Consider the following 114,041-nt stretch of genomic DNA (forward strand, 5'->3'; position numbering starts at 1 on the left):
GGCCGGCTACCCGTCGTCGCCTTGGTAGGCCATCACCCCACCAACAAGCTGATAGGCCGCGGGCTCATCCTGCACCGCCGGAGCTTTCAACCCACCAAGATGCCCCAGTAGGTATTATCCGGTATTAGACCCCGTTTCCAGGGCTTGTCCCAGAGTGCAGGGCAGATTGCCCACGTGTTACTCACCCGTTCGCCACTAATCCACCCGAAGGCTTCATCGTTCGACTTGCATGTGTTAAGCACGCCGCCAGCGTTCGTCCTGAGCCAGGATCAAACTCTCCGTGAATGTCACCGGGATATCCCGGAACAACACGCAAGAGCGGCGCGACCGGGAGGAATAATCCCCGTCGCGCACAGCGTCCTCGCTGTGTTTTTGTTCTTCAAAGGAACCACGCCCCACGAACCACAATCGGTCCGCGAAGACGGGGTATCAACATATCTGGCGTTGACTTTTGGCACGCTGTTGAGTTCTCAAGGAACGGAAGCTTCCTTCAGACCGTTTCACCGGCCCTCCGGGCTTTCCCTTCGTGTTTCCAACCCTACCAGATCCGCTGTGCGTTTCCGGCCCCTGATTGGATCGGGGTTTGTTTCCCGCCTTTCGGCGTGTCCACTACGTTAGCCCATTTCCCGGGCGACTCATAATCGAGTCCATCGAATTGGATTTTGGCGCACCAAAATACGGCCCGATGATCGGGAAGACGTAGGTAGTGGGTGGCCGCCCGGTGCGGTAGGGGCTGATGTGAACCATCCCCACCGTTTTGGCGGCTTGGACTACGTTACGCACGAGCGGCGACCGAGTCAAGCTCGGCCGCCGCTCAAACGTAGATTTCCAGCCGTGTCAAGCGAGTTCGACCGCTCCGAGGTTCTTCTTGCCCCGGCGCAGCACCAGCCAACGACCGTGGATCAGATCGGAGTCGGCGGGAACCGCGTCCTCGCTGGTCACCTTGGTGTTGTTGAGGTACGCGCCGCCCTCCTTGATGGTGCGGCGGGCGGCGGACTTGCTCGGGACCAGCTCGATCAGGGCCAACAGGTCGGCCACCGGGGCCAGTTCGCTTACCTGCGCCTTCGGGAGTTCGCTGAGCGCGGCGGCCAGGGTGGCCTCGTCCAGGTCGGCGAGTTCGCCCTGGCCGAAAAGTGCCTTGGAAGCGGCGATCACGGCGGCGCACTGGTCGGCACCGTGCACCAGCGTCGTCAGCTCCTCGGCGAGGGCGCGCTGGGCCGCGCGGGCCTGCGGGCGTTCCTCGGTCGAGCGCTCCAGCTCCTCGATCTCCGCCCGCGAGGCGAAGCTGAAGATGCGCAGGAAGGTGGCGATGTCACGGTCGTCGGCGTTCAGCCAGAACTGGTAGAAGGCGTACGGCGTGGTCATCTCCGCGTCGAGCCAGATGGCGCCGCCCTCGGTCTTGCCGAACTTGGTGCCGTCCGCCTTGGTGATCAGCGGGGTGGCCAGCGCGTGCACCGAGGCGCCCTCGACGCGGTGGATGAGGTCGATGCCCGCCGTGAGGTTGCCCCACTGGTCGCTGCCGCCGGTCTGGAGCGTGCAGCCGTACCGCCGGTACAGCTCCAGGAAGTCCATGCCCTGGAGGATCTGGTAGCTGAACTCCGTGTAGCTGATGCCCTGGTCGGAGTTGAGGCGGCGGGCCACGGCCTCCTTGCTGATCATCTTGTTCACCCGGAAGTGCTTGCCGATGTCGCGCAGGAACTCGATGGCCGACAGGCCCGACGTCCAGTCCAGGTTGTTCACCATGGTCGCGGCGTTGGGCCCCTCGAAGGAGAGGTAGGGCTCGATCTGGGCGCGTACCCGCTCGACCCACTCCGCGACGACCTCGGGCGCGTTCAGCGTGCGCTCGGCCGACGGCTTGGGGTCGCCGATCAGACCGGTGGCGCCGCCGACCAGTCCGAGCGGGCGGTGGCCGGCGAGCTGGAGGCGGCGGATGGTCAGGATCTGGACCAGGTTGCCGAGGTGCAGGCTGGGCGCGGTCGGGTCGAAGCCGCAATAGACCGTGACAGGGCCGTCCGCGAACGCCTTGCGCAGTGCGTCCTCGTCAGTGGAAACGGCGATCAGCCCTCGCCACCGCAGCTCGTCGACGATGTCCGTCACGGGTCTCGTGTCTCCCTCTTGTGGGTGCTGGGGGTCGGATACGGCTTCGCGTACCCGGTGCGTGAAGCGTGTCCGAGGGTACGCGGTTCCGGCCAGTCGTTTATCGACGCTTGCGCGGGGCGTGGGCGCGGTAGGGGCTGACGGTGGGGTCGCCGTCGATCCAGTAGCGCCAGGGGTGGTCGGCGCCCGCGCCGCCGACGCCGGTGCGCGGGCCGGTGCGGACGAGGGCGGGCGGGGGCGGGGTCCCGGTGAGGACGCGCAGCGGTCCGCCGGGGCCGCAGGCGTCGGCTCCGTTGAGCGAGCGGTCGACGGACAGTGCGGTGGCGAGCCGGGCGGGGCCCTGGGCGAGGTCGCTGTCCTTGCGGGAGGTGGGGCGGTGGGCGCGGGCGAGGTCGGCGCCGGTGGTGATCTCGCCGCCGCGCAGCAGGACTCCGCTGGGGGTGCCTTCGGGGCCGCAGACCAGGTTGAGGCAGAACCACATGCCGTAGGTGAAGTAGACGTAGGTGTGTCCGGGCGGGCCGAACATCACGGCGTTGCGGTCGGTGCGGCCCCGGTAGGCGTGGGAGCCGGGGTCGTTGGGGCCGTCGTACGCCTCGACTTCGGTGAGGCGCAGGGTGACCGGTCCTTGGTCGGTGGTGCGGACCAGGGTGCGGCCGAGCAGGTCGGGGGCGATGTCCAGGACCGGCCGGTCGAAGAACGCCCGGTCGAGCGGGACCTGTTCGGGTGGCGTGATCACGGTTCAGGAGCGTAGTGGAACCGGACGGGGCGTCCCGGCGTTCGTAGAGTTCGCACAGCGTGAGCCAGTGGATGCGGTCAGGGAGAGTGCGTATGGGGTTCAGGAAGATGATGGCGAGTCTCGGGGCCGGCGGGGCGTCGGTGGAGACGGAGCTGCACCAGGCCGATGTGGTGCCCGGCGGGGTGGTCGAGGGTTCGGTGCGGGTGCAGGGCGGTTCGGTCGAGCAGCGGATACAGGGGCTGACGGTCGGGTTGCAGGCGCGCGTCGAGGTGGAGCGCAGGGACGCGCAGGGCAATGAGACGGAGTCCTTGCAGAACATCGAGTTCCATACGCGGCAGATCGCCGGCGAGTTCATGGTGCGGGCGGGGGCGGTGCACGATGTGCCGTTCTCGTTGGAGGTGCCGTGGGAGACGCCGGTGACGATGTTCATGGGGCGGCAGCTCACGGGGATGAACGTGGGGGTGACGACGGAGTTGCAGATCGCCCGCGCGGTGGACAAGGGGGATCTGGACCCGGTGAACGTCCACCCGCTGCCCGCGCAGGAGGCGCTGCTCGACGCGTTCGGGCGGCTGGGGTTCGCCTTCAAGAGCGCGGATCTGGAGAGGGGGACGATGCGGAACACGCGGCAGCGGCTGCCGTTCTACCAGGAGATCGAGTTCCGTACGCCGGAGCAGTACCGGGGGCTCAAGGAGGTCGAGCTGACGTTCGTCGCGGACGGCGAGGAGATGGATGTCGTCCTGGAGATGGACAAGAAGCCGGGGCTGTTCGGCGGCGGCAGTGACACGTACCGCTCCTTCACGATGAGCATGCGCTCCTTCGGGGAGACGGACTGGGCGGCCTATCTGCACCAGTGGCTCGCCGAGGTGGGCGGCAAGCGGAACTGGTTCTGACCGGGGCCCTAGGCTCGGGGCGGAATCAATCGTGTGCGATCAGGAGGTGTCGAGGTGACCGAGCAAGCGCGACGGCCGCTCCCCCATGACTTCCACCCGCAGGTGCCGGAGTTCACCGTGGTGAGCGACGACGTGGTACCGGGCGGGGTACTCAAGGACGATCAGGTGTACGCGGCGGGCAATGTCTCGCCGCAGCTTCGGTGGGAGGGGTTCCCGGCCGGGACGAAGAGCTTCGCCGTCACGTGCTACGACCCGGACGCGCCGACCGGCAGCGGTTTCTGGCACTGGGTGCTGTTCGACATCCCCGCGTCGGTGACGGAGCTGCCGCGCGGTGCGGGTTCCAGTGCTTTCCCGGGGCTGCCCGCGGGCGCGACGCACGCGCGGAACGACTACGGGACGCGGGATTTCGGTGGCGCGGCGCCGCCGCCCGGTGACGGGTCGCACCGGTATGTGTTCACGGTCTACGCGGTGGACACCGAGAAGCTGGGCCCGGACGCGGACGCCTCGCCCGCGTTCGTCGGGTTCAATCTGCGCTTCCACACGCTGGGCAGGGCGCAGTTGATCGGTGAGTACGAGGTGCGGGCCGGAGGCTGAGCCGGTCGGTCTGTCGCGCTGAGCGCTCGGGATATTACGTTGCGCTCGGCCGTTCCCCGTCGCACAGTGGTGCGTGCCTGACGACGTGACCACCGTCCTCAGGCTGTCGGCACCGCGGTGGCGGGGGCGGCCGGGCGTCTGCGTCCGCCGTCTGCCGGAGTTCGGTCTGCGGGCCGGGCGTCCACGCCGACGGACGCGCTCCGGGTGCCCGTTCGACACGGGGGACGGCACCCGGAGCGCAGACCTTTCCCCCGGGACGAGCCCCCGGCCGAGCCCGGAGGGACGCGGGGACGTGCCCCGGCGCGGAATCCGGGATGAACAGGACCTTTCCACCTGCCGATCTTCCGGTTGCGGCCGTGAAATTGCGTTGTCGGCGGCCGTGTCCCGGGGTCACAGTGGATCCACTTCGCCATGGGGGCGGGGCAGGGCCCGGGAGGTGGGCGGGATGCGTGAGACGCTGGTGCTGAATGCGAGCTTCGAGCCGCTGTCGACGGTGTCGCTGCGGCGTGCTGTCGTGCTGGTGATGCAGGACAAGGCCGTCGTGGAGCAGGCGCATCCCGGGCTGCGCATCCGTGCCGCCGCGGTGGAGGTTCCGGTGCCGCAGGTGATCAGGCTCTGCCGGTACGTGCGGGTGCCGTTCCGACAACGGGCCCCGTGGTCGCGGCGCGGTGTGCTGGTACGTGACCGGCACCGGTGCGCGTACTGCGGGCGCAGGGCCACCACGGTCGACCACGTGCAGCCGAAGTCGCGCGGGGGCGGTGACACCTGGCTGAACACGGTGGCCGCGTGCGGCGAGGACAATCAGCGCAAGGCGGACCGTACTCCCGAGCAGGCGGGGATGCGGCTGCTGGTCCGGCCGTTCGAGCCGACGCCGGCGGACACGCTGCTGTTGGCGCTGGGGGTGCGGGACGGGTTCGGGCTGCCGGAGTGGCTGCCCGTTCCGGCGTCGGCCTGAGCGCGCCTTCGCGTGCGGGGAATCGAGGTCCTGGGGCTGTGAGGTCCCGACGGTGCGGGGCCCTTCCCTTCGGGGAGGGGCCCTATTTCAGCAGGAGTTGGACGATCGCGGCGGTGCCGACGACGACGATGAGTCCGCGCAGGGCGGCGGGCGGGAGGCGGCGGCCGACGCGGGCGCCGATCAGGCCGCCGATGACGGCGCCGCCCGCGATGAGGCCGACGGCGGTCCAGTTCATGTGGGCGACGATGATGAAGAAGAGGGCCGCGACGCCGTTGACGACGGCGGCGAGGACGTTCTTCATGCCGTTGACGCGTTGCAGGGACTCGTTGAGCACCAGGCCCATCAGGGAGAGGTACAGCACGCCCTGGGCGGCGCCGAAGTAGCCGCCGTACATGCTGGCGAGCAGCATGCCGACGACGAGGGCGGTGCCGCCGTGGGCGGGGGCCTGGGTGCCGGTACGGTCGCGGCGGGCCTGGACGGCGCGGGCCAGGCGGGGTTGCAGCACGACCAGGACGAGCGCGATGGCGATGAGGACGGGGACGATCGCCTTGAACGCCGTGGACGGCAGGGTCACGAGCAGGACGGCGCCGATGAGTCCGCCGACGAGGGCGACGGCCCCGAGCCGCAGCAGGCGCGGTCGCTGGCCCTGGAGTTCACCGCGGTAGCCGATGGCGCCGGTGATCGAACCGGGCACCAGGCCCAGTGAGTTGGACACGTTGGCCGTGACGGGCGGCAGTCCGACGGCGAGCAGGACGGGGAAGGTGATCAGCGTCCCCGAGCCGACGATGGTGTTGATGGTGCCCGCGCCGATTCCGGCCGCGAACACGGCGAGGGCTTCCGGCAGAGTCATGCGTCGTCTCCATGATCTTCGCGCGTCCTCCCCGCCGTCGAGGTCGAGGGGTGCGCGGCGATCATGTCATAGGGGGCTGCGGCGGGCTTCCGGGCCGGGGCGGTCCTCGTCAGTGCTGGTCACTGCTCGTCAGCGCTGGTCAGCGCTGGTCAGTCCTTGTCGAAGGGCGGGGACTCGCGGCGCGGGGCGGGCGCGGTGGCGGGCTCGCGTGAGCCGTTGCCGGGAGCGCCGGGGGCGCCCGGGAGGTTGACGATGCCGCCGAGGCCCTTGAGCGCGTCGTTCAGCTCGCTGGGGATGATCCACAGCTTGTTGGCGTCGCCCTCGGCTATCTTCGGCAGCATCTGGAGGTACTGGTAGGCGAGGAGCTTCTGGTCCGGGTCGCCCGCGTGGATCGACTCGAAGACCGTGCGGATCGCCTGGGCCTCACCTTCGGCGCGCAGCGCGGCGGCCTTGGCGTCACCTTCCGCGCGCAGGATCGAGGACTGCTTCTCGCCCTCCGCGGTGAGGATCTGGGACTGCCGGATGCCCTCCGCGGTGAGGATCGCGGCGCGCTTGTCACGGTCGGCGCGCATCTGCTTCTCCATCGAGTCCTGGATGGAGGTGGGCGGTTCGATCGCCTTCAGCTCGACGCGGTTGACGCGGATGCCCCACTTGCCGGTGGCCTCGTCCAGGACGCCGCGCAGTGCCGCGTTGATCTCCTCGCGGGAGGTCAGGGTCCGCTCCAGGTCCATGCCGCCGATGATGTTGCGGAGCGTGGTGACGGTGAGCTGCTCGATGGCCTGGATGTAGCTGGCGACCTCGTACGTCGCGGCGCGGGCGTCGGTCACCTGGTAGTAGATGACGGTGTCGATGTTGACCACCAGGTTGTCCTGGGTGATCACCGGCTGCGGCGGGAACGGCACGACCTGCTCGCGCAGGTCGATGCGGTTGCGGATGGTGTCGATGAACGGCACCACGATGTTGAGGCCGGCGCTGAGGGTCCGGGTGTAGCGGCCGAAGCGCTCGACGATGGCGGCGCTGGCCTGCGGAATCACCTGGACCGTCTTGATCAGCGCGATGAAGACGAGCACCACCAGGATGATCAGGACGATGATGATGGGCTGCATGTCCACTCCCCGCGCGGGTCGGCTGCGGGAGTACGACGTACTCCGGCATGATCAATTCTGGCAGAACGGCCGCCTGTCGCGGGCGGGTTCGGTGATTTCCCGGCCCTCGTCGGCGACGTTCGGATGTCGGGTGTTCGGATGTCGGGTGTTCGGATGTCGGGTGTTCAGGTGTCCGGAGGCCGGGTGTTCAGATGACGACGGCGGTCGCTCCGTCGATCTCCACCACGTCCACCTGCTGCCCCGGGTCGTAGACCCGGCCGTGCTCCAGGGCGCGGGCCGACCAGACCTCTCCGCCGAGTTTGATCCGTCCGTTGGCACCGCCGTCGACACGTTCCAGGACGACGGCCTGCTTGCCCTTGAGGGCGTCGACACCGCTGCGCTGTTCCGGGCGTTGCCGGTTGCGATACGCGATAGGCCGTACGAAGACCAGCAGCGCGACCGAGACGACGACGAAGACGATCACCTGGGCGACGATCCCGCCGCCCATTCCGGCCGTGACCGACCCGGCCACCGCTCCGACGGCGAACATCCCGAATTCGGGCATCGCCGTGATCACCAGCGGTATCCCGAGACCCACTGCCGCTATCAGCCACCACACCCATGCGTCCACGTCGCCAATCGTAGGCGTGCGGAGGGCAGTTGCGGCAGTACGCAATGGAAACCCGGACGAAAACCCTTCAGGACAGCGGCAGTCCGGCGGCCGTCCAGCGGTCGCCGCGGCGCTCGACGACCAGCGGGAGGCCGAAGCAGCGGGACAGGTTGCGGGAGGTGAGTTCGAGGTCGATCGGTCCCGCGGCGACGACCTTGCCCTGCTGGATCATCAGGACGTGGGTGAAGCCGGGGGCGATCTCCTCGACGTGGTGGGTGACCATGATCATCGAGGGGGCGATGGGGTCGCGGGCCAGCCGGCCGAGGCGGCGGACCAGGTCCTCGCGTCCGCCGAGGTCGAGACCGGCGGCGGGCTCGTCGAGCAGCAGCAGTTCGGGGTCGGTCATCATCGCGCGGGCGATCAGGGTGCGCTTGCGCTCGCCCTCGGACAGGGTGCCGAACTTGCGGCCGAGGTACTCGCTCATCCCGAGCCGGTCGAGGAACGCGCGGGCGCGGTCCTCGTCGACCTGCTCGTACCCCTCGTTCCAGGTGGCGGTCATGCCGTACGCGGCGGTGAGGACGGTCTCCAGGACCGTCTGCCTGCGCGGCATCTTCTCGGCCATGGCGGCGCCCGCCATGCCGATCCGCGGCCGGAGTTCGAACACGTCCACGTTGCCGAGCTTGTCGCCGAGGATCTGGACGGTGCCGGTGGTGGGGAAGAGATAGCTGGACGCGACATTGAGCAGGGTGGTCTTGCCCGCCCCGTTGGGTCCGAGGATGACCCAGCGTTCCCCCTCGGCGACCGACCACGACACATGGTCCACCAGAGCCCGTCCGTCGCGGACCACGGATACGTCCACCAGCTCCAGCACATCGCTCATGAGCGCGTTGTCTCCCATTGCAGTCTCGGCTGTCTGCCGTGTGCGCGGGTAGGCACCGGCAGAAGGATCCCCCGGGGAAAACTTACGCCACCGCGCGACGGGTCCGTTCCATAGGCTGGGGGCATGCTTGATGAACCTCGCTCAGGGCGGCTGACCGCGTGGGGAAATGCCCTGCTTGCCGGACTTGCCGCCCCCGATGACGTCGCACAGGAGATCACGGCGGACGACGCCGTGCACCGGATCTCGGGGCTGCCGGGTGAGCATGTCCCGGTGGGGCTGACGCTGGGGCTCGGCAGGCTGCGCGCGCTGGGCGTGACGGGGCTGCGGCTCGCGCTGCCGGTGGCCGGGCATCCGCTGGGGCTGAGCGGGCCGCCGGAGTTCAACGCGCGGGCGCTGGCCGCGGGCGAGGCGGTGGTCACCGTCGGCGGCGCGGCGCTCGGTCTGGTGCCCGAGGTCCGCGAGGCGGGCCCGGCCGGCGATGTGCACGTCGAGGTCGAGTGGCGGTGCCTGCCGGTACGAGACGCGCCGCCCGCCGACGTACCGTCGCTGAGCGAGGCCGAGCGGGAGCTGGCCGAGGCGCTGCGGGACGCCACGAACGCGCTGGCGCGGCTGGACGTGGCGGGCGCGGGTCCGTCCGCGCACGCGGCGCTCGAGGCGTACCGGGCGCGCGCCGAGCGCGGCGGCGAGGTGCTCGCGCCGGGGTATCCGCCGCGCGCGGTACGGGTGCTGGCGCTGGCGCAGCGGGTCGCGGCGCTGGTGGCGATCGCCTCCGACGGGCACGGCGCGGCGGTGAGCGCCTCGCAGATCGCGGCGCGGGCGGAGCTGCTGCGGCCGGTGGAGCGTACGGCGCGCAGGGCGCAGGTGGCGGCGTACAACGCGTATGTCGAGGAGGCGGAGCGGCGCAGGACCTGACATCCCACGCGGGGCGCGGCACGGGACCTGACGTCCCCGCGCGGGGCACGGCGCGGGACCTGACATCCCACGGCGCGGCGGCGCGTGGGGAGGCCCCGCGTACGGGGAGGGATCCCGTGCCGCGGGGCCTTCGGCGAGGCGGGCCGGAAGTCCGCGTCGTCCGTGGTTACTTGTTGACAGCGACGTTGCCGAACGCCGGGTTCAGCAGGCCGATCACGTTCACCGAGTTGCCGCTGAGGTTGACCGGGATGTGCACCGGAACCTGCACCAGGTTGCCGGAGCCCACGCCCGGGGACTTCACGGCGGTGCCGCACGCGTCGGCGCCGCTGGCGGCGGAGGCCACACCGGTACCGGCGACGGCCAGGCCGCCCGCCACGAGGGTGACGGTCGCGGCCTTCTTGAGGTTCATCACTTCGAACTTCCTCTTTGCTGGGGGCACCTCCCAGCCGTGGCTGGGGGTGCACCGCGGCAATCCGCCGCGGTACGCCCTGCAGAACGGGTCACCGTGGATCAGGTTGCGCCGTTCGGACGACATACACCCGACAGTATGAATCTCACTCCGCCGAACGGATGCCCGCACGGACAGGTGGACACGGTGGCGCCGCGAGCGGTCCCGTCAGTTCCCCACGCCGTTGCGCACCGCCCACAGCGCGGCCTGGGTGCGGTCGGCGAGGTCGAGCTTCATGAGGATGTTGGAGACGTGGGTCTTGACCGTCTTCTCGGAGAGCACCAGCGCGCGGGCGATCTCCCGGTTCGAGCGGCCGTCGGCGATCAGGCCGAGGACTTCGCGCTCCCGCTCGGTCAGCGCGTTGCCCCGGCCCTGGCCGGTGCCGCCCTGCTCCTGGGAGAGCAGCGCGCCCGCGACCTCGGGCTGGAGCAGAACGTGCCCGGCGTGCACGGAGCGGATGGCGTCGGCGAGCGCGACCGGGTCCACGTCCTTGTAGACGTATCCGGCGGCGCCCGCCCGCAGCGCGGGCACGACGGTGCGCTGTTCGGTGAAGCTGGTCACGATCAGCACCCGTGCCGGGTTCTCGGCGTCGCGCAGCAGCCGCAGCGCCTCGATGCCGTCGACACCGGGCATCTTGACGTCCATGAGGATCACGTCGGGCCGCAGTTCCTGGGCGCGGGCCACGCCTTCCTCGCCGTCGCCCGCCTCGCCGACCACCTCGATGTCGCCCTGCACCTCGAGGAAGGTGCGCAGCCCCCTGCGGACGACCTGGTGGTCGTCGACCAGCAGCACGCGGATGGTGTTCTCAGCCACCGGGCACCTCCATCTCGATGACGGTGCCCTTGCCGGGCTCCGATTGCACGGTGAGCCGGCCGCCGACGCCGCCGGCCCGGTCCCGCATGGAGACCAGTCCGAGGTGTCGTCCGGCCCGGCGGACCGCGGTGGGGTCGAAGCCGCGGCCGTCGTCGCGGATCCGCAGCAGCGCGCCCTTGCCGTGGCCTTCCAGGATGACGTCCACGGCGTCGGCGTGCGCGTGCCGCAGGGCGTTGTGCATCGCTTCCTGGGCGACCCGCAGCAGCGCCTCCTCCTGCGCGGCGGGCAGCGCCCGCACCCGGACGGCGTGGAAGGTGACGTCGGCGGAGTGGACACGGTCCAGGACGTCGGCCTGGGTGCGCAGGGTGGCGACGAGGCCGTCCTCGTCCAGGGCGGCCGGGCGCAGTTCCACCACGACGGCGCGCAGTTCGTCGGCGGCCTCGGCGGCGAGCGCCGCGACCTGCTTCAGCTCGCCCTTGGCGCGCGCCGGGTCGCAGTCGACCAGCGCGGCGGCGGCCTGGGCGGTCAGCCGCAGCGAGAAGAGTTTCTGCGAGACGGCGTCGTGCAGTTCGTGCGCGATCCTGGCCCGCTCCCCCGCCAGCGTCAGCTCGCGGCTGCGCTCGTAGAGCCGGGCGTTGGTCAGGGCGATCGCGGCGTGGTCGGCGAGAATCCGCAGCAGGTCCTCGTCGTCCTCGGTGAAGCCGCAGGTGCCGTCGGCGCCGCGGGTCCCGCCGGGGCCGCACTTCTTGTTGGCGAGGAAGAGCGCGCCGAGGATCTCGTCGCCGTCAACCACCGGCATGCCGATGAAGTCGCGCATGTCGGGGTGGTGCTTGGGCCAGCCCTGGAAGTCCTCGAAGGTGCGGACGTCGGCGAGCCGCAGCGGGGTCGCCTCGTGCAGGATCGCGGCGAGGATGCCGTGCTGCCGGGGCAGCGGGCCGATGGCCTTCCACTCCTCGTCGCTGACGCCGTCGACCACGAACTGCGCGAAGCCGCCGTGGTCGTCGGGCACGCCCAGGGCCGCGTATTCGGCGTCGAGCAGCTCGCGGGCGGACGCGACGATCGTCTGGAGGACGTCGCGCACCTCCACCTGGCGGCTCATCGCCAGGACCGCGGCGCTGACCGCTTCGATTCCGCCTCGTGGCGGCCGGATGGGCATGTCTCCACCGTACCGGCGCCGGGTGACGGTCCGTATGCGCCGCCGGACCGACTGTCCTCGGTCGTGTGGCCTAGTTCCAAGTGACCGTGAGGCGTGCGGCGGCCGGCCGAGGCGTGTGCGGCCGGGGCGTTCCTACGGTGAGGGCACGAGGTGGTCCGGCGGACGGCCGGGCCCCGGTGCGGAGGGCTGGATCATGCCGGTAGCGATCATCACGGGAGCGTCGCGCGGACTGGGGCGGGCGCTGGCCGCCGAGCTGGCGGGGCGCGGCTGGGACCTCGTACTGGACGGGCGGAACGCGGACGCGCTGCGGTCGGCCGCGGCGGACCTGGAACGGTACGGCCCGGATCACGCCGGGGGCGCGGCGGTACGGCCACGGGTGCGGGCGGTGCCGGGCGACGTGACGGCGGCGGGGCACCGGGCGGAGCTGGTGGCGGCGGCGCGCGAGCTGGGCGGGGTGGATCTGCTGGTGAACAACGCGAGCGCGCTGGGCGCTGAGCCGCTGGTGCCGCTGGCCGAGCTGCCGGTGGCGGGGCTGCGGGAGGCGCTGGAGACGAATGTGACGGCGCCGTTCGCGCTGGTGCGGGAGGCGCTGCCGCTGCTGCGGGCGGCGGGCGGCGCGGTGCTGAACGTCAGCTCGGACGCGGCGGTGGAGGCGTATCCGACCTGGGGCGGGTACGGGGCGAGCAAGGCGGCGCTCGACCATTTGTCGGCGGTGCTGGCCGAGGAGGAGCCGGGGCTGCGGGTGTGGTGGGTGGACCCGGGCGATCTGCGGACCGGGCTGTACGCGGCGGCCGTGCCCGACGACGCGGACTTCGCCGCCCGGCCGCTGCCGGAGTCGGTGGTCCCCGCCTTCCTGCGGCTGCTCGACGAGGCCGCGCCCAGCGGGCGCTACACCGCCCCGGTCCTGCTGGAGGCGCGATGAGTGCGGTACGGGAGGGCGCGCAGGCGGCGCGGCCCGCGAAGGACTCCGGGCGGGGGTCCGCGAAGGACCCCTATATAAAGGGGACAGGAGGGGGCAATAAGGACATCGGGCGGGGCAGGGGCCCGGCCGGGGCTCCGCGGGCCGGGCTGGCGGGGCTGCGCGTCCCGGACTCGCTGCTCGCGACGGCCCCGGCCGCCCGCCGGGACACGGTACGGCTGCTGGTCGGCGAGCAGCGCACCGGCGCGGTCACCCACCACGGCTTCCGCGACCTGCCGAAGCTGCTGCGGGCCGGTGACGTCCTGGTGGTGAACACCTCGCGGACGCTGCCCGCGGCTGTGGACGGGCGGCTCGACGGACAGCCGGTGGTGGTGCACTGGTCCACCCGCCGGGACGACGGCCGCTGGGTGGTGGAGGTCCGCGACCCGGACGGGCACGGCTCGACGGTCCGCAGGGCCGGCGGTCCCGCGGGCGCGGTGGTCGACTTGCGCGCCGGGGCCCGGCTGGTGCTGGAGGAGCCGCTCGACCCGGCCGGGGACCGGCTGTGGGTGGCCGCGCCCTCGCTGCCGGACCCGGTCGCGTACATGCGGCGGTACGGGCGGCCGATCCGGTACGGCTACACCGACCGGGACCAGCCGCTGGCGGCGTACCAGACGGTGTTCTCCGCCCGGTCGATTGACAGCCTCGGCTCCGCGGAGATGCCGAGCGCCGGGCGGCCCTTCACCACGGCGCTGGTGACGGAGCTGGTCTGCCGGGGCGTGCAGGTCGCGCCGATCACGCTGCACACCGGGGTGGCGTCGGTCGAGGCGCACGAGCCGCCGTACGCCGAGCCGTACACCGTGTCGGCGGCGACGGCCTGGCAGGTGAACGCGGCGCGCGCGGCGGGCGGCCGGGTGGTGGCGGTGGGGACGACGGCGGTACGGGCGCTGGAGTCGGTGGCGGACGAGCGCGGTGTGGTGCGGCCGGGCGGCGGCTGGACGGAGCTGGTGGTCACCCCGGAGCGCGGGGTGCGCGCGGTGGACGGGCTGCTGACCGGACTGCACGAGCCGGAGGCCACGCACCTGTTGATGCTGCGGGCGCTGTCGGGCGACCGGCTGCTGGAGCGGGTCTACGCCGAGGCGCTGCGCGGCGGTTACCTCTGGCACGAATTCGGTGACGTCAATCTCCTGCTGCCATAAACGTCACATAAAGCACCCCCTCCGTCACCTTGGGCGACGGAGGGGGCGACGGCGTGTGAGGTGACCTATAGGACGTACGTCACATACTAAGTCGCCTAGTGGAAAGGGCGCCTCACGCCACTGTCCGGGGAATACCGATTCCGATTTGTCCCTCGACCGTCTACGAAAGGAGTTCGTAGGAAGGCTCGTTGACCTCCGTTTTCCGACCCTCTAAGAATTCTCGGGTCCGCAAACGGAAGAGGTTAATTCCTATGCAGCTCCCCACGATCCCGAAGATCGGCCGGCTCACCAAGACCCACAAGATCACGGCGGCCGGCGCCGTCGCCGCGACCGCTGTCGTCCTGGCCGTCACCGGTCTCCAGGGGACCGGCGGGACTGCCTCCGCCGCGGTCGGTGACCCCACCGGCTTCCAGGTCTCCACCGGCGACCAGGTCAAGAGCATCGAAGCGCAGGCCGGCATCGCCTCGGAGCGCGCGATCACCGAGGCCGCGGCGAAGAAGAAGGCCGCGGACGAGGCGGCCAAGAAGAAGGCGGCCGACGAGGCCGCCGCGAAGAAGAAGGCCGCGGCCGACGCCGCGGCGCGGAAGAAGGCGGCAGCGGACGCCGCCGCCAAGAAGGCCGCCGCCGACGCGGCCGCCAAGAAGAAGGCCGCGGCCGACGCCGCCGCGCAGCGCGCCAAGGACACGGCCGCCGCGAACCGCTCCACGACGCGTACCGCCGTGCAGGCCGCCCCGCAGGCCACCACCGCCGCCACGACCACGTACACCAACGACCTGGACGGCTGGATCAAGCAGTCGCTGGCGATCATGGCCCAGAAGGGCATCCCCGGCAGCTACGACGGCATCTACCGCAACATCATGCGCGAGTCGAGCGGCAACCCGCAGGCGATCAACCTGTACGACTCCAACGCCGCCGCCGGCATTCCGTCCAAGGGCCTGCTCCAGGTCATCGACCCGACCTTCCAGGCGTACCACGTCGACGGAACCTCGTGGGACATCTACGACCCGGTCGCGAACATCACCGCCGCCTGCAACTACGCCGCGGCGAACTACGGTTCCATGGACAACGTGAACTCCGCGTACTGATCCGCGCGTTCGGCTCCCACAGCCGCAGCGCGAAAGGGCGGCGGGACCTTTCGGTCCCGCCGCCCTTTCGGCGTATTCGGATTCGCTACTTCCGTTTCACTACTTCCGCATGACTTCCGGCTCGTGGCGGCGCAGCAGCCGCGAGACCACGATGCCGCACACGACGCCGAGCAGCACCAGGACGACCATGTCGATCGTCCACTGGCTCGCGGTGTGCTTCCACAGCGCGTCGGGGTTGCCCGGGTCCCACGGCATGATCACGTTGAGATTCGCCGTCGTGCCGAGCGCGGCCACCGCCCACCTGGCGGGCATCAGCCAGGCGAACTGCTCGATGCCGGGCGAGTCGTAGAGCTGGAAGAGCACGCCGGTGAACACCACCTGGACGATGGCGAACATGACCAGCAGCGGCATCGTCTTCTCCGCGGTCTTCACCAGCGAGGAGATGATCAGGCCGAACATCATCGAGGTGAAGCCGAGGCCGATGATGGCCAGGGTCATCTCGACCGCGGGCTGACTCTTCATGATGACGCCCTCGGTGGGCATCGCGCGCGGCGCGAACCCGATGCCGCAGATGACGGCGCCCTGCACCGCGGTGATCAGGCCGAGCACGATGACCTTGGACATCAGATACGCCGAACGCGACAGGCCGGTGGCCCGTTCCCGTTCGTAGATGACCCGTTCCTTGATCAGCTCGCGGACGGAGTTGGCGGCGCCGGAGAAGCAGGCGCCCACCGCGAGGATCAGCAGGATCGTGCCCGCGTCCTTGTTGACGCCGTGCGCCTTGACCGGTCCTGGGCCCAGGCCGCTGGCCGCCGGGATGACGATGCTGACCACACCGAGCACCGCGGGCAGGATGAACATCAGGGCGATGAAGCCGCGGTCGGAGGCGATCACCGACATGTAGCGGCGGATCAGGGTGACGAGCTGCGGCAGCCACGCCTGCGGCTTGGGCGGCCTGGCCACCTGGTGCGGGATGACCGGCGCCTGCTGCGGGGCCGCCTGGTCCAGGTCCGCGGCGTACATCTGGTAGTGCTGCGAGCCGTGCCAGCGGCCCGACCAGTCGTAGTCGCGGTAGTTCTCGAAGGCGGAGAAGACATCGGCCCAGGTTTCGTAGCCGAAGAAGTTCAGCGCCTCGTCCGGCGGGCCGAAGTAGGCGACCGAGCCGCCGGGGGCCATCACCAGCAGCTTGTCGCAGAGCGCCAGTTCGGCGACGGAGTGGGTGACGACCAGTACCGTACGGCCGTCGTCGGCCAGGCCGCGCAGCAGCTTCATGACGTCGCGGTCCATGCCCGGGTCGAGGCCGGAGGTCGGCTCGTCCAGGAATATCAGCGAGGGTTTGGTGAGCAGTTCGAGGGCGACCGAGACGCGCTTGCGCTGGCCGCCGGAGAGCGAGGTGATGCGCTTGTCGGCGTGGATGTCGAGCTTCAGCTCGCGCAGTACCTCGTTGATCCGCGCCTCGCGCTCCGCGGACGCGGTGTCACCGGGGAAGCGGAGCTTGGCCGCGTACCGCAGTGCCGTCCTGACCTGGAGTTCCTTGTGCAGGATGTCGTCCTGCGGGACCAGGCCGATGCGCTGCCGCAGCTCGGCGAACTGCTTGTACAGATTGCGGTTGTCGTACAGCACCTCGCCCTGGTCGGCGGGGCGGTAGCCGGTGAGCGCGCGCAGCAGCGTGGACTTGCCGGAGCCGGACGGGCCGATCACGCCGATCAGCGACTTCTCCGGTACGCCGAAGGAGACGTCCTTGAGGATCTGCTTGGTCACCTTGCCGTGCGGCACGGTGACGGTCAGGCGGCGGGCGGAGAAGGAGACCTCGCCGGTGTCGACGAACTCCTCGAGGCGGTCGCCGACCAGCCGGAAGGTGGAGTGGCCGACGCCGACGATGTCGTTGGGGCCGAGCAGATGGCGCTGGATCGGCTGGCCGTTGACATACGTGCCGTTGTGGCTGCCGAGGTCGACGATCTCGTAGCGGCCGTCGGGGTGCGCGCGGAACTCCGCGTGGTACCGGGAGACCTGGAGGTCGGAGACGACCAGTTCGTTCTCCAGCGCGCGGCCGATCTTCATGACCCGGCCGAGGGCGAGCTGGTGGAAGGTGGTGGGGCTGCGGACGCCCTGCGGGTGTCCGCCCGCGGGCTGCTGGGGCTGCGCGCGCGGGGCGGGCGGCTGCTGGACCGGCGGCTGACCCCAGCCGCCCTGGCCGCCCTGGCCCTGCTGGGGAGGCTGCGGCTGCCGCGCGTACTGCTGCGGCGGCACCTGCGCGGGCGGCTGTCCCCAGCCGCCGGGCTGCTGCTGACGCGGCGGGGCGGCGGGCGCCTGCGCGTGCATCTGCGCCTGCGGCTGGGCCTGGGCGGGCGGCTGGACGTGCTGCGGGGCCGGGGCCTGCGGGGCCCCGGCCTGTCCGACGGGTGCCGCGGCCCGCGCCTGCGGGTAGCGCTGCTGCGGCGTCGCGTGCGCGGTCTCCGCGCTGTACACATCGGCGCCGGCCTGCGCGCCCGCGGTGAAGTTCAGCCGGGGTCCGTCCGTGGCGTTGCCGAGGTGGACGGTCGAACCGGCCCCCACCTCGGTCTGCTGGACCCGCTGCCCCTGTACATAGGTGCCGTTGGTGCTGCCGAGGTCCTCGATCACCCAACCGCGTTCCGCACGGCGGATGGTGGCGTGCCGCCACGACACCCTGGCGTCGTCGAGTACCAGGTCCCCCGACGGATCGCGCCCCAGGCTGTACGAGCGGGACGCGTCCAGCGTCCAGGTCCGTCCGTTCAATTCGAGTACGAGTTCAGGCACCCCAAGCCCCATGTGTTGTCCCCCGAGTAGTCCCCCATGGGGGGAGTCTAGAGATAGCGAAGTTCGGGAGGAACTATTGCAGGCTCCTGTCTCGTAACAGAAAACAAGCCCGATGTACGTGTTCCGCAACGGACGTTGACGCGGCACCCGTCCGCGCCCGAGAGTGGGGCGCATTGGGTGCATGGGGGGACGAACGGCCTCGGGGGTCGGGATGAGTGCACGGACCACGCCCTGGACGAGCGTCATGCTCGCCGCTGTGGCGTCGGTGAGTTGGGCGTTCCTGGCGATGGCGGGCACCGCCGCTCTCGCCTTACATCTATTGGGCGCGGACACCGCCGGATCACTGGGGCCGATGACGGCAGCCGTGGTCGCGATGGCGGTGGGCGGCAAGGTGCGGCCGGGCGGTGACGTCGGCGCGTTCGGACTGAGCGGATCGCAGACCCAGGGCGCGATCGGTATCGCGCCGCTGGGTGTGGCACTGGTCGGCGCGCTGCTGCTGTCGTGGGTGTTCCTGCGCTCGCTGCGCAGGGCCGGTCCGACGGTCGGTGTCGGCGAACTGGCGGCGCGGGTCGTGACGACCGCCGTGCTGTTCCTGGCGGTCCTCGGCGGTCTCGCCTGGGCGGGGCAGGACACGGTGGCCATCGACGGCGCCGCGCTCGGCCCGTCCAAGGGCACCACGGACGACCTGCTGAGCAAGCTGCCCGGCGTGGGCAAGATCAGCGGCGGCCTCACCGACGGGTTGCAGGGGCTGATCCAGACCAAGGCGTCGATCACCTTCGAGGTCGCCACCGGGCGGACCCTGGCGGGCGGCCTGGTGTGGGTGCTCGGCGTGCTGCTGATCGCGCTGCTCGCCTCGCGCAGGACACCGCTGCCGGCCGGATGGGAGGGCGTGCACCGCGCGGTGCGGCCCGCCGTGTCCGCGCTGACCGTCGTCATGGTGGTCGCGGTGCTCGCGGGTGACGCGGCGGCCTGTTACGCGGCGCTGACCGGCGACGAGCCGGGCCGGATCATGGGCGCGGCGCTGCTCGGCGCGCCCAACGGCGTATGGCTCGCGGTACCGCTCGGCCTGTTCGTGCCGTGGAAGGGGCAGGCGTCGGGGCCGCTGACGTCGTTCCTGCCCGATCCCGTCGACAAGCTGCTGGCGGGCGGGTCCGGCAGGACGATCACACCGGGCGCGCTGGCCGAACTCGACAGCCGGGTCTGGCTGCTGCCGGTCGCCATCGCGGTGATGATGCTGCTCGCGGGCGCGCTCACCGCCACCCGCACTCCGCTGGACGGTGCCGCCAAGGGCGGTTTCGTCGGACGGTGCGCGGTACGGCTCGGCCTGGTCACGGCCGTGGCGCTGCCGCTGCTGTCGCATCTGAGCAAGGTGAAGGTCAACGCGAATCTGTCGGTCTTCGGCTTCGACGCCGTCGGCGCCGGGGTCGACCTGCACGGCAGCCTTCCGCTGGGACTGCTGCTCGGCGCCGTCTGGGGCGCGGGCATGGGCGCGGTGGGTGCGCTGCTCGCGCTGGCCACCGGGGCGGCGGGACAGCAGGTCGCGGCGCTGGCCCGGCCGGGCGGGGGCGCGCTTCCCGATACGGGGGACGGCGCCTACGACAGCGGCGGTCCGGCGCCGGGCGCCGAGGAGGGCGTGCACGTGTCCGGCTCCGCCGGGGGCGACGACGCGGGCCGTACGTATCCGGAGCTGGCCTATCGGGCGGGACCGTATCTGCCGAGCCCGGTCTACCGTCCGGAGGACGGTGAGGAGCCCAACCCGTACGCCGGGGGCGGCGGCGAGCCCAATCCTTACGCGGGGGGCGGTGCCGAGACCAATCCTTACGCCGGGCCGCGGCCCGGTGACGAGCCGAATCCGTACAAGGCCCCGCAGGCTGGCGGGGTGGACGCCGCGCCGACCATCGCGGGGCCGCCGCCGCCCGGTTTCCGTCGGCCGCGAGGCGGCTCCGGCGGGGCCGGGGCTTCGGGTCGGGCCGGGGCTTCGGGCCGGCCGGAGGAGAAGTGGCCGGAGCCGCCGCCTCCCCCGCCGCCTGCCGCGCCGCGCGGGCCCCGCTGAGCCGGCGTCCGCCGGGGGTGCGGGGATCTGCGGGGCCCCGCCCCCCTCGGGCTCACGGCCCGAACGCGAACATCGTCTGCCCCATGAGGGCGGTGTTCACAGCTCGCCACCGCGAGCGCTGGTCGCGCAGTTCCCCGCGCCCCTGAAAAGCCTGGTCCCGCGCAGCCGCACCGCGCCGCATGAAAAGCCTGGTCCCGCGCAGCCGCGCCGCGCCGCACCTCCGCTCCTGAAGGCGAGGCCCGCGGTCTTGGGGGGCGGTCCGCCAACCGAGACGGCCGATCATCGGGCCGGGCGGGGCGGCTACGGTGGGAGCACCATGAACGACGTCTCGCAGACCGCGCCTGTCGCCGCCGTTCCGCCGGCGGACGCGCCCACCATTCTGGTCAAGATCTTCGGCAAGGACCGTCCCGGCATCACCGCGGGGCTCTTCGACACGCTCGCCGCCTTCCGGGTGGACGTGGTGGACATCGAGCAGGTCGTCACGCGGGGCCGGATAGTGCTGTGCGCCCTGGTGACGGCGCCCTCCCCCGGCCTCGAAGGCGAACTGCGCTCCACCGTGCACAGTTGGGCCGAGTCCATCGGCATGGAGGCGGAGATCATCTCCGGCACCGGCGACAACAGGCCGCGCGGCGAGGGCCGTTCGCATGTCACCGTGCTCGGCCGCCCGCTGACCGCCGAGTCGACCGCGGCCACCGCCGCCCTGATCACCAACGCGGGCGGCAACATCGACCGCATCTTCCGGCTGGCCAAGTACCCGGTGACAGCGGTGGAGTTCGCCGTCTCCGGCGCCGAGCCCGGTGTGCTGCGCTCGGTGCTCTCGGTCGAGGCGGCGGCGCTCGGCATCGACGTGGCCGTGGTCCCCGCCGGTCTCCAGCGCAGGGCGCAGCGGCTGGTCGTGATGGACGTGGACTCCACCGTCATCCAGGACGAGGTGATCGAGCTCTTCGCCGCGCACGCGGGCTGCGAGGCCGAGGTCGCCGCGGTGACGGCCGCCGCGATGCGCGGCGAGCTGGACTTCGAACAGTCGCTGCACGCGCGGGTGGCGCTGCTGGCCGGTCTCGACGCGTCCGTGGTCGACAAGGTCCGCTCCGAGGTGCGGCTCACGCCCGGCGCGCGCACCCTGATCCGTACGCTCAAGCGGCTCGGCTACCAGGTCGGCGTGGTCTCCGGCGGCTTCACCCAGGTCACCGACGACCTGAAGGTGCGGCTCGGCCTGGACTTCGCGGCGGCCAACACCCTCGAAGTGGTGGACGGCCGCTTCACCGGCAAGGTCGTCGGCCCGATCGTGGACCGGGCGGGCAAGGCGCGCCTGCTGCGCAGCTTCGCCGAGCAGGCCGGGGTGCCGCTCAGCCAGACCGTCGCGATCGGCGACGGCGCGAACGACCTGGACATGCTGAACGCGGCCGGGCTCGGCGTCGCCTTCAACGCCAAGCCCGTCGTACGCCAGGCGGCCGACACCGCCGTGACCGTACCTTTCCTCGACACCGTGCTGTATCTGCTGGGCATCACCCGCGAGGAGATCGAGGCCGCCGACGCGCTGGACGGCGTGCCGACGCTCTGACCGCGACAATTCCCGCGCCGGGCCGGGCGCCGATACGTATCCGTACGCACGCGCACCGGTTCGCGCCGTCCCGTAGCGGCTACGGCGCTCGTACCGGCCGCGCGGGCCTCGTACCGGTCAGTCGTGCGGCGCCCAGAAGGCGGTCAGGCGGCCGACGCCGTGTTCGACGGACTTCCAGGAGCCCGAGAAGGTGACGACGGCGAAGGCGGCGGTGGGGAAGCCGCGGGTCATCCGGGCCGCGGTGTCGCCTTCGGCGGTGCCCGCGAGCGCGTCGGCGAGGGCGTGCATGCCGGGGTTGTGGCCGATCAGCAGCAGCGAGCCGACCTCGTCCGAGGTCTCGGTGAGCAGCGCGAGCAGATCGCCGAGCGAGGCTTCGTAGAGCCGCTCCTCGTAGACGGTCTTGGGGCGGTGCGGCATTTCGTGGGCGGCGAGCTTCCAGGTCTCGCGGGTGCGGACCGAGGTGGAGCACAGCGCCACGTCGGGGGTGATGCCGTCGTCGGCGAAACGGAGGCCCGCCGCGGCGGCGTCCAGCCGGCCGCGGTCGGCCAGTGGCCGCTCGTGGTCGGCGACCGACGGCCAGTCGGCCTTGGCGTGGCGGAGAAGGACGATCGTGCGGGTCGAATCGACGGTCATGTCCTTCAGCTTTCCAGAAAACCCGCTGTCAGGCGCGGGATGGCGCATCTCCACCGCCGCGGGGGCCGCCGGGGGCGCAGGTCAGAGGCCGTACGGGGGGCGGCGGGGCGGGGACGGCGGGAGGTCAGGGGTGAGGCTCACAGCAAGCGCTGGACGAGGTCCGGCAGCGAGGAGGCGATGTGGCCGAGCAGGTCGCCGGAGGAGGCCGCGGTCGAGGCGTCCGCGGTGCCTCCGCTGAGGAGGGCGAGCAGCGCGGCGAAGGCGAGCGCGGGCAGGGCGACGGCCCACCACGGCAGGCTCGTCTGCACGTTCCCGGACGACGCGTTCCCGGACGACGCGTTCCCGGACGACGCGTTCCCGGACGACGCGTTCGCAGACGACGCGTTTCCGCGTCCGGGCTTCTCGGCCCCGGCGGACCCCGCGGCCGTGGCGGACTCGACGGTGGGCCGGGCCTGCCGGGACTGCCGGGAGTAGAGGTGCGGGGACTGCGTGGTCACGGTGACCGCCTCCGTGGAAAACCGTCGAAGTGCCGTTGTCTGCTTGCACTTCGACGCTACGGGCGGGCGCCGTGCGGTCCCATCCGGCCGTCCACCCACTTGACCCTGACCCTGGCCCCCTAGGGAAGGTGGGGTTGTCCCCACCCTCGGACTCGGGGTCGTGGCCCGAACGGGCCGGTGGGCGGGGGCGGTCAGCCCATCCGGGCGGCGAAGGTGGCGACGATGGCGACCAGCGCGGGCACGCCGAGCATGAGGCCGAAGACGATCAGCAGGCGCCGCTGGCTCTGCGGGGGATTCGGTTCGAGTACGGGCATGCGTTCAGTCTCGCACCGGGCCGCGGTGCCGCCGCACGGGGGTCACAGTTCGTCCTCGATGTGTCGCCGCCGCCCGGCGAGCACCCCGCAGACGATCTGCGGCACCATCAGCGCGATCATGAAGGCGATCGGCAGCCCCCAGCCGCCGCTGGCCTGGTTGAGGGTGCCGACGAGGATCGGTCCGGGGATCGAGATCAGATAGCCGGTGCTCTGCGCGAAGGCGGACAGCCGGACGACTCCCGCGCCGGTCCGCGACCGCATCCCGATCATCGTCAGGGCCAGCGGGAAGGCGCAGTTGGCGATGCCGAGCAGCAGCGCCCACACCCACGGCGCGGCGGCCGGGGCGGCCCACAGGCCCGCGTAACCGACCAGTCCGAAGGCGCCGAGCAGGACGACCAGCGGGCCCTGCGCCCGCATCCGGGCGGCGAGCGGCGGCAGTACGAAGGACAGCGGCACGCCCATCACCATGGTGACCGCGAGCAGCAGCCCCGCCTTGCCCGCGGACAGTCCGGCGTCCCGGAAGATCTGCGGCATCCAGCCCATGGTGATGTACGCGGCGGTGGCCTGGAGTCCGAAGAAGCAGGCGAGCGCCCAGGCGGTACGGCTGCCGGTGATACGGCCGTGGCCGCCGTCCGCGGCGCGCGCCGCGTCACTCTTCCGGGCCGCGTCGGTGTTGACGGCCGCGGCGTCCTTCCGGGCGCCGGTGGCGGGCGGTGCGCCCGTACGGTCGCGGACCAGCGCGAGCCAGGGCACCACGGCGACGGCGGCCAGCGCGGCCCACACGCCGAGGCCGAGCCGCCAGCCGTGGCCCATGGCGTGGGTCATGGGGACGGTGACGGCGGCGGCGAGGGCGGTGCCGAGGGAGAGGGCCATGGAGTACAGGCCGGTCATCGCGCCGACCCGGTCGGGGAAGTAGCGCTTGACGATCACCGGCATCAGCACGTTGGAGACGGCGATGCCGCCGAGGGCGAGGGCGCTGAGGGCCAGGAAGACCGCGGTGTTCCCGGCCAGCGGGCGCAGCGCGAGCCCTGCGGTGATGGCGGCCATGCCGACGCAGATGACGGCGCCGGGGCCGTGGCGGCGGGCCAGCCTCGGGGCGGCGAAGCCGAAGAGCGCGAAGCACGCGGAGGGTACGGAGGTGAGCAGGCCCGCCATGGTGCCGCTCATGCCGAGGCCGTCGCGGACCTCCTTGAGCAGGGCGCCGAGGCTGGTGATGCCGGGGCGGAGGTTGAGCGCGGCCAGGACGAGACCGGCGACGACGAGGCGGCGCAGCCAGGGGTTCCCGGCGAGACCGGCGGCGGGCGCGGCGGCGGGCGCGGGCGCGGTGCCGGTACGGTCCCGGGCCGGGGCGGCGGTCGGGCCGGTGGCCGGGACCAGGCCGGAGCCCGTGTCCGGTACGGGTTCCGCGGCCGTCACGGGGGCCGTCGTCTGGGCCGTCGGCGGGGCCGTCTGCGGCGTCCGGGCGGGGTCGAGGGCGAGGGATTCGTCGTCACGCATTTCTCCATCATAGAATGATGGGATGAATCTCGGTCCAGTGCCCAGGCACACCACGCTCGCCGACCGTACGATCGGCAGCCTCCGCGCCCAGATCACCTCGGGCGCCTGGCCGGTCGGCTCCCGTATCCCCACAGAACCGGAGCTGGTGGAGCAACTGGGGGTGGCGCGCAACACCGTCCGCGAGGCGGTGCGGGCGCTCGCCCACAACGGTCTGCTCGACATCCGGCAGGGCTCCGGCACCTATGTGGTGGCCACCAGCGAACTGGCCGGGGTGATGCGGGCGCGCTTCGCCGACTCCGACCCCCTGCACGTGGCCGAGCTGCGCGGCTCGCTGGAGGGGACGGCCGCGGGTCTGGCGGCGCAGCGCCGTACCGACGCCGACCTGGCGCAGCTCGACGCGGCGCTCGACCGGCGCGAACGGGCCTGGGAGTCGGGCGACGCGGAGTCCTTCGTCGAGGCCGACGCGACCATGCACCTGGCGGTGGTGGCCGCCTCGCACAACGACGTGCTCACCGCGCTCTACGCCGACCTCGGCGAGGTGCTGCGGGACTTCCTGCGGGCCGACGTCGGCACCGACCTGCGGCCCGAGGACCATCTCGACCACGCGCGGCTGGTCGACGCGATCCGCGCGGCCGACCCGGAGCGCGCCGCGGCCGAGGCCCGTGACCACGCCTTCCACTGCCGTTTCGGCACGACGCTGGCCTGACCCGCCCTGACCCGGCGGGGCCGTACACGGCGGAGCCCCCGCACCGGTCGGTACGGGGGCCCTGCCACAGTCCTCGAGGTGGTCAGCCGCCGACGGCGTGCAGGCCGCCGTCCACGTGGATGATCTCGCCGGTCGTCTTCGGGAACCAGTCGGAGAGCAGCGCCACGACACCGCGCCCGGCGGGCTCGGGGTCGGCGGTGTTCCACTCCAGCGGGGAGAGGTGGTTCCAGGTGTCCGACAGCTCGCCGAAGCTCGGGATGGACTTGGCGGCCATCGAGCCGATCGGCCCGGCCGAGACCAGATTGCAGCGCACATTGCGCGGGCCGAGGTCACGGGCGAGGTAGCGGGAGGTGGCCTCGAGTGCCGCCTTGGCCGGGCCCATCCAGTCGTAACCGGTCCAGGTGTACTGCGCGTCGAAGGTGAGGCCGACGACCGAGCCGCCGCCCGCGCCGGTGGCGCTGTCGTACGCGGGCATGAGCGGCATGCACGCCATGGTGAGCGACTTCAGCGAGAACGCGGAGACGTGCATGGCCGTCGCGACGGACTCGAACGACGTGTTGAGGAAGTTGCCGCCCATGGCGTCCTGGGGGGCGAACCCGATGGAGTGCACGACACCGTCGAGGCCGCCCAGCTCCTCGCGGACCACCTTCTCAAGACGCTCCAGGTGCTCGGTGTTGGTCACGTCCAGCTCGATGACCTTGACCGGCTTGGGCAGCTTCTTGGCGACGCGCTCGGTGAGGGTGGGCCGGGGGAAGGCGGTCAGGATGATCTCGGCACCCTGCTCCTGGGCCAGCTTGGCGGCGTGGAAGGCGATGGAGGACTCCATCAGCACACCCGTGATGAGGATGCGCTTACCGTCGAGGATTCCGCTCATGTTCTCAGTGACCCATGCCCAATCCGCCGTCAACGGGGATGACGGCTCCAGTGATGTACGAGGCGTCGTCCGAGGTGAGGAACCGCACCGTCGCGGCGATCTCCTCGGGCTTCGCGTAGCGGCCGAGGGGCACCTGCGCCACGATGCCCTCGCGCTGCTCGTCGGTGAGCGCCTGGGTCATGTCGGTGTCGACGAAACCGGGCGCCACGACGTTGAAGGTGATGTTGCGCGAGCCCAGTTCACGGGCGAGCGAGCGGGCGAATCCGACCAGCCCCGCCTTGGAGGCCGCGTAGTTGGCCTGTCCCGCGGAGCCCAGCAGCCCGACCACGGAGGAGATCAGGACGACGCGACCCTTCTTGGCCCGCAGCATGCCGCGGTTCGCGCGCTTCACGACCCGGAAGGTTCCGGTGAGGTTGGTGTCGAGGACGGACGTGAAGTCCTCCTCGGACATCCGCATGAGGAGCTGGTCCTTGGTGATGCCGGCGTTGGCGACCAGCACCTCCACGTTCCCGTGCTTCTCCTCGATCTCCTTGTAAGCCTGTTCCACCTGCTCGGGGTCGGTGATGTCGCAGCGGACGGCCAGGCAGCCGAGCGCCACCAGTTCGGCGGGCGGCTCACCCGAGCGGTAGGTGATGGCGACCTTGTCGCCCGCGTCGGCGAAGGCACGCGCGATGGCGAGGCCGATGCCCCGGTTGCCTCCGGTGACGAGAACCGAGCGGCTCAACGGATCACTCCCTCAGTCGTGAGTTTCTCCGTGAAAAGCTATCGGTCCTCGCACCGATCCGGGGAATCGGCCCCGACAGGCTGCTCCCATGGTCCCTGTGGGTTTCCTACAGAACCATGGGTCAGCCGTTCGCGCGGGCGGCGGCCCTGCGGCGGCTCCAGAGCAGCAGTCCCACGGCGCCCGACGCCAGAACGGCGCTGCCGGACAGGGCGGTCTCCAGGGTGCCGGTGGCCGCGCGGTTGTCGGTCACGTCGCTGGTCGCGAGCTTCGCCGTGGTGGATGTCACGGCGACGTCGCCGCCGTGACCGTGGTGGCTGACGGTGGACTTGGACGCGCCGGCCGCGATCTGCCGGTCGGTCGGCGCCTGGGGCGCGGCGACCGCCGCCGCTTGTACCCCCTGGCCGAAGACGACATCGGAGCAGCCGTAGAAGGCCTCGGGGCTGTCACTGCGCTGCCACACCTGGTAGATGAGCTGCCTGCCGGTGCGGCTGGGCAGGGTGGCGTTGAAGGTGTAGTAGCCGTTCGTCGCGGAGGCGACGGTGTTGTAGACGGCGATCGGGGTGGCGTCCAGGTCGGACCACTTGAGCGGCTTGGTCGGGTCGTATCCGGCCTTGGTGATGTAGAGCGTCATCGTGCCCTTGTGCGGCGCGGTGACACGGAAGTTGACGGTGGTGGTGCCCGCCGAGACCGCGGTGGCGGGCCAGTCGGTGCGGGCCCAGTCCAGCGCCCGGTACTTGTCGCGGTTGGCCGAGCAGAGGTGGCCGTCGGGGATGATCGTGCGGCTCTGGCCGTTGGCGTTGGCGATGTTCACCTCGTTCCAGTCGTACAGCGGCTGGGTGCCGCTGTCGGCGACCAGGTCCTTGCAGACCTGCGACTGGGGGTGTTCGGGGCCTTCGGCGAAGCAGCCGGAGATCCGGCTGACCGGTGCGCTGAGCGCGCCGTGGGCGCTGGCGGTCACCGGCGTGAGCGCGGCAATCGTCAAGGCGGCGGCGCCGACCGCGCCGACCGCGGCGGCATTACGGCGTACTGACATGTGGGGGGCTCCTCGTCGTGCGGAGTGTGGTGCAGCGGACAGGAGTGAGGGCGGCGTCATGAGCATAGAGATTGGTCTGGACCAACCTCAAGGTCTCGGCACGGATTGGCATCTGACGATTCGCCGGCCGCCCGCCCCGGCACACGCCGCGTCCTGCGGAAAAGCACGCGCTGGCGGTCGGCGGGACATGATTCACTGCGGATACCTGTCGAACGGTCGAAGGGGAAGTTCGTCGTGCCTCATGAGGTCGATCAGTCATTCCTGGCGCTGCCCCTGCGGGCACTCGCCGACGCCGCACTGGCCCGCGCCCGCGCGCTGGGCGCGGACCACGCCGATTTCCGGCTGGAGCGGGTGCGCGGCGCGACCTGGCGGCTGCGCGACGCGCGCCCGTCGGGCACCTCCGACACCACCGATCTGGGGTACGCGGTACGGGTGGTGCACGGCGGCGCCTGGGGCTTCGCCTCCGGGGTCGACCTGACGATGGACGCGGCGGCCAAGGTCGCCTCGCAGGCGGTCGCGATGGCCAAGCTGTCCGCGAAGGTGATCGCGGCGGCGGGGTCGCGGGAGCGGGTGGAGCTGGCCGACGAACCGGTGCACGCGGACCGGGTGTGGGTGTCGGCGTACGACATCAACCCGTTCGACGTGCCGGACGCGGAGAAGACGGCGCTGCTCGCGGAGTGGAGCGCCCGGCTGCTGGCGGCCGACGGGGTCGACCACGCGGACGCCTCGCTGATGACCGTGCAGGAGAACAAGTTCTACGCGGACACCGCGGGCACCACGACCACGCAGCAGCGCGTCCGCCTCCATTCGCAGCTCACCGCTGTCGCCGTCGACGGCGACAGCGGCGACTTCGACTCGATGCGCACGCTCGCGCCGCCGGTCGGCCGCGGCTGGGAGTATCTGACCGGCGCGGACCACGGCTGGGACTGGGACGCGGAGCTGGCCCGTATCCCGGAGCTGCTGGCCGAGAAGATGCGCGCGCCCTCGGTCGAGGCGGGCGCGTACGACCTGGTGGTCGACCCGTCCAACCTGTGGCTGACGATCCACGAATCGATCGGCCACGCCACGGAGTTGGACCGCGCGCTGGGGTACGAGGCGGCGTACGCGGGCACCTCCTTCGCCACCTTCGACCAGCTCGGCACGCTCAAGTACGGCTCGCCGCTGATGAATGTGACCGGTGACCGTACGGCGGAGCACGGCCTGGCCACCGTCGGCTTCGACGACGAGGGCGTGGCGGGACAGTCCTGGGACCTGATCAAGGACGGCACGCTCGTCGGCTACCAGCTCGACCGGCGGATCGCGAAGCTCACCGGCTTCGAGCGGTCCAACGGCTGCGCGTACGCCGACTCCCCCGGCCATGTCCCGGTGCAGCGGATGGCGAACGTCTCGCTGCGGCCCGCGCCCGACGGCCCTTCGACCGAGGAGCTGATCGGCGGCGTCGAACGCGGCATCTACGTGGTCGGCGACCGCTCGTGGTCCATCGACATGCAGCGCTACAACTTCCAGTTCACCGGGCAGCGGTTCTTCCGGATCGAGAACGGGCGGCTCGCGGGCCAGCTCAAGGACGTCGCCTACCAGGCCACCACCACCGACTTCTGGGGCTCGATGGACGCCGTCGGCGGCCCGCAGACGTATGTGCTCGGCGGTGCCTTCAACTGCGGCAAGGCCCAGCCGGGCCAGGTCGCGGCCGTCAGCCACGGCTGCCCGGCCGCCCTCTTCCGGGGCGTCAGCATTCTCAACACCACCCAGGAGGCCGGACGATGAGCAGCGTGACGACCAAGCCGCACGAGATCGTCGAACGGGCGCTTGAGCTGTCGAACGCGGACGGCTGCGTGGTGATCGCCCAGGAGGAGTCCAGCGCGAATCTGCGCTGGGCGGCCAACTCCCTGACCACCAACGGCGTCACGCGCGGCCGTACCCTCACCGTGATCGCCACCGTGGACGGCGCCGAGGGCACCGCGTCCGGTGTGGTGTCCCGCTCGGCCGTGACCGCCGACGAGCTGGAGCCGCTGGTACGGGCGGCCGAGGCGGCGGCCCGCGAGGCCGGTCCCGCCGAGGACGCGCAGCCGCTGGTGACGGGTGTGCCGCACTCGGCGGCCTTCACCGACGGGCCCGCCGAGACCAACTCCGACGTCTTCGCGTCCTTCGCGCCCGCGCTCGGCGAGGCGTTCGCGACGGCGCGGGCGGGCGGCCGTGAACTGTACGGCTTCGCCTTCCACTCGGTGACGTCGACGTATCTGGGCACCTCGGCCGGGCTGCGGCTGCGGCACGACCAGCCGACCGGCACCCTTGAGGTGAACGCGAAGTCCCCCGACCGCAGGCGCTCGGCGTGGGCAGGCGCGGCCACCCGCGACTTCACCGACGTGGACCCGCTGGCGATGGACGCCGACCTGGCCCGCCGGCTGGTCTGGGCCGAGCGCCGGATCGACCTGCCCGCGGGCCGGTACGAGACGCTGCTGCCGCCGTCGGCCGTCGCGGACCTGATGATCTACCAGTTCTGGTCGGCCGCGGCACGGGACGCCGCCGAGGGCCGTACGGTCTTCAGCAAGCCCGGCGGCGGGACCCGGGTCGGCGAGAAGCTGTCGCCGCTGCCGCTGACCCTGCGCAGCGACCCGGCGGAGCCCGGCCTGGAGGCGGCGCCGTTCGTGATCGCGCACTCCTCGGGCGACGACACCTCGGTGTTCGACAACGGGCTGCCGGTGGAGCCGGTGAACTGGATCCACGAGGGCTCGCTCGCCCGGCTCACCACCACCCGGCACAGCGCCGGGCTGACCGGCCTGCCGGTCGCGCCCGCCGCCGACAACCTGGTGCTGGACGGCGGCGGCGAGCGGTCGCTGGACGAGATGGTCGCTGCCACCGAGCGCGGTCTGCTGCTGACCTGCCTGTGGTACATCCGCGAGGTCGATCCGGCCACGCTGCTGCTGACCGGCCTCACCCGCGACGGCGTCTACCTGGTGGAGAACGGCGAGGTGACCGGCGAGGTGAACAACTTCCGTTTCAACGAGTCCCCGGTGGACCTGCTCGGCCGCGCCGCCGAGGCGGGCCGCACCGAGCGGACGCTGCCGCGCGAGTGGAGCGACTACTTCACCAGGGCCGCCGCCCCGGCCCTGCGGATTCCGGACTTCAACATGAGTTCGGTCAGCCAGGGGGTCTGACGCCCGTGCCCGACGAGAAGAAGACGGTCAGGATCTCCAGGTTCCTGTCGATGGTGCCGCGGCACCGGCCCGACAGCGTCGGCCTCACTCTCGACGAGGCCGGATGGGTGGACGGGACGTGGAGACGGCCGTGCGCGTGGGATCACGGCACGGCCGTCCTGTGGTGCTCGCGCTGGACGCCAGGGGGCTGGCCGCCGAGGGCCATGTCTTCCGGATCAGCGCCAACGGCGTGTGGCTGACCGACCGGGTGCCGCCGCGGTGGCTGCGGCGGCACCCCACGGGCTGAGCGTCACCGCGGTGCGGGCGTCACCGCGGTGCGGCGGTCTTGCGCGTGCCCTTGAACATCGACCACAGGGCGTCGCCGATCGCCACGACGACGACGGCGCCGATGAGTTGCAGCACGTGCCGGGTCCAGTCGATGCCCTTGGTGTCGTTGACGCCGATCCAGGTCGACACGGCGTTGCCGAGAATGCTGCCGCCCATACCGCAGATCACGGTGAGCCACAGCGGCAGGGACTGCTTGCCGGGGAGGATCGCCTTGGCGATCAGACCCAGCACCAGACCGACGATGATCGCCCACAACCAACCCATGTCACTCGCCTCCTCGCGTCCGGACGGCGTACGCCCGGAACTCGTCCGGCCAGTCTGTGCCCGCTCCGGCTACGCCGCATGTCGAGTGGGCCGTCCGCCGTACGGCCCGACAGCGGCGCCGCACGGATGGTGCCCCCGCTATCGAAGGCGGGCGGTACGCGGCGTACCGTGGTGAGGCCGGGCCGGGCGCCGACCCGTGCTCAGGAGAGTCCGGCGGAGCGAGCGGGTGGTGGAGCGCGATGCGGAAGCAGGGCGGGCCTGAGGTCTTCCAGATCACGGGAGCGCGTACCGGTCTGACCGAGGACGTGGCCGGACGGCAGCGCAGGTACATCATCTCGATGTCGATCCGTACTCTCTCGGTGATCCTCACCGTGGTGCTCTGGGACGTGGAGCGGGTACTGGCCTGGGGGATGCTGGTTGTCGGGCTGCTCCTGCCGTACGTGGCGGTGGTGTTCGCGAACGCGGGCCGGGAGAACGTGCCCTCGCTGCCGTCGTCGTTCGTCCTTCCGCAGGCCAGGCCGATGCTCGAAATGGGCGATCCGTCCGATCCTGAGGGCTACGGCGAGCCGGTGCCGGTACCCGTGCCGCCGAACCTCAAGAAAAGCTCAGATCAATCGTGAAGTTCCACTCCACGGACGGTTGAGCGCGTGACATACTTCGTACGCGCTCCGCATCCCCCGTCGGAGCGACGGACCGACGCCGGGCGGCTCCCCCCGTGGCTGCCCGGCGTCGCCATGTCCAGCGGCGGTTCTGTTTACTGGGCGTCGTGAGCGATGCCGGGAACACTGTGAACGAGAACGAGAAGCCGATCTGCTCGGCCAAGGACTGCCGTACCCCCGCCGTGTGGGTGCTGGCCTGGAACAACCCCAAGATCCACACGCCGGAGCGGCGCAAGACGTGGCTGGCGTGCGACGAGCACCGCGAGCACCTGTCGCAGTTCCTGGGGATGCGCGGGTTCCTGAAGGACGTCGTGCCGCTGGCGGAGTGGGAGCGGGGAGAGCGGGAGCGGTAGCGGCGGGACGGGGCTCCGGGGGCGGCGGTTCTCCGAGGAGCCTCAGGGTGCGGCGGTTCTCCGAGGGGCCTCAGGGTGCGGCGGTTCTCCGAGCGGCCTCAGGGCGCGGCGGTTCAGCCGCCGATGGCCGACATGGGGCGGTCGGGCTGGAGGAAGGCCGGGTCGTCGAGGCCCGAGCCCGCCTTCTTGCCCCACATCGCCGCCCGCCACAGCTCCGCCATCCGCTCGTCGTCGGCGCCGGAGCGCAGCGGGCCGCGCAGGTCGGACTCCTCGCGGGCGAACAGGCAGTTGCGGACCTGGCCGTCGGCGGTGAGCCGGGTGCGGTCGCAGGCGCGGCAGAACGGCCGGGTGACCGAGCCGATGACGCCGACCGTGGCCGGGCCGCCGTCGACCAGCCAGCGCTCGGCGGGCGCGGAGCCGCGGACCGTCTCGCCCTCGGGGGTCAGGGTGAAGCGGGTCCGCAGGCGGTCGAGTATCTCGTCGGCGGTGACCATGTCGGTGCGCTGCCAGCCGTGCTGCGCGTCCAGCGGCATCTGCTCGATGAACCGCAGCTCGTATCCCCGCTCGACGGCCCAGGCCAGCAGGTCGGGCGCCTCGTCGTCGTTGACACCGCGCATCAGCACTGTGTTGATCTTCACCGGGGTCAGGCCCGCGTCGGCCGCCGCCGCCATGCCCGCGACGACGTCGTGGTGCCGGTCGCGGCGGGTGAGGGTGTGGAAGACCTCGGGGCGCAGGGTGTCGAGGGAGACATTGACCCGGTCGAGACCCGCGGCGCGCAGCGCGTCGGCGGTGCGGCGCAGGCCGATGCCGTTGGTGGTCAGCGACAGCCGGGGGCGCGGCTCCAGGGCGGCGCAGCGCTCGACGATGCCGACCAGGCCGGGCCGCAGCAGCGGCTCGCCGCCGGTGAAGCGGACGTCGGTGACGCCCAGCTCGTGGACCGCGATCCCGACCATCCGGACGATCTCGTCGTCCGTGAGCAGGTCGGGCTTGGCCAGCCACTGGAGGCCCTCTTCCGGCATGCAGTAGGTGCAGCGCAGATTGCAGCGGTCGGTGAGGGAGACGCGCAGGTCGGTCGCCACTCGGCCGTAGGTGTCGATCAGCACGGGCTCCGCCTCCCTCCTGGACGCTCGCGCGCCGTCGCTCCTGCGGCGGGCGCTCGGCGCGCCGCCGTTCCTCCACCCTATGACGTCACACGGACAACCCGGCGGGGCCGCCGGGCGGGTGGGGGCCTGTCGGTGCAGCGTACGCGACGGGCGCCAAATTACAACAGTTTGTTGAAACGGCTGCTCGGCGTCCCGTCCCGCTGGCTCGGCGTCCGGTCCCGTCGGCTCGCCGTCCGGCCCGGCGTCCGCCCGCCCGGCCGGGCCGCCCGTGTCCTGCGACCAGGTCACCGGGCGCCGCACACCGACACCGCGGCGCGGCCGGTTCGTTGGACAGCCCGGCGGCGCCCACCACGCCGTCACCGTCCCCCGCCGCTCCGCGGGCCGGGGACCGCCGCCCAGGACCGCCGAGGACTCGCCGCGATGACCCCACCTCCGCCCCCGCCCCCTCCTCCCCCGTCGCACCGGCCGCAGCTCCCGGCCCGCAGGCCGTACGGGAGCGTACGGCTGCCCGCCGACCTGCCCGCCGACCTGTTCACGGGACCTGCCGCCGCCCGGCCGGGAACCGGCGCCGCCGCGCCCACCGGCTGGTACGCGCGGCGGGTCCGGCTGCCGCCGCTGAGCATCGCCGCGCTGCGATCCGGCCGCCGGTATGGCTGAACCGCCGTCGGCCACGGGGAAATTCCGACCGATCCATGGAATTGCGCTTCTTTGACCGGCCGTTGGGCACTAGTTTCCTTCGTCATGCACACGTCGGACGGCAGACCCTGCCGTCCCACGGCTGATGGACGATTGGAGATCCCATGGTTCCGCTTCCCGGCCTCCCCCGGCGCCGCCGCGCGCTCGCGGCCGGTCTCGGTCTGGTGACGGCAGCCGCCCTCGCCGTACTCCCCGGAGCCGCCCCGGCCTCCGCTTCCTCCGATTCCTCCGCCTCCGGCGCCTCCTCCGCCGCGCACGGCTCTCAACCGCCGCGCACGGACGGCCCGTTGCTGTCGTACGTCGTCAACATCGACGGCGGGCGCGGCACGCAGCGGTCGGTGGAGCGCGCGATAGAGCGGGCGGGCGGCCAGGTGGTGATCGCGTACGACCGGATAGGCGTCATCGTCGTGCACTCGGCCAACCCGGACTTCGGCGCGACGCTGCGGCGCGTCCACGGCGTACGGAGCGCGGGCGCGACCAGGACCGCCGCCATCGAGCCGTCCGCGACGACGCAGGCGGGCGGGGTACGGACGCTGACCGCGGCCGAGGTGGCCGCCGCCTCGACGCACCAGGCGCCCGGCCAGGAGCCGCTTGAGGCGGACCAGTGGGACCTGCGGGCAATCCGGGCCGACAAGGCGGCCGGGGTCAATCCGGGCAGTTCCAAGGTGACCGTCGGCATCATCGACACCGGCGTGGACGACACCCACCCCGACCTGGCGGCGAACTTCTCCGCCAAGCAGTCCGCGAGCTGTGTGGGCGGCGTCGCCGACACCTCACCGGGCGCCTGGCACCCCTGGGACCCGGCGGCCGACTACCACGGCACCCACGTGGCCGGTGAGATCGCCGCCGCGCGCAACGGGATCGGCGTGGCCGGGGTCGCGCCCGGCGTGAAGATCGCGGCGATCAAGGTCAGCGAGCCGGGCACCGCGCTGTTCTACCCGGAGAGCGTGGTCTGCGCCTTCGTCTTCGCCGCCGACCACGGCATCGCGGTCACCAACAACAGCTACTACATCGACCCGTGGCTCTACAACTGCCCGAGCGACCCCGACCAGCGGGCCATCGTGGACGCCGTGCGACGCGCCGCCGCGTACTCCGAGCGCAAGGGCGTACTGAACGTCGCCGCCGCGGGCAACAGCGACGACGACCTCAACTCCCACGCCCTGACCGACACATCGAGCCCGGACGACTCCACCGCGGTCACCCGCACCGTCGACCCGCACGTGTGCCTCGACCTCCCGACCCAACTGCCCGGCGTCGTCACGGTCTCCGCGACCGGCGCCCAGAACCTCAAGTCGTACTACTCCAGTTACGGCCTGACCGTGATCGACGTGGCCGCGCCCGGCGGCGACAGCAGGCAGATCCCCGACACCCCGTCCGGCAACGGCCGCATCCTGTCGACGCTGCCCGGCGGCACGTACGGCTACCTCCAGGGCACTTCGATGGCCAGCCCGCACGTGGCGGCGGTCGCGGCGCTGATCAAGAGCCGTCACCCACACGCCTCGCCCGCGCAGCTCCAGGCGCTGCTCAAGATCGAGGCGAACAACCCCGGCTGCCCGACCGGACCCGCGCAGGACGCCACCTGCACCGGGCCGAAGGCGTACAACAGCTTCTACGGTCACGGCATCGTGGACGCGCTGAACGCCGTCACCAGGTAACGCCCGCCAAGACGGCCCGCACGCACGGCCGTTACCGGCCGCGTACCGCCCTCAGGGCTTCACCAGCACCTTGAGGGCGGTGCGCTCGTCCATCGCGCGGTAGCCCTTCGGCACGTCCTCGAGACCGACCGTCAGGTCGAAGACCGGGGACGGGTCGACGGTGCCGTCCAGCACGTCGGGGAGCAGTTCCGGGATGTACGTGCGGACGGGGGCGACGCCGCCGCGCAGGGTGATGTTGCGGTCGAACATCTCGCCGAGGTCGAGACCGGTGCCGCTGCCGTGCGGGACGCCGACGTAGCCGATCGCGCCGCCGTCGCGGGTGATGCCGACGGCGGTGCGCATCGACTGCTCGGTGCCGACCGCCTCGATCACCGCGTGCGCGCCCTGGCCGCCGGTCAGTTGACGTACCGCCGCCACGGCCTCGTCGCCGCGCTCGGCGACCACGTCGGTGGCGCCGAAGTCCCGCGCGATGTCGGTGCGCGACGTGTGCCGTCCGAGCGCGATGATCCGCTCGGCGCCCAGCCGCTTCGCGGCCAGGACCCCGCACAGGCCGACCGCGCCGTCCCCGACCACCGCCACCGTCGCGCCGGGCCGCACGCCCGCGCCGACCGCCGCGTGGTGGCCGGTGCCCAGCACGTCGGACAGCGACAGCAGGGCGGTCAGCAGCCGCTCGTCGCTGAGCGCCGCCGCGGGCAGCTTCACCAGCGTGGCGTCGGCGTACGGCACCCGGACGGCCTCGCCCTGGCCGCCGTCGGACTGCCCCTCCTCGCCGATCGAGCCCCAGAAGCCGCCGTGCGCGCACGACGTGGTCAGGCCCTCGACGCAGTACGCGCACACGCCGTCCGACCACACGAAGGGCGCCACCACCAGGTCGCCGGGGCGCAGCCCCGCCACCTCGGCGCCGGTCTCCTCGACCACCCCGAGGAATTCGTGGCCGATCCGCTGGCCGGGCTTGCGCGCCGACTCGCCGCGGTACGCCCACAGGTCGCTTCCGCAGATGCAGGCGCGCACCACGCGGACCACCGCGTCGCCGGGCCGCCGGATCCTCGCGTCCGGCACCTCCTCCACCCTGAGGTCGTGGGGTGCCTGGATCACGGTGGCGCGCATGGCGGTGTCCTCGCTGGTCAGCTCGTTGTCGGTGGGGCGTCTCCACGGTACGCCAGGGGCCCGCGGTCCTCACATCCCGGACGGGCTGGACGCGAGGTCGGGCGCGGCGGGCGTCAGGGCCGGCCCGGCCGCGTCCGCGGGGCGCCAGCCGGGGCCGCGGAAGAGGTAGCCGGCGCGGGCGCGCCAGGTGGGGGCGGCGCGGAGGTCGCGGGCGAGGGCGGCGTACTCGTGGGTGGCGACCCGCAGCGGGTTGTAGGTGGCGATGTTCTTGGTGAGGCCGTAGACGGGGGCGTCGGTCTCGGGGGTGAAGGAGCGGAAGAGGCGGTCCCAGACGATGAGGATGCCGCCGAAGTTGCGGTCGAGGTAGCCGCCCTGCGAGGCGTGGTGGACGCGGTGGTGCGAGGGGGTGTTGAGGGTGAACTCCAGCGGGGCGGGCAGCTTGCCGACGCGTTCGGTGTGGATCCAGAACTGGTAGACGAGACTGACGGCGGTGCAGAACGCGAGGGCGGCCGGGTGCACGCCGAGGGCGATCAGCGGGAGGTAGAACGGCCAGGAGGTGAGGCTGGTCCAGGGCTGCCGCAGCGCCGTGGAGAGGTTGAACTTCCGGCTGGAGTGGTGCACGACGTGGCAGGCCCACAGGACGCGGATCATGTGGTGGCCGCGGTGCGACCAGTAGTAGAAGAAGTCCTGCGCGAGCAGTATCAGCGGCAGCGTCCACCACTCGACGGGCACCCGCAGCGGGGTCACCGCGTAGAGCCCGGAGTAGACCGCCACGATCGGGATCTTCCACAGCGCGTCGGTGACCAGACTGCCGAGACCCATCGACAGGCTCGCGGCGGTGTCCTTGGTGCCGTATCCGGCGGAGTCCTCGTCGGGGTGAAAGCGGTAGCTCACCATCTCGACGACGGTGAGCAGTACGAAGGCGGGTATCGACCACAGCACGACATCGGGGAGTTGGGGCATGAGCGCACCATAAAGGCGCGTACAGGGCACCCGCCAGACCTTGTTACCGACAAGTAAGGAAAGCGGGTGGCGGTAGCTGTCAGTGGCGAGCCGTATTCTCTGTGACCATGCTCGACAACCTGGCCGCCCAGACACCGCCGCCGTCCCCGTGGCCTCCCGCCTACCCGGACGGTTACGCCGTGGTCGACGTCGAGACCACGGGGCTCGGCCGGGACGACCGGATAGTGTCCGCGGCGGTGTACCGGCTGGACGCCCGCGGCGAGGTGCAGGACCACTGGTATTCGCCCGTCAACCCGCTGCGCGACCCCGGCCCGGTGTGGATCCACGGACTCACCAGCGCGATGCTCGCCGACGCCCCGCTCTTCCCCGAGATCGCCGACCAGCTCGCCGAACGCCTCGCGGGGCGCGTCCTGGTGGCGCACAACGCGGTCTTCGACTGGTCGATGCTCGCCCGCGAGTACGCGCGCGCCCGGTCCGTCGCACCCGTCGAGCAGCGGCTGTGCACCATCGTCCTGGCCAAGGAGCTGCGGCTGCCCCTGGCCAACCACAAGCTGGAGTCGCTGGCCGCGCACTACGGGGTCGAGCAGCGCCGCGCCCACCACGCCCTCGACGACGCGCGCGTCCTGGCCGAGGCGTTCCGCCCGAGCCTGCACCTGGCCGCCGCGGCCGGTCTCCCCCTGCCGCTGCACACCTGCCGCCCGCTGACCGAGTGGGTCGACGGCTCCGACACGGTCCCCTCGCCGCGCCCCGGCGCCTCCTACGGGCCCGGCTCGTACCGCGCCACCGGCTGGCGCCCGGCCCGCAAACGGCCCGCGTGCCCGTATCCCAACCCCGGCCGCCTCGCTCCCGACGGGCCCCTGGTCCAGGGGATGCGGGTCGCCTTCTCCGGTGACACCGGCATCGACCGCGAGCTGCTGGAGGACCGCGCCACCGACGCCGGGCTCCACGTCGCCTCCAGCGTCAGCCGCCTCACCAGCGTCCTGGTCACGAACGACCCGGACTCCCCCACCTCGAAGGCCGTCAAGGCCCGGCAGTTCGCCACCCCGGTCATCGACGAGGCCCGCTTCACCGAACTCCTCAAGGCCGTCACCCCCGCGGCGGGCGTGCACGGCTAGGGCATCGGACCGGGCGGGCACGCCTAGCGGGCCGGGCGGACCGGGCGAGCGCGTCGAGCGCGGCGAGCGGGCACGGTTAGCGCGTCGGGCGGGCCGTGCGGGGCTCCATCCAGGTGACTCTCGCGCGACGCGGGGCCTCCCGCGTTGCCCCGGCGCGCTCACGGCAGCAGCCTGGGCACATGGCCCGATGCGAGGTTTGCGGAAACGACTACGTCATGAGCTTCGAGGTGCACGCCCAAGGCGCGGTGCACGTCTTCGACAGCTTCGAGTGCGCCATCCACCGTATGGCGCCGATCTGCGAGCACTGCCGGGTGCGGATCGTCGGCCACGGCGTGGAGGTGGACGGCCACTGGTACTGCGGCGGGCACTGCGCGAAGGCGGAGGGCGCGGCCGGGATCGTGGACAAGGTCGGCTCGATCGCCTGAGCCCGGCCGGCCGCCCCGCACCCCGTCCGACCACGGCCGCCCCCGCCTGAGGCCCCCCTCCGGAAGCCCCGCCCCGACCGAGTTGTACCGTCGTGGGGTGTACCGCTTCCTCTGGTCCCGCCAATGGGTGATCCTCACCCTCCTCGGTCTGGTCATGATGCCCACCATGGTCAGACTGGGCTTCTGGCAGCTCCATCGGCACGAGCACCGGGTGGCGAACAACAAGATCATCGCGGCGAGCCTGAAGGCCGCCCCGGTCGAGGTCGAGTCGGTGACACATCCGGGTGCCGTGCTGCCGAAGACCGATCTGTACAAGTCGGTGACGGCGACCGGGCACTTCGACACGGCGCACGAGGTGGTGGCCCGGCACCGGACGGCGGGCAACGACGGCTCGGACGACACGTCGGGCGGCGGCCAGGAGGTCGGCTACCACGTGATCACCCCGCTGGTGCTGGCCGACGGCCGCGCGGTGCTGGTGAACCGGGGCTGGATCTCGCCGGGCAACGACCCGACCGCGTTCCCGAAGATCACGCCGCCGCCGTCCGGCGAAGTGACGGTCACCGGGCGGCTGCGCCCCGACGAGACGACGTCGTCGACGGGCATCCGCAACCGCTCGGGCCTGCCGGACCGGCAGATCATGCTGATCAGCAGCACCGTGGACGCGAAGTACATGCCGCAGACGCTGCTTTCGGGCTACATGGAGCTGGTGTCCATCACGCCGAAGCCGGGTCCGCACCAGCCCGCGCTCATCCCCGAGCCCGACCACAGCAGCATCGGCCCGCACATGGCGTACGCGATCCAGTGGTGGCTGTTCACGGGCATGGTGCCGGTCGGCTGGGTGGTGCTGCTGCGCCGCGAGCGCGCCGAACGGCTCGCGGCCCGCGAGAAGCAGGACAATCCGGAGAGCCCGCAGGAACCCGAGGGCAGCGTTCCGGTAGCGGTCTGACGCCCCGCCCCCGCACGCTACGGAGACGAGGGCCCGGCGCACACCGTGCCCGGGCGAGGCGAGGACCACCGGAAGGCGGCGAGGCGGCACCGTGCCAGGACGTATCGAGGATTACGCGCTCATCGGCGATCTCCAGACCGCCGCGCTGGTGGGCAGGGACGGTTCCATCGACTGGCTGTGCCTGCCCCGCTTCGACTCGGCCGCCTGCTTCGCCGCGCTGCTCGGCGACGAGGGCAACGGCCGCTGGCTGCTGGCGCCGACGGGCGCGCGGACGTGTTCGCACCGCTCGTACCGGGGCGACACGCTGGTGCTCGACACCTTCTGGGAGACCCCGACCGGGACCGTCAAGGTCACCGACTTCATGCCGCAGCGCGACCGGGCGCCCGATGTGATCAGGATCGTCGAGGGCGTGTCGGGCCAGGTCGACATGCGGGCCGAGCTGACGCTGCGGTTCGACTACGGCGCGGTCGTGCCGTGGATGCGGCGCGCCGACGGGCACCGGGTGGCCGTCGCGGGCCCCGACTCGGTCTGGCTGCGCAGCGACCCGCCGGTCCGGGCGTACGGCAAGGACATGCGCACGTACTCCGACTTCACCGTCGCCGAGGGCGACCGGGTCGCGTTCATACTGACCTGGCACCCCTCGCACGAGAAGCGCCCGCGCCGGTTCGACCCGTACGAGGCGCTGGACCACAGCCTGGCCGACTGGGACGAGTGGTCGGCCCGCTGCCGTTACCAGGGGCCGTGGCGGTCGGCCGTGGTGCGGTCGCTGATCACGCTCAAGGCGCTGACGTACGCGCCCACCGGTGGCATCGCCGCCGCCGCGACCACGTCGCTGCCCGAGGAGATCGGCGGGGTCCGCAACTGGGACTACCGCTACTGCTGGCTGCGTGACGCGGCGCTGACCCTCAACGCCCTGGTGGAGGGCGGCTATCTCCAGGAGGCGGGCGCCTGGCGCGACTGGCTGCTGCGCGCGGTGGCGGGCAACCCGGCCGACCTCCAGATCATGTACGGCATCGGCGGCGAGCGGCGGCTGACGGAGTACGAGGTGCCGTGGCTGCCCGGCTACGAGGGCTCGGCGCCGGTCCGGATCGGCAACGCCGCCGCGGGACAGCTCCAACTCGACGTGTACGGCGAGGTGTTGGACTCGCTGTTCCTGGCACGGGCGGCCGGGATGCGCGACGAGCCGCACGCCTGGAATCTGCAACGCGCGCTGATGGACTTCCTGGAGTCCGCGTGGCACCAGCCGGACGAGGGCATCTGGGAAGTCCGCGGCCCGCGCCGCCACTTCGTGCACTCCAAGGTGATGGCCTGGGTCGCCGCCGACCGCGCGGTGCGGACCGTGGAGGCGCTGCCGCGGCTCAAGGGCGATGTGGCGCTGTGGCGTTCGATGCGCGCCCAGGTGCACGCGGAGGTCTGCGAGAAGGGCTACGACGCGCGGCGCAACACCTTCACGCAGTCCTACGGCTCCGAGGAGCTGGACGCGGCGACGCTGCTCATCCCGCAGGTGGGATTCCTGCCGCCCACCGACCGCCGCGTGATCGGCACGGTGGAGGCGGTCCGCCGCGAACTGGACCTCGGCGGTTTCGTCCGCCGCTACACCCCGGACGCGGTCGGCGTGGACGGGCTGCCCGGCTCCGAAGGGGCCTTCCTGGCCTGCTCGTTCTGGCTCGCGGACGCGCTGTACGCGATCGGCCGCCAGGACGAGGCGACCGAACTGTTCGAGCGGCTGCTGACGTTGCGCAACGACGTCGGGCTGCTCGCCGAGGAGTGGGACCCGGTCGCCGGGCGGCTGCTGGGCAACTTCCCGCAGGCGTTCAGCCACGTCGGACTCGTCAACACCGCGCTCGCCCTGTCGGGCGTGCCTGCCATAAGGGACTGCTGACCATGGATCTCGGACTCGACGGACGGGTGTACGTCCTCACCGGCGCCAGCCGCGGCCTGGGCTTCGCCACGGCCCGCGAACTGGTCGCCGACGGCGCGAAGGTGGTGGTCTCCGGGCGCACGGCGGAGGCGGTGGCCGCCGCGGCCGGGCAACTGGGCGGCCAGGACACGGCGTTGGGCGTCGCGGCCGACAACTCCGCCCCGGATACGGCGCAGCGGCTGCTGACGGCGGCCCGCGAGCGCTTCGGCCGGGTCGACGGGGTGCTGATCAGCGTCGGCGGACCGCCGGCCGGCGCCGCCGCCGACAGCACCGACGAGCAGTGGCTGCGGTCCTTCGAGACGGTGTTCCTGGGCGCGGTGCGGCTGGCCCGCGCCGCCGCGGCCGAGCTGTCGGACGGCGGTGTCATCGGCTTCGTGCTCTCCGGCTCGGTCCGCGAGCCGATCCCCGGCCTCGCCATGTCGAACGGTCTGCGGCCCGGCCTCGCGGGCTTCGCCAAGACCCTTGCCGCCGAGCTGGGGCCGCGCGGCATCCGGGTGGTCGGCCTGCTGCCGTCGCGGATCGACACCGACCGGGTACGGGAGCTGGACGCGCTCGGCGGCGACGAGGCGGCGGCCAGGGCCAGGGCGAGCGCGACGATCCCGCTGCGGCGCTACGGCACGCCCGAGGAGTTCGGCCGGGCCGCGGCCTTCCTGCTCTCGCCCGCCGCGTCGTATCTGACCGGTGTGCTGCTGCCGGTGGACGGCGGCGCCCAGCGCGCCCTGTGACGGGACGCGAAAAGCCCCCACCGACAGCTCGGTGGGGGCTCCGCGAGAGCGGGGCGGGCGGCCGGGTCAGCTGACCCGCGCCGCGCGGTGCCTGACCGCGCGCAGCCGCGCCTCGGCGGGCAGCTTGTCCAGACCGGCCGACGTACGGGCGCGGTGGAGCACCGCGCTGTCGAGACCGGCGACCACCTCGTCCGGGGTGGCGTCGGCCGCCAGGCCCAGCACTATCCGGGCGACCGGTGCGCCGCGCTTGCCGCGCAGCGCCGCTCTGGCCCACTCCACGCCGTCGTACGCCTCGGTCTCCGAGGTCAGCACGTTCTCCACGGCCCGGCCGCGCAGCAGCGCGCCCTGTCCGTCGCCGCTGTCGACCCGGAGCTGGCGCAGCCGCCGGGTGTGGGCCTGGGCGAGCAGCCACCACAGGGCGGCGAGCACGAGCACGCCGAGCACGGCGATGACCACCGGCCACCACCAGCCGTCGGAGCGGTAGCGGGTCCTGTCGTGCGCGGTGAGCAGCACGTCCTTGGGGCCGGTGAAGGGCCACCAGTGCGGCATCGTGAAATTCCACCGGCGTTGCAGGTCGAGCCCGCCGAGCAGCACGGACAGGCCCACGACCAGCAGGACGAGTCCGGTCAGCGCGAGCAGGACCCGGTTCAGTACGGTACGCATCCGCCCGGTCACCCCTTCTTCTCTGCGCGCTGGACATGGACGTGGAGCTGCGGCGGTTTGGCGAGGCCGAGCTGGCGTACGGCGTTGCCCAGCGCGGTCGTCAGGTCCGTGCGCACCGCGTCGAGTTCGCGGAAGTGCGAGGAGCCGTGCGCCGTGATCCGGCGGCGGCCGACCTTGACCCGTACCCAGCGGATGCCCGGTACCTCCATCGCCCGGTCGCGCAGCACCAGTTCGGCCGCGTGCCGGTCCAGTCCGGCGCGGACGCCGTTCTCGCCGCGCCGGGTCATCGGCAGCAGTCCGCGCTCGCCCGGCGTGAGGGCCAGCAGGATCAGCCAGAGGCCGAGCACGGCGGCCACGGCGGCGCCGACGATCACCCAGACGTTGTCCAGGTGGCGGGTGGCCAGCTCGTCGGCGAGCCGGGTCCGCCAGGCCATCGCGCGCCGGTCGGCGCGGACGGCGGCGATGTCGTACAGGAAGAGACCGGCGATCCCGAGGAGCACCGCGGCGGTGATCGCCGCGGGCACCCGGCGTCCGGCCCAGAACCGGCGCGCCTTGACCGGGGTCTGATCCGCGGTCAGGGCGTACGGCTCAAGGGTGCGGGTGGCGGGGTCCGTGAGCGTGTCGACCCCGGCGAGGACGCCGGGGGTACCGCCCGCGGGGGACGATCCCGGACCGGACGCCGGACCGTACCCCGCGCCCGGCCCCTGCTCGGCCGCCGCGTATCCGGACTCCGAGCCGTATTCGGCGCCGCCGTCGTCCCCTTCGGAAGCCTGCCCGGAAGCCTGCCCGTAAGCCTGCCCGGAGCCGTACTCGGAGGCCCCGTATTCCTGGTCCTGAGCGTATTCCGAGCCGTGCTCGGGAGTCCGCCGGGAGCGGTCGTCGTCGGGACCCTGCTCGGGGCCCCGCCGCTCCCCCCGCCCCGGCTCAGCGCCGTCGTTCGGCTTCTTCCAGGGACTCTCGCTGTCGCTCACTGGACCCTTCCCTCGTCCTTGCGGCGGTCGGCGGCCGAGTGCAACCGCTCCACCTCGACCGCGACCTCGGGAACCGACATTCCGGTCAACGCCTCGACGCGGGAGGTGACATGGCTGCGCACCGAGCCGCACACCGAGCCGATGTCGGTGGGGTAGCCCAGTTCAAGGGTGAGCCGCAGCCGCGCGCTGTCCTTGCGGACCGAGACCGAGGCGTGCGGGGAGTGGTCCTTCGGCACCAGTGCGGCGCCCGGCGCGTCCGTCAGGACCTCGCCGGCCGCCTGGGCGGCGATCTTCGCGACCACCCGGTCCGCGATCCGCAGTGCCCCGCGGTCGGCCGCGGGCAGCGGTGCGGGGACGGCTGTCCCCATCAGCGCCGCCGGTCGCGGTCGCGGCCACGGTCACGCGAGCGGAAGAACTCCCCCGGTTCCAGGTCGCCGTCGAGGAATTTGCCCGCCACGAAACCGACCGCGCCGAGCGCCGCCACCAGCAGAAAAGCACCGAACCCGCCGAAATACCCGGCGAATCCGAGCGCCATTCCGACGGCCAGGCCGATCACCGCCATGCTCATCGTCCGCACTCCGTCCCATTGGTCGTGTTGACCATCTCCGTCTGCACTGGCTTGGACCCTTACTGGACCCGTTGCTCACGCTCGTCGTCGTCATCTTCGTCGGGAAGTTTCACGTCGCCCACGGCGACGTTGACCTCGACGACCTCGAGACCCGTCATCCGCTCCACGGCGTTGACCACGTTCTCCCGTACGGCGCGGGCCACTTCGACGATCGACACGCCGTATTCGACGACGATGTCCAGGTCGAGCGCGGTCTGCACCTCGCCGACCTCGGCCTTCACGCCGCGCGACACCGACTTGGTGCCGCCGGGCACGCGGTCACGGACCGCGCCGAAGGTGCGCGACAGGCCGGTGCCCATCGCGTGCACGCCGACCACGTCACGGGCGGCGAGTCCGGCGATCTTCTCCACCACGCCGTCGGCGATCGTCGTGCGGCCGCGCGTGGCCGGGTCGCCGAGCGCTTTGCGCCCGCCCGCGCTGCCCTTGTCCAGGGTCCTGCCCTCGGCCGCTGACGAGCCCTCGGGCTCCGGCCGGTCGTACTGTGCGGTGTCCGTCATCGCGAGTCGTCCCTTCGTATGGGCTGCTCCGTGCCCCACACTATGTGCGCATGCCCCCGCGCGCTGCGGGGAACCGGCGAGAGGGCTGTTCCGACCCCCCAAGAGAGTGGTCGGCCTGCGGAAGGCGATATCTGGTGACCATGGACCGACTGGCCCGGACCGTACGGGAGCAGGTCGCGCTGGGCCGCCTGCTCCCGCTCGGCACCCCCGACGACAACGCCTGGATGACCGAGCGCGCGGCCGTACGCGCGCTGCGGTGGACGACCGCGGGGCTGTCCGGGGTACGGCTGGGCGGGGTGTCCCTGGCGCTGGCGGAAAGCGGGGGCGAGGCGCCGGAGTCCGGTCCGGTGGGCGCGCTGCCGCACCTGCCGGTACGGATCGAGGCGTCGTTCGAGGCGACCGCCGACGAGCCGCTGCCGCAGGCCGCCGACCGGCTGCGCGACGTGCTGTGGACGACCGCGCGCGACGGGCTCGGCATCGCCGTGACGGAGGTGGACCTCCAGGTCACCGGGTTGCTGGACGGTGACGACGCGCCCGTGAGCGAGCTGGCGGGCGCCGAGAACGCGGAGCCGGACGGCGACGAGGCTCCCGTACCGCTCGACCCCAGTGGCCTCGCGGAAGCCGTGGCAACCGCGGCGCTGACCGTGCCCGGTGTCGTACGGCTGAGCAGGCGGCCCGTCGGCCTCGGCTCCGGTGTGCGGATCCAGGACACGGCGGCGGATTCGGCCGGGGATTCGGCGGGCTCCGGCGAGGCGCCGGGCCGCCGCGTCCAGGTGCAGATCGCGGTGTCGCCGGGCCACCGGCCGCTGGAGGTGGCCCGGTCGGTGGCCGCCGCCGTCGCGGTCGCGGCGGCCGAGGGCGCGCCCGGTCCGGTGCGTACCGCCATCGTGGTGACGGACGCGGGCTGATACCTCCCGCGCCCCGTGAAACGTCCGGCGCGGACGGGCGGCTACTCGCCCACGCCCGCCAGGTCGCGCAGGCGGCGGCCCTGGGCGGCGCGTTCGGCCGCGTACTGCTCCTTCTCGGTGTGGGCGGCGGCGCCGCGCAGCAGGCCCTTGGTCTCGACGACCGCGTCGCGCGGCGGCGCGAGCAGGGCGCCGACCAGGTCGGTGACGGCGGCGTCGAGTTCGGCGGCGGGCACGACGAGGTTGGCCAGGCCGGTGCGCTCGGCCTCGTCGGCGTGCACGAAGCGGCCGGTGGCGCAGATCTCCAGGGCGCGGCCGTATCCGACCAGTTCGACCAGCGGCTTGGTGCCGGTGAGGTCGGGGACCAGGCCGAGACCGGTCTCGCGCATGGCGAACTGCACGTCGTCCGCGCAGACGCGCAGATCGCAGGCGAGGGCGAGCTGGAAGCCCGCGCCGATGGCGTGGCCCTGGACCGCGGCGACCGTGATCACGTCGGTCCGCCGCCACCAGGTGAAGGCGTCCTGGTACGTGGCGATGGCAGCGTCGAGTCCGGCCTCCGAGCCACGCGCGAGGTCGAGGAACGACGGCTCACCGTCGAAGCCCTCGGGCGTGAACGCCTGGCGGTCGAGGCCCGCGGAGAAGGACACGCCCTCACCGCGCAGCACGACGACGCGTACCTGTCCCGGCACCAACTGGCCCGCCTCGGTCAGGGCACGCCACAGGGCGGGCGACTGAGCGTTGCGCTTGGCCGGATTGCACAGGGTGATGTGCGCGACGGAGTCGTCGACGGCTAGCCGGACTCCGTCACGTTCGAGCAGGATCTTGGCGTCGGGCACTGGGCACCTCCGAGCGGACCGGACTGGATTACCGAAGAGTAACCAACCGGACCCGCCGGACCGCCCCCGGCCCTTGATACTCGCGGAGCCCTCAGGCCGTGGCGGCCTTCTTGCCCCGTGTGGCACCGCCGCGACCGCGCAGGGTCACGCCGGACTCGCTGAGCATCCGGTGCACGAATCCATAGGAGCGGCCGGTCTCTTCGGCCAGCGCCCGGATGCTCGCACCGGAGTCGTACTTCTTCTTCAGGTCTGCCGCGAGCTTCTCGCGCGCGGCGCCGGTCACCCGGCTGCCCTTCTTCAGAGTCTCGGCCACCCGTGCCTCCTCCAGGGAAGTGCGCTATGGACTCTCATGATCACCCCTAAGGGCGTTCCTGGCCACCCATTCGACAAGGTCCATCACGGGACATTCACCGGAGGAATGCCTGGATACGCCGGTGCGAAGGGGCCGGGAGCGGCTTTTCCGGGGCGGCAATTCCGTACGGAGAAGGGCGTGCGGGCAATAGCGGCAGGTCAGCCGTGGTCGGTAAGGAGTTCTCCGACGTCACACCACTGATCACGGCGGCGGTCGCCCGTACCGCGCCCCGTGGGCGCGCGGTACGAGCCGGACTCACGCAGATGAAGGATGATCAGTGGGCCGAATGATCGAATCGACATGATCACTTCGTGCGGGTGCGGGCCTCTGAGCCGCCCCGTGCCCCGCGCGGGGCGGCGCCCGGCCGGGCGCCGCCGGGGCTCAGGCGAGCGAGACCAGGTCCTTGTAGTCCTGGCCCCACAGGTCCTCCACGCCGTCCGGCAGCAGGATGATCCGCTCCGGCTGGAGCGCGTCCACGGCGCCCTCGTCGTGGGTGACCAGGACGACCGCGCCGGTGAAGGTGTGCAGCGCGCCCAGGATCTCCTCGCGGCTGGCGGGGTCGAGGTTGTTGGTGGGCTCGTCGAGCAGCAGCACATTGGCGCTGGAGACGACGAGCGAGGCGAGCGCGAGCCGGGTCTTCTCGCCGCCGGAGAGCACCCCGGCGGGCTTGTCGACGTCGTCGCCGGAGAAGAGGAACGAGCCGAGGATCTTGCGGATCTCCACCAGATCGGTGTCGGGCGCGGCCGACCGCATGTTCTCCAGCACGGTGCGGTCCGGGTCGAGCGTCTCGTGCTCCTGCGCGTAGTAGCCGAGCTTGAGGCCGTGTCCGGGCGTCACCTGGCCGGTGTCGGCCTGCTCGACACCGGCCAGCAGGCGCAGCAGCGTGGTCTTGCCCGCGCCGTTCAGACCGAGGATGACGACCCGCGAGCCGCGGTCGATCGCGAGGTCGACGTCGGTGAAGATCTCCAGCGACCCGTACGACTTGGACAGGCCCTCGGCCATCAGCGGGGTCTTGCCGCACGGGGCGGGGTCGGGGAAGCGCAGCTTGGCGACCTTGTCGGAGGCGCGTACCGCCTCCAGGCCGGACAGCAGCTTCTCCGCGCGGCGCGCCATGTTCTGCGCGGCGACCGTCTTGGTGGCCTTGGCACGCATCTTGTCGGCCTGTGAATTCAGGGCGGCGGCTTTCTTCTCCGCGTTGGCCCGCTCACGCTTACGGCGCTTCTCGTCGGCCTCGCGCTGTTGCTGGTAGAGCTTCCAGCCCATGTTGTACACATCGATTTGCGACCGGTTGGCGTCCAGGTAGAAGACCTTGTTCACCACGGTCTCGATGAGGGTGGCATCGTGCGAGATCACGATGAATCCACCGCGGTACGTCTTCAGGTAGTCGCGCAGCCAGGCGATGGAGTCGGCGTCGAGGTGGTTGGTGGGCTCGTCCAGGAGCAGGGTGTCGGCGTCCGAGAAGAGAATCCTGGCCAGTTCGACGCGGCGGCGCTGACCGCCGGAGAGGGTGTGGAGCTGCTGCCCGAGGATGCGGTCGGGCAGTCCGAGCGCGGCGGCGATGGTGGCGGCCTCGGCCTCGGCGGCGTATCCGCCCTTGGTGAGGAATTCCGTCTCCAGACGCGAGTACTTCTTCATCGCGTTCTCGCGGGTGGCGCCCTTTCCGTTGGCCATCCGCTCCTCGTTCTCCCGCATCTTGCGCAGGACGGTGTCGAGGTCGCGGGCGGACAGGATGCGGTCGCTGGCGAGGGTGTCGAGATCCCCGGTGCGCGGGTCCTGCGGCAGATAGCCGACCTCGCCGCTGCGGGTGACGGTGCCTGCGGCGGGCTGGCCCTCCCCCGCGAGCACCTTGGTCAGGGTGGTCTTGCCCGCTCCGTTGCGGCCGACCAGGCCGATGCGGTCGCCCTTGGCGACGCGGAAGGAGGCGGACTCGATGAGGATGCGGGCGCCGGCGCGCAGCTCAAGGCCGGTGGCAGTGATCACGGGAAAAGCTCCAGGACAGGACGGACGACGGAAACGGGCGCGAGGTCGTACGCCGTGGCTAATCGAGGAATAGAACTGCCATGGGGCTCAGTCTACCGGCGGCCGGCAAACGGTTTACCGCGCCGGGGGGCGCGGGCATCGCGGGGCCGACTGCCCCGGCCCCCGGTCAGGGGCGCGCCGGTACCCGGCCACCGGTGCGCCGAAGTGGGGCACATCACACATAATCGGCACATGCGGTTCGACGACGACACTCCGCTCGACACCTCGCAGGTCCAGGACCGGCGGGGCGGTTCGGGCGGCGGCCCCAGCGGGAAGATGGTGGGCGGCGGAATCGCCGGGCTGCTCGCGGTCGTGATCGGCCTGGTGCTGGGCATCAGCCCCGACCAACTCGGCCTCAGCGGCGGCTCCGACATCGTCTCGGACACGCGCGCGGCCGACGCCGGTCTGGCGGGGAACTGTTCGACCGGGCGGGACGCCAACGCGCAGGAGCAGTGCCGGATCGTGGCCGTGGTCAACAGCGTGCAGGCGTACTGGACCGCCGAGTTCAGCCGCCGCGGCGCCGCGTACCGGACCGCGCCGACGGTGTTCTTCGACGCTCCGGTGAGCACCGGCTGCGGTCCGGCCGACCCGCGGACCGGGCCGTTCTACTGCCCCGCGGACCGCAAGGTCTATATCGACTTGAATTTCTTCCAGACGTTGCAGACCCAATTCGGCGCCAAAGGCGGGCCGTTCGCAGAAAGCTATGTCGTCGCGCACGAATACGGCCACCATGTGCAGAATCTGACGGGTGTTCTGAGCGCGGCCCAGGACGGCCGCAGCGGGGCCGACAGCGCGTCCGTACGCGTGGAGTTGCAGGCCGACTGCTATGCCGGGCTGTGGGCGAAGAACGCCACCAGGACCCTCAATCCGGCCACCGGCACCTCGTTGATCACGGCGGTGACGGCCGACGACATCGCGCGCGGTCTCGACGCGGCGGCGGCCGTCGGCGACGACACGATCCAGTCGCGGGCACAGGGGCGGGTGACGCCGGACGCCTGGACGCACGGGTCCGCGGCGCAGCGTCAGCAGTGGTTCACCACCGGGCTGAGGACCGGGGACCTGGCGGCCTGCGACACCTTCGACTGAGGACCGGCGGGCGGTACGGGTCCCCGCGCGCTGTACGGCGCGGGGGTCGCGTACCGCTCGCGGCGGCTCAGGTCTCGCCGGTGTGGACCTGGAAGGCGGCCCTGCGCATCGCCTTGGCCAGGGCGGGGTCCGGGTGCGCGGCGGCGAGCGCCACGAGCACCTGGACGGTCCGGGGGTGGCCGACGTTGCGGACCTCTTCGAGCAGCCCGGGCACCGAGCCCTGGACCGCGGTCTCCAGGTGGCTGACGAGCAGGTGGTCCTCGCCGTGGTCGGCGACGGCCGCGGCCGTGTCGATCCACAGCCAGGTGGCCTCCTCGCGGGTCAGCAGGCCGGTCGCGGTGTCCGGGTCGCCGCCGTCCAACTCCGCCAGCCACAGCACCGCGTAGGGGCGCAGGGTCGGCTCCTCGACCACGCCGCGGACGGCCGGCTCTGCGGGGTCGCCGACCACGCGCAGCGCCTCGAAGGCGAGGCCGCGCAGCAGGGCGTCGTCGCCGCGCGCGGTGTCCAGCAACTCGCCGACGGCCAGCGCGACCGGGCGGGCGGCCAGCCAGGCGCGGTACTCGGCGCGGGCCGGACCCGGCGAGAGGCGGGCGCTGGCCCGCAGCATGGTCTCGGCGGACTGCTCCATGTGTCCCGCGGGGCCCTGCGCGGCCACGCAGATCTGCTCCAGCTTGACCCACACCGCCCAGGAACCGATCGCGGTGAGCGTGACCTCGTCGGGGCGCTTGGGGTCGCGGGGGCGCAGCGCGCCGACCCGGGCGACGGCGTCCAGCGTCCAGTCGAGCAGCGCGGGCAGCGGGTCGGGGGCGTCGCCCGCGCCGTCGGCGGGCGGTTCGTGCCGCTCGGCGCGCAGTTCCGCGACGCGCTGCCGCAGCAGGTCGAGCAGGGTGTCGATCGGCACCGGCTCGTTGGACAGGTGCAGGAAGGACAGCAACTGCGGTGCGGCCTCGATGACTTCGGCGACCAGCGCCGGGTCGGGACCGGCCTGCGGGCCCGGCAGGAAGGGGTGGGCCAGCGACCAGGCGTCGAAGAGCGCGACCCAGCCGCGCAGCACGGCGGTGTCGTCGGTGTCCCAGGCCCGTAGCCGCCAGCCGGGCCGTGCGGTGCCGCCGTGCAGTTCGATCAGCCCCGACAGCCGCGCCCGGTCCCATGCGGTACGGATCTGCGGCCGGGTCAGGTCGAGCGCCGCTGCGGCCTGCGCGGCGGCGTCGTCGGGCAGTATGCCGGTCGGTCCCGCGGTGCCGGGGCCGGTGCCGGCCCAGCGCGCGAGCCGTGCGGCGTCGGCCAGTTCGGCGCGGGCCAGCCGGGCGAGCTGCGGCAGCGGCGGCGTGCCCTCGGGCGGCCGCGGGGGTCTGGACCGGCGCGTCGTTGCGGTCCGGCGGGCGGCGGTGAGCGGCCGTCGGGGGACAAGGCGGAGCGGAGTGTCTCGCGGGCTACGGGACGTCACTGGAGAAGTCTCTCCGGTGAGCGCCCATAATCCCAAACGGAACCCGGCCCGATGATCTACAAGGGTGCCCCGGGGGCGCTCTTCCGGGCCCCTTCGCGCTCGCGTCGTCGCAGCTCAGCGGGGGTTTCCGGGGCGGCTCTCACCCTGATGGGGCGGTCTTGACACCGGTCACATCAGTGGTGTGAGGAATCGCCGCAACGTCTCCTCGTAGTCCGCCGGGTTGACGTTCCACATCGCCGCGTGCGGCGCGTCGGGCACGGTGTGGAGGGTCACCAAGTCGGCTCGGAGGGCCGCGAGTTCGCGGGAGGCGGCCCACGGGGCGAGGGTGTCGCCCGGTCCGTGCACGAGCAGGGTGGGGACGGTCAGCCGCGCCGGGTCCGCCGCGGCGGCGACCGGCTCGGGGAGCAGGCCGGTACGGCCCTCGGCGGCGCGGACGGCGAGCGGCATCAGCACGTCGGGGACGCCGTTGGACTCGGCGGCGGCGCGGACGGTGGCCTCCCAGTCGAGGACCGGGGAGTCCAGCACCAGGCCGCTGACCCGGTCGCGTACCGGGGACCCGGCCAGCGCGTGCAGGGCCATCGTGGCGCCGGTGGACCAGCCGAAGAGCACCAGCCGCTGGGCGCCGTACTCGACCGCGTACCGCATCGCCGCGTCGAGGTCGCGCCATTCGGTGGCGCCGAGGTGGCCGATGCCGTCGGGGGACGCGGGGGCGCCGGGGTCGTTGCGGTAGGCGAGCAGGAGCTGCGGGAGGCCGTGGGCGTGCAGGGCGGTCGCCACGTTCAGCGGGTGCTCGCGGGTGGCGCCGAGGCCGTGCACCGCGATCACCCAGGTGTCGCGGGCGCCGGGCACGAACCAGGCGGGCAGCGGGCCGAGTTCGCCGCGCAGCAGGACCTCGGTGTGGTCCAGGCCGATGGCGCTGCCGGGGTCGCCCGCGCACGCCTGCGGGGTCAGCCGGACCCGGGCGCCGGGGGTGAGGGCGCCGCGCTGGACGCTCAGCAGCCGCCGGGTCACCGAGTACGGGGTCAGGTCGAGCACGTCGCCGACGGCGGCGTGCAGATCGTCGCCGGTCAGGCCCCAGACGCCGGGGCGGGCCGAGGACAGGGTGCGGGTGAGCACCACCTGGTCCGCGGCCACGCTGTGCAGCGTCACGTCGCCCTCGGGCACCGGGCCTCTCAGCGACGGCCTCAGGGCGAAGCGGGATCCGTACCGGCCGGCCGCCAGCGCGGCCGTTCCGGCACCCAGCACGGTGGTGGCTGCCATGGCCACCGCGGTTCGGGTACGCATCTCTTCCAGTGTGAGCGCGTCGGCCGAAAGCGGCCAGGCGACGGCGGCGGCCGGGTGACGTAGGGGCGAGTGACGGCGGCCGGGTGACGTACGGGGGCCGGGTGACGTACGGGCGGGTGGCGTACGGGGGCGGACGGCGGGCGCGGGGCGGCCGGGCGCGGCGGGCGCGGGGAGAAGCGTGTGTGGAGACGGTGGAGAAGCGGCGGCCCGAGTCGTCTAGTCGGCGGGCTCCGGCGCGCCCTGCCCGTAGCCGCGCAGCTTTTCCGCGACTTTGGCCAGCTCGCGGCCGGGGAGCGTACGGGGCTCGTGGCCGTTGGCCGATCCGGCCAGCAGCCAGACGCGGCACATCCACTCCAGCTGGGCGGTGTTGTCGTACGCCTTGTCGAGGGTGTCGGCGTACACGAGGGTGCCGTGGTTGCGCATCAGGCAGCCGGTGCGGTCGCGGAGCGCCTTGAGGACTGCGGCGGCCAGCCTCTCACTGCCGTAGGTGGCGTAGTCCGCGACCCTGACCTGGCCGCCGAGGGCCGCCGCCATGTAGTGGATGACGGGCAGCTTGTCGACGAGGGTGGAGACGGCGGTGGCGTGCGCGGCGTGGGTGTGCACGATCGCGCGGGCGTCGGTGGCGCGGTAGACGGCCAGGTGCATGGGCAGTTCGCTGGTCGGCCGCAGCTCCCCCATGAGGCGGCGGCCCGTGAGATCCACCACTACGGCGTCCGCCGGGCCGAGCCGGTCGTAGGGGACGCCGGTCGGGGTGACCAGCACGAGATCGCCGACGCGGGCCGAGACATTGCCCGAGGTGCCGACCACCAGCCCGTCGGCGACCGTGCGCCGGGCGGTGTCCACCACGTCCGACCAAGCCTTCTCCAAGGAGTCCTGCACACGGGCATTATCACCGCCCGGCCCCCGACGGGCGCGGATCGCCTCCCCGAGGGGTCCGATCGGCCGGATCGGCTTGATACTGACTGAGGCCGCCCGACCGCTCCGGCACCACAAAGCCGCCGTCAGTTCATCTTCCGTTCATCCGCTCTCCGTACGGTCGCCTCGCCACTGTCCGATCAAACGAATGCCTGGGTACATGGAACACATCACGCTCCTGATCGGAATCGTGATCGTCACCGCACTCGTGTTCGACTTCACGAACGGTTTCCACGACACCGCCAACGCGATGGCCACCACCATCTCGACCGGCGCACTCAAGCCAAAGACGGCGGTGGCCATGTCCGCCGTGCTCAACCTCGTCGGCGCCTTCCTCTCGGTGGAGGTCGCCAAGACCATCTCCGGCGGCATCATCGACGAGTCCTCCGGCATCAGACCGGAAGTGATCTTCGCCGGGCTCGTCGGCGCGATCGTCTGGAATCTGCTCACCTGGCTGGCCGGGCTCCCGTCCAGTTCCTCGCACGCCCTGTTCGGCGGCCTCATCGGCGCCACCCTCGTCTCGGTCGGCACCCACGGTGTGCACGGCGAGGCGGTCGTCATGAAGGTGCTCATCCCGGCCGTCGCCGCGCCGATCGTGGCCGGTCTCGCCGCCACGCTCGCCACCCGGCTCACCTACCGGATCGGCCGCCACGCCGACCCCGAGGCCACCTCCAAGGGCTACCGGGCGGGCCAGATCGCCTCCGCGGGCCTGGTCTCGCTCGCGCACGGCACGAACGACGCGCAGAAGACGATGGGCGTCATCACGCTGGCGCTGATCACCGGCGGCGTCGTCGCCCCGCACGCCGACCCGCCGCTGTGGGTCATCGTCTCGGCGGGCAGCGCCATCGCGCTCGGTACGTACATCGGCGGCTGGCGGATCATCCGCACGATGGGCAAGGGCATCACCGACATCCAGCCGCAGCAGGGCTTCGCCGCCCAGACCGGCGCCGCGGCCACCATCCTCGCCTCCTCGCACCTCGGCTTCGCGCTGTCCACCACGCAGGTCTGCTCCGGCTCCGTGATGGGCGCGGGCCTCGGCCGCAAGGGCGCGGTGGTCCGCTGGAGCACCGCGGGCCGCATGGTCGCCGCGTGGGGGCTCACGCTGCCCGCCGCCGGACTGGTCGCGGCCGGCGCCGCGCTGCTGGCCGACGAGGGCACCTGGGGCGTCACCGCCGTGGCGGTCCTCGGCCTGGCCGTGTGCGCGGTCATCCGTACGGCGTCGCGCCGCAAGCCGGTCACGCACGCCAACGTCAACGACCTGGACGGCGACCCGGCCGCCGGTCCGGACGCGGCGGTCGAGCCGCAGGGCGCGGTCACCGCGGCCATCGCGGCCGTCATCCCGCCGCCCGCCGGGACCGTCGCGCCCGGCGCCCCCTCCGACACCGTTCCCGGCGCACCCGCCACGGCCTGACCTGCCCCTCCCCCGCGCCTCCCCGCTCTACCTCAAGGACCCAGGGACCCCCTCATGAGCATCGACTGGCACGCGCTCGGCACGGTCTTCGGCGTCACCCTCGTGGCGACCGTGGGCCTGGTCGGCCTTTTCACCCTCGGCATCGTCGGCCTCACCAAGCACGGCTCCGCTCCGGCGTCCGATTCCGGCTCCGGCTCCCCCGCCGCATCCGGGTCCGGCTCCGTTTCGCACGGGGGCGCCCTGCTCGCCCGGACCGGCGGCTACGCCTGCTTCGCCGTGTGCGCCGCGGCGGTCTCGTACGGCATCTATCTGATCGTGGCCTGAACTCACGGGTTTCGGCGGCGGATGTGGACCTCGCCACACTCCGTCTTCCCAGGTCAACGGTGAGTTGACCTGCCTGCGCGCACGTGGTGGACTGCGGAGGCCATGCGGCGGCAGGAGAGGAAGTCCGGTGCGAATCCGGCGCGGTCCCGCCACTGTCACCGGGGAGTGCACTCCCAACCCGTACGTCACGGCCGGAAATCCGGTTGGAAGGCCGGGAGTGCGTAGATCCGGGAGCCAGGAGACTCTCACCGCCGGTCACGTCGAACCAGGGCGCGGACCCTGAGTGAGGACCTCTGCCATGCCCGGCTGCGCTCGACTCGTCACAGACCACCGCACGCAGGTGCGCACAAGTACGCCACCCTGTCCGGCACTTCACCTGGACGGCGTGGACGCGGGCTGAACCGGTGCGTGCCGATCGCGTGTTCGCGTACGGCGCCGCACTCGGCTTTCTCGGCGATCTCGTCGCGGGCGACCCGCGTCGCGGCCATCCGGTCGCGGTGTTCGGGCGCGCGGCGGGCGCGTTGGAGCGCCGGATGTGGCGTGACGACCGGGGCAGTGGGGCGGTGTACGCCGTGCTGTGCGCCGGGGGCGCGGTGGGTGCCGCCGCGCTGGCCGACCGGGCCGTACGGTCCTCCGTCGCGCTCCGCGTCGCGCTGACCGCCGCCGCCACCTGGTCGGTGCTGGGCGGGACGTCACTGGCCCGTGAGGCGCGGGCCGTCGCCGCCGCGCTCGACGCCGGGGACATCGAGGCGGCGCGCGCCCGGCTGCCGCACCTGTGCGGACGCGACCCGCAGGCTCTGGACGCGGCGGGCATCGCGCGCGCCGTGGTCGAGTCGGTCGCGGAGAACACCTCGGACGCGGTCGTCGGGGCCCTGGTGTGGGGCGCGTGGGGCGGGGTGCCGGGGCTGGTCGGCTTCCGCGCCGTCAACACGCTCGACGCGATGGTCGGTCACCGGTCGCCGCGCCACCTGAGATTCGGCTGGGCCGCCGCGCGGCTGGACGACGTCGTCGGCTACCCCGGCGCCCGCCTCACCGCCGCGCTCGCCGTCCTCGCCGGGCCCTCGCCGCGTACCGCCCTGCGCGTCTGGCGCCGGGACGCCGCCGCGCACCCCAGCCCCAACGCGGGACCCGTGGAAGCCGCCTTCGCCGGCGCCCTGCGCCTGCGTCTCGGCGGCACCCTCTCCTACGCGGGCCGCACCGAACACCGCGCCGTCCTGGGCGCCGAACACCCGGCCCCGGCCCCGGCCGACATCGCGCGGGCCGTCCGGCTGTCGCGGCGGGTCTCGGCCGCCGCGGCGGCGCTCTGCGTCCTGACGGCGGCGATACGGGACGGCTCGGGGCCGGGCCACGGCCGACCGGGGGAACGGCCCTTCGGGGGACGTGCCGTCGGCGGAGGGATACGTCCGCCGCGGCGGCGCGAAGCACGAGCGTGGAGTCCGACGGTGTCGCGCCGGGCGCGGCCTTTCTCCGGCGCCGGGGGGACCTCGTGACGGCCCTCGGGGGCGGCCTGTTGGTCGCCGGGACGACCTCGGACGCGGGCAAGTCCGTGGTGACGGCGGGGATCTGCCGGTGGCTGGTGCGGCAGGGCATACGCGTGGCCCCCTTCAAGGGGCAGAACATGTCGCTGAACTCGTTCGTGACGCGGGAGGGCGCCGAGATCGGCCGGGCACAGGCGATGCAGGCGCAGGCCGCCCGCGTGGAGCCGTCGGCGCTGATGAATCCGGTGCTGCTCAAGCCGGGCGGCGACCGCAGCAGCCAGGTCGTGGTGCTGGGCAAGGCCGTGGGCGAACTGAGCGCGCGCGGCTACCACGGCGGACGGCAGGCCGATCTGCTGGGCACGGTCACCGGCTGCCTCGAAGAGCTGCGCGGCCGGTACGACGCGGTGATCTGCGAGGGCGCGGGCAGCCCGGCCGAGATCAATCTGCGCAGGACCGACATCGTGAACATGGGCGTGGCCCGCGCGGCCGGACTGCCGGTGGTCGTGGTCGGCGACATCGACCGCGGCGGCGTCTTCGCGTCCTTCTTCGGGACGACGGCGCTGCTCGCGCCCGAGGACCAGGCGCTGGTCGCGGGCTATCTGGTCAACAAATTCCGCGGTGACGTCTCGCTGCTCCGGCCGGGTCTGGACATGCTGCACAAGCTGACCGGCCGGCCGACGCTCGGCGTGCTGCCGTTCGCCCACGGCCTGGGCATCGACGAGGAGGACGGGCTGGGGGTCCCCCGGGGCGGAGTTCGGGGGAGCGTGTCGCCGCGCGCCGCCCATGAATCGGTGGTCGCGCCGCCGCACGGCGCGGAGTTGCTGCGGGTCGCGGTGGTCGCCGTACCGCTGATGTCGAACTTCACGGACGTGGACGCGCTCGCGGCGGAGCCGGGGGTGGTGGTGCGGTTCGTGGACCGGGCCGAGGAGTTGGCGGACGCCGACCTCGTGGTGCTGCCGGGCACGCGCGGCACCGTGCGGGCGCTGGAGTGGTTGCGTGAGCGCGGCCTGGCCGACGCCGTCGTACGGCGGGCCGCCGAGGGGCGTCCGGTGCTGGGTGTCTGCGGCGGTTTCCAGATGCTGGCCGACCGCATCGAGGACGACGTCGAGTCGCGGGCGGGCTCCGTCCCCGGTCTTGGCCTGCTGCCGGTCCGGGTGCGCTTCGCCGCCGCGAAGACGCTGGCCAGGCCGGTCGGGACGGCGTACGGGGAGCGCGTCGAGGGCTATGAGATCCACCACGGGGTGGCCGAAGTCCGGGGCGGTGACGAGGAGTTCCTCGACGGCTGCCGGGTCGGCGCGGTGTGGGGCACGCACTGGCACGGCTCGTTGGAGAGCGACGGTTTCCGCCGGGCGTTCCTGCGCCGGGTGGCCGCCGCCGCCGGGCGGCGCTTCGTCCCGGCGCCCGACACGTCCTTCGGGGCGCTGCGCGAGGCGCAGTTGGACCGGCTGGGCGATCTGATCGAGGAGCACGCGGACACCGGCGCGCTGCTGCGGCTGATCGAGCAGGGGCCGCCGCCCGACCTGCCGTTCGTGCCGCCGGGCGCGCCGTGAACGGCAACCGGGACAACAGCCGGAGCAACGGCAGGAACGACGGCCGGGGCGGCACCCGTAAGGACTTCTCCGGGGCGGCCGGCCGGCCGCAGACCCACCCGTTCCCCCGCCGGGGAACGGGACGTGACGATGACGATGGGGCACACGTGAGCACCGTTCTGCTGCTGTCCACCGCCGACACCGACCTGTTGGCGGCCCGCGCCGCCGACTCGTCCGCCGTCTCCTACCGGATCGGCAACCCCTCCCGCGTCGATCCGGCGGCCGAACTGCCCGCGCTGCTGGACGGCGTGGACATCGCGGTGGTCCGGCTGCTCGGCGGCCGACGGGTCTGGGAGGAGGGGCTCGCGGCGCTCGCGGCCTCCGGGGTGCCGACGGTGCTGCTGGGCGGTGAGTCGGTGCCGGACGCGGAGCTGATGGCGCTGTCGTCGGTCCCCGCGGGTGTCGTCGCGGAGGCGCTGCGCTATCTGGTCGAGGGCGGCCCGGAGAATCTGACGGAGCTGGCCCGCTTCCTGTCCGACACGGTGCTGATGAGCGGCGAGGGCTTCGAGGCGCCCCGCCGGATGCCCGAGTACGGCGTGCACGGCGCGTACGCGTACGACGAGGCCCTGCCGACCGTCGCCGTCCTCTTCTACCGGGCGCACGAACTGTCGGGGAACACCGCGTTCGTGGACACGCTGTGCGCGGCGGTCGAGGCGAAGGGCGCCAACGCCCTTCCGGTGTACTGCGGTTCGCTGCGCAGCGCCGACGAGGGGCTGTACGCGCTGCTCGGGCGGGCCGACGCGATCGTGGCGACCGTGCTGGCGGCGGGCGGCACCGTCGCGTCCGAGGCGACGGCGGGCGGGGACGACGAGGCGTGGGACATCGGCGCGTTGGCGGACCTGGACGTGCCGGTGCTCCAGGGCCTGTGCCTGACCTCGTCGCGCGAGGCGTGGCTGGGGTCGGACGCGGCGCTGACACCGATGGACGCGGCGATGCAGGTGGCGATCCCCGAATTCGACGGGCGGCTGATCACCGTGCCGTTCTCGTTCAAGGAGACCGGCGAGGGCGACGTGCCGGTCTACGCGGCCGATCCGGAGCGGGCGGCGCGGGTCGCCGGTATCGCGGTCCGGCACGCGGCGCTGAAGTACAAGGCGAACGCCGACAAGCGGCTCGCGCTGGTCTTCACCGCCTACCCGACCAAGCACTCCCGGGTCGGCAACGCGGTCGGCCTCGACACCCCCGCCTCCGCCGTACGGCTGCTGGACGCGCTGCGCGAGGCGGGATACGTGACCGGTGAATACCCTTCCGGGGGCGACGAGTTGATCCACCGGCTGATCGCGGCTGGCGGTCACGACGTGGAGTGGCTGACGGAGGATCAGCTCTCGGCGGCGCCCGCGCGCGTGCCGCTGGCCGACTACGAGAAGTGGTTCGCGACGCTCGACGCCGACCTGCGGGCCGGGATGCTGGAGCACTGGGGAGAGCCGCCGGGCTCCCTCTACCTCGACGGCGACGACATCGTGCTGGCGTCCCTGCGGTTCGGCAATGTCGTCATCATGATCCAGCCGCCGCGCGGCTTCGGCGAGAACCCGATCGCGATCTACCACGACCCCGACATGCCGCCGTCCCACCACTACATGGCCGCGTACCGCTGGCTGGAGACGGCGACCGCCGAGGGCGGTTTCGGCGCCGACGCGATCGTGCACCTGGGCAAGCACGGCACGATGGAGTGGCTGCCCGGCAAGGGCCTCGGGCTGTCGGCGGGCTGCGCGCCGGACGCCGTCCTCGGCGAACTCCCCCTGGTCTACCCCTTCATCGTCAACGACCCCGGCGAGGGCACCCAGGCCAAGCGGCGCGGCCACGCCACCGTCGTGGACCACCTCGTGCCGCCGATGGCCCGCGCCGACACATACGGCGACCTCGCGAAGCTGGAGCAACTCCTCGACGAGTACGCCCTGGTGAACGATCTCGACCCGGCCAAGGCCCCGGCGGTCCGCAGCCAGATCTGGACCCTGGTGCGCGCCGCCGAACTCCACCACGACCTGCACGTGGACGAGCAGCCGGAGGAGGACGACTTCAACGACTTCGTGCTGCATGTCGACGGCTGGCTCTGCGAGATCAAGGACGTGCAGATCAGGGACGGTCTGCACATCCTGGGCGGCGGGCCGGTCGGCGAGGCCAGGACCAATCTGGTCCTCGCCGTGCTGCGCTCCGCGCAGGTGTGGGGCGGGGTCGGCGGCGCGCTGCCGGGGCTGCGGGCCGCGCTCGCGCTCTCCTTCGGCCTGGTGGAGAAGACGCTGCTCGCCGAGCCCGGCGCCCGCGTGGAGCTGCCGTCCGCGCTCACCTCGCTCTCGGCCGGCCCCGCGCGGACCGCCTCCGACGCCGTCGACCTGCTGGAGCAGCTCGCGCGGCGGCTCGCGGAGGCGATGGAGGCCGCCGACTGGCACCGTGACGCCGCCGCCGGGGTGGTCGCGCAGGTGCTGGGCGACCACGACGTGCCGGACGCGGTACGGGTGTTGGAATTCGCCGCCCGCGAGGTCGCGCCGCGCCTGGCCCGTACGACCGACGAGATCGACCACATCCTGCGGGCGCTGCGCGGCGGTTACGTACCGGCCGGGCCTTCCGGGTCGCCGACCCGCGGCCTGGTCAACGTCCTGCCGACCGGCCGCAATTTCTACTCCGTCGACCCCAAGGCCATTCCGTCCAGGCTCGCTTGGGACGTCGGCACGGCGCTCGCCGACTCGCTGCTGGCCCGGCACCTCGCCGACACCGGCGCGTATCCGCAGTCCGTGGGCCTCACCGTGTGGGGCACGTCGTGCATGCGCACCCAGGGCGACGACATCGCCGAGATCCTGGCGCTGCTCGGCTGCCGTCCGCTGTGGGACGACGCGTCCCGGCGGGTCACCGGCTTCGAGGTCGTCGGCGCCGAGGAGTTGGGGCGGCCCCGGATCGACGTCACCGTCCGCATCTCCGGCTTCTTCCGCGACGCCTTTCCGCACGTCGTCGCCCTCGTGGACGACGCGGTGCGGGCCGTCGCGGAGTTGGACGAGCCCGCCGACGTCAACTACGTACGCGCCCACGCCGACGAGGACTTCGCCGAGCACGGGGACCGGCGGCGCGCCACCGCCCGCATCTTCGGCTCCAAGCCCGGTGCCTACGGGGCCGGGCTGCTGCCGCTGATCGACGCCCGCAACTGGCGCTCCGACGCCGACCTCGCCGAGGTCTACGCCGTCTGGGGCGGTTACGCCTACGGCCGCGGTCTCGACGGGCGGGCCGCCCGCGGTGACATGGAGGCCGCCTTCCGCCGTATCCAGGTCGCCGCCAAGAACGTCGACACACGTGAGCACGACCTTGTCGACGCCGACGACTACTTCCAGTACCACGGGGGCATGGTCGCCATGGTCCGGCATCTGACCGGCGACTCCCCGCGGGCCTATGTCGGCGACTCCGCGCTCACGGACCAGGTCCGCACGCGGACCCTCGGTGAGGAGACGCACCGGGTGTTCCGGGCGCGGGTCGTCAATCCCCGCTGGATGGCCGCGATGCGGCGGCACGGGTACAAGGGGGCTTTCGAGATGGCGGCGACCGTCGATTATCTCTTCGGGTACGACGCCACGGCGGGGGTGGTGGACGACTGGATGTACGAGAAGCTCGCCACCGAGTACGTCTTCGACGCGGAGAACCAGGAATTCATGCGGAAGTCCAATCCCTGGGCTCTGCGGGGGATTTCGGAGCGGCTGCTCGAAGCGGCCGAGCGGGGGCTGTGGTCCGCCCCCGACCCCGAGACCCTGGAGCGCCTGCGCTCCACCTATCTCGACCTCGAGGGTGACCTGGAGGGCGACGCGTGACCCCCACCGCCACCGCTACGCCTGCGGCGGGCCTTCTCCCCCACCCCGCCCCTCCCCGAAACCGGCGGCAAGCCCCCGTCCCCCCTGTCCTCAATCGCCGGACGGGCTCGTCGTGCCGCACCCCTCTCAGCATTCCCCAGCCCGCCCGGCGACGGAAGGCAGAGGTCGTCGAGGCATGCGCAGCACCCACCGTCCGGCAGCCGCAGGCGGAAGCCGCCCGCGCGCACCCCACCCCGGTTCTCCAGCCCGCCCGGCGATTGAGGGCTTCGGGGAGGGGCGGGGTGGGGGGAGAGATGTCAGCGAACCGCATGTGCACGTACGAGGAGGCATCGTGAGTACGCCGTATCCGTTCACGGCCCTGGTGGGCCAGGAAGACCTGCGGTTGGCGCTGCTGTTGAACGCCGTGAGCCCGGCGGTGGGCGGGGTGCTGGTCAGGGGGGAGAAGGGCACCGCGAAGAGCACCGCGGTGCGAGCGCTGTCGACACTGCTGCCGGACGTACCGGTGGTGCCGGGGTGCAGGTTCTCCTGCGACCCGGCGGCCCCGGACGCGCAGTGCCCGGACGGCCCGCATGAGGCGGGCGGGGGAACGGCCCGCGCGGCGCGGGTGGTTGAGCTGCCGGTCGGCGCGAGCGAGGACCGACTGGTGGGCGCGCTGGACATCGAGCGCGCCCTGTCGGAGGGCGTGAAGGCGTACGAGCCGGGCCTGTTGGCGGCGGCGCACCGCGGCGTGCTGTACGTGGACGAGGTGAATCTGCTCCACGACCACTTGGTGGACCTGCTGCTGGACGCGGCGGCGATGGGCGCGAGCTACGTGGAGCGCGAAGGCGTCTCCGTCCGGCACGCGGCCCGCTTCCTGCTGGTCGGCACGATGAACCCGGAAGAGGGCGAGCTGCGCCCGCAGTTGCTCGACCGGTTCGGCCTGACGGTCGAGGTCGCGGCCTCGCGGGAGACCGACGAGCGCGTCGAGGTGGTCAGGCGGCGGCTGGCGTACGACGCGGATCCGGCCGGTTTCGGGGCGCGTTGGGCGGCCGACGAGCAGGCGGTGCGTGAACGGATAGCCGCCGCGCGGCGGTTGCTGCCATCGGTACGCCTGGGCGACGGCGCGCTGCGGCAGATCGCGGCGACGTGCGCGGCGTTCGAGGTGGACGGGATGCGCGCGGACATCGTCATGGCGCGTACGGCGACGGCGCTGGCCGCGTGGGCGGGCCGCACGGTCGTCCTCGCCGAGGACGTACGGCAGGCCGCGTTGTTGGCGCTGCCCCACCGGCGGCGTCGCAACCCCTTTGACGCGCCCGGTCTAGACGAGGACAAGCTGGACGAGACGCTGGAGCGGGAGCGCGGGGCCGGCGAGGGAGAGGGAGAGCAGGGCGACGGGCGGGACGGCGAGGGGGACGACGACCCGGACACCGACCCGGACGGCCCCGGCGGCGGGCCGTCCGGGCCTCGGGAACCGGAGGGCGGCCCGCAGGGCGGCTCGCGGGAACAGCCCGGCGGCGAGCAGGACGCGCCCGCGGGCCAGGACTCCCCCGCCGCGAGCGCGGGTGCGGGCGACAGCGCGGGCGACGGCTCCGGGCCCAAGGGCGAGCGCTCGGCGGTCGGCGCCGGGGACCCGTACAGGACGCGGCACTTCGATGTGCCGGGCATCGGCGAGGGCGCGGCCGGACGCAGGTCCAGGGCCCGTACGGCGCACGGCAGGACGACCTCCGCCAGGCGCCCGCGCGGCTCGCTGGGCAAGCTGCATCTGGCGGCCACCGTGCAGGCGGCGGCCCCGTACCAGCGGGCGCGCGGCCGGTCGGGCGCGGGGCTCGTGATCCGCCGGGACGATCTGCGGCAGGCGGTCAGGGAGGGCCGCGAGGGCAATCTCGTGCTGTTCGTGGTGGACGCGTCCGGCTCGATGGCGGCGCGGGAGCGGATGACCGCGGTCAAGGGCGCGGTGCTGTCGCTGCTGCTGGACGCGTACCAGCGGCGCGACAAGGTCGGTCTGGTCACCTTCCGGGGCGCGGACGCCGACCTCGTGCTGCCGCCGACGTCGTCGGTGGAGGCGGGCGCGGCCCGGCTGGAGAAGCTGCCGACCGGCGGGCGTACGCCGCTGGCCGCCGGGCTGCTCAAGGCGCGTGAGGTGCTGCGCATGGAGCGGTTGCGGGACGCCACGCGGCGCCCGCTGCTGATCGTGGTGACGGACGGCCGGGCGACCGGCAGCCGGGCGGCGGCGGGCAGCACGGTCAAGAGCGGTCTGGAACCGATGGCGCTCGCCGCGCGGGCGGCCCGGCTGCTGGCCGCAGAAGGCACCGCCTCGGTGGTCGTGGACTGCGAGTCGGGCCCGGTCAGGCTCGGCCTCGCGGGCGCGCTGGCACAGGAGTTGGGCGGCGTCGCGGTGACGCTGGAGGAACTGCGCGCCGACACGGTGTCCGCGCTCGTCAACGACGTACGGAGGGCCGCGTAATGCCGCAGGGGCAGCCGAGTGCCGTACCCGACGACGGTTTGACGACCCGTCAGCGCAGGAACCGGCCGCTGACGATCGTGCACACCGGGGTCGGCAAGGGGAAGTCGACCGCCGCCTTCGGTCTCGCGCTGCGCGCCTGGAACCAGGGCTGGCCGGTCGGGGTGTTCCAATTCGTCAAGTCCGCCAAGTGGAAGGTCGGCGAGGAGCGGGCGCTGCGCGTGCTCGGCGACTCCGGCGAGGGCGGGACCGTCGCCTGGCACAAGATGGGCGAGGGCTGGTCCTGGGTGCAGCGGTCCCTGGAGTCCAGCGAGGACGCGGCCCGCGAGGGGTGGGAGCAGGTCAAGCGGGACCTGGCCGCCGAGACGTACCGGCTCTACGTGCTGGACGAGTTCGCGTACCCCATGCACTGGGGGTGGGTCGACACCGACGAGGTCGTCGCCGTGCTCCGCGACCGGCCCGGCGCCCAGCACGTCGTCATCACCGGCCGCAACGCGCCGCCCGCGCTGGTCGACGCCGCCGACCTCGTCACCGACATGTCCAAGGTCAAGCACCCCATGGACGCGGGACAGAAGGGGCAGAGGGGCATCGAGTGGTGAACGTCCCGCGCCTCGTGGTGGCCGCGCCCGCCTCCGGCAGCGGCAAGACCACCGTCGCCACCGGGCTGTTGGCCGCCTTCGCCGAGGCCGGGCTCGCCGTGTCCCCGCACAAGGTCGGGCCCGACTACATCGATCCCGGCTACCACTCGCTCGCCGCCGGGCGGCCCGGTCGCAACCTCGATCCCTTTCTGTGCGGGCCCGACCGTGTCGTCCCGCTCTTCGCGCACGGCGCCGCCGGATGCGAACTCGCCGTCGTCGAGGGCGTCATGGGGCTCTTCGACGGTGCCGCGGGGCGCGGGGAGCTGGGCTCCACCGCGCAGGTCGCCAAGATTCTCCGGGCGCCGGTGGTTCTCGTCGTGGACGCCGGCGCGCAGTCGCGGTCCGTCGCCGCGCTCGTCCATGGCTTCGCCTCCTGGGATCCCGAGGTGCGGATCGGCGGGGTCGTTCTCAATCAGGTCGCTTCCGATCGGCACGAGGCCCTTTTGCGGGCCGCGCTCGACGAGTCCGGGGTTCCCGTGCTCGGTGTGCTGCGGCGCGCGCCGCTGCTTCATGTGCCGTCCCGGCACCTCGGGCTCATTCCTGTCGCCGAGCGGCGGGGTGACGCCGTGGGGTGGGTCCGTGAGCTCGCCGCGCTCGTGCGCGGTGCCTGCGATCTGCCCGCGCTCCTCTCCCTGGCGCGCAGCGCCCCGGACCTGCCGGGCACCGCCTGGGACCCGCTGTCCGAGCTGGCGGCCTGCGGCGCCGCTTTCCCCCACCCCGCCCCTCCCCGAAACCGTGGCTCCGCCCCGGCCCCTCCCCCAACTGCCGCCGCGGGTGGGGCCGGGGGTTCGGGCTCGGATGCGGGGAGGGGCGCGGTGGTGGCTGTCGCGGGTGGGGCGGCGTTCACGTTCGGGTACGAGGAGCAGGCGGAGCTGCTGCGGGCGGCGGGGGCGGAGGTGGTGGGGTTCGACCCGCTGCGGGACGAGGAGTTGCCGGAGGGTACGCGCGGCGTGATCCTCGGCGGCGGCTTCCCCGAGATGCACGCCGCCGACCTGTCGGCGAATGAGCGGCTGCGCGAGGCGGTCGCCGCCTTCGAAGGCCCGATCGCGGCGGAGTGCGCCGGACTCCTTTACCTGACAAGGGAGTTGGACGGCGCCCCGATGTGCGGGGTACTGAACGCCACGGCCACGATGACCGACCGCCTGACGCTGGGCTACCGCGAGGCCGTCGCGCTGAGCGACAGCGTGCTGGCGGCGGCCGGCACCCGCCTGCGGGGCCACGAGTTCCACAGGACCCGCGTGGAGCCGGGCGCGGGCGCCACCCCGGCCTGGGGTTTCACGGGAGAAGCCGCCCGCAGGGTCGACGGCTTCGTGGAGAAGAACGTGCATGCCTCGTATCTGCATGTGCACTGGGCCGCCGAGCCGTCACTGGCGCGGCGCTTCGTAGAGAGGTGTGCCGAATGACCGCGCTGCTGACCGGAGTCGGGGTGGGCCCCGGCGACCCGGAACTGGTGACCGTCAAAGGAGTGAACGCGCTGCGGGCGGCGGCCGTGGTCGTCGTACCGGTACTCGACACGGGCGAGCGGGGACGGGCGGAGGCGACCGTACTGCACTACGTGGACGCGGCGCGGATCGTCCGGGTGGTGTTCGCGCTGAACGAGCGGACCGACCGGGCGCGGCGGGAGGCGGCGTGGGACGCGGCGGGCGCGCGGGTGGCCGAACTCCTGCGGGAGCACGGGACGGTGGCCTTCGCGACGATCGGCGACCCGAATGTGTACTCGACGTTCACGTATCTGGCGCAGACGGTCACGGAGTCGGTGGCCGGGGTACGGATCGAGACGGTGCCCGGCATCACGGCGATGCAGGATCTGGCGGCGCGCAGCGGGGCCGTACTCACCGAGGGGACCGAGCCGTTGACGCTGGTGCCGGTGACTGCGGGGGCCGCGGTGCTGCGGGCGGCGCTGGAGGGGCCCGGCACGGTGGTGGCGTACAAATTCGGGCGGCTGGCCGGGGAAGTGGCGGCGGCGCTGCGGGAGACCGGCAGGACCGAGGGCGCGGTGTGGGGCAGTTCGCTGGGGCTGCCCGGTGAATCGATCAGGCCCGCCAAGGAGTTGGCGGAGGAGCTGCGGGACGGCGCGCTGCCGTACCTGTCGACCCTGATCGCGCCCGCGCGGCGCGACGGCGGCCGGGGAGGAAAGCTGTGAGCGGCGCGACGGAACCGGGGACGGGCGCCGCAAACGGCGCGAAGGTGACGATCGTCGGCGCGGGCCCCGGCGCGGCGGATCTGCTGACCTTCCGGGCGGCGCGGGCCATCGCGGAGGCGGACGTCGTCATCTGGGCGGCGAGCCTGGTGCAGGCCGAGGTGCTGCGGCACGCCCGCGACGGCGCGGAGATCCTGGACTCCGCGGCGATGTCGCTGGAGGACGTGGTCGCGGTGTACGAGCGGGCGCTGCGCGAGGGGCTGCGGGTGGCACGGATCCACTCGGGCGATCCGGCGCTGTGGGGCGGCACGCAGGAGCAGGTGGACCGCTGCGCGGGGCTCGGCATCGAGGTGGAGATCGTGCCGGGGGTGTCGTCGTTCTCGGCCGTCGCGGCCCTGGCAGGGCGGGAGTTGACGATTCCCGAGGTCGCGCAGTCGGTGATCCTGACCCGGCTGGGCGGTGGCAAGACGCCGATGCCGCCGGGCGAGGAGGTCAGGGAATTCGCCCGGCACGGTACGACGATGGCGGTGTTCCTGTCCGCGGCGCGGTCCGGGCAGCTCGCCGCCGAGCTGCTGGAGGGCGGCTACGTCACCGGCACCCCGGTGCTGATCGCCCATCAGGTCACCTGGCCCGAGGAGCTGTTGCTGCGCTGCACGGTCGGCACGATGGAGGCCACCGTCAAGGAGCACAAGCTCTGGAAGCACACGCTCTTCCTGGTCGGACCCGCGCTCGCCGCCTCCGGGACGCGCTCGCACCTCTATCACCCCGGCCACTTCCACGGTTTCCGGCGGGCCGATCCGGTGGCGCGGCGCGCCCTGCGGGAGTCCCGTGCTCCGGGAGAGTCCCGTACGCCGGAGGAGTCCCGCGCTTCGGGGGACCCGCGTGAGTCCCATGGGTGACGGCGTGATCACCGTCCTCGGCGTGGGTACGGGCGGCCCGGTGCCCGACGTCGGCGCCGCCGATCTGGTCGTCGGCGCCGCCCGGCACCTCGACGCGGTCCAACTGCCCGCCGGGGCACGGCGCGTGCTGCTCGGGCCGCTCGCACCCGCGCTCGACACGATCGCGGAGTACGTGGCCGCGCCCGGTGCCCGCGTGGTCGTGCTCGCCTCGGGCGACCCCGGATTCTTCGGGATCGTACGGGCGTTGGGCGCGCGGTTCGGCGCGGCGGCGCTCGACGTACGGCCGTCGTCCCCGTCCGTCGCGGTGGCCTTCGCCCGGCTCGGGCTGCGCTGGGACGACGCGGTGGTGGTCAGCGCGCACGGACGCGATCTGCGCACCGCCGTCCATGTGTGCCGGGCGCACCCCAAAACGGCCGTATTGACCGGACCCGGCGCGGGACCGGCCGAGTTGGGCGCGGCGCTGGCCCGTACCGGCCTGGACCGTACCCTCGTTGTCGCCTCCGGGCTCGGTACGGACGCCGAGCGCGTCGAGCGGGTCTCGCCCGCGCGGGCCGCCGAACGGGACTGGTCGGGGGCCGGGGTCGCGGTGGTGCTGTGCCTGGCGGCGGACTCCTTCGGCGAACGGGCCGACGTCTCCCGTACGGTCGCGGGGCCGCCGCCCGCACCCGCCCAATGGGCGCTGCCCGAGGAGGAGTTCGCGCACCGCGACTCCATGGTCACCAAGTTCGAGGTACGGGCCCTGGCCCTGGCCCGGCTCGGGCCGCGCACCGGGGACCTGGTGTGGGACGTCGGGGCCGGGTCCGGTTCCGTGGCCGTGGAGTGCGCGCGGTTCGGCGCCGCCGTGGTCGCCGTGGAGAAAACGGCCGACGGCGTCGAGCGGATACGGGCGAACGCCGTCGCGCACGGCGTGGACGTGCAGGTCGTGCACGGGGACGCGCCCGCCGCGCTCGACGGACTGCCCGACCCCGACGCCGTCTTCGTCGGCGGCGGCGGGCGGGAGCTGGCCGCGATCGTCGCGGCGTGCGCCCGGCGGGCGCGGCGGACCGTCGTGGTGACGCTCGCCGCCGTGGACCGGGTGGCGGAGGTCCGCGGTGCCCTGCGGGCCGCCGGGCTGGTGCCCGACGGTGTCCTGCTCCAGTCGTCGCGGCTCGCGCCGCTGCCCGGGGAGGTGGCGCGGCTGGCCGCGACGAATCCCGTGTTCGTGCTGTGGGCCCGGCGCCCCGCACCCCAAGAAGGAGAGCTCTCGTGATCGGCCTCATCCACGCCACCGCGGCGGGGCGCACCGGATGCGAGCGGCTCGCCGCCGCGTGGCCCGGCAGGACGGTGCTGTACGGGGACGGCGCGGACCGTCCGCTGCGGTCCGTCGTGGCGACGGCCTTCGCCGAGTGCGACCAGCTCGTCCTCTTCCTCGCGACCGGCGCCGCCGTGCGGCTCCTCGCCCCGCTGCTGCGCGGCAAGGCCGAGGATCCCGGTGTCGTCACCGTCGACGAGGCCCACCGCCACGCCGTCGCCCTCCTCGGCGGGCACGGCGGCGGCGCCAACGCTCTGGCCTCGGCCGTCTCCTCCGTCCTCGGGTCCGCACCCGTCATCACCACCGCGACCGACTCCGTCGGCACCCCCGCGCTCGACGCCCTCCCCTACCCCACGGACGGGCCCCTGGCCCCCCTCACCCGCGCCCTCCTCGACGGCACCCCCGTCCGCCTCCACACCGACCAGACCTGGCCCCTCCCCGCCTTTCCCCTGACGGTGGTCTCGGCAGAGTGGACCCCAGCGCATTCGGGTGAACCGTCGCCCCCCGAAGGCCCCCGGACTGTGGCCGGGCAGGACCAGCCGTTCACGCTCCGCCCCGAGCCCCCGGCCCAGCGCGAGCTGACCTCGGCACCGCCGAACACCGCCGTCCCCCGTCCGGCGGGCGCGGGTGGGTATGCGGTGTGGGTGACGGATCGGGTGGTGGGGGGAGATGAGGGGGGCGTCGCGGTGTTTGTGAGGCCGCCGTCGTTGGTGGTGGGGGTGGGGGGAAGCCGGGGGGTCGGGCGGGAGGAAGTGGTCGGGCTGGTGCGCAGCACCCTGGCGGAGGCGGGGCTGGCGCAGAAGAGCGTGAGCGCCCTGGCGACGGTGGACGCGAAGGCCGGGGAGGAGGGGATCGTGGCCGCGGCGGCGGAGTTCGGGGTGCCGTTGCTGACGTACGCGGCAGCGGAACTGGCGAGGACGGCCGTGCCGAACCCCTCGGCGGCGCCGCTCGCCGCGGTCGGGACACCGTCCGTGGCGGAGGCGGCGGCGATCCTGGCCGCCGGGACCGGCGGCCAACTGATCGTGGAGAAGCGGAAGTCGGCGATGGCGACAGCCGCCGTCGCGCGGCGCCGACCGCGCGGACGGCTGGCCGTGGTGGGCCTGGGCCCCGGCGCCCGCGACCTGGTGACACCGCGCGCCGTGGCGGAACTGCGCCGCGCGTCCGTGATCGTCGGCCTCGACCAGTACGTCGACCAGATCCGCGACCTGCTGCTGCCCGGCACCCGCGTGCTGGAGTCGGGGCTCGGCGCGGAGGAGGAACGGGCCCGCACCGCCGTCGCCGAGGCCCGCGCCGGGCACGCCGTCGCGCTGATCGGGAGCGGTGACGCCGGGGTCTATGCGATGGCCTCCCCCGCGCTGGCGGAGGCGGCCGACGACATCGACGTGATCGGCGTACCGGGCGTGACCGCCGCCCTGGCGGCAGCCGCCCTGCTGGGCGCGCCGCTCGGCCACGACCACGTCTCGATCAGCCTGTCCGACCTGCACACACCCTGGGACGTGATCGAACGGCGCGTGCGGGCCGCCGCCGAGTCCGACCTGGTCGTGACCTTCTACAACCCCCGCAGCCGCGGGCGTGCCTGGCAGTTGCCCAAGGCGCTGTCCGTCCTGGCCGAGCACCGCACCCCGCTGACTCCGGTCGGCGTCGTCCACGCGGCGTCCCGCCCGGACGAGCGGGTCGAGGTCACGACGCTCGCCGACCTCGACGTCGGCACGGTCGACATGGTGACGGTCGTGACCGTCGGCAACACCGCCAGCCGTATCGTCTCCGGCCGCATGGTGACCCCCCGCGGCTACCGCTGGCAGACATGACGGCGCCCCGTCACCCGTTCCCACAAGCCCCGACCGCCCCCACCCCCTCCGGAGGAGAAGCCGCGTGAACCGTACGGTCCACCCCATCGAGCAGGAGTCCTTCCGCATCCTGCGGTCCCGGCTCGACACCTCAGGGATGACGCCGCTGCGACGGGCCGTCGTGGAGCGCGTGATCCATTCGAGCGCGGACCTCGGGTACGCGGAGGACCTGGTGTGCGAGGAGTCGGAACTCCGTTACGCGCACGCCGCGTTGCACGCGGGCGCGCCGATCGTGGCGGACGTGGAGATGGTCGCGTCCGGGATCACGGCACGGTCCTCGGTGTGCCGGCTCACGGACGCGGCGTCCGGGCCGGGACTGACGCGCAGCGCGCACGCGATACGGCTGGCGTACGCGGAGGTCGGGCCGGGCGCGGTGTGGGTGGTCGGATGCGCGCCCACGGCGCTGGAGGAGTTGCTGAACCTGGACGCGGCGCCCGCGTTGGTGATCGGGCTGCCGGTCGGCTTCGTCGGCGCGGCGGAGAGCAAGGCGCGGCTGCGGGCGTCGGGGCTGCCCGCGGTCAGCAACGTCTCGGAGAAGGGCGGCTCCGCGGTGGCCGCCGCGGCGCTCAACGCCCTGTTGTACACGGAATATCCCCTCGCGGAACACCATCTCACCGACCGTCCCCTCACCGACCATCACCTCACCGACCATCCCTTCAAGGAGAACGACCAGTGACCCACCCCCCTGCCCTTCTGCTCGTCGGCCACGGCACGCGTGACGCGGCCGGTGCGGCCGCCTTCCGCTCGTTCGTGGCGCAACTGGGCGCGTCCAGTCCGGAGTTGGCGGTCGGCGGCGGCTTCATCGAGCTGTCGCCGCCGCCGCTGGCGGACTCGGTGGCGGAGCTGGTCGGCGCGGGCGTACGCGACTTCGCCGCCGTTCCGCTGGTGCTGGTGTCGGCCGGGCACGCCAAGGGCGACATACCGGCGGCGCTGGCCCGTGAGGAGCGGCGCCATCCGGGGACGTCGTTCGCGTACGGCCGCCCACTCGGGCCGCATCCGAATCTGCTGACGGTCCTGGAGCGGCGCGTGGACGAGGCGCTGGCGGGCGCCGACCGCGCGGAGACCACGGTGCTGCTGGTGGGCCGGGGTTCGACGGATCCGGACGCCAACGCCGAGGTGTTCAAGGTGGCGCGGCTGCTGTGGGAGGGCCGTGGTTACGCGGGGGTGGAGACGGCCTTCGTGTCGCTGGCCGAACCGTCGGTGCGGGCCGGTCTCGACCGCTGCCGCAAGCTGGGCGCGCGCCGCGTCGTCGTCCTGCCGTACTTCCTGTTCACCGGTGTGCTGCCGGACCGGGTACGGGACCAGGCCCGCGAGTGGGCCGGGGAAGCGCCGGACGTGGAGCTGCGCTGCGCCGACGTGATCGGCCCCGAGCCGGAGTTGGCGGAGCTGGTGATGGAGCGCTACCGGGAGACGGTACGGGGCGACCTGCGGATGAACTGCGACTCGTGCGTGTACCGGGTCAAGCTCCCCGGCTTCGAGGACCGTGTCGGGCTGCCGCAGCAGCCGCACCACCACCCCGACGACCCGTCGCACAGCCACGGAAGCGGCCACCATGCGCACACCCACTGACCGCGACCGCGTGCCGGACCCGGCGGCGGGCGGCGGCCCGGACCCGTACGGCCGCGACACCCCCGACGGCCATGAGGCCCGCCGCGCCGAAGTCGCCGCCGACGGCTACGACTTGCGGCATCACGGTGACGCCGAGGTCGGCGAGGGCCTGATCGACCTCGCGGTCAACGTCCGCGCGAACACTCCCCCGCCCTGGCTGCGCGAGCGCGTCGCGCGGTCGCTGACCGGCCTCGCCGGATATCCGGACGGCCGGGCGGCGCGGCACGCGGTGGCCCTACGCCACGGGCGGCCGGACGCCGAGGTGCTGGTGACGGCCGGAGCGGCGGAGGCGTTCGTGCTGCTCGCGCGGGCACTGACGCCACGTCACACCGTTGTGGTGCACCCGCAGTTCACCGAACCCGAGGCGGCGCTGCGGGCGGCCGGGCACGAGGTGCGGCGGGTCCTGCTGTCCGCGTCCGACGGCTTCCGGCTCGACCCGGCGGCGGTCCAGCCGGAGGCGGATCTGGTGGTGGTCGGCAATCCGACCAACCCGACGTCCGTCCTCCATCCGGCGGCGCTGATACGGGAGTTGGCCCGTCCGGGGCGCACGCTGGTGGTGGACGAGGCGTTCATGGACGCGGTGCCGGGCGAGAGCGAGTCGCTGGCCGGCTGCCGGGACGTGCCGGGGCTCCTCGTCCTGCGCAGCCTGACCAAGACCTGGGGCCTGGCCGGACTGCGGATCGGCTACGTGCTCGGCGACGCGGACACGGTCGCCGCGCTGGAGAGCGCACAGCCGCTGTGGGCGGTGTCGACTCCCGCCCTGGCGGCGGCCGTTGCCTGCGTGGAGCCGGACGCGGTCGCGGAGGCGGCGGAGGCGGCCCGTACCGTGGTCGGCGACCGCGCCTACCTGCTGGACCGGCTGGCCGCACTCCCCGGAGTCGAGGTCGCGGGCGACGCGCCCGCCGGTCCCTTCGTCCTGCTGCGCATGCCCGGAGCGGCCGACGTCCGGCTCCGGCTGCGAGAGATGGGCTACGCGGTCCGGCGCGCCGACACCTTCCCCGGCCTCGGACCCGACTGGCTGCGGATCGCCGTGCGCGACCGCCGTACGACGGACGGCTTCGCGAACGCCCTGGCCACGGCCATGGCCTGAGAGCAGGGCGCTCAACCGGCCGCTTCTGCCTACTGCTTGACGCCGAGGGCGGTGAGGTCGACGCCGCCGAGGACCGGCTGCTCGTAGACGTTGGTGAGGCGGGGGGCGCGGTAGACGAGGTGCTGGGTGTAGATCAGCGGGACCATGGTCCCCTCGCCCATCACCTTGGCATCGATGGCCTGCCACAGTGACGCGGCCTTGGCCGGATCGGTGACGCCGTCGGCCTGCGTGACCAGGCCGTTGATCTCGCTGTCGTCGAGCTGGGCGTAGTTGTTGATGCTGCCCGGCTGGATCAGCGAGCGCAGGAAGCCGCCGCCGGTGGGCCAGTCGGCGGCCCATCCGGTCATCACGATGCCCCACTTGGCGCTCTTGAGCTTGCTGGGCGACAGCAGCGTATCGTAGAAGGTACTGGCGTCCTGCGTGACGATCTTGACGGTGATGCCGACTTCGGCGAGGGAACCGCGGATGGACTGCATGGCGTCCTCGACCCGCCCCGGCGCCTTGACCCCGGCCATGGTGACGGTGAAGCCGTTGGGCTTGCCGCACTTGCCCAGGTACTTGCGTGCCTCGTCGGGGAACGAAACCCCCGCGTTGGTGCCGAAGGGCGTGGCCGAGGTGCTGTATCCGTCGGTGGTCGGCGGCAGCATCGTGGTGGCCACCTCGCCGCCGGCGTACTGCCCGCCGAGCACGGCGCGGACCTGCGCCTTGTCGATGGCGTACTGCACGGCCCAGCGGCACTCGTACCGGTCGAAGGGCGCCACCGTGGTCTGGAGGCTCAGGAAGCGGGTGGTGCCGTTGAAGACGAGGTCCGTATTGGCCTTCAGCGCCGGGTCGTTGAGGATCTTGGTCTCGGTCTGGTCGCTGACCGTCTGGCCTGCCAGGTCGAGGTCGGCGCTGCCGTCGAGCAGGTCGGTCTCGACCTCGTCCTGACTGCTGACGATCTTCAGGTCGATCGCGTCGGGCAGCGCCGAGTGCACGGTGTCGGTCCTGGGGTCCCAGTGGGTGTTGCGGACCAGGTGCACCGAGGCGCCCGAGGTGTAGCTCGCGACGCGGTAGGGGCCGCTGCCGACGGGGTGCTTCCCGAAGTCCTTGCCGCCGCCGGTGTCGGCGGACTGCGGGACGGGCGCGCCGATCGACAGCGCGAGGACGTAGCGGAAGTCCGCGTAGGGCTTGGCGAGCCGGAAGACGATCGTGCGGTCGTCCGGTGTGGCCACCGAGCGCAGGCCGAGCTTGCCGGGGTCGCTGTCGGTGTACGGGCCCCGGTAGTTCTGCCCCTGGTCGAGGAGGTCCACGAGGTGGGTCGGGCCGCCGGGGAACTCGTCGCGGGCGAAGGTCCGCTCGATGCCGTACTTGACGTCCTTGGAGGTGATCGGCGCTCCGTTGTCGAAGGTGACGCCGTCCTTGAGGCGGAAGGTCCAGGTGCGGCCGTCGGAGCTGACCTGGCCGGTGTCGGTGGCGAGGTCGGGGACGACCTTGCGGCCCGCGCCGCCGGGCGCGGGCGCGTAGTCCACGAGTTTGCGCAGGTAGAGGCGCTGGAGATTCCACGACGGCTGGTCGTAGGTGGCGGCCGGGTCGAGGAGATTCTCCGAGGCGTAGGAGGAGATGAGCTTCAGCGTGCCGCCGGTGGCCGTCGAGGGTCTGACCACCCCGTTCAGCCCGCCGCTGTAGCCGGAACCCTCCTTCCCGCCGTGGAGTTGAAGCGCCGCGTTCTGCACGGTCGGCTTGTCGGTGGGCTTGTCGTCGCCGTGCTTCTTGCCGCCGAACGGCGCGAAGGTGAGCGTCACGGTCACGGCGACCGCGGTGACCGCCAGCCCGGCCGCGCCCGCCATCCACCGGCGGCGCCCGGCCCCGCCCCGCGGCGGCTCCGCGGGCCTGCCCACATTGAGCGGCGGCGGGGTGCTCGGCAGATACTGCGGCGGCACCGGGCGCTGCGGGGCGCGGTACGCGGGGTGCTCCGGCTGGAGGTAGCCGGCCGCGCGCGGCGGCGGGGTCGCGTCGCTCGCGGCGGCGGGCGGTATGGAGGAGCCCCGGCCCGCGGACGGGGAGGGAGTGCCGGAGGACGGGGAGGGAGTGCCGGACGAGGGCGAGGGCGTGCCGGAGGACGAGGAAGGGGTGCCGGACGAGGGCGAGGGCGTGCCGCCGGACGGGGAAGGCGTGCCCGGCGACCCGGCGGGGGTCCGCGGTGCCCGCGGCGGCGTGCCTGCTCCGGCCGGGTCCGCCTTGGGCGGCAGCGCGGGCAGCCCGGCGCCCGGCACTCCGAAGGTCGCCCGGGGGTCGGCCGCCGACGACCGCTTGCCCGAACCGCCGTCCGCGGGTTCAGCGGCGGGTCCGGTCAGCGCGGAGGAGCCGGTGGCCGCCAGCCAGCCGCGCAGTTGGTCGCGGAAGGCGGCGGCGCCCTCGGGCCGCTCGGCCGGGTCCTTGGCGAGCGCGGCCAGCACCAGCGCGTCCAACTCCTCGGGCACCCGCGGATTGCGGGCGGACGGGGCCGGGGGCGGGGTGTGGACGTGCCAGTACATGAGGTTGATCGGGTTGCCGTCGGTGAACGGCGGTTTGCCGGTGAGCAGTTCGGTCAGGACGCAGCCGACCGCGTAGACGTCGCTGCGGGCGTCGACGTCGACGCCGTTGATCTGCTCGGGCGACATGTAGCTGGGCGTGCCGATCGCCGAGCCGGTGGCGGTCAGCCGGGCGTCGCTGTGCAGGACGTGCGCGATGCCGAAGTCGGCGACCTTGACGGCGCCTTCGGTGGTGATCATCACGTTGGCGGGCTTCACGTCGCGGTGGACGGTGCCGTGGCTGTGGGCGTGGGCGAGCGCGTCCAGCACGTCGGCGGCGATGCGCGCCGCGCGCTCGGGCGCGAACCAGACCTGCTCGCGGACGAGTTGGGCGAGCGTGCTGCCCCGCACGTACTCCATGACCAGGTACGGCACCACGGTGTCGTCGTCGGTGCGGACCTCGTCCTGGTCGTGGACGGTGACGATGCCGGGGTGGTTGAGCGCTCCCGCGGCCTGCGCCTCGCGGGCGAACCGGCGGCGCGCGTCGGGGTCGCTGGCCAGTTCGGGCAGGAGCGTCTTGACCGCGACGGCGCGGCCCATGCGGGTGTCGCGGGCGCGGTGCACCCGGGCCATTCCGCCGGAGCCGAGAAGCTCCGCCAGTTCGTAACGACCCGCGAAAAGCCCGTCGACCATTACTCGTTCGCCCCGTTCGCCCATCCCCAAGTCGATCGGCAGTCGAGCCGCCGTTCGTAGGGAACAGAGTAGAGGGCGGCTCCCGGAGCGGAGCCGCCCTCCCCTGTATTCCCCCCATCCCCCCGGTGGGCCGGACTACTCGCCGCGCGAAGCGGCGGCCTTGCGGCGGCGGTTGGTGAGCAGGAAGGCCCCGCCGCCCACCGCGATCAGGCCGATGGCCCCGTACGCCATGTACGGCGTGGAGGAACTGGCGCCGGTCTCGGCCAGGCTGCCGGTGTTCACCGAGGTGTCGGTGCCGGTCTGCGGGTGGGTGTTGCTGCCGCCGGAGGTGGAGCCGCCCGAGGTGCCCGCGGAGCCGGACGTACCGCTGGAACCGCCGTTGCCGGAACCGCCGTTGGACGAGCCGGAGGTGGAGCCGCCGGTGGAGTGACCGCCCGTGGAACCGCCGGTCGAGCCGCCGTTGGTGGACCCCCCGTTCGTGGAACCGCCGTTCGCGGCACCTCCGTTGGCGGAGCCGCCGTTCGTGGAACCGCCGTTCGTGGAACCGCCGTTGGTCGAGCCTCCGCTCGTGGAACCGCCGTTGGTCGAGCCTCCGTTCGTGGAACCGCCGTTCGTCGAGCCGCCGGAGTTGCCTCCCGACGTCGACCCCCCGGTCGAGCCGCCGGCCTGGGGCGTACGGCAGGTGGCCTGCGCCAGCGTGACGTCACCGGTGACCTCGGCGACCCCGAGGTTCAACGGGTTGATGTGGACCTTCAGTTGAAGGGCGGTGGCTGCGGCCGTTCGGGAGGTGGTCACGGTGTTGGTGAGCTGGAGACTGACCTCACCGACCCCGCCGACGCGGACGTCGGTGGTGCCGACCGCGTTGAGCGAGATGGTCCTGCCGAGGATCGTCACCCCGACCAGCTTCGAGCTGGCGGTGGGCTTGTGGCCCACCTGGCAGGTCGCCTTGGACGTGACGGCGTCCAGCTTGATCAACGAGAGCAGCGGAAGTCCGGGGACATGGACCTCGGCCTTGGCCACGTTGGCGTAGCCCTCCGCCTTGTAACGGTCGGCGGTCGCGTTCGCCGTCGCGACGTCGGCCCGCAGGATGCTGATCTCGCGACCCTGCTCGACACCGCTGCCGACCTTCACGGTCAGCGCGGTCTCCTTCGCGTCGGCGGGCGCCTTCACATCGTTGAGCGAGACATTCACCGGGACGTCCACGGTCTTGTTCAGCAGCGATACGTCGAGGCCCGCTCGCAGCACGGTCGCGGTGGACGTGCCGCCGCCCGACGGCGCGGGGGTCGCCTGCGCGCCCGGCGCTACGGCGAGGGTGCCCGCGGCGAGGGCGACGGCGGCGCCGATGGCGGCGGCCGAACGGCGTGCGGGCAGGCTGATGTTGATGGTGCGGTACACGGTGGAAAACCCCCACAAGTGGCATGGAGTCCCCGGCGCACGACTGTTGGGGACAGCCGCCGGGGACCTCGACCCGGCAATGTTTACGCACGGAGGGTGAACTGGCGGGCACACGGCGTCAGTTCACCCATAAGGGTGGTTTCCGTGAACTTCTTCGAATCTCGCCGCACGACCGTTCCCCCGCGTCACCCGGACCACGGGATGACACCCCTCACCTCGGTTGACGCCCCGGGCGGCCGCGAAGATGCCTAACGCGTCCCGGCCCCCGTACGTCACGGTCGGTCAACTCACGTCCTCGCACGTCGAACGGCCGTGGTGTACACGGGAGGCGTCCGCGAGCGGCGCGGCGCGACCGTCTGCGCGCGGCGAACGGGACGGCGCGACCGCGAGAGGACCCCGAGAGAGCCTGACGGCCCGTCAGGCGACGACCGTGCCGCGCAGCACGATTCGCCGCGGCGCCGCCAGCACCCGTACGTCCGCGCGCGGATCGCTCTCGTAGACCACCAGGTCGGCGGGCGCGCCCTCGGTGAGCCCTTCGCGGCCCAGCCATTGGCGGGCACCCCACGTGGCGGCGGAGAGCGCGGCGTTGACGGGCAGCCCGGCGGCGACCAGCTCCGCGACCTCGTCGGCGATCAGGCCGTGGGCGAGGCTGCCGCCCGCGTCCGTACCGGCGTAGACGGCGATACCGGCGTCGTACGCGGCGCGCACGGTGTCGTGGCGGCGGGCGTGCAGCCGTCGCAAGTGGTCGGCCCAGCGCGGGAATTTGGCCTCGCCGCCCGCGGCCAGGGCGGGGAAGGTGGCGATGTTGACCAGGGTGGGGACGATGGCGACGCCGTGTTCCGCGAAGAGCGGGATGGTGTCCTCGGTGAGTCCGGTGGCGTGCTCGACGCAGTCGATGCCCGCGGCGACGAGGTCGGCGAGCGAGTCCTCGGCGAAGCAGTGCGCGGTGACGCGGGCGCCTTCCTCGTGCGCGGCGGCGATGGCCTCGGTGAGCGCGTCCTTCGGCCAGCACGCCGCGAGGTCGCCCGCCTCCCGGTCGATCCAGTCGCCGACCAGCTTCACCCAGCCGTCGCCGCGACGCGCCTCGCGGCGTACGTACGCCGTCAGGTCGCCGGGCTCGATCTCGTGGGCGTAGTTGCGGATGTACCGGCGGGTGCGGGCGATGTGGCGGCCCGCCCTGATGATCTTGGGCAGGTCGGCGCGGTCGTCGGTCCAGCGGGTGTCGCTCGGCGAGCCCGCGTCGCGCAGCAGCAGCGCGCCGGCCTCCCGGTCGGTGAGCGCCTGCTTCTCCGCGGTGTCGCGGTCGACGGCGCCGTGCGCGTCGAGTCCCACGTGGCAGTGCGCGTCGACCAGTCCCGGCAGGGTCCAGCCGGTGACGGTCGCGGCCGGAGCCGCGGCCGGGCGGTCGTAGCTGATCCGCCCGCCGACCACCCACAGCTCGTCCCTGACCTCGTCGGGCCCGACCAGCACCCGTCCCTTGATGTGCAGCACGTCGCGTTCACCCATGCACCGCACTGTACGAGGCACCCGGCGGTCACGGGCCGTACGGCCGCCGGTCGTACGGTCGTACGGCCCGGACCGGCGAGAAGCGCCGCCGCCCACCGGCCAGAGGTCAGGCCGTCGTCAGGCGGGTGAACGTCGCGCGGTAGTCGCTCGGCGTCAGCCCGGCCCTGCGCAGCAGGTGCTGCCGCAGCGAGTCGGCGGTGCCGAGACCGCTGGCGCGGGCGACCTGGTCGACGGGCAGGGTCGTGGTCTCCAGCAACTCCTTGGCCCGCTCGACGCGTTGGTGCAGCAGCCACTGGAGGGGGCTGAGTCCGGTCTCGGCGTGGAAGCGGCGGCTGAGGGTGCGGACGCTGACGGCCGCGTGCCGGGCGAGGTCGGTGAGGGTGAGCGGCGCGTCGAGCCGGGTCATCGCCCAGGCGCGGGTCGCGGCGAGCGACGTGCCGGTCTCCGCGGGCAGCGGTGTGTCGGTGAACTGCGCCTGCCCGCCGTGCCGTACGGGCGCGACCAGCGCCAGCCGGGCCACCGTGTTGGCGACGGCCGCGCCGTAGTCGGTGCGGATGATGTGCAGGCACAGGTCGATGCCCGCCGCGTATCCGGAGGACGTCAGCATCTGGCCGTCCTGGACGAAGAGCACGTCGGGCTCCATGACCACCGCCGGGTAACGCGCGGCGAGTTGGCCGGTGTACTCCCAGTACGTGGTGGCCTGGCGGCCGTCGAGCAGTCCGGCCTCGGCGAGCAGGAAGGCGCCCGTGCAGATGGACGCCACCCGCTTGCCCGCCCGCGCGGCCTGCCGCAGGACGGCCACGACACGCGGGTCCGGGTCCTCCCGCGACCCGGTCCCGGCCACGACCACCGTGTCGGCGCGCTCCACCGCGTCCAGACCCTGCCCGATCACCAGCTCGGCCCCGCCGCCGGTCCCGACGCTGCCGGGGTCAGACGTGCACAACTCCACCTCGTAGCCGGGCCCGCCGTCCACCCGGACCTTGCCGAACAGCATCTCCGGCACGGCGAGGTTGAACATCGACACCGGCCGCGCGGCGATCACCGCGACCCGGTGCGGGCGGGGACACGTGAAGGGCATGGCCAGAACCTCCGGGACCGTGGCATTCAGGCCACTACTGTACGGCGACGGCCGCGGCCACGCTGATCGCATGTCTCCGCGTCTCTCCGGTCCGGACTGTGCGGCCCCGCCCGCCGCCCGGAAACCCGTCGCCGCACCCGCGCCCGCACCCGCACCCGCGCCCTCGTCCGCGCCCGTACCCTCGCCCGGCCGCACCCTGGCCGCCGCCCTGCTCGGCTTCTTCGTGATCACCCTGGACGCCTCGGTCGTGACGGTCGCCCTGCCGTCCATCGGCACCGATCTGCACGGCGGCCTCGCCGCGCTCCAGTGGGTCGTGGACGGCTACACGCTGGTCTTCGCCGCCTTCATGCTCTCCACCGGGGCGCTGTCGGACCGGATCGGCGCCGGGCGCGCCTTCGGCGCGGGCATGGCGGTCTTCACCGCCGCGTCGGCCGCGTGCGGTCTCGCGCCCGGCCTCGGCGTACTGATCGGCACCCGCGTGGTGCAGGGCACGGCCGCCTCGGTGATGCTGCCCGCCTCGCTCGCCCTGGTGCGGCAGGCGTATCCGGACGCCGGGTCCACCCCGCATCCGTCCGGCGCGGCGTCCGGCGGCATCGGCAGGGCCCGCGCCATCGCCCTGTGGGCGGCGGGCGGCGCCTCGGCCGTGGCGCTCGGACCCGTAGCGGGCGGCGCCCTCACCTCGGCGTGGTCCTGGCGCGCCATCTTCTTCATCAACCTGCCGGTCGGTCTGCTCGCCGCCGTGCTGCTGGCGCGGACGCCCCGCTCGCCGCGAAGGCCCGCGCCGCTGGACGTGCCGGGGCAGCTCACGGCGGTGCTGGGGCTGGCCGCGCTGACCTTCGCGGTCATCGAGGGCGGCGGGCTCGGGCTGGTGGCGGCGGCCGTCGCGGTGGCCGTCCTCGCCGGTTTCTTCCTGATCGAGGCGCGCAGCGCGCATCCGGTGGTGCCGCTCGGCCTGTTCAGGGACCGTACGGTCGCGGTCTGTGTGGCGGTGGGCGCCGCGCTGAGCTTCGCCTTCTACGGGATGATCTTCGTGCTCAGCCTCTTCTTCCAGCAGGTGCGCGACCAGTCACCGCTCGGCGCCGGGCTCATGTTCCTGCCCATGACGGCGCTGATCCCCGCCGTCAACATCGTCTCGGGCAGGCTGTCCGCCCTCTCCCCGCCTTCGGCGGGAGGTGCCCCCGTCGGCGCCCGGCTGCCCATGCTCGCCGGTCAACTCCTCATGGTCGCCGGGCTGTTGGTGCTGCTGCCGGTCACCGCCCGCACCCCGGCCGCACTGCTCGCGGTCGTCATGGTGCCGCTCGGCCTCGGCGGCGCGCTCGCCGTACCGCCGCTGACCGCCGCGCTGCTGGACGCGACCCCCGCCGACCGCGCCGGGCTGGCGGCCGGGGTGCTCAACGCGGGCCGCCAGATCGCGGGCGCCCTGAGCGTGGCCGCCTTCGGCGCGCTGGTCGCGGACCGGGACCGCTTCCTGTCCGGCATGCGCGTCTGCCTCCTGCTGGCCGCCGCCCTGCTGACCGTCACCGCCGTCGCCACGGCGGCGGCCCTGCGCCCCGGCCGCCCGGCCGACTCCTGACCCGGTGTCCCGCGACCGACCGGGCGGCCCGACCCCGACAAGACCGCCCGGTCCCGACGCGGTGGCGGATCGGCGGCCGGAGGCGTGGACTGGAAGGAGTGAGACGGAGCGGAGAGGCGGACGGGATGGCGAAGGACGCGGGCGCGGCGACGGGTTTCCGGGTGCGGCGGATCTACGACGACGTGGACGCCCGGGGACGGCCTGCGCGTGCTGGTCGACCGGCTGTGGCCGCGCGGGGTGTCCAAGGAGCGGGCGGCGGTGGACGACTGGTGCAAGGTGCTCACGCCGTCGGCCGAGCTGCGCACCTGGTACCACGCCCACCCGGACCGCCACGCGGACTTCGCGCGGCGCTACCGGGCCGAGTTGGCGGGTCCCGAGCAGGTCCCCGCCACCCAGCGGCTGCGCGAGCAGGCGCGCGCCGGGAGCGTCACCTTGCTGACGGCGGTGAAGGACCCGGAGCACAGCCACGTCCCCGTCCTCCTGGCCCATCTCACGGACGCGCCCTAGGACATGCCCCGAGGTCCCGTCCGGCGGCACCGGACGGGACCTCGGGGTCAGTCCGGCCCGGGGCACGTACCGACGTGCCCCCGGGGATCACCTGACCAGGACGCCGTCGACCCGGCGCGGGACGCCCAGCGGGTTGGCGTCGGCCAGCTCGGGCGGCAGCAGCGCGGGCGGGGTGTCCTGGTACGCCACCGGCCGCAGCCAGCGCTCGATGGCGGTGCCGCCGACGGAGGTGGAGGTCGAGGTGGTGGCCGGGTAGGGGCCGCCGTGGTGCTGGGCGGGGGCCACCGCGACACCGGTCGGCCAGCCGTTGACCAGGACGCGCCCGGCCAGGCCGGTGAGCCGGGCCAGCAGCGCCGCCGCCTCGCCGCCGGGCTGCCCGGCCTCCTCCGAACCGAGGTGCGCGGTCGCCGTGAGACTGCCCGGCAGCCGGTCGAGCACGGCGGCCAGTTCGGCGGCGGACCCGTACCGTACGACGACGGTCAGCGGCCCGAAGCACTCCTCGAGGAGCAGGTCGTACGCGCCCTGCTCGGTGAGGTCGGCCGCGGCGACGGTGACGAAGCCGGGCCGCACCGCGTGCTCGCCGCCGTCGCCCGCGGTGACGGGGGTCTCGACGCCGGGCAGGGCGGCGCGGGCGGCGACGCCCTTGAGGAAGTTGTCGCGCATGCGGGCGTCGAGGAGCACACCGGGGCCCGCGTCCGAGGCGGCGCCGGTGAGCGCGCCCACCAGCCGGTCGCCGTGCTCGCCGCCGGGGGCCAGGACGAGGCCCGGCTTGGTGCAGAACTGGCCGACGCCCAGGGTGAAGGAACCGGCGAGCCCGGTGCCGATCTGCTCGGCGCGCTCGGCCGCCGCGGCCTCGGTGACGACGACCGGGTTGAGGCTGCCCAGTTCGCCGTGGAAGGGGATCGGGCGCGGCCGTGCGGCGGCGGCGTCGTAGAGGGCGCGTCCGCCGGGGACCGAGCCGGTGAAGCCGGCCGCGGCCACCAGCGGGTGCTTGACCAGCTCGACCCCGGCCTCGAAGCCGTGCAGGAGGACGACGGTGTCGGCGGGCAGGCCCGCGGCGACGGCGGCGCGGCGCAGGATGTCGGCGCAGAGCGCGGAGGTGGCGGGGTGGTCGGGGTGCGCCTTGACCACGACCGGGCACCCGGCCGCGAGCGCGCTGGCGGTGTCGCCGCCGGGTACGGAGAAGGCGAGCGGGAAGTTGCTGGCCGCGTAGACGGCGACGACGCCGAGCGGGATCTTGTAGCGGCGCAGATCGGGGCGCGGGATGGGCTGGGCCGCCGGGTCGGCGTGGTCGATGATCACGTCCAGATAGCCGCCCTCGTCGACCACATCCGCGAACGCGCGCAACTGATAGGCGGTGCGGGCGAGTTCACCGGTGAGGCGGGGCAGCCCGAGCGCGGTCTCGGCGTCGGCCGCCGCGATGACCGCCGCGCCCTCGTCCTCCAGCAGCCCGGCGGCGCCGCGCAGCAGGCGGGAGCGTACGCTGCGGTCGGCGAGCGCGGGAACGGCGGTCGCCGCCGCGCGCACGGCGGCGTCGACCTCGTCGGCCGTGGCCTCCACCGCGACCTGCTCCCGCTGCTTCCCGGTTCGGGGGTCGACGCTCCAGACTGGTACTGCCACCGGAAGAACCTCCACATTTCCGTACTGCATGACGGCATCGTTCTCTATACTGAACAACGTCTTCAGATATGAATCACCGATCGTCCGGAGCCTACGTCCACGGGCCCGGCCGGACAAGGCGGGCGCCGGGCACGGCGCGCGCACGGACACGCACGACGGACACGCAACGACGTGACGCACGACGGACACGCACGACGAACGGTCACGACAACCGAGCACGACAGACAGACACGACGAACACGCACCACACACGAGCACGACTGAACGAGCACCACGAACGTCTTAGAGGGGTCGTACGCGATGGCTGTTGCCGAGGGAGCCGGTTCCCAGGTCAAGTCCGCGGTCCGCACGGTGGAACTGCTGGAGTTCTTCGCGGGCCGCCCCGGCATGCACAGCCTGGCCGCCGTGCAGGAGTCGGTGGGGTACCCGAAGTCCAGCCTGTACATGCTGCTGCGCACCCTGGTCGACCTCGGCTGGATCGAGACGGACGCCACCGGTACGCGGTACGGCATCGGCGTGCGCGCGCTGCTGGTCGGCACCTCGTACATCGACGGTGACGAGGTGGTGGCCGCCGCGCGGCCCACGCTCGACCGGCTGTCCGACGACACCAGCGAGACCATCCACCTCGCGCGCCTCGACGGCACCAACGTGGTCTACCTGGCCACCCGGCAGTCGCAGCACTATCTGCGGCCGTTCACCCGGGTCGGGCGCAGGCTGCCCGCGCACTCCACCTCGCTCGGCAAGGCGCTGCTGGCCACGTACACCGACGAGCAGGTGCGCAAGCTGCTGCCGGAGACGCTGGAGCCGCTGACCGAGCACACCCACACCGACCGCGAGAAGCTGATCGAGGAGCTGGCCCAGATCCGCGAACAGGGCTACTCCGTCGACCGCGAGGAGAACACCCTCGGGCTGCGCTGCTTCGGGATCGCGATCCCGTACCGCACGCCCGCGCGGGACGCGGTGAGCTGCTCGGTGCCGGTGGCCCGGCTGACGCCTGGGCACGAGCAGATGATCAAGGACACGCTCTTCGACGCGCGGGACCGGCTGCTGCTCGCCACGCGCCGCCTCTGACGGTCGTACGGCCGGCGTCGTAGGGTCGGCGGCATGCGCGAATCCGATACCCAGATGTTCGCCCGCCGGGCCTCCTCCTTCGGCGCCGAGGCCGCCGCCTATGCCGCGCACCGGCCCGACTACCCGGTGGCGGGCGTGCGGTGGGCGCTGCACGCGACCGACGACGAGCGCGGCACGCTCGACGTGCTGGACCTCGGCGCGGGCACCGGCAAGCTGAGCCAGTCGCTGGTGGCGCTCGGGCACCGGGTCACCGCCGTGGAGCCGGACCCCGGCATGCGCGCGGAGTTGGAGCGGCTGCTGCCGTCGGTGACGGCGCTGGCGGGCGGCGCGGAGGAGATCCCGCTGGCGGACGCCTCGGTGGACGCGGTCGTGGTGGGGCAGGCGTTCCACTGGTTCGACCAGGAGCGGGCGATGCCGGAGATCGCGCGGGTGCTGCGGCCCGGCGGCACGCTGGGCGCGCTGTGGAACACCGACGACGACCGGGTGGAGTGGATCGCCGGGCTCAACAAGGTGACGGCGAGCCGGGTGTCGTACATCGACTGGCGGCCGGGCAAGGGCATCGACCGGCACACCGGCTTCACGCCCGTCGAACACGGCGAGTTCCCGCACCGGCAGCCGCGGACGGTCGACTCGCTGCTGGCCACCGTCGCCACCCACTCCCACGTCCTGGTGCTCGAACCCGCCGAGCGCGAGGCGCTGGTGGGGCGGATCAGGGACTATCTGACGTCCCGTCCCGAGACCTCCGGCGGCCCCTTCGACCTGGAGATCGTCACCCGGGTACAGCGCTGCGCCCTGACGTGACGAGCCGTCAGTCGGCCTGCTGATCCGGGGTTCGCCGCCCGTCGCCGAAGTGCTGTTTCCCGACCTCTGCCCATGGCCTTCCACCGCTGCTACGCTCACGCCGCGCCGTGGCGGGGAGGTCCGGGCAGGAAGAGGTGACCGTGGGCACAGCCATCGGCGACGACGCCGACGCCGCCGCTGATTTCCACGCGTTCTTCGAGCAGCACTACGCGGAACTGGCGCGTCTGGCACACCTGTTGACCGGTGAGGCGGACGCGGCCGACGATCTCGCGGCCGACGCCCTGGTCGCCATGTGGCGGCACTGGGACCGGGTGCGGGCGGCCGACCACCCGGTCGCGTACGCCCGCGGTGTGGTGACCAATCTGGCCCGCTCGCGCATTCGCAGCGCGGTACGGGAGCGGCGGCGGATCGCGCTGTTCTGGTCGCAGCCGCAGGACCGGACCGACGGTCCCGACGTACCGGCCGTGCTCGACGTGCGCGAGGCGTTGCAGCGGCTGCCGTTCCGCAAGCGGGCGTGCGTGGTGCTGCGGCACGCGTTCGACCTGTCGGAGCGGGACACGGCGGCGGTGCTCGGCATCTCGGTGGGTACGGTGAAGAGCCAGACGTCGCGCGGCGTCGCGGAGTTGGAGCGGCTGCTGGCGCCGCGGACGGGCGGCGCCGAGCCGGACCCGGCCGCGGGCGACGGGGTGCGGGCGGTGCCAAGCGCCGGTGCGGCGCCGGGTGCCGCTACGGTGCCGGGCGCGGGTACGGTGCCGGGCGCGGGCGCCCCCGGCGGTGCGGGCCCTGTACCCGGCCCCGCCGTCCCCGGCGCCGCGGGCCCGGTCGTCACCGGCCCCGGCGCGGCGCGCATCATGGGTGCGGCGGGTCCTGCGGCTCGTACTCGTACGGGACGGGGAGTGTGATGGCCGACAGGACCGACAGGGCCGAGCTGCCGGAACGGCTGCGGGACGCGGCCGGGTCCCACCGGCCGGACCGGGAGCGGATGCTGGCGCGGGTCGAACAGGGCATGGCGGAACGCGACATGGCCGGGCACGGGATGGCGGAGCCGCCGCGCACCGGCGGGCGGTCCGACGGGCACGGCAGCGGGACCGGGGCGCCGTGGATGCGGATCGCCGCGGTGACGGCGGCCGTCGCGGGCGCGATCGGCCTCGGCGGCCTCGCGGTCGGCGCCGTGACCGGCAACGGCGAGCCGACGCAGTCCGTGGTGACCTCCGGCGGGCCCGGCGTCACGCACTCCGCGACCTCCAGCCCGGTCGGCACCGACTCCCCCGCCGCGCAGCCGCGTTCACCGGCCGCGTCGTCGCACCCGTCCGGCCGCCACGGCGGCACCGGCGGTACGCGTCCCACGGGCACGCCGTCCGGCGGCGCGTCCTCCCCCACCGGCACTCCCCCGTCGTCGGCGGCCACCACCTCGGGCATCGACGGCGGCGCGCCGGGCTCGGTCGAGACCGCGCGGAACGGCACGCTGACCGCGCGGGGTTCGGTGGACAGCGCGAGCAACGACTACTGGACGCAGAGCGATGTGGTGCTGACCACCGGCAAGCCGCTCACGACGCTCAGCGTCGAACTGCGCGTGGCCCGTACCGAAGGCGTCAGCAGCACCGGTTCGTGGACCTCCGTCTCGGGCGGCACGAACCCCACGGTGACCGTGGAGGGCGCGGAGCTGGTCTACCGCTGGACGCTCGACGCGAACAACACGCTGGCGCCCGGCACGTACACGTTCTCGGGCCAGTTCAACCACGCGGCGGGCGCCCGCGCCACCGGCGGCGACACGTACACCGCCCGCTGGACCGAGCCCGACGGCACGTCGTCGGTCGACGGCGGATTCTGACCGGACGGCTCCCGTAGCCCGCCGGAAATATTCGCGTCATACGCGGCAACCTCCGGTGCCCCGGTGGCGACTTGAGTACGCACAGCCCTCCCGCCTCACCTGAGGGTGACGCTCCGGGGCGCGGCGGTACCCCCATGATCGCCGCGCCCCGGCCCGTCTCGTGCTCCCGCCCGCCCCCGGCGTGCCCGCGCCGCGCGGGCCCGTCGTCGGCGCGTGCCGTCGGCGCGCACCCGTGAAGGCTCCGCGCCTCAGGCCAGCGCCGACCGTACGGCCCTCAGGTCGGCGTCCGAGGCCAGGCCCGCGTGGTACAGGCGCAGTTCGGTGGCGCCGAGCGCGGCGGCGTGCGCGGCGGCCTCGGCGAGCGTGCCGGGGCTGCCGCCCATGCCGGAGACGACGGTGAGGTTCGCCGCAAGTACGGTGCCTTCGCGGCGGTGCGGGGCGAGCGGGGTCAGCATCGCCTCGCGGGCGGCCGGACCGCCGGCGCAGGGCAGCACGAGCCCGTCGGCGTGGGCCAGGACGCGGGCCGGTTCCACGCCCGCGTTGGCGCCGCAGCGGTACGGCGCCGGGTCGGCGTGCATCAGCACCTGGAAGCCGGGCGCGGCGGCGGCCCGTACGGCGGCCACGGCCCGCTCCTGGAGCGAACCGGCCGTCTGCGTACGCCAGGTGAGGGTGAGCGCCGTCAACTCCGCGCCGAGCAGCTTCTCGATCGCCGGGAGCCCGGCGGCGTCGCCCGGGGCGTCCCCCTCGAAGACGGGTGCCAGCGCGCGGCGGACGGCGGCGGCCACGTCGGCGGGATCGGCGCCGAGCCCGGCGTAGCCGTCCCGGCAGTGCGCGCAGAAGCACAGCGACATCAGGTACTGGGCGGCGTCGCCGAGCGGCACCCCGGCGATCTTGTCGTGGGCGTGCAGGTGGGCGAGGCCGTACCAGCCCAGGGACTCCAGTTCGGTGCCGCCCGCGCCGGGGCGTACGGCGGCCTCCGCCGCGAGGTCCACCAGGTAGGTACGGACGGCCGGTTGGGCGATGCAGGGCGCCCACGGGTAGCGGTCGCCGTAGGCGTTGACCACCGAGGTGGCCGGATGCTCGGCGCCGAGGCGGGAGTTGTGGGCGAGCACGACCCAGGTGTGGACGTCGAGCCCGGCGGCGGCCAGCGCGCGGGCCGCCGTACCGAAGGCGTCACCGGCGCCGTCCCCGTCGAAATCCCCGGACCCGAACCCGACCCCGCCCCTGTCCCCGGACCCGGACCCGAACCCGGACCCGCCCCTGTCCCCGGACCCGAACCCGGACCCGCCCCTCGCCCAGCTCCCGGCCGGGTAGGGCCGCAACTCCCTTCCCTCCCAGCGCTGTTCGTCGGGCGGGTAGAGCACGGCGGAGTGTTCCGCGGTGACGATCCGGTGCCGGGGGTGACGGGGGGTCAGCGCGCGGGTGGAGTGGTAGGCGGAGGCGAGGGTGACCTGCTGGACGCCGAGGGCGGCGATCCGTTCGGCCGCCTCGGGGTCGCCCACGACGTCCCAGGGGTAGACGAAGGCGGAAGTCCTCATGGTCGGCATGTCCGGGGCCCGTTCAGCGGTCGCCGAGCAGCGCGAGGCCCTGCTCGATCAGGTCGGCCAGTTCCTTGACGTGCGCGGCGGACGGCTCCGACAGCGGCGGGCGGACCTCGCCGACGTCCAGGCCGCGCATCCGGACCCCCGCCTTGACCAGCGAGACGGCGTAACCCCGGCCCTGGTTGCGGAGGTTGACCAGCGGGCGGTAGAAGCCGTCGATCAGCGTGTTGACGGTGGCGTCGTCGCCGGTGGTGAGCGCCTTGTGGAAGGCGAGGGCGATCTCGGGCGAGAAGGCGAAGACCGCGGAGGAGTAGAGGAGTACGCCGATGCCGCGGTAGGCGAGGCCGGTGAGTTCCGCGGTGGGCAGGCCGTTGAAGTAGAGGAAGTCCTGGCCGGGGAGTTCGGTGCGGACCGCGCTGATGATCCGCTGCATCAGGTCGAGGTCGCCGAGGCCGTCCTTGAGGCCGATGATGTTGGGCACCTTGGCGAGTTCGACGACCGTCTCGGGGGTGAAGACAGCGTTGTCGCGCTGGTACACGATGACATCGAGGCCGGTGCCCGCGGCGAGCGCCGCGTAGTGCCGCAGCATGCCCTCCTGGCCGGGGACGACGAGGTAGGGCGGCATGGCGAGCAGGCCGTCGGCGCCCGCCTCCTCGGCGAGCCGGGCGTACTGCACGGCGAGCGCGGTCCCGTATCCGGCCCCGGCCACCACCGGCACCCGCCCCGCGACCTCCTCCACCGCCGCCGCGACGCACGCGCGGAACTCCTCGGGGGACAGCGCGTGGAACTCGCCCGTGCCGCAGCACGCGAAGACGGCGGCGGCGCCCGCCTCCACCCCGGCGCGCACATGCGCGCGGAACACGTCGAGGTCGAGAGCGCCGTCCGGGCCGAAGGCCGTCACGGGGAAGAACAGCAGGCCGTCGAGGCGCTCGGCGAGGGCGGGTGAGGTCATCGGGTTCCCCCTGAAGTCTGTGCGCTCATCTGATCCATGTCTATATTCATGAACGCTGCCACGCTAGGCGAGGTGACCTGGGCAGGTCAAGCCGACGGGCACCTCCAAGAGCCCCCGCGCCGCCCGCGCCCACCGCCAGGAAATGTCCATATACCTGAACGTCGTCCATGGACATACCCACAGCGGACGTCAGCCGTCTACAGTGACCCCTGAGGTCAGCGAAGCCCCCGCCAGACACGGAGACCCCGTATGCCCGCTCCCCGCACCGTCCTGCTCACCGGCGCCGCAGGCGGCCTCGGCACCCTCATGCGCGGCCTGCTGCCGTCGTACGGATACGACCTGCGGCTGTTCGACGTCCGCCCGGTCGAGGGGGCGCCCGACGGCACGCGGGTGATCACCGCGGACCTGTCCGACCGGGACGCGCTGCGCGAGGCGGTGCGCGGCGTCGACGCGATCATCCACCTCGCCGGTATCTCGCTGGAGTCCTCCTTCGACAAGATCCTGCGCGGCAACATCGAGGGCACCTACCACCTCTACGAGGCCGCCCGCGAGGAGAACGTCCGCCGGATCGTCTTCGCCTCCAGCAACCACGCCGTCGGCTTCACCCCGCGGCCGCAGGGCTCCCCGGTGCCGGACGAGGCGCTGATCCCGATCACCACCCCGCGCCGCCCCGACACCTACTACGGGCTCTCCAAGTGCTTCGGCGAGGACCTGGCGCAGCTCTACGCGGACCTGCACGGCATCGACACCGTCTCCGTACGCATCGGCTCCTGCTTCCCCGAACCCACGTCGGTGCGGATGCTGTCGGTCTGGATGAGCCCGGCCGACGGCGCCCGGCTCTTCCACGCCGCGCTCAGCGCCGGGACCACGGGGCACACCGTCGTCTACGGCAGCTCCGCCAACACCCGCCTGTGGTGGGACCTTTCGGGCGCCCGCGCGCTCGGGTACGAACCGCGGGACGACTCGGAGCCGTTCGCCGCGAAGCTCATCGCCGAGCAGGGCGAGCTGGACCCGGACAATCCCGCGCACGCCAACCTCGGCGGCCCGTTCTGCACGGACCCCCCGATCTGGCCGTACTGACGGACGAGACGCGTTGCGAGACGCACAGGTGGACGCGCGGAGCCGTACGGACCGTGCGCGGACGCCGCCCGCGGGCCGCTCAGCGGCCGGGCAGCCGTACCACCGACAGGAAGAAGTCGTCGATCTGCCGCACCGCGCTGATGAACTGCTCCACGTCGACGGGCTTGGTGACATACGCGTTCGCGTGCAGCTTGTAGCTGCGGAGGATGTCCTCCTCGGTGGCGGACGTGGTGAGCACCACCACCGGGATCATGGCCAGGTCCCGGTCGCCCTTGATCATTTCGAGCACCTGACGCCCGTCGTACTTCGGCAGGTTGAGGTCGAGCAGGATCAAGTCGGGCCGCACCGCGTCCTGGTGGGCGCCGCGCCGGTAGAGGAAGTCCAGCGCCTCCTCGCCGTCGCGGACCACGTGCAGGGTGTTGCCGATCCTGTTGTCGGCGAACGCCTCCCGGGTCATCAGCTCGTCGCCCGCGTCGTCCTCGACCAGCAGGACCTCGATCGGCTGTACGGGTTGACTCATACGCGCGGTGCTCCCTCTGCTCCCTCGATGCCAGGCGCCGCCGCCTGGTCAGGTGACTCTTCTGCCCCGGCGGGCAGCGTGAAACGGATGCGGGTGCCGCCGGTGTACTCGTTGTCCACCGAGATGCGCCCGCCGTGGTGCTCGATGATCTTCCGGCACATGGCGAGGCCGATGCCGGTGCCCTCGTAGGTGTTGCGGCTGTGCAGCCGCTGGAAGAGCACGAAGACCTTCTCGCTGAACTCCTCCTGGATGCCGATGCCGTTGTCGGTGACGCTGAAGACGAGCGTGCCGTCGGGGGCGGTTCCCGACTCCACCGTGATCACCGGCGGCCGGTCGGGGGAACGGAATTTGATCGCGTTCCCGATCAGGTTCTGCCAGACCAGGGCCAGCAGCGTCGCGTCGCCGACGGTGTCCGGCAGCACGGCGGGCCGCTCGACGCGCGCCCCGGACTCCTCCAGCCGCTCCGCGAGGTTGTACAGCGCCTGGTCGAGCGTGTTCTCCAACTGGACCGGCCGGTGGTCGTCCTGCGCCCGGCCCACCCGCGAGAAGGCCAGCAGGTCGTTGATGAGGATCTGCATGCGCTTGGCGCCGTCGACCGCGAAGTCGATGTACTGCACGCCGCGTTCGTCCAGCGCGTGCCGGTAGCGCTTCTCCAGGAGCTGGCAGAAGGACGCGACCTTGCGCAGCGGCTCCTGGAGGTCGTGCGAGGCGACATAGGCGAACTGCTCCAACTCGGCGTTGGAGCGGCGCAGTTCCTCGGCCTGCTCGGTCAGCTCCGCCGCCTGGGCGGCCAGCAGTCCGCGCTGGCCGTGCGCCTCGGCCAGCGCGCCCGCGATACCGCTGCGCATCGCCTCCACAGCCTCGGCCAGCACCCGCAGATCGGCCGGGCCGCTGGGCTCGATCCCGGTGTCGAAGTCGCCGCCCGCGACCCGCAGCGCGTCGTCGCGCAGCCGCCCCAGCGGCAGGCCGACGATCCGGCGCAGGAGCAGCGCCAGGAAGACCATGGCCACCAGGAAGCAGGCCAGCATCGCCAGGAACACCGCGTCGCGTTCGTTGCGCACGCGCCGCAACTGATCCTGACTGTGCTGCCGGTCCTCCTTCAGATGCGTGTCCTGGATCGTGAACTGGGTGCGTACGGTGTCGAAGCCCCGCTTGCTGCTGTCCAGCAGCGAGGTGTCGGCGGAGGCGGGCAGGCCCTCGCGGGCGTGCTCGATGAGCGGCAGCGCGTACGTGGTGCGCCAGCGGTCGGCCGCCTCCTCCAGCGCCAGCAGGTCGGCGGAGGCGCGCTTGTTGCCGCTGATCAGCGGGCGCAGCCTGGCGGTGATCGTCTTCTGGTCCGCGAGGCCCTCGGTGTAGGGCTGGAGGAATTCCGTCGAATGGGTGAGCACATAGCCGCGCACGCCGGTCTCCTGGTCCAGCAGCGCGGTCTGCAACCGCACCCCCTCCACCCGCGCGGGCTGCACCCGGTTGGCCAGGTGGTCGGAGATCGACGTGGTGTGCGCGAGCAGTTGCGCGCCGATCACCGCGAAGACGAGGACGAGCAGCGTCATCCCGCCGAGCACGAGGTTGAACGCGCCCTGGACCGTGATCCGGCCCTTCTCGCGCGGCCGGAAGCCGGACCTCGTCCGGGGGGCCTTCTGCCCGCGAGCGGGTACGGGGGCGGGCACGACGTCGGGCGCGGGATCGGAATCCTGCGCGGGATCGACGTCCGGAGCGGGTTCGACGTCGGGGCCGGGATCGACGTCGGGACCGGACTCGGACCGCGGCCCGGGTACGGGCGCGCTCTCGGACACGGGCCCGGCTTCGGATACGGCTTCGGATACGGCCTCAGGCTCGGATACGGGCTCGGGCTCGGACACCGGCGGCGGGTCGGTCGGGGGATGCGGCACGGACGCGGACTCCGGAACTGGCGTGGGATCGGGCGTGGACTGGGCGACGGGCTCGGTCTCGGGACCGGGCGCGGCCCCGGCAGCGGGCGAGGCCCCGGCAGCGGACGCGGCCCCGGCAGCGGCTTGAGGCGTCGGCTCCGGCGCGGGCGCCGTGGGTTGCGTCGGCTCCGAACCGGGCCCCGACACGGGCGGGTGTTCCGTCATGACCTCGCCCGCCATCCCGCGTGCATCACGGCCGCGTCGTCCTCGAGACCGCCGCGCCCCGCCGTCGCCGTCTCGGCCGCGTTGATCAAGGCGTCGACGAACGCCTCCGCGGGCAGTGCGCCGTTCTTCCGGGCCAGCTCCAACAGCCCGTCCTCGCCGAGCCGTTCCGGCCCGTCGCCGTACCGCCACTCGAAGAGGCCGTCGGTGAACAGGACCACGGACGCGCCGTCCAGCGTCTCGGTCGTCACCGGCCAGACGCCCTGCCCCGGCAGCAGCCCGAGCGCGGGCCCGTACGCCGGCTCCCACCACTGGACGTCGGCGCCGCGGCGCAGCAGCACCCCCGGATGCCCGGCTCTGACGATCTTGACGGTGGTGCGGTCGGGGGCGAACTCCAGGGAGCTGAGGGTGGCGAAGACGTGTTCGCCCGCGCGCTCGGCGACCAGCATCTGCTCCAGCATGCCGGGCAGTTCGGCGCCGCGGGTGCCGGCGAGGACGAAGGACCGCCAGGCGACCCGCAGGCACACGCCCAGCGCCGCCTCGGCCGCGCCGTGCCCCGACACGTCGCCGATGACGACGTGCACCGTGCCGTCCTCGGTCTGCACGACGTCGTAGAAGTCGCCGCCGAGCAGCGCGTGGTCGCGGCCCGGCCGGTAGCGGGTGGTCACCTGCCAGTCGTCGCCGCGCAGCAGCGGGGTGGGCAGCAGCCCGCGCTCCAGCCGGGCGTTCTCCTCGGCCCGCATGGAGCTCTCGCGCAGCGCCACGTGCGCGCGCTCGATCTGCTTGCGCTGGACGGCGTAGCGGATGGCGCGGCTGAGCGACTGGGGTTCGAGGGCGCTCTTGGACAGGTACTCCTGGGCGCCGGAGGCGACCGCGGCGAGCCCGGCGTCCTCCTCCGACAGACCGGTCAGCACCACGACGGCCGCGCCGGGCGCGTCCTTCAGCAGCCGGGACACCGCGTCCACGCCGAAGGCGTCGGGCAGGTGCAGGTCGAGCAGGACGCACTCGGGCGCGGCGCGGCGGGCCAGCAGCTCCAGCGCCTCGGCGAGATTGCTCGCCCTGACCACCTGGGTCGCGGCGTCGCTCAGCGCGAGGTACTCCTCGACGAGCAGGGCGTCGCCGTCGTCGTCCTCGACCAGCAGGACCGTCGCGGGGCCCGACTGCCCGAAGGAGGCGGGCGGCGCCGTGCGCGGACTCTGACTGTCGCGAATGTCACGAACATCACGGCTGTCACGCCCGTCGCGGGTGTGCGGGATGCCCACCGGAAGTCCGGCCGGAACTCCGACCGGGCCGCTCTGCACCACGTTTCTTCCTCCGCCTTCGGCTGCCCGACCATTGAGATTGCGCTGAGCGTACTTGCCCAGGGCAGGAGCGTATATGCGGGAGCCTCCGGACCCCTGTTCGATCCGGCAACCTGTGCGTCGGGGCCGCCGCGCGACCCATCCGGAACCGTCGTCGCTACGAATGACGGAGGATTGACGGGGTACGGCGGAACGGGGATTCCGGAACGTCCGTGCACCTGTCACGGCACGTCGGCGGAGGGAACGGACACGGGTGGAGGCACGGGTGGCAGAGGACCGCGACGGCGACAGCGCACGCGCGGGGTATCGGGGCCTGGTGGTGCGGCGTTCCGCGGCGGCCCCCGAGGCGGCGGTGCTGGTGCTGCACGGCGGCCGGGAGCGCGGTATGGGCCGGCCGTCCCGGCTGAACGCGCCGGGGCTGCGGATGCGCCCCTTCGTCCGGGCGCTGGCCCGCGCGACGCGGGGCCGCCGGGTGGTGCTCGCCGAGGCCCGCTACCGGCACCGCGGCTGGAACGGGGAGCGGGCGGACGCCGCGCGGGACGCGGCCGACGCGCTGGCGGAGCTGTCCCGGCGGACCGGCGGGGCGCCGGTCGTGATGGTCGGGCACTCCATGGGCGGCAGGGCGGCGCTGCGGGTGGCCGGTACGGACGGGGTGGTCGGCACGGTCGCGCTGGCCCCCTGGTGCCTGCCGGGGGAGCCGGTGGAGCAGCTCTCGGCGGCCCGGCTGGTGTTCCTGCACGCGGAGGCCGACCGGATCACCTCGCCCGTGGAGTCGCTGCGGATGGCGGAGCGGGCCAGGGCCGAGGGCGCCGAGGTGTGCCGCTTCGTGCTGCCGGGCGGCGACCACGCGATGCTGCGCCAGGCGGCCGTCTGGCACGCGCTCACCACCCGGGCCGTCTGCGGCCTGCTCGGCCTGTCCGCGCTCCCGCCCGAGGTCGCCTCCGCCTTCGCCCTGCCGCCCGGCTCCCCGGACGGCCTCGACGTGCCCGCGACCGCCGGTGACGGGCGGGGCGTGCGGGTGTGAGGGTACGGGGCTGCCGATACGGGTCCGACCGTACGCAACCGCGGGCGCGACGCTGCCGGTACGAGCCGGCGCGGGCGCCGGAATGGGCGCCGGGACCGGGTGCCCATAACGGGCCGGAAGCTGATCTCCGGGTCATGGAACCGCAAACAACAGTCGGTCGTTACGGGGGCATGACCGCTATGACGCCTGGCTCGAATGTGCCGCTCTCCGTGCCCCGAGTGGCCGTGGACGTCGCCGCCTCCTCCGCGCGGCTCGATGTCTCGGGCCTGCTCCTGACCGGTGACGGGAAGGTGCGCTCCGACGACGACTTCGTCTTCTACAACCAGCCCCAGGGGCCCGGCGTCAGCCACCGCTCCGGGGGCGGTTCCGGGCCCGACTCGATCACCGTGGACACCGCGGCGGTCCCGGCCGGGATCGAGAAGGTCGTGGTGACCGCGAGCCTGGACGGCGGCGGTCCCTTCGCGGGTACGACACCGACGGCCACGGTCCGCAGCGCGGACGACGGCTCGGTGATCGCCACCTTCACGCCCACCGGGCTCGGCCCGGAGACCGCGCTCGTCGTGGTCGAGGTGTACCGGCGCGGCGGCGCCTGGAAGGTCCGCGCGGTCGGCCAGGGGTACGCCAACGGGCTGGGCGGCATCGCCAGCGACTTCGGGGTGAATGTGGAGGAGCCCGCGGCCCCCGCGGCCCCCGCCGCCGCGTTCACCCCGCCGCCGCCCGCGCCGGGACTGCCCAGTGCGCCGCCGCCCTCCGGCGCGCCCGCCGCGTATCTGCCGCCGCCGCCCTCCGCTCCCCCGGCCGCGCCGCCCGCTCCCGCGCCGGGCGCGGGCAAGGTCAATCTGGACAAGGGCCGGGTCAGTCTCCGCAAGAACGAGACGGTCTCGCTGGTCAAGGCGGGCAAGCCGTTCCTGTCCTCGGTGCGGATGGGCCTGGGCTGGGAGCCCGCCTTCGGCGGCCGGGACATCGACCTGGACGCGTCGGTGATCGCCTACGGTCCGCAGCGCAATCACATCGCGACCTGCTACTTCGGCAAGCTGTCCATCCTCAACGGCGCGGTCCAGCACTCCGGTGACAATCTGACCGGCGCGGGCTCGGGCGACGACGAGACGATCACCGTGCACCTGGGCGGGCTGCCGCCGGAGGTCACCGGTCTGGTCTTCACGGTGAACTCGTACTCGGGGCAGAAGTTCAACAAGGTCGCCAAGGCGTACTGCCGGCTGCTCGACGCGGGCACCGGCGAGGAGCTGGTCCGCTTCGACCTGACCGGCAGCGAGCCGCGCACGGGTGTCCTGATGGCCAAGCTGATCAAGCAGTTCTCCGGCGAGTGGGAGATGACCGCCATGGGCGACTTCATCGACTCGCGTACCGCCAAGGGGATGGTGCGGCCCGCCTCCGCGGCGCTCTGAGGCACCGCGGACCGGACGTGTGCCCTGCGGGGCCGCCGCCGGTCCGCGCAGGCTGGCATGAGTCCGCGCGGACGGGCGTCGGCCCGCGCGACCAGCCTCAGGCGGCGCGGGACCGGCCTCAGGCGGCGCGGGCCGGTCTCACATCGCAGGCTGGTCTCACACCGCGCGGCGGCCTCAGACCGCGGACCGGGCTCACACCGCGCGACCAGCCTCAGACCGCGCGGATCGCCGTCGCCAGGGCGCCCGCCTCGGCCGGGCCGAGGTGCCGGGCGATGTCGGCCTCGCTGATGATGCCGACCAGGCGGCTCCCCTCGACCACCGGTACCCGGCGGATGCGCCGGGAGGACATGGTCGCGACGACGCTGCCCGCGTCGTCGTCGGCCGCGGCCGTCACCGGGCTGCCGTCCATCAGGTCGGCGGCCCGGACCGCGCCCGGGTCGTGGCCGGTCGCCACACAGCGCAGCACGATGTCCCGGTCGGTGAGCACCCCTTGGAGCCCGCCGTCGTCACCGGTGACCGCCAAGGCCCCGATGTCCGCGTCCCGCATCCGCTTGGCGGCCACGTCCAGGGTCTCGTGGGCGGAGATCGTCTCGACGCCCTGATGCATGATGTCGCGCGCAGTGGTCACAGCAGCTCCATTCGTCCCGGGCCCCCGCGCCGACCATAAAGTCCCGCGCGCCGCCCCGCACGGCGGCGGGAGCCGGGGCCAGGACCGGTAGCGGGCGGGCGCGGGGGCGCCGTGCGCACGGCGCTCGGAGGCCGTGGGACCCCGGCACGCACCGGCTCGTGCGCCGCGCGGGCCTCGTACGGGCCGGACCGCCACCGGACGTTCGCACATCAACATGTCATGGTCACATAAAATTTACCGCTGACGGTCTACCCGCATAGACCCGTGGCCGGGACCCTGGTCGGGAACCACCCGTACCGCTCGACCCCCTAGCCACGGGAGCGCTCAGTCATGCCCAAAAACCGTCTCGTGCACGGAATCTGTGCCGCCGTCAGCGCGGCACTGCTCGCGCTGACCGTCCTGTTCGTCAGCGGCGGCCCCGCACAGGCCGCTCTGCCGACCCCCATCGCCGCCTCCACCGCCCGCAGTTACCTGTCCGGCATGACGGCCACCGCGGAGACGCACGCCTCGACGTACGACCGGAATCTGTTCCCGACCTGGATCACCATCTCGGGCACCTGCGACACCCGCGAGTACGTGATCAAGCGCGACGGCACGAGCGTGGTGACCGACAGCTCGTGCAAGGCGACCTCGGGGAACTGGACCAGCCCGTACGACGGCGTGACCACCACCGACCCGTCGACCTTCGACATCGACCACCTGGTGCCGCTCGCCGAGGCGTGGGCCTCGGGCGCCTGGGCCTGGACCACCGCGCAGCGCCAGGCGCTGGCCAACGACGTGACCCGCCCGCAGCTCGTGGCCGTCTCCGCGCACTCCAACCGCTCCAAGGGCGACGGCGACCCGGCCGAGTGGCTGCCGCAGGCGTCGTACCAGTGCACGTACGCCCGCGCGTGGGTGCAGGTGAAGCACTACTACGGTCTGACCGTGGACAGTGCGGAGAAGTCGAAGCTCACGTCGGTCCTCAGCGGCTGCTGAAACGTTCCGGCCGCACCCGGCCGCACCCGGCCTCGCTCGTCACGGCGGTGACGAGCGCGGCCGGGCGGCGGTCCGCCCCTCAGCCCGGCCGCACATCAGCCCGTCAGCCCGGAAGCCCGTCAGCCCGTCAGCCCGTCAGCCCGGCGTCTTCAGGGTCAGCGTGCGGCGGCCGGGCGCGTAGAACCAGACGGCCCCCTCACGTACGAGGTACACCCCGTCGTCCGCCCACCACAGGCCCGTCAGCCCGTGCGCCCGCGTGACCTCGCCCGCCGCGAACGGCGTCTCCACCCAGTCCACGCCGTACACGGTGCCGGGCCCGGTCGCCCGTGACAGGTCGTCCACGTAGCGGCCCCCGGAGTCGATGCACCGGAACGCCTGGAGCACGCCACCGTTCTGCGCCGACGGCGGTGTCCGCCGGCACAACGACGTTCCCGCGGTCAGATACGCGTGACCTCGTTTCGGGTCGGCCACCACGGCCTCCCGCGTACGGCTGACCGGCACCGGGGCTCCTCACGTCGCGCTGAGCACCCACGGTGCCGCCCCCCGGCCAACCCCGGATGAACGGCGTCCTTCCGCGAGACGGCCACCCGGTTGCCCCCGGCGCGGGGGCGCGCCCCGAGCGGTGGACCGCCGCGCGTCAGCCCGAAAGGCCCTGGCGGGAGCGGGCCTTGAAGGCCGCCTTGCGGGCGTCCTTGGCGGATTTGCGGTCCGGGTGGAGACGCCCCATGGCTTCGAGGACGTCGGCGGTGGCGGGGTGGTCGACGCGCCAGGCGGCGTCGAAGAAGCCGTCGTGCCGGGCGACGAGGTCACGGACGAGGTCGGCCAGGATCTCGGGGGCGTCGTCGGCGGCGAGCTGCGCGGCGAGGGTGTCGATGGTGAGCCAGAAGACCATGTCCGCGTCGGGCGCGGGGATGTCGGCGGCGCCGCTCTCGGTGAGCCAGACGCGGGCGAGGCCGCCGAGCGCGCGGTCGTCGAGGACTTCGCGCAGCGCGGGCTCGGCCTCGGCGCCGAGCAGGGTGAGCGTCTGCTGGCAGATGAGACGACGGCCCGGCGCACCGGCGTCGTCGCCGCGCGCGGCGGCGAGCAGTTCGCGTGCGGCGTCGGCCGGCTTGCGGTCCTCCAGCCACAGCTCGGCCTCCACGCGCGCCGCCTGGTCGGGGTAGCCGGTCAGCGCTTCGAGGAGGTCGACGCCCGACCCGCCCGCGAGGTCGCCGATGGCGGGGGCCTGCGCGCCCGCGTCCACGAGCCGTTCGCGCATGCCGTGCACGCCGAGCGGCGTGAGCAGGACCATGCCGTAGCGGGAGACCTCCTCGGGGTCGAGGTCGTCCCCGACGGCCCCCTCGGGGAATTCGGGGAAGGAGCCGGTTTCCCCGTCGCCCTCCGCCTCCTCGATCAGCGCCTCGTCGACCGGCTGGTAGTCCAGCAGTCCGGTCGTGGCGAGCAGCCGGAAGTGGTCGTCCAGCCGCATCATCACCTCGGTGACCTCTTCGAGGACGGCGTCGCTGGGCTGGTCCATCTCGTCGGGCACGACGAGGGACGCGGCGAGCACCGGCAGCGGTACGGCGTCGGGCCCGTCCTCGGCGACCGCCGAGTCCTCCACGGCCATCAGCGCGTAGAGGTTGACCAGCGCGCTGTCGAGGAATTCGGCCTCCTTCTCCGGGTCCCAGTCCAGCTCGTCCAGGAGTACCTGGTCGCCGTCGTCCATGACCTCGCGCAGACTCTCGAAGTCCGGTGCGGCGGCGTCGGCGAGGGCCGACTCGGCGGCAGCGAGCCAGATGTCGAGCACGTCCTGCGGGAGGCCCGCGGTGATCCGCTCGTACGCCTCGCCGGGCAGCGCGCGACCGGCGACCTCGCCGACCGGCGTGGACTCCTCGGCCTCCTCGTCGATCTCCAGGACCAGCAGGCCGGTGTCGACGGCGACGCCCCACGCCTGGGCGGTCTCGGCGAGCCCTTCCTCGTCCTCGTCCACCGGGAGGCCGAGTTCCGCGGCGGCGGCCACCAGGTCGTCGTCCAGCAGCTCGCCCATCGCGTCGACCGGCCGTTCCGGTGTCGCCCACCGGGTCAGCCGCAGCGCTCGGTCCAGCAGCGGCACGGCCAGTGCCAGCCGCGCGAGGTCGTCCGCGGGGAGCAGCCGTACGGGCGGCAGGACGAGGGGACCTTCGGACATGGGGTGACTCCTAGAGGGCTCTACGGCTGTACGGCGTGAGGGGTGGGCCGGTCCGGCTCACCCCTGGCGGGTGGATCGGACCGGCACACGCGAACCGGTACGCGCGCCGGACGCGCGCACTCAGCGTAGGCCCTGCGACCCCCCGACCGTCGGCCTCCCGGCCCCGTCGCACCTGTCACCCCGCCGGTTCACCCGCCCGTAGCGACACGTTCCGGCCACCGCCGCCCGCCGCCGGGTGCGTACCGGCCACGCGTCCCTCAGGCGTACGGGAGTTCGGCGCGCGGGAGGGGCCGGCGCGAAGGGCTCAGCGCACGCCGTCCCACAGGGCGCGCTCGTCCGGGCGGGGGTCGCGTACCGGACCGCAGTGCGCGGGGTCGTCCGCCGTGCCGAAGACCATGGTCGTACGGTCCCGGGTGTCGTACGCGGGCCAGCCGGGATCGCCGGTGACGGCGAAGGAGACCCAGGCGGCGTGCATGGTGTCGGCGAGCGGCTGCGGCGGGGCCTCGCCGAGCAGCATGGTCTCGCCGGGCGCGTCCAGGTTGTCGAAGGCGAAGGCGATCTCGGAGGCGTGGCAGGCGCCGAGGCGGCCGTCGAAGGCGGTGGAGCGGCGGCCGAATTCGTAGACGTGGGCGCGCCGCACGGACTCGGCCAGGCGGACCGCGGGTATCCGGAAGAACCAGTCGGTGAGGACGGCGGAGAACAGGTCGCCGGTGGTGGCGCCGGGGCGGTTGGCCGCGTAGAGCGGCAGCGCGGTGTCGGGGTCGAGGCCGTGCCGGGTGATCGCGGCCCGCAGGTGCCTGTCGTCGATGTAGTCGATGACGCCGCTGGGCACGGTGAAGAGCCGGTACTCCTCGGCGGTGGTGCCGATCAGCAGGTCGACGGCGCAGTCGGCGCCGGGTCCCGGCACCGGGTGGGCGCGGGCGGCGGTGCTCGCGGTGTCCGCGATCGGCTCGAAGGGCATGGCGTTCAGCGCGACCTCGCCCCACAGCGCGGGGTCGGGGTTGGCGGTGACCTCGTTGCGCAGGGCGGTCTGCGCGGGCAGCAGGACGTCCAGCGGGAGTGCGGCGAAGGCCGCGGCGGTGGGTTCGACGCCGAGTTCCGCGGCGAAGTGCGCGGCGACCTTGCGGGCGGTGTCCCGGCCGATCGTGTGGTGCGCGGCGCCGCTCTGGAGGATCGCCCGGTGGAAGAGTCCTCGGGCGCCGGGGGCGGTGAGCAGCACCCCGATGCTCATCGCGCCGGCCGATTCGCCGAAGACGGTCACGCGGCCGGGGTCGCCGCCGAAAGCGGCGATGTTGTCGCGAACCCATTCGAGGGCGGCGATCTGGTCGAGCACTCCGCGATTGTCGGGGGCCCCGTCGAGGGACAGGTAACCGTCCGTCCCCAGGCGGTAGTTGACGGTCACGCAGACGACGCCGTCGCGGGCGAACGCGGCGCCGTCGTAGATCGGCAGCGAGCCCGAGCCGTTCATGAAGGCGCCGCCGTGCAGCCACACCATGACCGGTGCGCCGCCCGCGGTGTCGGGTGTCCACACATTGAGGTTGAGGCAGTCCTCGCCCGCGATGTCCGGGTCGGGCAGCAGCACGTCGAACGGCTTGACGTAGGGGCCCTTGGGCACGGTCGGGCCGAACGCGGTCGCGTCGCGTACGCCCTCCCACGCGGCGGGCGGTTGCGGCGCCATGAACCGGTGCGGTCCGAACGGCGGTGCGGCGTAAGGGATGGCGCGGAAGACGGCGACGCCGTCCTGGCCGGCCGCTCCGCGTACGTCGCCCTGCCGGGTGGTGCAGACCGGTCCGTCCATGCGTCAGACTCCTTCGTCCTGTGCCCGCTCCCGGGGCTCGCGTACGCTACCGGCGGCCCGCCCCTGCGGGAGGCGCCGCGACACCTTCAACGTACCAAGCGGTCGGTCAGGGGGCACGATGAGCGACGGCGGTCTCCGCGTCGAGGCGTACGGCGTGGGGCAGCGGGTCGCGTCGGGGCGGCAGACGCTGCGGGGGGTGAGCGTACGGATCGCGCCCGGCGAGCTGCTGGCCGTGGCGGGCGGCAGCGGGTCGGGCAAGACGACGCTGCTGGAGATCCTGGCCGGAATCCGTACCCCCTCGGCCGGTCGCGTCCTGCACGACAGTACGGAACCGGCCGTCCTGCGACCGGCGTTGGGGTATCTGCCGCACGGCAACGTGATGCACGACGACCTGCCGCTGGACCGGGCCCTCGGCTACGCGGCCCGCCTGCGGATGCCCGCCCGGACCGCCGCCGCTCTCCTGGACGCGGCCGTACGCGACGCGCTGGCCGCCGTCGGCCTGGCCGACCGCGCCCGCCAGCCCGTACGCACCCTCAGCGAGGGCGAGCGCCGCCGCGCCTGCATCGCGGTCGAACTCCTCACCCGCCCCCGCGTGCTGTTCCTGGACGAGCCGACGACCGGACTCGACCCGGCGACCGGCGCGGAACTCCTGCGCACCCTGCGGGACTTGACGGCCGACGGCGTCACCGTCGTCCTCACCACGCACGCGCCCGCCGATCTGACCCGCTGCGACCGCGTCCTGTTCCTCACCCCTGAAGGACGCCCGGCCCACCTGGGCACGGCGGCCACCCTCACGGCGGCGTACGGCGTCCCGACGCTGGAGGAGGTGTACGGGGCGGTGGCCCGCGGGGCGCGGGCGGCGGACGAGGCTGCCGCGGAGGAGACCGGCCCCGCGCCCGAGGCGGCGCCCGTGGCCGACAGCGCCGCCGCCACACGCCCGGCGCCGCTCGGGGCGGTCGGGCAGTGGTGGCTGCTCACCCGGCGGGCCGGGGAGTTGATGGCGCGCAATCGGCTGACGGCGGCGGTCGTCGTGGGGTCGCCGCTGGTGATCGTGGCGATGTTCGCGCTGCTGTTCCGGCCGGGGGCCTTCGATCCGGCGGCGCCGAGTCCGGGTTCCGCGGCGATGATCCTGTTCTGGATCGCCTTCGGCGGCTTCTTCTTCGGGCTGACCTACGGCCTGTTGCAGATCTGCGCGGAGCTGGCGGTGGTGCGCAGGGAGCGGCTGACCGTGCTGCGGCTCGGGCCCTATCTGCTGTCGAAGGCGGCGCTGCTGCTGCCCGTACTGGCCCTGGCGGACGCGGCGTTGCTCGCGGTGCTGCGCGGTCTGAACCGGCTGCCCGCCGCCGGGTGGGGCACGTACGGGTCGCTGTTCCTGACCGTGCTGCTCGCGTCGGCCGCCGCGCTCGCGCTGGGGCTGCTGGCGTCGGCGGCGGTGGGCGATCCGGGGCAGGCCACGCTGATGCTCCCGATGCTCTGCTTCCCGCAGGTGCTGTTCTCGGGGGCCTTTGTGCCGGTGCCCCAAATGGCTTGGGCGGGACGGGTGTTGAGCGCGGCGATGACCAACCGGTGGGCGTTCGAGGCGCTGGGCGGCGGGATCGGTCTGCGGCAGCTGTGGGCGCACGGCGCGTCACCGCTGGGGCCGCCGCTGCTGGCCTCGTACGGCGGCTCGTTCGACCGGGCGGTGTGGGCGGGCTGGCTGCTGCTGGCCGGTTTCACGGCGCTGTTCCTGGCCGCCGCGTGGGCGGTGCTGGCGCGCAAGTGCCGCACGGTCAGCAGACCAGCCGCGGGCTGAGCCCCGCCGGGTCGGGCGAGCGGTCGCGGTAGGTCTGCGCGGCGAAGGCGAGGAAGGCGGACACGTCGGCCGCGTTGGAGGACAGGCCGAGCGAGACGCGGACGGCGCCGCCGGAGGGCAGGCCGAGGCGGCCGAGGTAGTCGTCGATGGTGCCGGTGGCGGTACGGACGGCGCCGCCGAGTACATCGCGGTCGATGGCGAAGGCGACCTCGCCCGTGCCGGGGTTGCAGAAGCAGCCGGTGCGCAGCGATATGCCGCGCGCGGCGCTGTCGCGGCCGACGATCCGCTCGTCGATCACCCGTCCGTCGGCGCCGAGCAGATTCAGCGCGACCGTGCCGCCACGGCCGGTGGTGTCCTGCGGACCGTAGATCCGTACCAGCGGGCTGCCGTCGGCGTGCCGCAGACCGCGCAGCCCGGCCAGTAACTCGGCGGTGAGCGAGGTGACATGACGGTGTATCGACTGCACACCGACGCCGGTGATCCAGTCGAGGCCGAATTCGATGTCGGGAATGCTCAGGTAGTTGACCGTGCCGTCCTCGAAGGCCGCCTCGCCGTCGGCCATGTGGTGCCACAGGCCCTGGGCGCTCACCACGTGGATGGTGCCGCCGGAGAACCACGGCCGCCGCAGCCGCGTCAGCGCCTCCCTGCGGGCCAGCAGACAGCCGATGCCGGTCGGGTAGCCGAAGACCTTGTACCAGCTCACGGCCACGAAGTCGGGGCTGAACCGGCCGAGGTCGAGCACGTTCGCGGGCACGTAGGCCGCCGCGTCCAGCAGGACGTCCCAGCCCGCCGCCCGCGCCCTGGTCACCCAGTCCAGCGAGTGCTGGACCCCGCTGAAATTGCTCTGCGCGGGGTACGCGAGCAGTCCGGGCCCCCGGGCCCCGGACTCCGTGCCCGCCCGCGGCCTCGCGCCCGTCAGAACGGCGTCCATCGCCGTCGCGTCGATGCCGAGGCCCGGCGCCTCCAGCGGTACGTACACCGTCCCCGCGCCCCGGCCGCGGGCGTACTCCCGCAGGCCGTTGACGGAGTTGTGGTTGTCGAGGGTGAGCACCAGCCGGTTGTCCGGCCCGAACGGGTAGGCCTCGCCGACCAGTCGGCACGCCCCGGTGGCGTTGGCCGTGAACACCACGGCGTACTCGGCAGGATCGGCCCTGAAGTGCGCGAGCACCCGTGCGCGGGCCCGCTCCACCAGTTCGCCCGACGCCTGCGAGGCCGGGCTGACCGAGTGCGGATTGCCGTAGCAGCCCGCCGCGATCCGGTCGGCGTGCGCCCGCACTTGGGCGCGGGCGGGAAGTCCCGCGCCGGTGTGGTCGAGGTACACCTGCCGTCGCTCGTCGAGATACCCGTATTCGACCGCGCGCAGCGCGCCAAGGCTGTCCATGAGCGACCCCCGGTCTTCCGGTCTCCGGTCCTCCGCGACGCGATCCCGCGCGATCCCGCGCGATCCCGCGCGACCCAGCGCGACCCCGAACGGCCGCCCGTACGACCGCCGTTGCGCCAGTCGTCGCGCCGGCCGTACGACGCCCGCGCGACATCCGCGCGACATCCGTGCGACGTCCGTACTCAGGATCGCACCGCGAGCCGTCCGCCGTGCGGCGTTGCGTACGGTCGCCGGCCGCGGCCGACGGGAGCGCGGTCAGGTCCGGGCGACCGCGCCGCGGACCAGGGCCAGCAGCGCCTTCGTACTGTCCCTGCGGGCCCAGGCGATCAGGGCCAGCGGCAGGATGAGGATGATCGGCGTCGCCGCGTTGTCGCCGTCGAAGACGGTGATCTGGGTGATGGTGGCGCCGATCATCAGGCCGATCATCGCGACCGCGGCGACCTGGTAGAGCACCGGAATCAACAGGGCGACGGCGCCCGCGAGTTCGAGCGCGCCGGTGAGGTACATGAACCAGTCGCCGAAGCCGATGCGGTCGAAGGAGTCGGCCGCGGCGTCGATGCCGAGGAGCTTGGGGGCGGCGCTGGCCACGCCGTAGAAGAGGGCCAGCACGATCTGGAGGGCGAGCAGCGCGGTGCGCGCCCGGCTACGGGCGGGGCGGGCGGTGACGGCTGTCGCGGTACCGGTCGCGGTGGCGCTGGCGGGGGTGGAGACGACGGACACGAGGGGCTCCTCTGGTCGGGTCGATGCGGTGCTGTCGTATGCGCCGTGGCGCTGTCGAAGAGGTAGACCGGGGACCGCCGCGGAACTCATCGCAGGCGCGGGAAAGACAGGGGAAGGCCAGAGGAAGGCCAGGGAAAGGCCAGGGGAAAGGCGCGAGGAAAGCCCGGAAAAGCCACCCTGTACAGTGAGAGTTCCCAGAAGGTACTCACTCACCGGGGGTGTACGGCACATGCAGGAGATCACCGACGAGGCCGAACTGCGGGAACTGCTCGGCGAGCCCACCGCGGTCGTCCGCGACAAGGCGCGCGACCGGCTGCACGAACTGGACGTGGCCTGGCTGAAGGCGGCGCCCTTCTGCCTGATGGCCACCTCGGCGGCCGACGGCACCTGTGACGTGTCGCCCAAGGGCGACCCCGCCGGTTTCACCGTCGTCCTGGACGACCGGACCATCGCGGTCCCCGAGCGGCCGGGCAACCGCCGCGCGGACGGCTTCCGCAACATCCTGTCCAACCCGCACATCGGCCTGCTCTACTTCGTCCCCGGGCGCGGCGACACCCTCAGGATCAACGGCAGGGCGCGGCTCCTGCGCGACGCCGACTTCTTCGACCGCATGGTCGTCAAGGGCCACCGCCCGCAGGTCGCGGTCCTGGTCGACATCGAGGAAGTCTTCTTCCACTGCTCCAAGGCGTTCCTGCGCAGCGCGCTGTGGAAGCCGGAGACGTGGCAGCCCGACGCGCTGGCCTCGCGGGCGCGGATCTCCAAGACGCTGGAGCGGACCGAGGACTCGCTGGCGGAGCTGGAGACGTACTACGGGGCCGCGTACGCGGAGAAGATCTACCACTAGGGCCTGTCCGGCGGATCACGACCGCGATATCCGGGTGACGGCCGCCGGGACCGGCAGTAGGGTCGCCCCTTATGCGCATTCTCGTTCTGGGCGGTACCGCCTTCGTCGGCCGCGCCATCGTGGAGGACGCACTCCACCGCGGGCACGACGTCACCCTCTTCGGCCGCGGCAGGACGGGCACCGGCCTCTTCCCGGGCCTCCCCCGGCTGACCGGCGACCGCGACACCGGCGACTACGCGGCGCTCGCGGGCGACACCCGGTGGGACGCCGTCGTGGACGTCAGCGGCTACGTCCCGCGGCACGTCGCGCAGGCCATGGACGCGCTGGGCGACCGGATCGGCCGGTATCTGTTCATCTCCAGCCACGCGGTGTACCAGCGCGAGGGTGTGGCGCCCGGCTCCGACGAGGACACCCCGCGCCGCCCGCCGGTCCGCGACACCGAGGTGCTGAGCGAGGCCACGTACGGGCCGTGCAAGGTCGCCTGCGAGGACGACGTGACCGCGCGCCACGGGCAGCGCGCCACGATCGTGCGGGCGGGGAAGGTCGCCGGTCCGCACGACCCCTCCGACATGTTCACCTACTGGGTGCGCGCCGCCGCGCGCGGCGGCCGGGTCGCCCTGCCCGCCGACCCCGCCCAGCCGGTGCAGATCATCGACTCCCGCGACCTGGCCCGGCTGGTGATCCGGCTGCTGGAGGACGACCGGCCCGGCGCCTTCCACGCCGTGGGCCCCGAACAGCCGGTCACCCTCGGCGAGTTGATCGAGACGTGCGCGCGGGCCGCGGGCACCGAGGTGGAGATCGTACGGGTCACGCCGGACGTCGTACCGCCGATGTTCCCGCTGGTCCGGGAGGACACCGCCACACAGCAGCGCAGCGCCGCGCGCGCCCGGGCCGCCGGGATGCCCGCGACCCCGCTGGCGGTCACCGCCGCCGACGTCCTGGCCTGGGACCGGGAACGCGGCGAGCCGCCGCTGGAGGCCGGCTGGTCCCCCGAGGAGGAGCGGGCGGTGCTCGCGGCGGCGGCTCGTACGGCGTGATCCGGTCACGCGTGACGCGTCGTCAGTTGTGGCTGTGCAGCGCGTCGTTGAGGCCGCCCCACGAACCCGTGCGCTGAAGGACCTCGACCTTGCCGGTGGTCGAGTTGCGGCGGAAGAGGATGTTGTTGGCGCCGGAGAGCTCCAGCGCCTTGACGATCTTGCCGTCCGGGAGCGTGACGCGGGTGCCCGCGGTGACGTACAGGCCCGCCTCCACGACGCAGTCGTCACCGAGGGCGATGCCCAGGCCCGACTCGGCGCCGAGCAGGCAGCGTTCGCCCACCGAGACGACCTGGGTGCCGCCGCCGGACAGGGTGCCCATGATGGACGCGCCGCCGCCGATGTCCGAGCCGTCGCCGATGACGACGCCCTGCGAGATGCGGCCCTCGACCATGGAGGCGCCCAGCGTGCCCGCGTTGAAGTTGCAGAAGCCCTCGTGCATGACGGTCGTGCCGGACGCCAGGTGCGCGCCGAGGCGTACGCGGTCGGCGTCGGCGATCCGCACGCCGGACGGGGCGACGTAGTCCGTCATCCGCGGGAATTTGTCCACGCCGTACACCGCCAGGTGCAGGCCCTCCGCACGGGCCGCCAGCCGCGCCCCTTCGACCGCCGCCACCGGCACCGGGCCGATCGACGTCCACGCGACGTTCGCCAGCAGGCCGAACAGCCCTTCCAGATTGGGCTCGTTGGGGCGGACCAGGCGGTGGCTCAGCAGGTGCAGCCGCAGATACGCGTCGTGCGCGTCCAGCGGCTTGTCGTCCGTCGAGGCGATGACGGTCCGCACCGCCACGACCTCCACCCCGCGCCTCGGGTCCTTCCCGAGCGCCTTGGGCGCCGCCGCTCCCAGCAGCTCCGCCGCGCGCTCGGCGCTCAGCCGCTCGGTGCCCGCGGGGCCCGCCTCCGCGGCGAGTTCCGGTGCGGGGTACCAGGTGTCCAGGACGGTGCCGTCGTCGGCGACGGTGGCAAGGCCGACGCCGAGGGCGCCGGGGGCACGATGCTCATTCATACCCAGACGCTAACCCGTCCTCCCCCCGCCCAGCCACCCGCCCCGCCCCCCGCCCCCGTACGGCTCCCGATCCGCTACGGGCGCGCCCGTGGCGCGCCGCGGCGGCCTCAGTGCCGCGCCCTCGGCGGTGCCTCCTCCCACGCCGCCGCCCCCGCGGCCCCGGCGCCGAGCACCGCGCAGCGCAACCAGTGCTCGCCGGGCGGGAGTTGACCCACCAGCACGGGCAGTGACGTGCGCCGCGCCAGCACATTGGTGCCCGGCAGCGGGTCGAGCACCCGGCCACTACGGCCGCCGTCCAGATCGCGCAGCCCGCTGAGGTCCCCGGCCCCGGTGACCGTCACCGCGCTGCCCTCGCTCTCCTCGCGCCGGGTCAGCCCCGCGTCCCGGTCGACCGCGAAGCCGCCCTCCGCCGTGTACAGCGCGCGGCCCGTACGGACGCGGTGGGTGCGCAGGTGCCAGGGCGCGGCGGCGGTGAGCCAGGTGGTGATCTCCACGTCGGGCCACGGCCGCCAGGTGCTGCGTACGGTGTCGCCGTCCTCGACCGCCGGATCGTGCTGCTCCTCGCGCACCCGGAAGTGCCGCGGCGCCGTCCCCTCCTCAATGTCGGCCTCGTCGCTGACCGCGAGCACCGAGTCGTACGCCCCCGGCTCCAGGCCGAGACCGTCGACCGGCGCGCTGAAGCCGAAGCGGGAGGAGTACGCGAATTTGGCGTACTTCGCGGCGCCGCCCCGCGCCCAGAGATTGTGCTGCGACCCGCTGAGCAGCGTCGCGTCCCCGCCCGAACGCATCAGCACCGCCCCGGCGTCCGGCTGCGCCAAGGTCTCCGGCAGCTCGGCGGCAGGCTCCTCGTCCGCCGTCCAGAAGGCGTGGTCCGCGGGCAGGGCCAGCGGCAGGAACGCCTTCATCGCCCAGTACGGCGAGCCCGGCCCGTTGTACTGCTCCGCGACCGCCGGCTGCGGATAGCCGTACCCGATGGTCAGCACCCCGTCCGGCGACGTCAGCGCCGACCGCTCCCGCCACCAGCGCAAGTGCCGCGACAGCAGCCCCTTGGCCTCCCCCGGCGGCACGGCGTCCACCCCCGCGTACGGCAGCGCCCCCCAGAACGAGCCCTGCGCGAACCGGTACGTGAGACTGCGGCCGAACGGCACGGCGGCGCCGTCCGCCGCGAACCAGTGCCGGAAGCCCGGCGCGAAGTCGGCCGCCCGCTGCCGGAAGCGCGCCGCCCGCGCCGGGTCGCCGTCGCCCGCGAGCGCCGCGTAGATCAGGCCGTAGAAGTGCATGGCCCACGGGATGTAGTAGTCGCGCTGCGCGGTGTTCCCGTCGGCGTACCAGCCGTCCTGGCGCGCGTACGTCTCCAGCCGGTCCAGCCGGGCGTGCCGCGCGTCCCGGTCGTGCGCGTACCCCACCCGGTCCAGACCGAGGCTGACCAGCACCGGGAAGAAGTTCCAGTTGTTCTCGGGCGTGTCGGCCCCCAGGAAGCTCGCCAGCCAGGCACCCGCCCGGTCCCGTTCCTTGCCGCTCAGCGGGTCCCACAGCTTCTCCGGCGCCAGCGCCAACGCGAATCCGACGGCCGCCGTCTCGACGGTCCGCTGGTCGATGCCGGTGGCCGTCCCCCAGTACTCGGGATGCCCCGGGTCCGTCCCCGCCGCCAGCCCCCGCGCCCACAGCTCCCAGTGCGCGAACTCCCCGCCCCCCGCCGCCAACGGCGCCAGCCCCCACAACGGCCGCGCGTACCCCTCCAGGTCGGCCGCGGTGTCGTCATGGTGCGCCGTGTTCACCC

At 73.1% G+C, this 114,041-nt stretch carries 97 protein-coding genes, 1 rRNA gene, 5 pseudogenes and 1 riboswitch (1 of these 104 running past the window's edge); of the genes and pseudogenes, 52 read left to right on the forward strand and 51 right to left on the reverse strand.

Annotation, left to right across the window (positions count from 1 at the left end; all coding sequences use genetic code 11):
- From ACZ37P_RS00005 to ACZ37P_RS00015, 3 genes are all read right to left on the reverse strand, one after another.
- Positions 1–285, reverse strand: a 16S ribosomal RNA gene (locus tag ACZ37P_RS00005); the annotation flags it as partial.
- Between the two features lie 552 nt (positions 286–837).
- Positions 838–2,097, reverse strand: coding sequence for a tyrosine--tRNA ligase (tyrS, locus tag ACZ37P_RS00010; RefSeq protein WP_355333623.1), 1,260 nt, complete (start codon positions 2,095–2,097; stop codon positions 838–840).
- Between the two features lie 100 nt (positions 2,098–2,197).
- Positions 2,198–2,833: a DNA-3-methyladenine glycosylase gene (locus tag ACZ37P_RS00015; protein ID WP_391044243.1), complete on the reverse strand. Its 636-nt coding sequence runs from the start codon at positions 2,831–2,833 to the stop codon at positions 2,198–2,200.
- A gap of 92 nt (positions 2,834–2,925) precedes the next feature.
- Here ACZ37P_RS00015 and ACZ37P_RS00020 point away from each other — a divergent pair, with 92 nt between their 5' ends.
- From ACZ37P_RS00020 to ACZ37P_RS00030, 3 genes are all read left to right on the forward strand, one after another.
- Positions 2,926–3,723, forward strand: coding sequence for a sporulation protein (locus ACZ37P_RS00020; protein ID WP_467344094.1), 798 nt, complete (start codon positions 2,926–2,928; stop codon positions 3,721–3,723).
- 54 nt (positions 3,724–3,777) lie between these two features.
- Positions 3,778–4,317: a YbhB/YbcL family Raf kinase inhibitor-like protein gene (locus tag ACZ37P_RS00025; RefSeq protein ID WP_391044239.1), complete on the forward strand. Its 540-nt coding sequence runs from the start codon at positions 3,778–3,780 to the stop codon at positions 4,315–4,317.
- A 445-nt stretch (positions 4,318–4,762) separates the two neighbouring features.
- The gene (locus tag ACZ37P_RS00030) at positions 4,763–5,272 is read left to right on the forward strand and encodes an HNH endonuclease (protein ID WP_188279862.1); all 510 of its coding nucleotides are present in this window, start codon (positions 4,763–4,765) and stop codon (positions 5,270–5,272) included.
- Positions 5,273–5,354: 82 nt separating this feature from the next.
- Here ACZ37P_RS00030 and ACZ37P_RS00035 read toward each other — a convergent pair whose 3' ends face one another.
- The 4 genes from ACZ37P_RS00035 to ACZ37P_RS00050 form a co-directional block, all read right to left on the reverse strand.
- Entirely contained in the window at positions 5,355–6,122 is a 768-nt protein-coding gene (locus tag ACZ37P_RS00035) for a sulfite exporter TauE/SafE family protein (RefSeq protein ID WP_355333633.1), read from the reverse strand.
- Between the two features lie 149 nt (positions 6,123–6,271).
- Positions 6,272–7,228, reverse strand: a complete 957-nt coding sequence (locus tag ACZ37P_RS00040) for an SPFH domain-containing protein (RefSeq protein WP_355333636.1) — start codon at positions 7,226–7,228, stop codon at positions 6,272–6,274.
- 187 nt (positions 7,229–7,415) lie between these two features.
- A complete protein-coding gene (locus ACZ37P_RS00045) occupies positions 7,416–7,847 on the reverse strand; it encodes an NfeD family protein (protein ID WP_317452506.1) in 432 nt (143 codons plus the stop codon).
- Positions 7,848–7,905: 58 nt separating this feature from the next.
- Entirely contained in the window at positions 7,906–8,697 is a 792-nt protein-coding gene (locus ACZ37P_RS00050) for an ABC transporter ATP-binding protein (RefSeq protein ID WP_355333638.1), read from the reverse strand.
- 123 nt (positions 8,698–8,820) lie between these two features.
- Here ACZ37P_RS00050 and ACZ37P_RS00055 point away from each other — a divergent pair, with 123 nt between their 5' ends.
- Positions 8,821–9,609: a hypothetical protein gene (locus tag ACZ37P_RS00055; protein WP_355333641.1), complete on the forward strand. Its 789-nt coding sequence runs from the start codon at positions 8,821–8,823 to the stop codon at positions 9,607–9,609.
- A 166-nt stretch (positions 9,610–9,775) separates the two neighbouring features.
- Here ACZ37P_RS00055 and ACZ37P_RS00060 read toward each other — a convergent pair whose 3' ends face one another.
- The 3 genes from ACZ37P_RS00060 to ACZ37P_RS00070 all read right to left on the reverse strand — a co-directional run bounded on the left by ACZ37P_RS00060 (position 9,776) and on the right by ACZ37P_RS00070 (position 12,026).
- A complete protein-coding gene (locus ACZ37P_RS00060) occupies positions 9,776–10,021 on the reverse strand; it encodes a chaplin (protein WP_188279867.1) in 246 nt (81 codons plus the stop codon).
- Between the two features lie 204 nt (positions 10,022–10,225).
- Positions 10,226–10,870, reverse strand: coding sequence for a response regulator (locus tag ACZ37P_RS00065; RefSeq protein WP_093714340.1), 645 nt, complete (start codon positions 10,868–10,870; stop codon positions 10,226–10,228).
- Positions 10,863–12,026 carry a GAF domain-containing sensor histidine kinase gene (locus ACZ37P_RS00070; protein ID WP_355333645.1) on the reverse strand — a complete coding sequence of 388 codons (1,164 nt, stop codon included), beginning with the start codon at positions 12,024–12,026 and terminating at the stop codon, positions 10,863–10,865. Before ACZ37P_RS00070 ends, ACZ37P_RS00065 begins: the two co-directional genes overlap by 8 nt.
- A gap of 193 nt (positions 12,027–12,219) precedes the next feature.
- Here ACZ37P_RS00070 and ACZ37P_RS00075 point away from each other — a divergent pair, with 193 nt between their 5' ends.
- From ACZ37P_RS00075 to ACZ37P_RS00085, 3 genes are all read left to right on the forward strand, one after another.
- The gene (locus tag ACZ37P_RS00075; protein ID WP_391124676.1) at positions 12,220–12,948 is read left to right on the forward strand and encodes an SDR family NAD(P)-dependent oxidoreductase; all 729 of its coding nucleotides are present in this window, start codon (positions 12,220–12,222) and stop codon (positions 12,946–12,948) included.
- Positions 12,945–14,123, forward strand: coding sequence for an S-adenosylmethionine:tRNA ribosyltransferase-isomerase (locus tag ACZ37P_RS00080; RefSeq protein ID WP_467344100.1), 1,179 nt, complete (start codon positions 12,945–12,947; stop codon positions 14,121–14,123). The genes ACZ37P_RS00075 and ACZ37P_RS00080 overlap by 4 nt, the downstream gene beginning before the upstream one ends.
- Before the next feature lie 251 nt (positions 14,124–14,374).
- Positions 14,375–15,208 (forward strand): transglycosylase SLT domain-containing protein, encoded by an 834-nt coding sequence (locus ACZ37P_RS00085; protein ID WP_467344102.1) that lies wholly within the window; start codon positions 14,375–14,377, stop codon positions 15,206–15,208.
- Between the two features lie 99 nt (positions 15,209–15,307).
- On the opposite strand, the gene ACZ37P_RS00090 is transcribed toward ACZ37P_RS00085, so the two are convergent.
- A complete protein-coding gene (locus ACZ37P_RS00090) occupies positions 15,308–17,998 on the reverse strand; it encodes an FHA domain-containing protein (RefSeq protein ID WP_355333656.1) in 2,691 nt (896 codons plus the stop codon).
- A 199-nt stretch (positions 17,999–18,197) separates the two neighbouring features.
- On the opposite strand from ACZ37P_RS00090, the gene ACZ37P_RS00095 reads away from it, so the two are divergent.
- Both ACZ37P_RS00095 and serB read left to right on the forward strand, forming a co-directional pair.
- Positions 18,198–20,039: a streptophobe family protein gene (locus tag ACZ37P_RS00095; protein WP_467344103.1), complete on the forward strand. Its 1,842-nt coding sequence runs from the start codon at positions 18,198–18,200 to the stop codon at positions 20,037–20,039.
- Between the two features lie 316 nt (positions 20,040–20,355).
- A complete protein-coding gene (gene serB, locus ACZ37P_RS00100; RefSeq protein ID WP_355333662.1) occupies positions 20,356–21,600 on the forward strand; it encodes a phosphoserine phosphatase SerB in 1,245 nt (414 codons plus the stop codon).
- A 117-nt stretch (positions 21,601–21,717) separates the two neighbouring features.
- On the opposite strand, the gene ACZ37P_RS00105 is transcribed toward serB, so the two are convergent.
- From ACZ37P_RS00105 to ACZ37P_RS00120, 4 genes are all read right to left on the reverse strand, one after another.
- Positions 21,718–22,233, reverse strand: a complete 516-nt coding sequence (locus ACZ37P_RS00105; RefSeq protein WP_355333665.1) for a SixA phosphatase family protein — start codon at positions 22,231–22,233, stop codon at positions 21,718–21,720.
- A 137-nt stretch (positions 22,234–22,370) separates the two neighbouring features.
- On the reverse strand, positions 22,371–22,730 hold the full coding sequence (locus ACZ37P_RS00110) for a hypothetical protein (protein ID WP_467344105.1): 360 nt from the start codon (positions 22,728–22,730) through the stop codon (positions 22,371–22,373).
- A 191-nt stretch (positions 22,731–22,921) separates the two neighbouring features.
- Positions 22,922–23,044, reverse strand: coding sequence for an SGM_5486 family transporter-associated protein (locus ACZ37P_RS00115; protein ID WP_262928365.1), 123 nt, complete (start codon positions 23,042–23,044; stop codon positions 22,922–22,924).
- Between the two features lie 42 nt (positions 23,045–23,086).
- On the reverse strand, positions 23,087–24,541 hold the full coding sequence (locus ACZ37P_RS00120; protein ID WP_467344107.1) for a CynX/NimT family MFS transporter: 1,455 nt from the start codon (positions 24,539–24,541) through the stop codon (positions 23,087–23,089).
- Positions 24,542–24,563: 22 nt separating this feature from the next.
- On the opposite strand from ACZ37P_RS00120, the gene ACZ37P_RS00125 reads away from it, so the two are divergent.
- The gene (locus ACZ37P_RS00125) at positions 24,564–25,247 is read left to right on the forward strand and encodes a FadR/GntR family transcriptional regulator (RefSeq protein ID WP_391044216.1); all 684 of its coding nucleotides are present in this window, start codon (positions 24,564–24,566) and stop codon (positions 25,245–25,247) included.
- A gap of 82 nt (positions 25,248–25,329) precedes the next feature.
- Here ACZ37P_RS00125 and fabI read toward each other — a convergent pair whose 3' ends face one another.
- The 3 genes from fabI to ACZ37P_RS00140 form a co-directional block, all read right to left on the reverse strand.
- On the reverse strand, positions 25,330–26,121 hold the full coding sequence (fabI, locus tag ACZ37P_RS00130) for an enoyl-ACP reductase FabI (RefSeq protein ID WP_355333673.1): 792 nt from the start codon (positions 26,119–26,121) through the stop codon (positions 25,330–25,332).
- Between the two features lie 4 nt (positions 26,122–26,125).
- Complete coding sequence (fabG, locus tag ACZ37P_RS00135; RefSeq protein ID WP_188281889.1) at positions 26,126–26,845, reverse strand: 3-oxoacyl-[acyl-carrier-protein] reductase; 720 nt, start codon at positions 26,843–26,845, stop codon at positions 26,126–26,128.
- Between the two features lie 121 nt (positions 26,846–26,966).
- A complete protein-coding gene (locus tag ACZ37P_RS00140; protein ID WP_355333676.1) occupies positions 26,967–27,878 on the reverse strand; it encodes a lytic polysaccharide monooxygenase auxiliary activity family 9 protein in 912 nt (303 codons plus the stop codon).
- Between the two features lie 234 nt (positions 27,879–28,112).
- Between ACZ37P_RS00140 and ACZ37P_RS00145 the strand changes: the two genes are divergently transcribed.
- The 3 genes from ACZ37P_RS00145 (at position 28,113) to ACZ37P_RS00155 (ending at position 31,319) form a co-directional block, all read left to right on the forward strand.
- Complete coding sequence (locus ACZ37P_RS00145) at positions 28,113–29,642, forward strand: TldD/PmbA family protein (RefSeq protein ID WP_355333678.1); 1,530 nt, start codon at positions 28,113–28,115, stop codon at positions 29,640–29,642.
- Positions 29,639–31,033 (forward strand): metallopeptidase TldD-related protein, encoded by a 1,395-nt coding sequence (locus ACZ37P_RS00150; RefSeq protein ID WP_355333681.1) that lies wholly within the window; start codon positions 29,639–29,641, stop codon positions 31,031–31,033. The genes ACZ37P_RS00145 and ACZ37P_RS00150 overlap by 4 nt, the downstream gene beginning before the upstream one ends.
- A gap of 130 nt (positions 31,034–31,163) precedes the next feature.
- On the forward strand, positions 31,164–31,319 hold the full coding sequence (locus tag ACZ37P_RS00155; protein ID WP_467344113.1) for an RNA 2'-phosphotransferase: 156 nt from the start codon (positions 31,164–31,166) through the stop codon (positions 31,317–31,319).
- A 20-nt stretch (positions 31,320–31,339) separates the two neighbouring features.
- Here the strand turns inward: ACZ37P_RS00155 and ACZ37P_RS00160 are convergent, their stop codons facing one another.
- Positions 31,340–31,624 carry a GlsB/YeaQ/YmgE family stress response membrane protein gene (locus tag ACZ37P_RS00160; protein WP_355333683.1) on the reverse strand — a complete coding sequence of 95 codons (285 nt, stop codon included), beginning with the start codon at positions 31,622–31,624 and terminating at the stop codon, positions 31,340–31,342.
- A 239-nt stretch (positions 31,625–31,863) separates the two neighbouring features.
- On the opposite strand from ACZ37P_RS00160, the gene ACZ37P_RS00165 reads away from it, so the two are divergent.
- Both ACZ37P_RS00165 and ACZ37P_RS00170 read left to right on the forward strand, forming a co-directional pair.
- The gene (locus ACZ37P_RS00165; RefSeq protein WP_355333686.1) at positions 31,864–32,244 is read left to right on the forward strand and encodes a DUF3099 domain-containing protein; all 381 of its coding nucleotides are present in this window, start codon (positions 31,864–31,866) and stop codon (positions 32,242–32,244) included.
- Between the two features lie 146 nt (positions 32,245–32,390).
- Positions 32,391–32,636 (forward strand): hypothetical protein, encoded by a 246-nt coding sequence (locus tag ACZ37P_RS00170; protein WP_391044209.1) that lies wholly within the window; start codon positions 32,391–32,393, stop codon positions 32,634–32,636.
- 113 nt (positions 32,637–32,749) lie between these two features.
- Here ACZ37P_RS00170 and moaA read toward each other — a convergent pair whose 3' ends face one another.
- Complete coding sequence (moaA, locus tag ACZ37P_RS00175; RefSeq protein WP_355333688.1) at positions 32,750–33,739, reverse strand: GTP 3',8-cyclase MoaA; 990 nt, start codon at positions 33,737–33,739, stop codon at positions 32,750–32,752.
- A 420-nt stretch (positions 33,740–34,159) separates the two neighbouring features.
- Here moaA and ACZ37P_RS00180 point away from each other — a divergent pair, with 420 nt between their 5' ends.
- Positions 34,160–34,396 carry a hypothetical protein gene (locus ACZ37P_RS00180; RefSeq protein WP_355333691.1) on the forward strand — a complete coding sequence of 79 codons (237 nt, stop codon included), beginning with the start codon at positions 34,160–34,162 and terminating at the stop codon, positions 34,394–34,396.
- A gap of 143 nt (positions 34,397–34,539) precedes the next feature.
- Positions 34,540–36,090, forward strand: coding sequence for a S8 family peptidase (locus tag ACZ37P_RS00185; RefSeq protein ID WP_467344116.1), 1,551 nt, complete (start codon positions 34,540–34,542; stop codon positions 36,088–36,090).
- 51 nt (positions 36,091–36,141) lie between these two features.
- On the opposite strand, the gene ACZ37P_RS00190 is transcribed toward ACZ37P_RS00185, so the two are convergent.
- Both ACZ37P_RS00190 and ACZ37P_RS00195 read right to left on the reverse strand, forming a co-directional pair.
- Positions 36,142–37,197 (reverse strand): zinc-dependent alcohol dehydrogenase family protein, encoded by a 1,056-nt coding sequence (locus tag ACZ37P_RS00190; RefSeq protein ID WP_355333695.1) that lies wholly within the window; start codon positions 37,195–37,197, stop codon positions 36,142–36,144.
- Positions 37,198–37,266: 69 nt separating this feature from the next.
- Complete coding sequence (locus tag ACZ37P_RS00195) at positions 37,267–38,160, reverse strand: sterol desaturase family protein (protein ID WP_391044203.1); 894 nt, start codon at positions 38,158–38,160, stop codon at positions 37,267–37,269.
- A gap of 107 nt (positions 38,161–38,267) precedes the next feature.
- Here ACZ37P_RS00195 and ACZ37P_RS00200 point away from each other — a divergent pair, with 107 nt between their 5' ends.
- The 5 genes from ACZ37P_RS00200 (at position 38,268) to ACZ37P_RS00220 (ending at position 43,292) form a co-directional block, all read left to right on the forward strand.
- The gene (locus tag ACZ37P_RS00200) at positions 38,268–39,275 is read left to right on the forward strand and encodes a DEDDh family exonuclease (protein WP_467344117.1); all 1,008 of its coding nucleotides are present in this window, start codon (positions 38,268–38,270) and stop codon (positions 39,273–39,275) included.
- A gap of 179 nt (positions 39,276–39,454) precedes the next feature.
- Positions 39,455–39,700, forward strand: coding sequence for a hypothetical protein (locus ACZ37P_RS00205; protein ID WP_188281880.1), 246 nt, complete (start codon positions 39,455–39,457; stop codon positions 39,698–39,700).
- A 97-nt stretch (positions 39,701–39,797) separates the two neighbouring features.
- Entirely contained in the window at positions 39,798–40,646 is an 849-nt protein-coding gene (locus ACZ37P_RS00210) for an SURF1 family cytochrome oxidase biogenesis protein (RefSeq protein WP_355333702.1), read from the forward strand.
- A 91-nt stretch (positions 40,647–40,737) separates the two neighbouring features.
- Entirely contained in the window at positions 40,738–42,528 is a 1,791-nt protein-coding gene (locus ACZ37P_RS00215) for a glycoside hydrolase family 15 protein (RefSeq protein WP_467344118.1), read from the forward strand.
- Positions 42,529–42,530: 2 nt separating this feature from the next.
- Entirely contained in the window at positions 42,531–43,292 is a 762-nt protein-coding gene (locus ACZ37P_RS00220; protein ID WP_391044197.1) for an SDR family oxidoreductase, read from the forward strand.
- Positions 43,293–43,358: 66 nt separating this feature from the next.
- Here ACZ37P_RS00220 and amaP read toward each other — a convergent pair whose 3' ends face one another.
- The 5 genes and pseudogenes from amaP to ACZ37P_RS00245 form a co-directional block, all read right to left on the reverse strand.
- Positions 43,359–43,955, reverse strand: a complete 597-nt coding sequence (gene amaP, locus ACZ37P_RS00225; RefSeq protein ID WP_391044195.1) for an alkaline shock response membrane anchor protein AmaP — start codon at positions 43,953–43,955, stop codon at positions 43,359–43,361.
- Positions 43,956–43,963: 8 nt separating this feature from the next.
- Positions 43,964–44,506: pseudogene (locus ACZ37P_RS00230) on the reverse strand (DUF6286 domain-containing protein); the annotation flags it as partial.
- 416 nt (positions 44,507–44,922) lie between these two features.
- Positions 44,923–45,294 carry an Asp23/Gls24 family envelope stress response protein gene (locus tag ACZ37P_RS00235; RefSeq protein ID WP_355333713.1) on the reverse strand — a complete coding sequence of 124 codons (372 nt, stop codon included), beginning with the start codon at positions 45,292–45,294 and terminating at the stop codon, positions 44,923–44,925.
- The gene (locus tag ACZ37P_RS00240; RefSeq protein WP_188281874.1) at positions 45,294–45,494 is read right to left on the reverse strand and encodes a hypothetical protein; all 201 of its coding nucleotides are present in this window, start codon (positions 45,492–45,494) and stop codon (positions 45,294–45,296) included. Before ACZ37P_RS00240 ends, ACZ37P_RS00235 begins: the two co-directional genes overlap by 1 nt.
- A gap of 59 nt (positions 45,495–45,553) precedes the next feature.
- Positions 45,554–46,051, reverse strand: a complete 498-nt coding sequence (locus ACZ37P_RS00245) for an Asp23/Gls24 family envelope stress response protein (RefSeq protein WP_355333717.1) — start codon at positions 46,049–46,051, stop codon at positions 45,554–45,556.
- Positions 46,052–46,191: 140 nt separating this feature from the next.
- Between ACZ37P_RS00245 and ACZ37P_RS00250 the strand changes: the two genes are divergently transcribed.
- Positions 46,192–46,959 (forward strand): nucleopolyhedrovirus P10 family protein, encoded by a 768-nt coding sequence (locus tag ACZ37P_RS00250; protein ID WP_467344596.1) that lies wholly within the window; start codon positions 46,192–46,194, stop codon positions 46,957–46,959.
- A gap of 41 nt (positions 46,960–47,000) precedes the next feature.
- Here ACZ37P_RS00250 and ACZ37P_RS00255 read toward each other — a convergent pair whose 3' ends face one another.
- The 3 genes from ACZ37P_RS00255 to ACZ37P_RS00265 form a co-directional block, all read right to left on the reverse strand.
- Positions 47,001–47,792 carry an enoyl-CoA hydratase/isomerase family protein gene (locus tag ACZ37P_RS00255; RefSeq protein ID WP_467344120.1) on the reverse strand — a complete coding sequence of 264 codons (792 nt, stop codon included), beginning with the start codon at positions 47,790–47,792 and terminating at the stop codon, positions 47,001–47,003.
- Between the two features lie 91 nt (positions 47,793–47,883).
- A complete protein-coding gene (locus ACZ37P_RS00260; protein WP_188281871.1) occupies positions 47,884–48,105 on the reverse strand; it encodes a helix-turn-helix domain-containing protein in 222 nt (73 codons plus the stop codon).
- Positions 48,106–48,525: 420 nt separating this feature from the next.
- On the reverse strand, positions 48,526–50,124 hold the full coding sequence (locus tag ACZ37P_RS00265) for an ABC-F family ATP-binding cassette domain-containing protein (protein ID WP_355333726.1): 1,599 nt from the start codon (positions 50,122–50,124) through the stop codon (positions 48,526–48,528).
- A 231-nt stretch (positions 50,125–50,355) separates the two neighbouring features.
- Between ACZ37P_RS00265 and ypfJ the strand changes: the two genes are divergently transcribed.
- Positions 50,356–51,249: a KPN_02809 family neutral zinc metallopeptidase gene (ypfJ, locus tag ACZ37P_RS00270; RefSeq protein WP_467344123.1), complete on the forward strand. Its 894-nt coding sequence runs from the start codon at positions 50,356–50,358 to the stop codon at positions 51,247–51,249.
- A 67-nt stretch (positions 51,250–51,316) separates the two neighbouring features.
- On the opposite strand, the gene ACZ37P_RS00275 is transcribed toward ypfJ, so the two are convergent.
- The 3 genes from ACZ37P_RS00275 to ACZ37P_RS00285 all read right to left on the reverse strand — a co-directional run bounded on the left by ACZ37P_RS00275 (position 51,317) and on the right by ACZ37P_RS00285 (position 54,859).
- Positions 51,317–52,696 carry a hypothetical protein gene (locus ACZ37P_RS00275; protein WP_391044183.1) on the reverse strand — a complete coding sequence of 460 codons (1,380 nt, stop codon included), beginning with the start codon at positions 52,694–52,696 and terminating at the stop codon, positions 51,317–51,319.
- A 168-nt stretch (positions 52,697–52,864) separates the two neighbouring features.
- Positions 52,865–53,980, reverse strand: coding sequence for an alpha/beta hydrolase (locus tag ACZ37P_RS00280; RefSeq protein WP_467344125.1), 1,116 nt, complete (start codon positions 53,978–53,980; stop codon positions 52,865–52,867).
- Positions 53,981–54,196: 216 nt separating this feature from the next.
- Positions 54,197–54,859, reverse strand: coding sequence for a class II aldolase/adducin family protein (locus ACZ37P_RS00285; protein WP_401313225.1), 663 nt, complete (start codon positions 54,857–54,859; stop codon positions 54,197–54,199).
- A gap of 196 nt (positions 54,860–55,055) precedes the next feature.
- Here ACZ37P_RS00285 and ACZ37P_RS00290 point away from each other — a divergent pair, with 196 nt between their 5' ends.
- From ACZ37P_RS00290 to cobC, 15 genes and pseudogenes are all read left to right on the forward strand, one after another.
- A complete protein-coding gene (locus tag ACZ37P_RS00290) occupies positions 55,056–56,306 on the forward strand; it encodes an inorganic phosphate transporter (RefSeq protein ID WP_355333739.1) in 1,251 nt (416 codons plus the stop codon).
- Between the two features lie 54 nt (positions 56,307–56,360).
- A complete protein-coding gene (locus ACZ37P_RS00295; RefSeq protein ID WP_355333741.1) occupies positions 56,361–56,630 on the forward strand; it encodes a hypothetical protein in 270 nt (89 codons plus the stop codon).
- 116 nt (positions 56,631–56,746) lie between these two features.
- Positions 56,747–56,875, forward strand: a riboswitch (cobalamin riboswitch).
- Positions 56,876–57,034: 159 nt separating this feature from the next.
- Positions 57,035–58,120: a cobalamin biosynthesis protein gene (locus tag ACZ37P_RS00300; protein ID WP_467344128.1), complete on the forward strand. Its 1,086-nt coding sequence runs from the start codon at positions 57,035–57,037 to the stop codon at positions 58,118–58,120.
- Positions 58,117–59,658: a cobyric acid synthase gene (locus tag ACZ37P_RS00305; RefSeq protein ID WP_467344130.1), complete on the forward strand. Its 1,542-nt coding sequence runs from the start codon at positions 58,117–58,119 to the stop codon at positions 59,656–59,658. The genes ACZ37P_RS00300 and ACZ37P_RS00305 overlap by 4 nt, the downstream gene beginning before the upstream one ends.
- Positions 59,659–59,804: 146 nt before the next feature.
- Entirely contained in the window at positions 59,805–63,482 is a 3,678-nt protein-coding gene (gene cobN / locus ACZ37P_RS00310) for a cobaltochelatase subunit CobN (RefSeq protein WP_467344132.1), read from the forward strand.
- 331 nt (positions 63,483–63,813) lie between these two features.
- The gene (locus ACZ37P_RS00315; RefSeq protein ID WP_467344133.1) at positions 63,814–65,925 is read left to right on the forward strand and encodes a putative cobaltochelatase; all 2,112 of its coding nucleotides are present in this window, start codon (positions 63,814–63,816) and stop codon (positions 65,923–65,925) included.
- Positions 65,925–66,521: a cob(I)yrinic acid a,c-diamide adenosyltransferase gene (gene cobO / locus ACZ37P_RS00320; protein WP_355333755.1), complete on the forward strand. Its 597-nt coding sequence runs from the start codon at positions 65,925–65,927 to the stop codon at positions 66,519–66,521. The genes ACZ37P_RS00315 and cobO overlap by 1 nt, the downstream gene beginning before the upstream one ends.
- The gene (locus ACZ37P_RS00325; protein ID WP_467344135.1) at positions 66,515–67,963 is read left to right on the forward strand and encodes a cobyrinate a,c-diamide synthase; all 1,449 of its coding nucleotides are present in this window, start codon (positions 66,515–66,517) and stop codon (positions 67,961–67,963) included. The genes cobO and ACZ37P_RS00325 overlap by 7 nt, the downstream gene beginning before the upstream one ends.
- Entirely contained in the window at positions 67,960–68,703 is a 744-nt protein-coding gene (cobI, locus tag ACZ37P_RS00330; protein WP_467344137.1) for a precorrin-2 C(20)-methyltransferase, read from the forward strand. Before ACZ37P_RS00325 ends, cobI begins: the two co-directional genes overlap by 4 nt.
- Positions 68,700–69,521 (forward strand): annotated as a pseudogene (gene cobM, locus ACZ37P_RS00335) (precorrin-4 C(11)-methyltransferase); the annotation flags it as partial. The gene cobI and the pseudogene cobM, both read left to right, overlap by 4 nt.
- Positions 69,522–69,603: 82 nt before the next feature.
- Complete coding sequence (gene cbiE, locus ACZ37P_RS00340) at positions 69,604–70,848, forward strand: precorrin-6y C5,15-methyltransferase (decarboxylating) subunit CbiE (protein WP_467344598.1); 1,245 nt, start codon at positions 69,604–69,606, stop codon at positions 70,846–70,848.
- Entirely contained in the window at positions 70,845–72,698 is a 1,854-nt protein-coding gene (cobJ, locus tag ACZ37P_RS00345) for a precorrin-3B C(17)-methyltransferase (protein ID WP_467344139.1), read from the forward strand. Before cbiE ends, cobJ begins: the two co-directional genes overlap by 4 nt.
- 64 nt (positions 72,699–72,762) lie before the next feature.
- Positions 72,763–73,413, forward strand: a complete 651-nt coding sequence (locus ACZ37P_RS00350) for a precorrin-8X methylmutase (RefSeq protein ID WP_355333767.1) — start codon at positions 72,763–72,765, stop codon at positions 73,411–73,413.
- On the forward strand, positions 73,410–74,306 hold the full coding sequence (locus ACZ37P_RS00355) for a sirohydrochlorin chelatase (protein ID WP_467344142.1): 897 nt from the start codon (positions 73,410–73,412) through the stop codon (positions 74,304–74,306). The genes ACZ37P_RS00350 and ACZ37P_RS00355 overlap by 4 nt, the downstream gene beginning before the upstream one ends.
- Complete coding sequence (gene cobC / locus ACZ37P_RS00360; protein ID WP_467344144.1) at positions 74,290–75,435, forward strand: Rv2231c family pyridoxal phosphate-dependent protein CobC; 1,146 nt, start codon at positions 74,290–74,292, stop codon at positions 75,433–75,435. Before ACZ37P_RS00355 ends, cobC begins: the two co-directional genes overlap by 17 nt.
- A 29-nt stretch (positions 75,436–75,464) precedes the next feature.
- On the opposite strand, the gene ACZ37P_RS00365 is transcribed toward cobC, so the two are convergent.
- From ACZ37P_RS00365 to ACZ37P_RS00380, 4 genes are all read right to left on the reverse strand, one after another.
- Entirely contained in the window at positions 75,465–78,620 is a 3,156-nt protein-coding gene (locus ACZ37P_RS00365; RefSeq protein WP_467344145.1) for an ABC transporter substrate-binding protein, read from the reverse strand.
- A gap of 135 nt (positions 78,621–78,755) precedes the next feature.
- Entirely contained in the window at positions 78,756–80,015 is a 1,260-nt protein-coding gene (locus ACZ37P_RS00370; RefSeq protein ID WP_467344147.1) for an SCO1860 family LAETG-anchored protein, read from the reverse strand.
- A gap of 417 nt (positions 80,016–80,432) precedes the next feature.
- Positions 80,433–81,521 carry an amidohydrolase family protein gene (locus ACZ37P_RS00375; protein WP_401313268.1) on the reverse strand — a complete coding sequence of 363 codons (1,089 nt, stop codon included), beginning with the start codon at positions 81,519–81,521 and terminating at the stop codon, positions 80,433–80,435.
- Positions 81,522–81,627: 106 nt separating this feature from the next.
- Positions 81,628–82,599: a GlxA family transcriptional regulator gene (locus ACZ37P_RS00380; protein WP_355333782.1), complete on the reverse strand. Its 972-nt coding sequence runs from the start codon at positions 82,597–82,599 to the stop codon at positions 81,628–81,630.
- A 70-nt stretch (positions 82,600–82,669) separates the two neighbouring features.
- On the opposite strand from ACZ37P_RS00380, the gene ACZ37P_RS00385 reads away from it, so the two are divergent.
- Together ACZ37P_RS00385 and ACZ37P_RS00390 are read left to right on the forward strand one after the other, a co-directional pair.
- Complete coding sequence (locus ACZ37P_RS00385) at positions 82,670–84,172, forward strand: MFS transporter (RefSeq protein WP_467344150.1); 1,503 nt, start codon at positions 82,670–82,672, stop codon at positions 84,170–84,172.
- 125 nt (positions 84,173–84,297) lie between these two features.
- Positions 84,298–84,679, forward strand: a pseudogene (locus tag ACZ37P_RS00390) (DUF488 domain-containing protein).
- Positions 84,680–84,766: 87 nt separating this feature from the next.
- On the opposite strand, the gene ACZ37P_RS00395 reads toward ACZ37P_RS00390, so the two are convergent.
- Entirely contained in the window at positions 84,767–86,299 is a 1,533-nt protein-coding gene (locus ACZ37P_RS00395) for an aldehyde dehydrogenase (NADP(+)) (protein WP_467344152.1), read from the reverse strand.
- 300 nt (positions 86,300–86,599) lie between these two features.
- Between ACZ37P_RS00395 and ACZ37P_RS00400 the strand changes: the two genes are divergently transcribed.
- From ACZ37P_RS00400 to ACZ37P_RS00415, 4 genes and pseudogenes are all read left to right on the forward strand, one after another.
- Positions 86,600–87,370 carry an IclR family transcriptional regulator gene (locus ACZ37P_RS00400; protein WP_355333788.1) on the forward strand — a complete coding sequence of 257 codons (771 nt, stop codon included), beginning with the start codon at positions 86,600–86,602 and terminating at the stop codon, positions 87,368–87,370.
- Between the two features lie 33 nt (positions 87,371–87,403).
- Complete coding sequence (locus tag ACZ37P_RS00405) at positions 87,404–88,171, forward strand: class I SAM-dependent methyltransferase (RefSeq protein WP_467344155.1); 768 nt, start codon at positions 87,404–87,406, stop codon at positions 88,169–88,171.
- A 140-nt stretch (positions 88,172–88,311) separates the two neighbouring features.
- Positions 88,312–88,818: pseudogene (locus tag ACZ37P_RS00410) on the forward strand (SigE family RNA polymerase sigma factor); the annotation flags it as partial.
- Between the two features lie 254 nt (positions 88,819–89,072).
- The gene (locus ACZ37P_RS00415) at positions 89,073–90,002 is read left to right on the forward strand and encodes a hypothetical protein (protein WP_467344157.1); all 930 of its coding nucleotides are present in this window, start codon (positions 89,073–89,075) and stop codon (positions 90,000–90,002) included.
- 248 nt (positions 90,003–90,250) lie between these two features.
- Here ACZ37P_RS00415 and ACZ37P_RS00420 read toward each other — a convergent pair whose 3' ends face one another.
- Both ACZ37P_RS00420 and ACZ37P_RS00425 read right to left on the reverse strand, forming a co-directional pair.
- Entirely contained in the window at positions 90,251–91,540 is a 1,290-nt protein-coding gene (locus ACZ37P_RS00420; RefSeq protein ID WP_467344159.1) for a hypothetical protein, read from the reverse strand.
- A gap of 22 nt (positions 91,541–91,562) precedes the next feature.
- A complete protein-coding gene (locus tag ACZ37P_RS00425; RefSeq protein ID WP_355333799.1) occupies positions 91,563–92,495 on the reverse strand; it encodes a 5-dehydro-4-deoxyglucarate dehydratase in 933 nt (310 codons plus the stop codon).
- A gap of 249 nt (positions 92,496–92,744) precedes the next feature.
- Here ACZ37P_RS00425 and ACZ37P_RS00430 point away from each other — a divergent pair, with 249 nt between their 5' ends.
- Positions 92,745–93,575: an NAD-dependent epimerase/dehydratase family protein gene (locus tag ACZ37P_RS00430; RefSeq protein ID WP_391159679.1), complete on the forward strand. Its 831-nt coding sequence runs from the start codon at positions 92,745–92,747 to the stop codon at positions 93,573–93,575.
- 79 nt (positions 93,576–93,654) lie between these two features.
- On the opposite strand, the gene ACZ37P_RS00435 is transcribed toward ACZ37P_RS00430, so the two are convergent.
- The 3 genes from ACZ37P_RS00435 to ACZ37P_RS00445 all read right to left on the reverse strand — a co-directional run bounded on the left by ACZ37P_RS00435 (position 93,655) and on the right by ACZ37P_RS00445 (position 97,396).
- A complete protein-coding gene (locus ACZ37P_RS00435; protein WP_355333804.1) occupies positions 93,655–94,095 on the reverse strand; it encodes a response regulator in 441 nt (146 codons plus the stop codon).
- On the reverse strand, positions 94,092–95,888 hold the full coding sequence (locus tag ACZ37P_RS00440) for a sensor histidine kinase (RefSeq protein ID WP_467344163.1): 1,797 nt from the start codon (positions 95,886–95,888) through the stop codon (positions 94,092–94,094). Before ACZ37P_RS00440 ends, ACZ37P_RS00435 begins: the two co-directional genes overlap by 4 nt.
- Before the next feature lie 296 nt (positions 95,889–96,184).
- On the reverse strand, positions 96,185–97,396 hold the full coding sequence (locus tag ACZ37P_RS00445) for a PP2C family protein-serine/threonine phosphatase (protein ID WP_355334674.1): 1,212 nt from the start codon (positions 97,394–97,396) through the stop codon (positions 96,185–96,187).
- Between the two features lie 355 nt (positions 97,397–97,751).
- On the opposite strand from ACZ37P_RS00445, the gene ACZ37P_RS00450 reads away from it, so the two are divergent.
- Complete coding sequence (locus tag ACZ37P_RS00450) at positions 97,752–98,510, forward strand: alpha/beta hydrolase (RefSeq protein WP_401714612.1); 759 nt, start codon at positions 97,752–97,754, stop codon at positions 98,508–98,510.
- Positions 98,511–98,689: 179 nt separating this feature from the next.
- Complete coding sequence (locus tag ACZ37P_RS00455; protein WP_391044125.1) at positions 98,690–99,916, forward strand: TerD family protein; 1,227 nt, start codon at positions 98,690–98,692, stop codon at positions 99,914–99,916.
- A 211-nt stretch (positions 99,917–100,127) separates the two neighbouring features.
- Here the strand turns inward: ACZ37P_RS00455 and ACZ37P_RS00460 are convergent, their stop codons facing one another.
- A complete protein-coding gene (locus ACZ37P_RS00460) occupies positions 100,128–100,544 on the reverse strand; it encodes a CBS domain-containing protein (protein WP_355333815.1) in 417 nt (138 codons plus the stop codon).
- A 330-nt stretch (positions 100,545–100,874) separates the two neighbouring features.
- On the opposite strand from ACZ37P_RS00460, the gene ACZ37P_RS00465 reads away from it, so the two are divergent.
- On the forward strand, positions 100,875–101,519 hold the full coding sequence (locus tag ACZ37P_RS00465) for an HNH endonuclease family protein (RefSeq protein ID WP_355333817.1): 645 nt from the start codon (positions 100,875–100,877) through the stop codon (positions 101,517–101,519).
- Positions 101,520–101,666: 147 nt separating this feature from the next.
- Here the strand turns inward: ACZ37P_RS00465 and ACZ37P_RS00470 are convergent.
- The 3 genes and pseudogenes from ACZ37P_RS00470 to ACZ37P_RS00480 all read right to left on the reverse strand — a co-directional run.
- Positions 101,667–101,999 (reverse strand): annotated as a pseudogene (locus ACZ37P_RS00470) (Tat pathway signal sequence domain protein); the annotation flags it as partial.
- Positions 102,000–102,156: 157 nt separating this feature from the next.
- The gene (locus ACZ37P_RS00475; protein ID WP_355333820.1) at positions 102,157–103,686 is read right to left on the reverse strand and encodes a hypothetical protein; all 1,530 of its coding nucleotides are present in this window, start codon (positions 103,684–103,686) and stop codon (positions 102,157–102,159) included.
- A 304-nt stretch (positions 103,687–103,990) separates the two neighbouring features.
- A complete protein-coding gene (locus ACZ37P_RS00480; protein WP_401714615.1) occupies positions 103,991–105,484 on the reverse strand; it encodes a carboxylesterase/lipase family protein in 1,494 nt (497 codons plus the stop codon).
- 118 nt (positions 105,485–105,602) lie between these two features.
- On the opposite strand from ACZ37P_RS00480, the gene ACZ37P_RS00485 reads away from it, so the two are divergent.
- On the forward strand, positions 105,603–107,276 hold the full coding sequence (locus tag ACZ37P_RS00485) for an ATP-binding cassette domain-containing protein (RefSeq protein ID WP_401714617.1): 1,674 nt from the start codon (positions 105,603–105,605) through the stop codon (positions 107,274–107,276).
- Here ACZ37P_RS00485 and ACZ37P_RS00490 read toward each other — a convergent pair.
- Both ACZ37P_RS00490 and ACZ37P_RS00495 read right to left on the reverse strand, forming a co-directional pair.
- Positions 107,254–108,657: an aminotransferase class V-fold PLP-dependent enzyme gene (locus ACZ37P_RS00490; RefSeq protein ID WP_467344167.1), complete on the reverse strand. Its 1,404-nt coding sequence runs from the start codon at positions 108,655–108,657 to the stop codon at positions 107,254–107,256. The two genes, ACZ37P_RS00485 and ACZ37P_RS00490, sit on opposite strands and share 23 nt — an antisense overlap.
- A gap of 255 nt (positions 108,658–108,912) precedes the next feature.
- Complete coding sequence (locus tag ACZ37P_RS00495; RefSeq protein ID WP_467344169.1) at positions 108,913–109,377, reverse strand: DoxX family protein; 465 nt, start codon at positions 109,375–109,377, stop codon at positions 108,913–108,915.
- A 229-nt stretch (positions 109,378–109,606) separates the two neighbouring features.
- On the opposite strand from ACZ37P_RS00495, the gene ACZ37P_RS00500 reads away from it, so the two are divergent.
- Together ACZ37P_RS00500 and ACZ37P_RS00505 are read left to right on the forward strand one after the other, a co-directional pair.
- Positions 109,607–110,221, forward strand: a complete 615-nt coding sequence (locus ACZ37P_RS00500) for a pyridoxamine 5'-phosphate oxidase family protein (protein WP_355333834.1) — start codon at positions 109,607–109,609, stop codon at positions 110,219–110,221.
- 71 nt (positions 110,222–110,292) lie between these two features.
- Complete coding sequence (locus ACZ37P_RS00505; protein ID WP_401714623.1) at positions 110,293–111,258, forward strand: NAD-dependent epimerase/dehydratase family protein; 966 nt, start codon at positions 110,293–110,295, stop codon at positions 111,256–111,258.
- 22 nt (positions 111,259–111,280) lie between these two features.
- On the opposite strand, the gene dapD is transcribed toward ACZ37P_RS00505, so the two are convergent.
- A complete protein-coding gene (gene dapD / locus ACZ37P_RS00510) occupies positions 111,281–112,261 on the reverse strand; it encodes a 2,3,4,5-tetrahydropyridine-2,6-dicarboxylate N-succinyltransferase (protein WP_355333839.1) in 981 nt (326 codons plus the stop codon).
- Between the two features lie 107 nt (positions 112,262–112,368).
- Positions 112,369–114,041, reverse strand: partial view of a DUF2264 domain-containing protein gene (locus ACZ37P_RS00515; protein ID WP_467344172.1) — the 3' portion only. It continues 106 nt past the right edge of the window; the window shows 1,673 of its 1,779 coding nt (coding positions 107–1,779); the start codon falls outside the window, past its right edge — the gene reads right to left on this strand; its stop codon occupies positions 112,369–112,371.

Source organism: Streptomyces sp. NPDC024632 (assembly GCF_055559175.1).

Coding starts and splice junctions, on each gene's coding strand:
- ACZ37P_RS00020 (WP_467344094.1), top strand. CDS start 2,926: ATGGGGTTCAGGAAGATGATGGCGAGTCTCGGGGCCGGCGGGGCGTCG.
- ACZ37P_RS00030 (WP_188279862.1), top strand. CDS start 4,763: ATGCGTGAGACGCTGGTGCTGAATGCGAGCTTCGAGCCGCTGTCGACG.
- ACZ37P_RS00035 (WP_355333633.1), bottom strand. CDS start 6,122: ATGACTCTGCCGGAAGCCCTCGCCGTGTTCGCGGCCGGAATCGGCGCG.
- ACZ37P_RS00040 (WP_355333636.1), bottom strand. CDS start 7,228: ATGCAGCCCATCATCATCGTCCTGATCATCCTGGTGGTGCTCGTCTTC.
- ACZ37P_RS00050 (WP_355333638.1), bottom strand. CDS start 8,697: ATGAGCGATGTGCTGGAGCTGGTGGACGTATCCGTGGTCCGCGACGGA.
- ACZ37P_RS00055 (WP_355333641.1), top strand. CDS start 8,821: ATGCTTGATGAACCTCGCTCAGGGCGGCTGACCGCGTGGGGAAATGCC.
- ACZ37P_RS00070 (WP_355333645.1), bottom strand. CDS start 12,026: ATGCCCATCCGGCCGCCACGAGGCGGAATCGAAGCGGTCAGCGCCGCG.
- ACZ37P_RS00075 (WP_391124676.1), top strand. CDS start 12,220: ATGCCGGTAGCGATCATCACGGGAGCGTCGCGCGGACTGGGGCGGGCG.
- ACZ37P_RS00080 (WP_467344100.1), top strand. CDS start 12,945: ATGAGTGCGGTACGGGAGGGCGCGCAGGCGGCGCGGCCCGCGAAGGAC.
- ACZ37P_RS00085 (WP_467344102.1), top strand. CDS start 14,375: ATGCAGCTCCCCACGATCCCGAAGATCGGCCGGCTCACCAAGACCCAC.
- ACZ37P_RS00090 (WP_355333656.1), bottom strand. CDS start 17,998: ATGGGGCTTGGGGTGCCTGAACTCGTACTCGAATTGAACGGACGGACC.
- ACZ37P_RS00095 (WP_467344103.1), top strand. CDS start 18,198: ATGAGTGCACGGACCACGCCCTGGACGAGCGTCATGCTCGCCGCTGTG.
- serB (WP_355333662.1), top strand. CDS start 20,356: ATGAACGACGTCTCGCAGACCGCGCCTGTCGCCGCCGTTCCGCCGGCG.
- ACZ37P_RS00105 (WP_355333665.1), bottom strand. CDS start 22,233: ATGACCGTCGATTCGACCCGCACGATCGTCCTTCTCCGCCACGCCAAG.
- ACZ37P_RS00115 (WP_262928365.1), bottom strand. CDS start 23,044: ATGCCCGTACTCGAACCGAATCCCCCGCAGAGCCAGCGGCGCCTGCTG.
- ACZ37P_RS00120 (WP_467344107.1), bottom strand. CDS start 24,541: ATGCGTGACGACGAATCCCTCGCCCTCGACCCCGCCCGGACGCCGCAG.
- ACZ37P_RS00125 (WP_391044216.1), top strand. CDS start 24,564: ATGAATCTCGGTCCAGTGCCCAGGCACACCACGCTCGCCGACCGTACG.
- fabI (WP_355333673.1), bottom strand. CDS start 26,121: ATGAGCGGAATCCTCGACGGTAAGCGCATCCTCATCACGGGTGTGCTG.
- ACZ37P_RS00140 (WP_355333676.1), bottom strand. CDS start 27,878: ATGTCAGTACGCCGTAATGCCGCCGCGGTCGGCGCGGTCGGCGCCGCC.
- ACZ37P_RS00150 (WP_355333681.1), top strand. CDS start 29,639: ATGAGCAGCGTGACGACCAAGCCGCACGAGATCGTCGAACGGGCGCTT.
- ACZ37P_RS00160 (WP_355333683.1), bottom strand. CDS start 31,624: ATGGGTTGGTTGTGGGCGATCATCGTCGGTCTGGTGCTGGGTCTGATC.
- ACZ37P_RS00165 (WP_355333686.1), top strand. CDS start 31,864: ATGCGGAAGCAGGGCGGGCCTGAGGTCTTCCAGATCACGGGAGCGCGT.
- ACZ37P_RS00180 (WP_355333691.1), top strand. CDS start 34,160: ATGACCCCACCTCCGCCCCCGCCCCCTCCTCCCCCGTCGCACCGGCCG.
- ACZ37P_RS00185 (WP_467344116.1), top strand. CDS start 34,540: ATGGTTCCGCTTCCCGGCCTCCCCCGGCGCCGCCGCGCGCTCGCGGCC.
- ACZ37P_RS00190 (WP_355333695.1), bottom strand. CDS start 37,197: ATGCGCGCCACCGTGATCCAGGCACCCCACGACCTCAGGGTGGAGGAG.
- ACZ37P_RS00195 (WP_391044203.1), bottom strand. CDS start 38,160: ATGCCCCAACTCCCCGATGTCGTGCTGTGGTCGATACCCGCCTTCGTA.
- ACZ37P_RS00200 (WP_467344117.1), top strand. CDS start 38,268: ATGCTCGACAACCTGGCCGCCCAGACACCGCCGCCGTCCCCGTGGCCT.
- ACZ37P_RS00205 (WP_188281880.1), top strand. CDS start 39,455: ATGGCCCGATGCGAGGTTTGCGGAAACGACTACGTCATGAGCTTCGAG.
- ACZ37P_RS00220 (WP_391044197.1), top strand. CDS start 42,531: ATGGATCTCGGACTCGACGGACGGGTGTACGTCCTCACCGGCGCCAGC.
- amaP (WP_391044195.1), bottom strand. CDS start 43,955: ATGCGTACCGTACTGAACCGGGTCCTGCTCGCGCTGACCGGACTCGTC.
- ACZ37P_RS00235 (WP_355333713.1), bottom strand. CDS start 45,294: ATGGGGACAGCCGTCCCCGCACCGCTGCCCGCGGCCGACCGCGGGGCA.
- ACZ37P_RS00240 (WP_188281874.1), bottom strand. CDS start 45,494: ATGAGCATGGCGGTGATCGGCCTGGCCGTCGGAATGGCGCTCGGATTC.
- ACZ37P_RS00245 (WP_355333717.1), bottom strand. CDS start 46,051: ATGACGGACACCGCACAGTACGACCGGCCGGAGCCCGAGGGCTCGTCA.
- ACZ37P_RS00250 (WP_467344596.1), top strand. CDS start 46,192: ATGGACCGACTGGCCCGGACCGTACGGGAGCAGGTCGCGCTGGGCCGC.
- ypfJ (WP_467344123.1), top strand. CDS start 50,356: ATGCGGTTCGACGACGACACTCCGCTCGACACCTCGCAGGTCCAGGAC.
- ACZ37P_RS00280 (WP_467344125.1), bottom strand. CDS start 53,980: ATGCGTACCCGAACCGCGGTGGCCATGGCAGCCACCACCGTGCTGGGT.
- ACZ37P_RS00290 (WP_355333739.1), top strand. CDS start 55,056: ATGGAACACATCACGCTCCTGATCGGAATCGTGATCGTCACCGCACTC.
- ACZ37P_RS00295 (WP_355333741.1), top strand. CDS start 56,361: ATGAGCATCGACTGGCACGCGCTCGGCACGGTCTTCGGCGTCACCCTC.
- cobO (WP_355333755.1), top strand. CDS start 65,925: ATGCCGCAGGGGCAGCCGAGTGCCGTACCCGACGACGGTTTGACGACC.
- cobI (WP_467344137.1), top strand. CDS start 67,960: ATGACCGCGCTGCTGACCGGAGTCGGGGTGGGCCCCGGCGACCCGGAA.
- cobC (WP_467344144.1), top strand. CDS start 74,290: ATGCGCACACCCACTGACCGCGACCGCGTGCCGGACCCGGCGGCGGGC.
- ACZ37P_RS00365 (WP_467344145.1), bottom strand. CDS start 78,620: ATGGTCGACGGGCTTTTCGCGGGTCGTTACGAACTGGCGGAGCTTCTC.
- ACZ37P_RS00375 (WP_401313268.1), bottom strand. CDS start 81,521: ATGGGTGAACGCGACGTGCTGCACATCAAGGGACGGGTGCTGGTCGGG.
- ACZ37P_RS00380 (WP_355333782.1), bottom strand. CDS start 82,599: ATGCCCTTCACGTGTCCCCGCCCGCACCGGGTCGCGGTGATCGCCGCG.
- ACZ37P_RS00385 (WP_467344150.1), top strand. CDS start 82,670: ATGTCTCCGCGTCTCTCCGGTCCGGACTGTGCGGCCCCGCCCGCCGCC.
- ACZ37P_RS00400 (WP_355333788.1), top strand. CDS start 86,600: ATGGCTGTTGCCGAGGGAGCCGGTTCCCAGGTCAAGTCCGCGGTCCGC.
- ACZ37P_RS00405 (WP_467344155.1), top strand. CDS start 87,404: ATGCGCGAATCCGATACCCAGATGTTCGCCCGCCGGGCCTCCTCCTTC.
- ACZ37P_RS00415 (WP_467344157.1), top strand. CDS start 89,073: ATGGCCGACAGGACCGACAGGGCCGAGCTGCCGGAACGGCTGCGGGAC.
- ACZ37P_RS00420 (WP_467344159.1), bottom strand. CDS start 91,540: ATGAGGACTTCCGCCTTCGTCTACCCCTGGGACGTCGTGGGCGACCCC.
- ACZ37P_RS00425 (WP_355333799.1), bottom strand. CDS start 92,495: ATGACCTCACCCGCCCTCGCCGAGCGCCTCGACGGCCTGCTGTTCTTC.
- ACZ37P_RS00430 (WP_391159679.1), top strand. CDS start 92,745: ATGCCCGCTCCCCGCACCGTCCTGCTCACCGGCGCCGCAGGCGGCCTC.
- ACZ37P_RS00435 (WP_355333804.1), bottom strand. CDS start 94,095: ATGAGTCAACCCGTACAGCCGATCGAGGTCCTGCTGGTCGAGGACGAC.
- ACZ37P_RS00455 (WP_391044125.1), top strand. CDS start 98,690: ATGACGCCTGGCTCGAATGTGCCGCTCTCCGTGCCCCGAGTGGCCGTG.
- ACZ37P_RS00465 (WP_355333817.1), top strand. CDS start 100,875: ATGCCCAAAAACCGTCTCGTGCACGGAATCTGTGCCGCCGTCAGCGCG.
- ACZ37P_RS00475 (WP_355333820.1), bottom strand. CDS start 103,686: ATGTCCGAAGGTCCCCTCGTCCTGCCGCCCGTACGGCTGCTCCCCGCG.
- ACZ37P_RS00480 (WP_401714615.1), bottom strand. CDS start 105,484: ATGGACGGACCGGTCTGCACCACCCGGCAGGGCGACGTACGCGGAGCG.
- ACZ37P_RS00485 (WP_401714617.1), top strand. CDS start 105,603: ATGAGCGACGGCGGTCTCCGCGTCGAGGCGTACGGCGTGGGGCAGCGG.
- ACZ37P_RS00490 (WP_467344167.1), bottom strand. CDS start 108,657: ATGGACAGCCTTGGCGCGCTGCGCGCGGTCGAATACGGGTATCTCGAC.
- ACZ37P_RS00500 (WP_355333834.1), top strand. CDS start 109,607: ATGCAGGAGATCACCGACGAGGCCGAACTGCGGGAACTGCTCGGCGAG.
- ACZ37P_RS00505 (WP_401714623.1), top strand. CDS start 110,293: ATGCGCATTCTCGTTCTGGGCGGTACCGCCTTCGTCGGCCGCGCCATC.
- dapD (WP_355333839.1), bottom strand. CDS start 112,261: ATGAATGAGCATCGTGCCCCCGGCGCCCTCGGCGTCGGCCTTGCCACC.